The organism is Shinella zoogloeoides (assembly GCF_003574625.1).
GTDB classification, from domain to species: domain Bacteria; phylum Pseudomonadota; class Alphaproteobacteria; order Rhizobiales; family Rhizobiaceae; genus Shinella; species Shinella zoogloeoides_A.
Genome location: NZ_QNUJ01000007.1, coordinates 1 through 112065 on the forward strand (window position 1 = coordinate 1; position 112065 = coordinate 112065).

A 112065-nucleotide genomic window follows, 5' to 3' on the forward strand; every position below is an offset into this window, starting at 1 on the left:
GGGCCATCATATCGTTCTGGGCGGAAGCGACAAACTGCTGTTGCATGATGTCGATCACATCCATCGACGCCATGATGTTGGCGACGTCATTATGACGCTATTGATATGAAGCGATCCGGATTGATGATTTGACTGTTATGTGAGTTCCGCGCTTCCCTGTGGATCACAGGGAGGATGGCGATTTGCGCGTGGCTGCGCGTTCCGCATCGCCCGCAGAACAGAAAGCAAGGCACGACAATGACATTCAAACCCTCCCCCTGGCCGCGCAAGCTGCGTTCGCAGGAGTGGTACGGCGGCACCTCGCGCGACAACATCTATCACCGCGGCTGGCTGAAGAACCAGGGTTACCCGCACGACCTGTTCGACGGGCGCCCGGTGATCGGCATCCTCAACACCTGGTCGGACCTCACTCCCTGTAACGGCCACCTTCGCGAGCTTGCCGAGAAGGTCAAGGCGGGCGTCTGGGAGGCGGGCGGCTTCCCTCTGGAGGTTCCGGTCTTCTCGGCCTCGGAAAACACCTACCGGCCGACGGCCATGATGTACCGCAACCTCGCCGCGCTCGCGGTGGAGGAGACGATGCGTGCCCAGCCGATCGACGGGGCGGTGCTGCTCGTCGGCTGTGACAAGACCACGCCCTCGCTTCTGATGGGTGCGGCCTCCACCGACATCCCTTCCATCGTCGTCACCGGCGGGCCGATGCTGAACGGCTGGTTCCGCGGTGAGCGCGTCGGTTCGGGCACGGCGCTCTGGCAGATGTCGGAGGCGATCAAGGCTGGCACGATGAGCAAGGAGGACTTTCTCGAGGCCGAACAGGCGATGAGCCGCTCGTCGGGCACCTGCAACACGATGGGCACGGCCTCCACCATGGCCTCCATGGCGGAAGTCCTCGGCATGGCGCTGTCCGGCAATGCCGCCATCCCCGCCGTCGACAGCCGCCGCCGCGTGATGGCGCAGCTCACCGGCCGCAGGATCGTGCAGATGGTCAAGGACGACCTGAAGCCCTCCGACATCCTCACCCGCGAAGCCTTCGAGAACGCCATCCGAACCAACGGCGCCATCGGCGGCTCGACCAATGCCGTCGTGCACCTCCTGGCGCTCGCCGGCCGTGTCGGTATCGATCTCACGCTCGACGACTGGGACCGTCTCGGCCGCGACGTGCCGACCATCGTCAACCTGATGCCGTCGGGCAAGTACCTCATGGAGGAGTTCTTCTATGCGGGCGGCCTGCCGGTGGTGCTGAAGCGCCTCGGTGAGGCGGGTCTCCTCCATAAGGAGGCGCTCACCGTTTCCGGCGAGAAGATCTGGGACGAGGTCAAGGACGTCACCAACTGGAACGAGGACGTCATCCTGCCGACGGAGAAGGCGCTGGCGCAAGCCGGCGGCATCGCCGTTCTCAAGGGCAACCTCGCTCCGAAGGGCGCGGTGCTGAAGCCTTCTGCCGCCACTCCCTCGCTGATGGTGCATCGCGGCCGCGCGGTGGTCTTCGAGGATATCGACGACTACAAGCGCAAGATCAACGATCCCGATCTCGACATCGACGAGACCTGCGTGATGGTACTGAAGAACTGTGGTCCGCGCGGTTATCCGGGCATGGCCGAGGTCGGCAATATGGGCCTGCCGCCCAAGGTGCTGAAGAAGGGCATCACCGACATGGTGCGCATTTCGGACGCCCGCATGTCGGGCACGGCCTATGGCACCGTCGTCCTGCACACCAGCCCGGAAGCGGCCGCCGGCGGGCCGCTCGCTATCGTGCGCGATGGGGATTTCATCGAGCTCGACGTGCCGAATCGGCGCCTGCATCTCGATGTGCCGGAGGGTGAGATCGAGCGCCGCCTTGCCGAATGGAAGAGCCCGGTCGAGCGCCCCGCGAGCGGCTACGGCATGCTCTACCACGACCATGTCACCGGGGCCGATACCGGCGCCGACTTCGACTTCCTGCGCGGCGCCCGCGGCAATGCCGTGCCGAAGGATTCGCACTGACCGGCCGGGCGATCCTGTAGGATCGCCCTTTGCCAATGCGGCGGCCACCTCCACCGGCCGCCGCCCCGTTGCAAGCTTTTCGAAGCCGCGTTTTCCCCGCCTTCCGCCGCCCTCCTATACTCGTCCCGAACCGACAGGACTGGAGCCGGACGAAATGGACGCGACCGAAAACCTCAACCTTCCCTATATCCTGCCCGCGCAGGCGCAGAAGCACGTCACCCATAACGAGGCGATCAAGGCGCTGGATGCGATCCTGCATCTCGCTGTCCTGAGCCGCGCGCTTTCGAGCCCGCCGGCAAGCCCGGCGGGCGGCGAGCGCTATCTCGTGCCGGCGGGTGCGACGGGCGCCTGGACCGGCCAGGCGAAGGCGGTCGCCGCCTGGCAGGACGATGCCTGGGCCTTCTATCCGCCGCGCGCCGGCTGGCTTGCCTATGTCCTCGACGAGAATGTCATGCTGGCCTTCAAGGGCGGCGACTGGGCGCCTGCTGGCTTCGATATCGTGCTGCCCGACCGGATCGGCATCAACGCGACGGCGGATGCGACGAACCGGCTGGCTGTCGCCTCGCCGGCCTCCCTCTTCACCAACGAGGGCGCGGGGCACCAGATCAAGGTCAACAAGGCCAGTGCCGGCGATACGGCTTCGCTGCTCTTCCAGACGGGCTGGTCCGGCCGCGCCGAGATAGGGCTTGCCGGTAGCGATGCCTTCCGCGTCAAGGTGAGCGCGGACGGCGCGTCCTTCGTGGATGCCATGGTGGCGGACCCGGCGACCGGGCGCGTCCGCTTTCCCGCCGGCGTGGAGGGGCTTCGCCCGCAGCTTTCCGCAAGCCGCACCTATTACGTCGCGGCCGGCGGCAGCGACGGCAATGACGGCCTGACGCCGGGCACGCCCTTCGCGACCCTGCAGAAGGCGGTGGACGCCGCGCATGGGCTCGATTGCGCCAGCCATGACGTCACGATCCAGCTTGCCGACGGCAGCCATGCCGGGGCGACGGTCGCCCGGCCGCTTCTCGGCGGCGGCACGCTCTTCATCAAGGGCAACGAGACGACGCCGGCCTCCGTGGTCCTCACGGGCGGCCTCGTCTTTTCCAACGGCGCGCAGGTCCGCGTCTCCGGCATCCGCATCGCCATCGCGACGGACCTCGTGCATGGGCTTTCCGTCGGCAACGGCGTGACCCTCCGGCTCGGCAAGATGGAATTCGGCGCCGTCGGCGCGAATGCCGATCACATCTTCTCCGACAATCCGTGCAGGATCGTGCTGGAGGAAAACTACACCATCAACGGCGGCGCGCGCCGGCACATGAACATCGGCGCCGGCCTCCTCACCGGCGAGGGGCGCACCTTCACGCTGACCGGCACCCCCGCCTTCACCCAGTTCGTCGCGGTCCGCAATGCCGGCACCGTATCGCTGTCGAGCCCGGTGATCGTCGGCAGCGCCACCGGCAGCCGCTACCTTGCCGAGACCAACGGCGTCGTCAACACCTTCGGCAAGGCGGCGACCTTCCTGCCCGGCTCGGCGGCCGGCACCACCCCCTCCGGCGGCATCTATGCCTGACGGGACCGACGCGGCGGCTCTTGCATCGGGGCCGCCGGTCTGGTTATGACAGGCCATGTCGCTCGAATCCGTCCGCACCTTCTTCGCCCGGAATGCTCCCGATATCGACGTGCTCGTCACCGAGCAGAGCTCGGCGACCGTGCCGCTCGCCGCCGAGGCGCATGGCGTCGAACCCGCGCAGATCGCCAAGACGATCTGCCTGCGTGTCGGCGAGGAGATCGTGCTCATCGTCGCGGCCGGCACAGCGCGGCTGAGCAACCGCAAGTTCAAGGACCGTTTTTCCGCGAAGCCCCGCATGCTCGGCGCGGAAGAGGTGGTGTCGGCGACCTCCCACCCGGTCGGCGGCGTCTGCCCCTTCGGCCTTCCCTCGGCGCTTCCGGTCTATTGTGACGTGTCGTTGCGCGCCTTCGACGAGGTGGTGCCGGCAGCCGGCGCGACCAATGCGGCGGTGCGCATCGCGCCGGACCGCATGGCGGGTCTCGTCGGCGGGCAATGGGTCGATGTCTGCGATTGAGGCGGTGGCGGGCGCCGCCCGCCGTGAAAGAGTTTCGCTAAAATCCGGGGAAATCCCCGGCTGGCGCGGTTGCACGGGAAATCGCAATATAACGAAGCTGTGATCACCGGTGGCCCGTCTCTTGCGGACCGCCGTGCACAGGCGCGGAAGGAGCCGCGAACGGGCTGCTGGAGGAGCATCTGGCCCGGATCTATCGCACGGCGACGCGACCTGCGTCCGCCAGGGGGAGAAAATATGTTTGAAAAGCTTTTCAAGCTGAGTGAGCACGGCACGTCGGTTCGCACCGAAGTGATCGCGGGTCTGACGACCTTCCTCACCATGTCCTATATCATCTTCGTCAACCCGGACATCCTGTCGACGACGGGCATGGACCGGGACGCCGTCTTTGTCGCGACCTGTCTTGCCGCGGCGCTCGGCTCCATGGTCATGGCGCTCGTCGCCAACTGGCCGATCGGCATGGCGCCCGGCATGGGCCTCAACGCCTTCTTCGCCTTCACCGTCGTGGCGGCGCTCGGCTTCACCTGGCAGCAGGCGCTCGGCGCGGTCTTCATCTCCGGCACCATCTTCGTCATCCTCACGGTGACGGGCGTGCGAAGCTGGCTGATCGAGGGCATCCCGCATTCGCTGAGAAGCGCGATTGCCGCCGGTATCGGCCTCTTCCTCGGCATCATTGCCCTGAAGAGCTCCGGCATCGTCGTCGACAACCCGGCGACCCTCGTCGGCCTCGGCGACCTCAAGCAGACCGGCCCGCTTCTGGCGATCCTCGGCTTCTTCGTCATTGCCGTGCTCGATGCGCTGCGCGTTCGCGGCGCCATCCTCATCGGCATCCTCGTCGTGACGGTCCTCTCCTGGATTTTCGGCGTCAGCGAGTTCCGCGGCATCGTCTCGGCCCCGCCGTCGATCCTGCCGACCTTCCTGCAGCTCGACATCGTCGGCGCGCTGCATGGCGGCCTGCTGCATGTCATCCTCGTCTTCGTGCTGGTCGAGGTCTTCGACGCCACGGGCACGCTGATCGGCGTCGCCAAGCGCGCCGGCCTCATCCAGGAAGGCCAGAAGAGCCGCCTCGGCCGCGCGCTTCTCGCCGACAGCACGGCCATCGTCGCCGGCTCGCTGATGGGCACGAGCAGCACCACCGCCTATGTCGAGAGCGCCTCGGGCGTCCAGGCCGGCGGCCGCACGGGCCTCACCGCCTTCGTCGTCGCCATCCTGTTCCTCGCCGCTCTCTTCATCTCGCCGCTCGCTGCCTCCGTGCCGAGCTACGCGACGGCTCCGGCGCTGCTCTACGTTGCCGGCCTGATGATCCGCGAACTGACGGAAGTCGACTGGGAAGAACTGACGGAAGCGGTTCCGGCCGCGCTCACCGCGCTCGCCATGCCCTTCACCTATTCCATCGCCAACGGCCTTGCCTTCGGCTTCGTCAGCTATGTCGTGCTGAAGCTCTTCACCGGTCAGTGGCGCCAGATTCACCCGGCAACCGCCATCGTCGCCATCCTCTTCGTCATCCGCTTCGCCTTCTTCGCGGAATAGGAAGGGACGCATAAGACGGGAAAGGGCCGCGCGACGAGCGCGGCCCTTTTCGTTTGGGACGTGAGGATAGAAAGATCGCCAGGAGTGGCGATCTCGTCCGCGCTCTGCACCTGCCCGCCCACTTCCCCTCCGTCGTGGTCGGGTTTAACCCGACCACCTACACCCCGCTCGCGGGTGGGTTCTCGGCCCAAGGCCGAGCATGGCGTCGATGGGTAAAGGTCCCCGAACACGAAAGGGCCACGCTCGTCGCGCAGCCCGTTCCTTCATGGTTCACAAAATCCGGATACGAAAAAGCCGGCCCGTGGAGGCGGGCCGGCAGATCCGTGAGGCCGGTGGAAGTCTCAGCGGATCAGAAACGCTTCCTCGTAGAAATGCTCCTCGAGGTTGACGCCTTCGCCGCCGCGGTCGACCACGGCGAAGTCGGAGGGTTTGTCGAGCGGGGTCAGGATGCCGTGCCAGATGTTCCGGCCGATATTGACGCCCTGGCCCGGCGCGGTGCGGAAGGCGATCGGCTCGGCCGGGCCGTTTTCCGTCTCCTCGGCGACGACCACCAGGAAGGTGCTGTCGCTAAGCGGAATGAAGGCCTGGCTGCCAAGCGGATGCCGCTCGACCATGTTGAGTTCCAGCGGCAGCGGATAGGGCTCGCCGCGCAGGAGGCTGATCATCGGCCGCGCCTTCTCGCCGGTCGTCTCGATATGCGCAAGGTCGTGGTAGCGCACGCACTTGCCCGCATTGATCGGGAAATTGTGCGCGCCGTCCTGTTCGATGACCTGGCCGAAAGGCGCGAAAGCCTCGCGGGTCAACGGTTTGATCTCGATGGTCTTCATGGATTTCCTCCCTCGGCCGGAATGGCCGGATACGCTTGCCGGCGACAGGCCGTGCTGGTGAACGTTGCGGCGGGACAGGGTGGGGAGGCTCCCCGTCTCGCCAAGGTTTATCATATTCCGCTCAGGCGGGAAGCAGCGCCTTCAGCCGGAGCAGGGCGATCCGCTCCACCTGGCGGCAGGCGGTGGCGAATTCGGTGTCGCGGTCGTTCGCGATGCGCGTTTCGAAGGCCGCAAGGATGCTCGCCTTCGTGTTGTCGCGCACGGCGATGATGAACGGGAAACCGAATTTCATGACATAGCGCTCGTTGAGTTCGGTGAAGCGTGTCCGCTCCTCGTCCGTCAGCGCATCGAGGCCGGCGGAGGCCTGCTCCTCCGTCGAGCTTGCCGTCAGGCGTCTGGCCTGCGCCAGCTTGCCGGCAAGGTCCGGGTGGGCGACGAGGACGCCGAGCCGCTGCTCGTCGCTCGCCGCGCGGAACTGGAAGGTGAGCGCGGCGGCAAGGCCGACGGCCGTGTCGTTCGCCGGCGAGAGCTCGTCCGCCCACGCCCGGCGGGCCACCCAGTCGGAATGCTCGAAGATGCCGCCGAAGCGCTCGACGAAGGCCTCCTCGCTCATCTGCGACGGCCGCTCGGCGGGCAGGCGCGGCGGATGGGTCTTCGCCCAGTGCTCGGCGATGTCGACGCGCCGGGCGATCCAGACCTTCTCGTGGCTCTTGACGTAGTCGATGAAGCGGGCGAGCGCCATGACGCGGCCGGGCCGGCCGATCAGGCGGCAATGCAGGCCGATGCTCATCATCTTCGGGCTGCCCGACGTGCCTTCGGCATAGAGCGCGTCGAACGAATCCTTCAGGTAGCTGAAGAACTGGTCGCCGGAATTGAAGCCCTGCGGCGTGGCGAAGCGCATGTCGTTGGCATCGAGCGTATAGGGAATGATCAGCTGCTGCCGGCTGTCATGCTCGTACCAGTAGGGCAGGTCGTCCGAATAGGTGTCGGAGATGTAGTCGAAGCCGCCGGCCTCGGTGACGAGATCGACCGTGTTGACCGAACAGCGGCCCGTATACCAGCCGCGCGGCCGCTCGCCGGTGACGAGCGTATGCAGGCGGATCGCCTCGGCGATGGCCTCGCGTTCCTCCTCCGGCTTCATGTCCTTGTGCTCGACCCATTTCAGGCCATGCGAGGCGATTTCCCAGCCGGCCTCGAGCATCGCGGCGACCTGGGCGGGCGAGCGCCGGAGCGCGGTCGCGACGCCATAGACCGTCACTGGCACGCTCTTTTCCGTCAGCAGCCGGTGCAGGCGCCAGAAGCCGGCGCGGGCGCCGTATTCGTAGATCGATTCCATGTTCCAGTGGCGCTGGCCGGGCCATTGCGCGGCCCCGACGATCTCGGAGAGGAACGCTTCGGATGCTGCATCGCCATGCAGCACGCAGTTCTCCCCACCCTCTTCGTAATTCAGCACGAACTGAACGGCGACGCGCGCTTCGCCCGGCCATGCGGCATTGGGCGGGATCTCTCCGTATCCGTGCATGTCACGGCAATATCGCATGGAACGCTCCTCCAAACGTTTTCGATGGCGCATGTCTAACCCGAAAATCGCGCGTGCCATTCCCCCGGAAAATTTGAAAGTCTCGAACGATCTTTCTGCTTTTCAGTGGAAACGGGCTGGCGGATAGTGATTGCAGGCGCATTGTGCTCGGGAGGAAAACATGCAGTCTCATTCGCACGGAGCCGGCCGGCTCACGACCCACGTTCTGGATACCGCCCGCGGCAAGCCGGCGGAGGGTCTGCGCATCGATCTCTACCGGGTCGAAGGCGATGTGTTCCACCACCTCAAGACCACCGAGACGAACGATGACGGCCGCTGCGACGCGCCGCTGCTGTCGGGCGAGACGATGAAGGCCGGCACCTACGAGCTGCGCTTCCATGCCGGCGACTATCTCGGCCGCACGGGCGACGGCCCGCTCTTCCTCGACATCATCCCGATCCGCTTCGGCCTTGCCGACGAGGGTGTGCATTACCATGTGCCGCTTCTCGTCTCGCCCTTCAGCTATTCCACCTACCGCGGGAGCTAAACCATGGCGGCCGTGACGATCCGCTCGGAACTGCGTTTCATCCTCAATGGCAAGGACGTGTCCCTGCGCGACGTCGCGCCGGACCAGACCCTGCTCGACTGGCTGCGCCTCTCCCGCCTGCTGAAAGGCACGAAGGAAGGCTGCGCCGAAGGCGACTGCGGCGCCTGCACCGTGCTGGTGGGACGCCTGACGCCGGAAGGCGGGCTCGTTTACGAGGGCGTCAATGCCTGCATCCGCTTCCTCGGCTCGCTGGACGGCTGTCATGTCGTGACGGTCGAGCATCTGGCCGCCGCCGACGGGCGCCTCCATCCCGTGCAGCAGGCCATGGTGGACTATCACGGCTCGCAATGCGGCTTCTGCACGCCGGGCTTCGTCATGTCGCTCTATGCGCTCTGGATGACGACGCCGAACCCGAGCGACCGCGAGATCGAGACGGCCCTGCAGGGTAATCTCTGTCGCTGCACCGGCTACGAGCCGATCCTGCGCGCCGCCCGCGCTATCTCGACCTATGGCGGCACGGACAAGGATCCGCTGCTGGCCGAGCGCGAGACCATGATCGCCCGCCTCAAGGACCTGCGCGACGGCGCCCGCGTCGAGATCGGCGAGGGCAAGCACCGCTTCGTCGTTCCCGCCGGCCTCGACGACTTCGCCGCCGTGCTGGAAGCCTCGCCGACCGCGACGGTCGTCGCCGGCTCCACCGATGTCGGCCTCTGGGTGACGAAGCACATGCGCGACATCGCGCCAGCGGTCTTCATCGCCGGCCTTGACGAGCTGAAATCCATCACGGTGAAGGACGGCACGGTCTCCATCGGCGCCGGCGTCACCTATAGCGAGGCCGTTTCGGTCCTCGCGCAGCATATTCCTGTCCTCGCGCCCCTGATCCACCGCATCGGCGGCCAGCAGGTGCGCAACATGGGTACGATCGGCGGCAACATCGCCAACGGCTCGCCCATCGGCGATACGCCCCCCGCGCTCATCGCGCTCGGCAGCACGCTGACCTTGCGCAAGGGCGCCGAACGGCGCACCATCTCCCTGCAGGACTTCTTTATCGCCTATGGCAAGCAGGATCGCCAGCCGGGCGAATTCGTCGAGGCCGTGCATGTGCCGGTGCCGGCGGCGTCGGAAAAGGTCGCCATCTACAAGGTGACCAAGCGCCGCGACGAGGACATCACCGCGACGCTCGGCGCCTTCCGTCTGGCGCTTGCCGACGACGGCACGGTGGCGGCGATCACGATCGCCTATGGCGGCATGGCGGCGACGCCGAAGCGCGCCTTCGCCGTCGAGGCCGCGCTCCTTGGGAAGCCCTGGACCGAGGCGACCGTGGAAGCGGCCATGGAAAAATACGCGGAAGACTATGCGCCGCTGACCGACATGCGTGCGACCGCCGAATATCGTGCGCTGGCGGCGAGAAACCTGCTTCTGCGGTTCTTCGTGGAAACCACATCCGGCGCGGCGAGCGCGCAGGTGCAACGATACGAGGCAGCGTGAGCCATGAACAAGCATACGACCGATCTCAAGGCCGAGAAGATCACCGGCGGCGTGCATTCCAGCCCCCGCCATGACTCCGCCCACAAGCATGTCGCCGGCACCGCCGTCTATATCGACGACATCACGGAGCCCGCCGGCACGCTGCATGGCGGCCTCGGCCTTTCCACCGTCGCCCATGGCGTCCTGAAATCCGTCGACCTCTCGGCGGTGCGCGCCGCCCCCGGCGTCGTCGCGGTGCTGACGCACGAGGACATTCCCGGCGTCAACGACATCTCGCCCTCGGGCATGCATGACGATCCCGTGCTCGCCGCCGGCAAGGTGGAGTTCCACGGCCAGCCGATCTTCTGCGTGATCGCTGAGACGCGCGAGGAAGCCCGCCGCGCCGCCCGGCTCGCGAAGATCGAATACGAGGAACTGCCGGCCGATATCGACATCTGGGATCTCGACCAGTCCACCCACCGCCAGGTCTTTCCGCCGCTGACGCTGAAGCGTGGCGATGCGGCCACCGCGCTCGACGGCGCCCCGCGCCGCGTGAAGGGCCGCATGCGGCTCGGCGGGCAGGACCATTTCTATCTCGAAGGCCAGGTCTCGCTCGCCGTACCGGGCGAGGACGACGAGGTCACGGTCCATTGCTCGACCCAGGGGCCGAGCGAGACGCAGCACATGATCGCCCATGCGCTCGGCGTGCCGAGCCATGCCGTGGCGGTGGAAGTGCGCCGCATGGGCGGCGGCTTCGGCGGCAAGGAAACGCAGGCGAACCAGTGCGCGGTGCTCGCCGCCATCGCCGCCAAGAAGCTGAACCGCGCCGTGAAGGTGCGGCTCGATCGCGACGAGGACATGGTCGCCACCGGCAAGCGGCACGACTTCGCCATCGACTACGATGTCGGCTTCGACGAGGAGGGCCGCATCCTCGCCGTGGACTATACCTTCGCGCTTCGTGCCGGCTTTTCGGCCGACCTGTCCGGCCCGGTGGGCGACCGGGCGCTGTTCCACTGCGACAACGCCTATTTCTTCCCGCATGTCCATGCCAAGACGGCGCTGCTGCATACCAACACGGTGTCGAACACCGCCTTCCGCGGCTTCGGCGGCCCGCAGGGCATGGTGGGCGCCGAGCGCGTCATCGACGAGGTGGCCTTCGCCGTCGGCAAGGACCCGCTCGAAATCCGCAAGCTGAACTTCTACGACGAGATCGGCGTCGAGGGCACCCGCAACCTCACGCCCTATCACCAGAAGGTCGAGGACTGCATCATCCAGCGTATCGTTGCCGAGCTGGAGCAGAGCGCTGACTATGCCGGCCGCCGCAAGGCGATCGCCGAATTCAACGCCGGGAGCCGCATCGTCAAGCGCGGCATCGCGCTGACGCCGGTCAAGTTCGGCATCTCCTTCACCAAGACCGAATCCAACCAGGCCGGCGCGCTGGTGCATGTCTATACCGACGGCTCCGTGCACATGAACCATGGCGGCACGGAAATGGGCCAGGGCCTGCATCTGAAGGTGGCGCAGGTCGTGGCGGAAGAGTTCCAGATCGATCTCGACCGGGTGAAGATCACCGCGACGACCACCGCCAAGGTGCCCAACACCTCGCCGACCGCCGCCTCCTCGGGCGCCGACCTCAACGGCATGGCGGCGCAGAATGCCGCCCGCCAGATCAAGGACCGGCTGATCGATTTTGCCGCGGAAAGCCATCAGGTACCGCGCGACCAGGTCGTCTTCCTGCCCAACCGGGTGCGCATCGGCAATGCCGAGATCGCCTTCAACGATCTCGTCAAGCAGGCCTATATGGCGCGCGTCCAGCTCTCGGCGGCCGGCTTCTACAAGACGCCGAAGATCCACTGGGACCGCTCCAAGGGCCGCGGCCACGCCTTCTATTACTACGCCTACGGCGCGGCCTGCTCGGAAGTCTCCGTCGATACGCTGACCGGCGAATATGTCGTCGAGCGCACCGATATCCTGCACGATACCGGCCGCTCGCTGAACCGGATCATCGATATCGGCCAGGTCGAGGGCGGCTTCATCCAGGGCATGGGCTGGCTGACGACGGAGGAATTGTGGTGGGACGGCAAGGGGCGGCTGCGCACCCACGCGCCCTCCACCTACAAGATCCCGCTCGCCTCGGACCGCCCGAAGATCTTCAACGTGGCGCTTACCGACTGGTCGGAAGCCTACGAGCCGACGATCCACCGCTCCAAGGCGGTCGGCGAACCGCCGCTGCCGCTGGGTCTTTCCGTGCTGCACGCACTGTCGGATGCTGTAGCGAGCGTGGCGGATCACAAGGTCTGCCCGAAGCTCGATGCTCCCGCGACGCCCGAGCGCGTGCTGATGGCCATCGAGCGGCTGAAGGCCGGTAAAAAGGGGTGAAACGATGCCTGTCGCGCGCGAAGATATCAGGGATTTCCTTCGCCGCGAGCGAGCGGTCATCCTTGTCGAGGTGACGGGAGCCGCGGGCTCCACGCCGCGCGACACCGATGCCTGGATGCTCGTCTCCGAGCGGGCGATCTTCGCGACGATCGGCGGCGGGCAGCTTGAATACATGGCCATCGACCAGGCAAGGCGGGCGCTGCGCTCCGGCCTTGCCGCCGAGCCGATGAACGTGCCGCTCGGCCCGGAGATCGGCCAGTGCTGCGGCGGCCGGGTCGGCCTTGCCTTCACCGCGGTCGGGCCTTCGCTGGCAAGCGACCTCGTCGCCCGCAGCGAGCGGGAAATGGCGGCGCGCCCGCATGTCTATGTCTTCGGCGCGGGCCATGTCGGCGATGCGCTCGCCATGGCGCTTTCGCTCGCGCCGCTGCGCGTCATCCTGGTGGATACGCGTGAGGACGAGCTGATGGCTTCCACGGTGCCGCGCATCGAGACGTGCCTCACCCCCATGCCCGAGGCCGTGGTGCGCGATGCGCCCGCCGGCAGCAGCTTCGTGATCCTCACCCACGACCACGCGCTCGATTTCCTCATCGCCGCCGAGGCGCTGAGGCGCACGGATGCCGCCTATGTCGGCATGATCGGCTCGAAGACGAAGCGTGCCACCTTCCGCAACTGGCTGTCGCGCGAAAGCGGCTCGCCCGGCCTCTTCGAAAAGCTCGTCTGCCCCATCGGCGGCACCGCCCTCAAGGACAAGCGCCCCGCCGTCATCGCCACGCTTGCTGCCGCCGAGATCATGACGGCGGCGCTGTCATGGACGGCGGAGCAGGTGAAGGCTGCCGAAACGTTCAGTCGATAGTTTCCTCGAGCACCGCCTGCTCCTCGTCTAGCAGCCTGCCGATCAGCCGCTGACAGCGCTCGGCCATGAAGTCGATCATCAGGCGGACCTTCGGGTCCTGGAAGCGCTTGTGCGGGTAGATCGCGGCGAGCTGCACGGAGGCGGGCGGACTGTCCTTCAGGATTTCGATGAGCCTTCCGTCCTTCAGGTGGCTGTTCACCTCGAAGCGCGGCTTGTTGATGATGCCGCGGTCCTCCAGCGCCCATTGGGTGAGCACGTCGCCGTCGTCGCTGTCATAGGGGCCGGCGACCTCGAACTTGCGCGGGCCTTCGGGCGTCACCAGCGTCCAGAAATATTCCTTCGAGCCGGGATAGCGCAGCAGGAGACAGTCGTGCTTGTCGGCGATCAGCGCGTCCGCACTGGCGGGCATGCCGCGGCGCGCCAGATAGGCGGGCGAGGCGCAGAGCACGCGCTCGCATTTGAGGATGCCGCGCATGCGCAGGTTCGAATCCTCCAGCACGCCGAGCTTGAAGGCGACGTCCACGCCCTCGGCGAGGATGTCGACATTGTGGTCCGACAGGCGCACGCGCACCTCGATATCGGGATACTTGTCGTGGAACTCGGGAATGCCCGAGGCGATGAGCCGGCGGCCGATGCCGAGCGGAGCGGTGATGCGCAACGACCCCTTGGGGTTGCGCGAAAGATCCGCGATGGCCGCTTCCGCCTCGTTCACCGCCTCGATGATCTTCACCGCGCCCTCGTAGAAGACGCGGCCGTGCTCGGTCGGCGAGAGCTTGCGCGTGGTGCGGTTGAAGAGGCGCACGCCGAGATGGCGCTCCAGCTCCTTGATGCGATTGCTGGCGACCGCAGGGGTGACGCGCTGGTCGCGCCCTGCCGCGGAAAGCGTACCGAGTTCGACCACGCGAACGAAGACGCGTACATTATCGAGATAGGACATGGCCCTTTCTACCACATCGGCGTATGGAGCAAAGTGGGCTTCATCTTTTAGTTTTTTTTGAAAGTGTTGGTGATTCACCGGGATTTCCGGGAAAATCACTTGATGGCAAACAAGCCCATGGAAAATGGGAGGAGGTCCCTATGTACGAATACGCCATTGCCTGGGACTGGGTCATGTTCGCCGTCCGCTGGCTGCACGTCATCACGGCGATCGCCTGGATCGGCTCGTCATTCTATTTCGTCGCCCTCGACCTGGGCCTGAAGAAGCATCCCGATCTGCCGCCGGGCGCCCATGGCGAGGAATGGCAGGTCCATGGCGGCGGCTTCTACCATATCCAGAAGTATCTCGTCGCGCCGGCCAAGATGCCCGAGCACCTCGTCTGGTTCAAATGGGAAAGCTACGCCACCTGGCTCTCCGGCTTCGGCATGCTCTGTCTCGTCTATTACGCGGGCGCCGACCTCTACCTCATCGATCCGAACGTGCTGAACGTCTCCAAGCCGGTGGCGATCGCCATCTCGCTCGGCTCGCTCGGCTTCGGCTGGATCATGTACGACCTGATCTGCAAGTCGCCCTTCGGCAACGACAACACGCGGCTGATGGTGGCGCTCTATTTCATCCTGGTCGTCGTCGCCTGGGGTTACACGCAGCTCTTCACGGGTAGAGCCGCGTTCCTGCATCTCGGCGCCTTCACGGCGACGATCATGTCGGCGAACGTCTTCTTCATCATCATGCCGAACCAGCGCATCGTCGTCGCCGACCTCATCGCCGGCCGCACGCCCGATCCGAAATACGGCAAGATCGCCAAGCAGCGCTCCACGCACAACAACTACCTGACGCTGCCGGTGCTGTTCCTCATGCTGTCGAACCACTATCCGCTGGCTTTCGGTACGCAGTTCAACTGGATCATCGCCTCGCTCGTCTTCCTGATGGGCGTCACCATCCGCCATTACTTCAACACCCGCCACGCCAATGCCGGCAACCCGACCTGGACCTGGCTCGCCACGGCCCTGCTCTTCGTCGCCATCATGTGGCTCTCCACGGTGCCGAAGATTCTGACGGGCGAGACGGCCGACGCGAAGGTTTCCGCGACCGCGCAGCCCTTCATGACGGCGGAAGCCTTCCCGAAGGTGCGCGACACGGTGCTCGGCCGCTGCTCCATGTGCCATGCCAAGGAGCCCGGCTGGGAAGGCCTGATCGCACCGCCGAAGGGCGTGGTCCTCGAAACGGACCACGACATCGCCAACCACGCGCGTGAAATCTACCTGCAGGCCGGCCGCTCGCATGCCATGCCGCCGGCAAACGTCACGCAGGTTTCCGACGAGGAGCGCAAGCTCTTCGTCGCCTGGTACGAAAGCGCTGTCAGCGGGGAGAAGACGCAATGAGCGATCTCCTGATCCGCGGACGGGTGCTGACCTTCGTCGCCGAGCCGCAGGGCATCGACGACACGGCTGCCTACCGCTATTTCGAGGACGGTGCCGTCCTCGTGCGTGGCGGCAAGGTGGTGGACACGGGCGATCATGCTGTCATCAGCAAACTCGCCGGCGCGGATGTCGAGGTGGCCGATCACCGGCCGAACCTCGTTCTGCCGGGCCTTATCGATACGCATCTGCACTTCCCGCAGACCCAGGCCATCGCTTCCTACGGTGCGCAGCTTCTCGAATGGCTGAACACCTACATCTTCGTCGAGGAGCAGAAATTCGCCGACGCCGCCCATGCGGGCGCCGTGGCGGACCGCTTCTTCGACGAGCTTCTGTCGAACGGCACCACCACTGCCGTGGCCTATTGCTCGGTGCATCCCGAGAGTGTCGACGCCTATTTCTCGGCGGCCGAGGCGCGGGGCATGCGCATGGTCGGCGGCAAGGTGATGATGGACCGCAACGCGCCCGACGCGCTGCGAGACACGCCGCAGAAGGGCTATGACGAGACGAAGGCGCTGATCGGGAAATGGCACGGCCGCGGCCGCGCGCATTATGCGATCAGCCCGCGCTTCGCCATCACCTCGACGCCGGAGCAGATGGAGATGAGCCAGGCGCTCGTCGCCGAAAATCCGACCTGCTACGTCCAGACCCACCTTTCGGAAAACCACGACGAGATCGCCTTCGCGACCTCGCTCTATCCGGACGCCAAGGACTATACGGACATCTACGCCCGCTATGGCCTCCTGAACGAGCGCATGCTGCTCGGCCATTGCATCCATCTCAGCGACCGGGAAATCGGCGTGCTCGCCGAGACCGGCAGCGTCGGCGTCTTCTGCCCGACGTCGAACCTCTTCCTGGGGTCCGGCCTCTTCGACCGTGACCGTTTCGACAAGGCCGGCGCGCGCTGGTCGGTGGCGACGGATGTCGGCGCTGGCACCAGCTTCTCCATGCTGGAAACCATGGACGAGGCCTACAAGGTGCTGCACCTTCGCGGCCAGAAGCTGACGCCGTTCAATTCCTTCTACCGCATGACGCTCGGCAATGCCCGCGCGCTCGGGCTGGAGAAGCATATCGGCTCGCTCCATGCCGGGGCGGATGCGGATATCGTCGTGCTCGATTCGAGCGCCAAGACGGCGATGGAATACCGCATGCGCACGGCGAAATCGCTGCTGGAGGAGTTCTTCATCCTCCAGACCATGGGCGACGACCGCTGCGTTGCCGAAGTCTATGTCGCCGGCAAGGCGATGAAGGGCAAGGGTACAAAGCGCGCGGCGGCCGCAAGCCGCCTGCTCGAAACCGCCTGACCGCAGGTCATCGCCGAGCATATCCACGCCGCCGCATTCGAGAGGATGCGGCGGCGTTTTATTTGGTCCCGAGCCGTCCGCCCATCGCCCGCGTCACGCCCTCCGCCGCCGCGCGAACCACGGGGCCGAAGGCGTCCACCTTGCTGTCGGGAAGCCGCACCGCCGGGCCGGACACCGAGATGCCGGCAACCGCCTCGCCATATTCGTCGAAGATCGGCGCCGCCACGCAGCGCATGCCAAGCGTGTGCTCCTCGTCGTCGATCGACCAGCCGCGGGCGCGGATCCTGCCGATATCCTCCAGCAGCGTCGGGATCGTATCGCGGGTCTTGTCGGTGAAATGCTGCAGCGTGCGGCCGGTAAGCAGCGCCTCGATCCGGGCGTCGGGCCAGGTCGAGAGGATCGCCTTGCCGATGCCGGAAGCATGGATCGGCCCGCGCCGGCCGGGGCGGAAGAAGGCGCGCATCGGCGCATGGCTTTCGACCTGCGAGATGAAGACGACGTCGCCGTCGTCCTCGATGGCGATATTGGCGGTCTCGCCGCATCCCTCCATCAATTGCTTGAGGAACGGCCGGCTGATCGTGCCGAGCTTGCGGAAGCGCAGATAGGCGGTGCCGATCTCGAAGGCCTTGACGCCGATCGTCCAGGCGCCGGTCTCCCCGTCATGCGTCACCATGCCGTGCTGGGCGAGCGAGGTGAGCAGCCGGTGCACGGTGGAGGGCGCCATGCCGGAAGCGTCCGCAAGGTCCGTCAGCGCCGCGCCGTCGGCCGCGGCCACCAGATCGAGCAGCTTCAGGCTCCGGTCGAGCACCTGCACCGAGGACGGCGCCGCATTTTCCGCCGGCTTCCGGCCGGGCCGCCCGCGCGTCTTTTCCTGATGCTCCGCCATGATCGTTTTCTCCTGCCTGCCTCGTCATTCCCATAGCCGGCCCGGAGCGATTGTTCCAGTTTCGTTGAAAATGTTTATTTCCATATAATGGGATTGATTTCCATTTTACGATTGCGTCGAAACGCGGATGCGCTACCTTCCTTCTCGAGAGACGGAGGAAAACCCATGGCTAAAATGCGTGCTGTCGATGCGGCGGTGCTGGTTCTGGAGAAGGAAGGCATCGATTGTGCCTTCGGCGTTCCGGGCGCTGCGATCAATCCCTTCTATTCGGCGCTGAAGGCGCGCGGCTCGGTCCGCCATATCCTGGCCCGTCATGTCGAGGGCGCAAGCCACATGGCGGAGGGCTATACCCGTGCCCGCGCCGGCAATATCGGCCTTTGCATCGGCACGTCCGGCCCTGCCGGCACCGACATGATCACCGGCCTCTATTCGGCTTCCGCCGATTCGATCCCGATCCTCTGCATCACCGGCCAGGCGCCGCGCGCCCGCCTCGACAAGGAAGACTTCCAGGCGGTCGACATCGCCAAGATCGCTGCGCCCGTCACCAAATGGGCCGTCACGGTCATGGAGCCGGGCCTCGTGCCTTATGTCTTCCAGAAGGCGTTCCACACGATGCGCTCCGGCCGCCCCGGCCCGGTCCTCATCGACCTGCCGATCGACGTCCAGCTTGCCGAGATCGAGTTCGACATCGACGCATACGAGCCTCTGACGCCCTACAAGCCGACCGCGACCCGCGCCCAGGCCGAGAAGGCGCTCGCCATGCTCAATGAATCCGAGCGCCCGCTGCTCGTCGCCGGCGGCGGCATCATCAATGCGGATGCCTCGGACCTTCTGGTCGAGCTTGCGGAAATCACCGGCGTTCCCGTCATCCCGACCCTGATGGGCTGGGGCGTCATCCCGGACGATCACCCGCTGATGGCCGGCATGTGCGGGCTCCAGACCTCGCACCGCTATGGCAATGCCACGCTGCTCGCCTCGGACTTCGTCTTCGGCATCGGCAACCGCTGGGCAAACCGTCACACCGGCAATATCCCGACCTATACGGAAGGCCGCAAGTTCATCCACGTCGACATCGAGCCGACGCAGATCGGCCGCGTCTTCACGCCGGATTTCGGCATCGTCTCCGATGCCGGCGCGGCCCTTCAGGTCTTCGTCGAGGTCGCCACGGAATGGAAGGCGGCGGGCAAGCTGCGCGACTGGTCCGGCTGGGCCGGCGAATGCCGCGAGCGCAAGCGCACCATGCTGCGCAAGACCCATTTCGACCAGATGCCGCTGAAGCCCCAGCGCGTCTACGAGGAGATGAACAAGGCCTTCGACCGCGACACCTGCTACGTCTCGACCATCGGCCTCAGCCAGATCGCCGGCGCGCAGTTCCTGCATGTCTACAAGCCGCGCAACTGGATCAATTGCGGCCAGGCCGGCCCGCTCGGCTGGACGCTGCCGGCAGCGCTCGGCGTGCGTGCCGCCGATCCGGACCGTCCGATCGTCGCGCTGTCGGGCGACTACGACTTCCAGTTCCTCATCGAGGAGCTTGCGGTCGGCGCCCAGCACAAGCTGCCCTACCTGCATGTGGTCGTGAACAACTCGTATCTCGGCCTCATCCGCCAGGCCCAACGCGGCTTCAACATGGACTTCGAAGTCTCGCTCGCCTTCGACAACATCAACGCGAATGCCGACTCGGAAGCGGGCTACGGCGTCGATCACGTCGCGGTCGCCGAAGGCCTCGGCTGCAAGGCCATCCGTGTCCGCAGCGCCAACGAGTTCCAGGAAGCCTTCAACACGGCGCAGAAGCTGATGAAGGCGCACCAGGTTCCCGTCGTCATCGAGTTCATCCTCGAGCGCGTCACGAACATCGCCATGGGCGCCGACATCAACGCTGTCGTCGAGTTCGAGGAACTGGCAGAACGCGGCGAGGATGCGCCGACGGCAACGCTGGCCGCCCTGCTGGATTGAGTTAGAGGGAGAATACAATGCCGAAATTTGCGGCCAACCTGACCATGCTCTTCAATGAAGTGCCCTTCATGGAGCGCTTCGCCCTGGCCGCCAAGGCCGGCTTCGAGGGGGTCGAGTATCTCTTCCCCTACGATTTCGACAAGGAAGCCCTGCGCGCCGAATTGAAGAAGCACGGTCTCACCCAGGTCCTGCACAACCTGCCGGCCGGCAACTGGGCCGGCGGCGAGCGCGGCATCGCGGTGCTGCCGGATCGCGTCGACGAGTTCCGCCGGGGCGTCGCCTCGGCCATCGACTATGCGACGGCGCTCGGCTGCAAGCAGGTCAACTGCCTGTCGGGCATCGCGCCGGCCGGTGTGCCGGACAGCGTGCTGCGCACCACCTTCGTGTCCAATCTGAAACTGGCGGCGAGCGAGCTCGGCAAGCACGGTATCAAGCTGCTGATCGAGCCGATCAACCATTTCGACATTCCCGGCTTCTATCTCAACACGCCGGATCAGGCGGCCTCGATCATCGCCGAGGTCGGCTCCGACAACCTCTATATCCAGTACGACCTCTACCACCAGCAGCGCACCGAGGGCGAGCTGATCGGCACGTTCAAGAAGCACCAGGCGCAGATCCCCCACGTGCAGCTTGCCGACAATCCGGGCCGCAACGAACCGGGCACCGGCGAGATCGCCTGGCCCTTCGTGTTCAGGACGCTCGATGCGCTCGGTTACGACGGCTGGATCGGCTGCGAATACAAGCCGCGCACCACCACCGGGGAAGGCCTCGGCTGGCTGGCCGAAGTCGGCCGCTGAGCCTCAAACCATTTCAAGACTGGGAGTTAGATCATGGCAAATATCGGTTTCATCGGCCTCGGCATCATGGGCACGCCCATGGCGCGTCACCTTCAGGATGCCGGCCACACCGTCATCACCTCGAAGTTCTCGATCGCGCCGCGGCAGGAGCTTGTCGACAACGGCCTGAAGATCGTCGACAGCCCGAAGGCGCTCGCCGAGACCGTCGATACGATCATCCTCATGCTGCCGGATACGCCGGAAGTCGAGGACGTGCTCTTCGGCGAGAACGGCGTCTCCTACGGCCTTTCGGCCGGCAAGCTCGTCATCGACATGAGCTCGATCTCGCCGATCGCGACCAAGGAATTCGCTAAGAAGATCCGCGCGACCGGCGCCGAATATGTCGACGGCCCGGTTTCGGGCGGCGAGGTCGGCGCGAAGAACGCCTCGCTCTCCATCATGGCCGGCGGCTCGCAGGAAAGCTTCGACAGGGCGCTGCCGCTCTTCCAGCTCATGGGCAAGAACATCACGCTCGTCGGCGATTGCGGCGACGGCCAGGTGACCAAGGTCGCCAACCAGATCATCGTGGCGCTCACCATCGAGGCCGTCGCCGAAGCCCTCGTCTTCGCCTCCAAGGCCGGCGCCGATCCGGCGCGCGTGCGCGCCGCGCTGATGGGCGGCTTCGCCTCCTCGCGCATCCTCGAAGTGCATGGCGAGCGCATGGTCAAGCGCACCTTCGATCCGGGCTTCCGTATCTCGCTGCACCAGAAGGACCTCAACCTTGCCCTTCAGGGCGCCAAGACGCTCGGCGTCGCTCTGCCCAACACGGCATCCACGCAGGAGCTTTTCAATCAGTGCGCGGCCCACGGCGATGCGGGCCTCGATCACTCCGGTCTCGTCACCGCGCTGGAGCGCATGGCGAACCACGCCGTCGCATGACGGCCTGACCGGGCGGGGAGGGGAGCCCCGCCCGGTCACCCCATCCTGAGGAGGAGAGACAGCCCCTCGTCCCGCCGCGCCGTCTTGGAGGAGAGGGCGCTGGCTTGCGGATGAGGGGCTGTGTTTATATGAGCTACCCGCATGACCCGGAGGAACCCCATGCCCATCATCGCCGACCCGCGCGCCTTTCTCAAACATCTCTTTTCCGTCGCGGTCGATGCGGCAGATCCGGAAAAGGTGCTGGCCGCCAACCTGCCGGAAAAGCCAAAGGGCCGCACGGTGGTGATCGGCGCCGGCAAGGGCGCCGCGCAGATGGCCCGCGCCTTCGAGCGCCTGTGGGACGCGCCGCTGACGGGCGTCGTCGTCACGCGCTACGGCTACGCGGTGCCCTGCGAGCGCATCGAGGTGCTGGAAGCGGCCCATCCGGTGCCGGACGATAGCGGCCTTCTCGCCTCCGGCCGGCTGATGGCCGCCGTGCGGGGCCTCACCGAGGACGACCTCGTCGTCGCCCTCGTCTGCGGCGGCGGCTCGGCGCTGCTGCCCGCGCCCGCCGGCGACCTGACGCTCGCCGACGAGATCGCCGTCAACAAGGCGCTGCTCGCCTCCGGCGCGCCGATCAGCGCCATGAACGCCGTGCGCAAGCAGGTCTCGCGCATCAAGGGCGGCCGGCTGGCCGCGCTCGCCCATCCCGCCCGCGTCGTCTCGCTGGTCGTCTCCGACATTCCGGGCGACAATCCCGCCCTCGTCGCCTCCGGCCCGACCATCGCCGACGAGACGACCCGCGCCGATGCGCTCCGCCTCATCGAGCGCTACCGCCTCGACCTGCCGGAGGCCGTCATGCGCCATATCGAGGGCGGCACGGACGAGCCGCCATTGCCCTCCGATCCGCGCTACGCCCGCAACGAGGTGAGGCTCGTCGCCTCCGCCGCCGTCTCGCTGGAAGCCGCCGCCGCCGCCGCGAAGGAAGCCGGCATCGAGGCCGTCATCCTGTCGGATGCCATCGAAGGCGAAGCCTGCGAAGTCGGCCGCGTGCATGCCGCCATCGCCGCGGAAGTCGTGCGCCGCGACCGGCCGTTCCACAAACCCGTCGTCATCCTCTCGGGAGGCGAAACCACCGTGACGATCAGGGGCAAGGGCAAGGGCGGCCGCAACGGCGAGTTCCTGCTCTCCTTCGCCTGCGCCACGGATGGCCTCGAAGGCCTCCATGCGCTCGCCGCCGATACGGATGGCATCGACGGCTCGGAGGACAATGCGGGCGCTTTCGCCGACGGCACCACGGTCTCGCGCCTCGCCGACAAGGGCAAGGACGCCGCCGAGTTCCTGTCGCGCAACGACAGCTGGACCGCCTTCGACGCCCTCGGCGATCTCTTCGTCCCCGGCCCGACCGGCACCAACGTCAACGATTTCCGGGCGATCCTGATTCAGTAGTCCAAGCGGGAAAGCTCCGGCACGCCGGAGCCTTTAACCTCGCTCCGCCCACTGTCGTCATCCTCGGCCCCTGTGCCGAGGCTCTGCCAACGCATTGAAATATCGAGACGTTGCGATGCTCGGGACAGGCCCGAGCATGACGGAGGAGAGGCTTGCGGTTCTATTGAACATGCAAAAAAGCCCCGGTACTGCCGGGGCTTTTCGTTTGTCTCCCAAGGTCTCAACCCTCGAAGAATTCCTTCATCCGGGCGAAGAAGCCCGCCGATTCCGGATTGTTCTCCTTCGAGGAAATTTCCTCGAATTCCTTGAGCAGCTCGCGCTGGCGCTTGGTGAGCTTCTGCGGCGTCTCGATCTGGATCTGGATGTAGAGATCGCCGACCTGGCTGGAGCGCAGCACCGGCATGCCCTTGCCCTTCAGGCGGAACTGCTTGCCGGCCTGGGTGCCCTCGGGCACCGAGACGCGCGACTTGGTGCCGTCGAGCGTCGCCACGTCGAAGGTGCCGCCCAGCGCCGCCGTCGTCATCGAGATCGGCACGGCGCAGTAGAGGTCCGCCCCGTCGCGCTGGAAGAATTCGTGCGGTTTCACCGACAGGAAGATATAGAGGTCGCCCGCCGGGCCGCCGCGAACGCCCGCCTCGCCCTCGCCGGAAAGGCGGATGCGCGTGCCGTCCTCGATGCCGGCCGGAATGTTGACCGACAGCGAGCGCTCTTCCGTGATGCGGCCGTTGCCGTGGCACTTGGTGCAGGGGTCGCTGATCGTCTGGCCGCGGCCGTGGCAGGTCGGGCATGTGCGCTCGATGGAGAAGAAGCCCTGTGCGGCGCGCACGCGTCCGGAGCCCTGGCAGGTGGCGCAGGTCTTGGGGCTGGTGCCCGGCTTGGCGCCGGAGCCGGTACAGACGTCGCAGGTGATCGACGTCGGCACGCGGATCTGCGCGGTCTTGCCGGCATAGGCCTCTTCGAGAGAGATTTCCATGTTGTAGCGAAGGTCGCCGCCGCGCTCGCGTCCACCGGAGGAACGCCGCTGGCGCCCACCGCCCATCATCTCGCCGAAGATGTCCTCGAAGATGTCGGAGAAACCGCCGCCGCCGCCGAAACCGCCACCGCCGAAGCCGCCGCCACCCATGCCGCCGTGTTCGAAGGCCGCATGGCCATAGCGGTCGTAGGCCGCCCGCTTCTGCGGGTCCTTGAGCATTTCATAGGCTTCGTTGACGTCCTTGAACTTCTGTTCTGCGGAGGCATCGCCCGGATTCTTGTCGGGGTGGTACTTCATCGCCATCTTGCGGAAGGCGCTCTTCAGCTCCTTCTCGTCGGCGGTCCTGGAGACACCCAGCGTCTCGTAAAAATCAGCTTTTGCCATTCGGGTTCACGTCCGTTTCGCGGGAACGGTCTTGTTATTATGGATGGGGAAGCTTGCCTTGGCCTCACGCATGCGAAAGGCGGAAGCCGGGCGAAGGGAAGGCCATGACGTCATCGCCGCGATAAACGGGAGTGATCATGCTGCCTTGTTTCCCTTCGTGCTGACTTCCGCCTTTTCACTATCCGTTGCACCGGCCGCGTCGGACGCGGCCGGCATGTCAGGAGGCTCAGGCCGACTTCTTGTCGTCCTTGACTTCCTCGTAGTCGGCATCGACGACATTGTCGCCGGCCTCACCCGAGGAGGAGGCGGTCTCTTCGGCCTGCTGGGCCTCGTAGATCGCCTGACCGAGCTTCATGGAGACTTCCATGAGCGTGTTGGTCTTGGCCTTGATGTCCTCGGCGTCGGGCTCGGAGGCTTCGACCGAGGTCTTGAGGGCGGCGATCGCCTCCTCGATGGCCTTGCGGTCGTCTTCCGTGACCTTGTCGCCGTATTCCTTGAGGGACTTCTCCGACGAATGGATCAGGCTTTCGGCCTGGTTCTTCGCCTCGACGCCCTCGCGGCGCTTCTTGTCGGCCTCGGCATTGGCTTCGGCATCCTTGACCATCTTCTCGATGTCGGCGTCGGAAAGGCCGCCGGAAGCCTGGATGCGGATCTGGTGCTCCTTGCCGGTGCCCTTGTCCTTGGCCGAGACCTGCACGATGCCGTTGGCGTCGATGTCGAAGGTGACTTCGATCTGCGGCATGCCGCGCGGTGCCGGCGGAATGCCGACGAGGTCGAACTGGCCGAGCAGCTTGTTGTCGGCGGCCATTTCACGCTCACCCTGGCTGACGCGGATGGTCACGGCCGACTGGTTGTCCTCGGCGGTCGAGAAAGTCTGGCTCTTCTTCGTCGGGATCGTCGTGTTGCGCTCGATCAGACGGGTGAAGACGCCGCCCAGCGTTTCGATGCCGAGAGACAGCGGGGTCACGTCGAGGAGCAGAACGTCCTTGACGTCGCCCTGCAGAACGCCGGCCTGGATGGCGGCGCCCATGGCGACCACTTCATCCGGGTTCACGCCCTTGTGCGGCTCCTTGCCGAACAGCTGCTTGACGGTTTCCTGCACCTTCGGCATGCGGCTCATGCCGCCGACGAGAACGACTTCGTCGATCTCGGCCGCCGTGACGCCGGCATCCTTGAGGGCTGCCTTGCACGGAGCGACGGTGCGCTGGACGAGGTCGTCGACGAGCGCTTCGAACTTGGCGCGGGTCAGCTTCATCGTCAGGTGCTTCGGGCCGGAAGCGTCCGCCGTGATGAACGGCAGGTTGATTTCGGTCTGCTGCGAGGACGACAGCTCGATCTTGGCCTTTTCGGCAGCTTCCTTGAGGCGCTGCAGGGCGAGCTTGTCGTTCTTCAGGTCGATGCCCTGGTCCTTCTTAAACTCATCGGCGAGGTAGTTGACCAGACGCATGTCGAAGTCTTCACCGCCGAGGAAGGTGTCGCCGTTCGTCGACTTCACTTCGAAGACGCCGTCGCCGATTTCCAGGACCGAGATGTCGAACGTGCCGCCGCCAAGGTCGTAGACGGCGATGGTCTTGCCGTCCTTCTTGTCGAGGCCGTAGGCGAGCGCGGCAGCCGTCGGCTCGTTGATGATGCGGAGCACTTCAAGACCCGCGATCTTGCCGGCGTCCTTGGTCGCCTGGCGCTGCGCGTCGTTGAAGTAGGCCGGAACCGTGATGACGGCCTGCGTGATGGTCTCGCCGAGGTAGGATTCAGCGGTTTCCTTCATCTTCTGAAGGATCATCGCGGAGATCTGCGAGGGGGAATAGCCCTTGCCGCGGGCGTCGACCCAGGCGTCGCCGTTGTCGCCCTTGACGATCTTGTAGGGAACGAGCGCCTTGTCCTTCTCGACGAGCTTGTCGTCGTAGCGGCGGCCGATGAGGCGCTTGACGGCGAAGAGGGTGTTTTCCGGGTTGGTGACCGCCTGGCGCTTGGCCGGCTGGCCGGTCAGCCGCTCACCGTCTTCGGTGAAGGCGACCATGGAAGGCGTCGTGCGCGCGCCTTCGGCATTTTCGATGACTTTCGCGTCCTTGCCATCCATGACGGAGACGCAGGAATTGGTCGTTCCGAGGTCGATACCGATTACTTTAGCCATGTCATTCTCTCCTTGAAGCGAGCTGCCGGAACCCATTCAGGCATTCTTTTGGCAGCCCCTAATGGTATGGTCTTGTCGAAAGCACCGGTCTGAACCGAAGCTTTGCGGGGTATATAAGGACCCCTCCAGACGACTGCAAGACATGGACGAGGCGCAAAGCGCGCAAAATCAGCGTGTCCGGCAAGGTGAAAGGGTCGCCGCCGGCAATGTGGTGAGCTTGCCGGCGGGCGTCAAGCCGGCAGAACGGTCCGTACCGCGCGGTGCAGGTTTTACGTGGACGTCAGCCGCCCATCAGGATGTCGAGAAGCGTCGTGCGGTGCGTGGCCGGCCGGCCATCGCCGCCGACCTCGGCCGGCGGGATCATCCCGTCGTCGATTGGCCCGTCATCGAGCGGCACGGTGCCGGTCTGCTCGTTGGCGACGGCCGCGCCGGTGTCCGTGGGCCGTTCGTCGGTGCCGAGCGTGCGCGAGATGATGTCGAAGAGTTGGTCGCCTTCCGGCGCAGGCTCGGTGGCCTGCAGCGGGTCGCCGCCCGCCGTGCCGAAGAGCGGTGAGGGCGAGAGGCCGGCATGGGCCGCCGTCATGAACTGGCTCCAGGCGCGTGCCGGAAGCCCGCCGCCCGTCACCTTCTTCATCGACTTGCCGTCATCGTTGCCGAACCAGACGCCGGTCGTCAGATTGCTGGTATAGCCGACGAAGAGCGCGTCGCGGAAGGACTGCGTCGTGCCGGTCTTGCCGGCGGCCGGCCAGCCGGGAATGCGGGCGTTCTTCCCGGTGCCCTGCGAAATCACGCGCATCATCATGCCGTTCATCATGGAAACGATGTTGGGCTCCAGCACGCGGGGCGGATTGTCGTAGGTGTTCTCGTAGAGCACCTTGCCCTCGGCGGTCGAGATGCGGCGGATGATGTGGGGCGTCGCCTTGTAGCCGCCGTTCATGAAGGGCGCATAGGCCGACGTCAGCTCGACGAGCGTCACCTCGGAGGTGCCGAGCGCAATCGAGGCATTGGCCTGCAGGTCCGATTCGATGCCGAGCCGGCGGGCGAGCTTGACCACCTCGTCCGGCCCCACTTCCATGACGAGCTGGGCGGCGATGGTGTTGAGCGATTCGGCGAAGGCCGCGGCCAGCGTCACCTCGCCGCGATATTTCTGGTCGTAGTTCTCCGGCGTCCACTTGCCGATCCTGACCGGCGCGTCGTTGCGCAGCGACAGCGGCGAGCGGCCCGCTTCAAGCGCGGCGGCATAGACGAAGGGCTTGAAGGCCGAGCCGGGCTGGCGCCTGGCCTTGGAGGCGCGGTCGAACTGGCTTTCGGCATAATCGCGCCCGCCGACCAGCGCGCGGATCGCGCCCGTGCCGTCGATGGAGACGAGGGCGGCCTGCGAGGCATTGGACTTGGCGCCGTCCTTGTCGAGAATCTTCGAGATCGCCTCGTCGGCCTTCTTCTCGAGGTCGAGATCGATGGTCGTGTCGATGACGAGGTCTTCCTTGATGTCGCCGATCATGCCGGGAAGCTGGGCCATGACCATGTCGGCGGCATAGTGCTCGGCGCCGGACCAGTAGCTCTTCGCCCGCGCCGGGCTCTGCGACATCGCGGTCTTGATCTCCGCGTCGGTGATGTAGCCTTCCTCGCGCATTGCGCCGAGGACGACCTGGGCGCGCGCCTCCGCCGCCTCCGGATCGCGCGCCGGCGAAAGGCGGGAGGGCGCCTTCAGCAGGCCCGCCAGAAGCGCGGCCTCGCCGAGATTGACGTCGCGCGCCGACTTGTTGAAGTAGCGCCGCGAGGCCGCTTCCACGCCGTAGGAATTCGAGCCGAAGAACACGCGGTTGAGATACATCGCAAGGATCTGGTCCTTGGTGTATTTGTGCTCCAGCCAGATCGAGAGCAGCACTTCCTGCACCTTGCGCTCCAGCGTGCGCTCGGGCGAGAGGAACATGTTCTTGGCGAGCTGCTGCGTCAGGGTCGAGCCGCCCTGCACCATGCGGCCGGACGTCACGTTCGTCAGCATCGCGCGGGCAAGGCCGAGCGGGTCGATGCCGAAATGCGAGTAGAAGCGCCGGTCCTCGATGGCGATGACCGCCTGCGGAATGTAGGGCGACATGTTCTCCAGCGACAGCGCCTCGCCGCCGGTCAGGCCCCGATTGGCGATGATGTCGCCGTTGACCGAGAGGATCTTGACGTTCGGCGGCCGGTCGGGGATCGCCCAGCTCGTGGCGCTCGGCATGCGCGAGCCGTAATAGAGCACGAGCCCGCCGACGCCGATGGCGCCCCAAAGGCCGAGCACCAGGCACCAGTAGACGAGCCGTCGGAAGAGGCCGAAGATGCCGAGCGAGGGCTGCCGGCGCCGGGTCTCGCCGCGCCGCGCCCTGGCGGCCTTCGACGGCTTGCCGCGGCCGTTCCGCCCGCCGCCGGCCACACGATCCTCCGCGCCGAGATGGAGATCATCGTCGTCGTCTCGCCCTGCCGCTCCCCGGAAGGACGGTTCGATGCGCTGGGATTTTCGGTTGCCTGCCATAAGCGGTCGGATGAACCCTCTGATATCGCCGGTCGGTGGACCTTAAATGCGGCGATTTAAGGGGTCGTTAAGAAGCGGTGAACGCGCTGCCGTCAATTCGATGGAATCAGGTCGACGGGATCGGGCGGCCCGAAGGCCGCCCGGAAGGTCGTCTCAATAGTAGGGCGAGAGGCACTCGCGGCGCGGGCCGTAATTGGGCTGGAACGTGTTGTCGTAGGCCCGGTACGAGCGATAGCGCGCATAGCACCAGTCGGTGTGGCGCGGATTGATGCCTTCGTAACGCGGGCGCGAATAGCCGTCGTTGGCGATCGCGCCGCCGATGATCGCGCCGGCGCCGAAGGCGGCCAGCGGATACCACCAGCCGTCCGAATGGCGGCGATAGCCCCGGCGCTCATGACGATAGCCGCGGTGGCCGTGATACCAGCCGCCATGTCTCCTGCGATACTGCACCTGCTCGACGTCGCTGCTCTGAGAAACGCCGGCCTTGGGCATCGGAACGGCGAAAGCCTGTGCGGGGACGAACGTCGTGGCGAACATGGCGACGGCCATGGCGGCGGAAAGGCCGGTCTTGATCGTTGTCTTCATGTCGGTCTCCCTTGGTTTTTCATTGCTTCACAATGATCTGGACGGATCAGAGCATGAAACAATTCGACTGAACCGAAGATGAACCGAAACTATTCCTGGTTTCAATCCTCTCCGTTCCTCGCTCGTGCAAGAAAACGTGATCGCTCGAAGACGAGGATGACGACAAGCGCCATGACGAAGGGAACGATGAGGTAGAAGAGGCGGAAGACGGCGAGCGCCGCCAGCACCACGGCCGGATCCATGTCCGGCAGGCCGGCGAGGAAGACGAGCTCGAGCACGCCGATGCCGCCCGGAGCATGGGAGAGGAGCGCGACGGAGAAGGAGGCGAGGAAGATGCCGAGCACGACGAAGAAGCCGGGATTGCCCTCCGCCGGCAGCACGAAATAGATGATCCCCGCCGCGCCGATCAGTTCGATCGGCGCGATGATGAGCTGGCGGAAGACGAGCGAGGGCTTGGGATATTCGAGCTTGAGCCAGCGCGTGTCGATCGGCCGGAAGCCGACGAGGCTGCCCACCACGTAGAGCGCGACCACCGCGAGGATGAAGACCCCCGTCGAGAAGGCCGCCTCGATCGGCAGGAAATCGGCAAAGCGCTCGATGATCTCCGGCTCCAGCACCAGCACGAAGCCGAACAGCATGAAGGTGCCGAGCGCGAAGGTGAAGGAGCAGAAGGCGACGAGAACGCCCACCTCCGATCCGGTAAGTCCCTTCGACGTATAGGCGCGATAGCGCACCAGCGCCCCGGAAAACACCGAGGCGCCGATATTGTGCGACAGCGCATAGGTGGTGAAGGAGGTGAGGGTGATGAACCACAGCGAGATGCGGTGGCCGAGATGCTCCAGCGCCAGGTGGTCGTAGCCGGCAAGCGCCGCATAGGCGACAAGCGTCGCCCCGCAGGCGAGGATCCAGCCGGATACCGGAATGGCGTTGATGCTCGCCATGAATTCGTCGAGCGAAAGGCCGCGCAGGTCCTTGTAGAGGATATAGACCGACAGGACGATCGCGAGGGTGCTGACGAGCGGCCAGAAGAATTTCCGCAGTCGCTTCATGCCGCCCCGCCTTCGGCCGTCTTCGACAGGCCGTCGTTCGAGCAGCAGGTTGCCTTCGCAGTCCGTGCTGGCGCCATCCTCACCCTTCCCCATCATGGGCCTGTCATCGCGCGGTGCGACGCGGCCATTCTTGTCGTTGGTCGGTTGGCCAGCATTTCCGGTTCGCCCGGTGAATGCCAGCCAGCCGCGTCATCACTTCTGCGTCAACGCGCCGCCAGCGCGGAGAGGATCCGGACCCAGGAGCGGATACCCTTCTCGAAGGAACGCAGTTCGTATTTCTCGTTCGGCGAATGGATGCGGTCGTCCGACAGCGCAAAGCCGACGAGCAAGGATTCCATGCCGAGCATCTTCTGGAAATCGCCAACGATGGGGATGGACCCGCCCATGCCGATGACGACGGCCGGCTTCGGCCATTCGTCCGACAGCGCGGACTTCGCCTTTTCCAAGAGCGCCGAATCGTAGGGAAGCTGGATGGCCGGCGAGCCGCCATGGGCGTGGAAGGAGACCGAGCAGTCGGCCGGGACCTTCGAGCGGACATAGGCGCGGAAGGCGTCGCGGATCTTCGCGGGATCCTGCTTGCCGACGAGGCGGAAGGAGACCTTCGCCGAGGCTTCCGCCGCGATCACGGTCTTGAAGCCCTCGCCGGTATAGCCGCCGGTGATGCCGTTGACCTCGGCGGTCGGCCGCGCCCAGGTGAGCTCCAGCACGGAGCGGCCCTTCTCGCCGGACGGGATCGACAGGCCGACCTCGCCGAGGAGGCTTTCCGCCGAGCTGCCGAGCTTTTCCCAGGCGGCCTTGATCTGCGTCGGGGTCTCCTCGACGCCCTCGTAGAAGCCGTCGAGCGTCACGCGGCCCGTCTCGTCGTGAAGGCCGGCGAGAATGTCGGAAAGGATGTGGATCGGGTTTGCCGCCGCGCCGCCGAAATAGCCGGAATGCAGGTCCCGGTCGGCCGCCTTGATGACGATCTCCTCGCCGACGAGGCCGCGCAGGCCCGCCGAGATCGCCGGCGTGTCGGCGTCCCACATGCTGGTGTCGCAGACGAGGGCGAAATCGGCCTTCAGCTCCGCCGCATTGGCTTCGAGGAAGGGCTTCAGCGAGGGCGAGCCGGATTCTTCCTCGCCTTCGAAGAGGATCGTGACGCGGCAGGGCAGCGTGCCGGCCGTTTCCTTGTAGGCGCGGCAGGCTTCGACGAAGGTCAGGAGCTGGCCCTTGTCGTCGGAGGTGCCGCGGCCGGTGATGATGCGGCGGCCGCCTTCGGCATCGCGCACCGCCGGCTCGAAGGGATCGTGGTCCCAGAGGTTCAGCGGATCGACCGGCTGGACGTCGTAATGGCCGTAGAACAGCACATGCGGGGCATCGGCACGCGCGCCGTCGTGATGGGCGACGACCATGGGATGGCCGGGGGTGTCGCGCACGGTGGCGTCGAAGCCGAGCGAGCGCAGCTCGGTGACCAGCCATTCGGCCGCCTTGCGGCAATCGGCCTTGAAGGCCGGGTCTGTGGAAATGGACTTGATGCGCACCAGCTCGAAAAGCCGTTCGAGGCTGGCGGGAATGCCGGCGCTGGCGCGATCGAGGACGGGCAGAATGTTGGTCATGGTCGAATCCCTTGCGAATTGCGCGGCGACATTAGACCGATCGCCTCGGCGAGGGCAAATCGTATGACGGTCTTGCGACGGTCAGACGCGCGGATCGCGGCCGAGATTGGCGAGCACCATGCGCATATATTCCAGAAGCAGCTCCCGCTCGAAGCGCCGGAAGCCCTGGAACAGCGCCTCCTCGGTGGCGGATGCGGCGGCCATCGCGGTCTCGCGCAGCGCCTTGCCGCGCGTCGTCAGGAAGACGAGCTGCGCCCGCCGGTCCTTCGGGTGCCGGCGGCGCAAGATCAGTCCGTCGCGCTCCATGCGCGAGAGCGTGTTGGCCATCGTCGCCTGTTCGATGTCGAGTCGGTCGAGAAGTTCGCGCTGGGTCAGGCCGTCGCCGCCCCACAATTCGAGCAGGACCGGGAACTGGCCGGGCGCGAAGCCCGCGCCGTCCGCCCGCGCATGGAGGGCGCGCGAGGCCGCCTTCGCCAGAAGATTGGCGAGGTAGGCTGCCGACTCCTTGCGATCAAAGTCCATGCGGGAAAGCTATGCCGGTTCGCGGCGGAAGACAATGTCGGATCGCCCGCGATCCGCATGGCCGCGAAGGTGTCTCGTATATCCGTGCGGAGGGCCCGAAATGCGAGAAGCCGCCGGCGACAGGAGGCGTGTCGCGGCGGCTTCTGCGAATTATGGACAAAGGCCCGGAGAGGGGGATGAGGCCTTTGTCCTCGTCTGGCGCGGCGGGGGACAGGCCGTATGCCAGACAACGGCTTTGATCAGGTGCCGATGACCAATATCTGTGGGTCCGAATGTGGCTTTTCAAGGGACTCCAGCCCCGCTGAAAATTACAAATTGGTAACGTTCGCGTGAGGCTTCGCAGGGCCGGGAAACCTCCTCTGCCTGCCGGTATCTCCCCCTTGGGGGAAGGGGTTGGGGAGGGCCTGTATCCGCAATGAGAGATGGACGTGGCAGGCGGCCCGCGCTATCCATTCACCCCATGAAAAAAGGTGATCATCTCTTCCTCGTTGACGGCTCCGGCTTCATCTTCCGCGCCTTCCACGCCATCCCGCCGCTCAACCGCAAGTCGGACGGGCTGCCGGTCAATGCCGTCTCCGGTTTCTGCAACATGCTGTGGAAGCTCCTGAAGGATGCGCGCAATACCGACGTAGGCGTGACGCCGACGCATTTCGCCGTCATCTTCGACTATTCCTCGAAGACCTTCCGCAACGAGCTCTACGACCAGTACAAGGCGAACCGCACCGCGCCGCCGGAAGACCTGATCCCGCAGTTCGGCCTGATCCGCCACGCCACCCGCGCCTTCAACCTGCCCTGCATCGAGAAGGAAGGCTTCGAGGCGGACGACCTGATCGCCACCTATGCCCGCCTCGCCGAGGCCGATGGGGCGGACGTTACCATCGTCTCCTCCGACAAGGACCTCATGCAGCTCGTGACGCAGAACGTCTCGATGTATGACGGCATGAAGGACAAGCAGATCTCCATTCCCGAAGTCATCGAGAAATGGGGCGTGCCGCCGGAGAAGATGATCGACCTGCAGTCGTTGACCGGCGATTCGACCGACAACGTGCCCGGCGTGCCCGGCATCGGCCCGAAGACCGCCGCGCAGCTTCTGGAAGAGTATGGCGACCTCGACACGCTGCTCGCCCGCGCCGAGGAGATCAAGCAGGTCAAGCGCCGCGAGAACATCATCGCCAACCGCGAGCTCGTGCTGCTCTCGCGCCAGCTCGTCACGCTGAAGACCGACACACCGCTCGACATGCCGCTGGACGACCTGATCCTGCATCCGCAGGACGGGCCGAAGCTCATCGCCTTCCTGAAGGCCATGGAATTCACCACGCTGACCCGCCGCGTCGCGGAAGCCTGCGACTGCGATGCCGGCGCCATCGAGGCGGCGAGCGTGCCGGTCGAATGGGGCGCCGAGGCGCATGGCCCGGATCTCGACAAGGGCGAGGTCGCCGGTCCCGCGCTCGATCTTGACGGCGACGAGACGGCGGCCGAGGCCGCCGAGACCCTGCTGCCGACCGCAAAGCCGGGCGAAGCCACGCCCTCGGCCCTTGCAAGGTCCCGTGCCGAGCGCTTCTCCGCCGGCCCGATCGACCATTCGACCTATGAGACGGTGCGCGACCTCGACGCGCTCGACCGCTGGATCGCGGCGGCGCGCGAGACCGGCCTCGTCGGCTTCGATACCGAGACGACCTCGCTCGACGCCATGCAGGCCGAGCTCTGCGGCTTCTCGCTCGCCATCGCCGACAATGCCAAGGACCCGTCGGGCACCACGATCCGCGCCTGCTACGTGCCGGTCAACCACAAGACCGGCGTCGGGGACCTCCTCGGCGGCGGGCTGGCCGAGGGGCAGATCCCGGTCCGCGCCGCGCTGGAGCGGCTGAAGGCGCTGCTGGAGGATCCGTCCGTCCTCAAGGTCGCGCAGAACCTCAAATACGACTATCTCGTCATGCGCCGCCACGGCATCACCATGCAGGGCTTCGATGATACGATGCTGATGTCCTATGCGCTCGATGCCGGGGCGGGCAACCATGGCATGGACACGCTTTCCGAGCGCTGGCTCGGCCACAAGCCGATCGCCTACAAGGAAGTCGCCGGCTCCGGCAAGGGCGCGCAGACCTTCGACATGGTCGATATCGCCCGCGCCACGGCCTATGCGGCCGAGGATGCCGACGTGACGCTGCGGCTCTGGCACGTCCTGAAGCCGCGCCTTGCGGCCGAGCGCATGACGGCGGTCTACGAGCGGCTGGAACGCCCGCTGGTGCCCGTGCTGGCCCGCATGGAGGAGCGCGGCATCACCATCGACCGGCAGGTACTCTCCCGCCTTTCCGGCGAGCTGGCGCAGGGCGCGGCCGGCTTCGAGGAAGAGATCTACGAACTTGCCGGCGAACGCTTCAACATCGGCTCGCCCAAGCAACTCGGCGACATCCTCTTCGGCAAGATGGGTCTTCCGGGCGCATCGAAGACCAAGACCGGCCAGTGGTCGACCTCCGCGCAGGTGCTGGAGGACCTTGCCGCGCAGGGCATCCCGCTTCCGCGCAAGATCGTCGACTGGCGCCAGCTCACCAAGCTGAAATCCACCTATACCGACGCGCTGCCCGGCTTCGTGCATCCCGAGACGAAGCGCGTGCACACGTCCTATGCGCTCGCAGCGACGACGACCGGGCGCCTCTCTTCCTCGGACCCGAACCTGCAGAATATCCCGGTGCGCACGGCCGAAGGCCGCAAGATCCGCACGGCCTTCATCTCGACGCCCGGCAACAGGCTGGTCTCGGCCGACTACAGCCAGATCGAACTGCGCGTGCTCGCCCATGTCGCCGAGATCCCGCAGCTCAAGCAGGCTTTCGCCGATGGCATGGACATCCATGCCATGACCGCGTCGGAGATGTTCGGCGTGCCGGTGGAAGGCATGCCGGCGGAAATCCGTCGCCGCGCCAAGGCGATCAATTTCGGCATCATCTACGGCATCTCGGCCTTCGGCCTCGCCAACCAGCTCTCCATCGAGCGTTCGGAGGCGGGCGACTACATCAGGAAGTATTTCGAGCGTTTCCCGGGCATCAAGGACTACATGGACAGTACCAAGGCCTTCGCCCGCGAGAACGGCTATGTCGAGACGATCTTCGGCCGCCGCGCCCATTACCCGGAGATCAAATCGTCCAACCCGTCGGTGCGCGCCTTTAACGAGCGCGCCGCGATCAACGCGCCGATCCAGGGCTCGGCCGCCGACATCATCCGCCGCGCCATGGTGAAGATGGAGCCGGCGCTCGCCGCCGCCGGCCTGTCCGCCCGCATGCTGCTGCAGGTGCATGACGAACTGATCTTCGAGGTCGAGGACGGCGAGGTCGACAAGGCCATTCCCGTCATCGTCGACATCATGGAAAACGCCTCCATGCCGGCGCTGTCGATGAAGGTGCCGCTGAAGGTGGATGCACGCGCCGCGACCAATTGGGACGAGGCGCACTGACGAAGGCCGCGCGGCCCGCCGGGACGGTCTGAGCCGGCAAGGCAGCGCTCCCTGTCCGGCACGATACGGCACGGCGTCAATCGCCGATGCCGTGTCCGGCGGCGCCGTAATCCCCCATTTTGGTGAGCGATTGCGATTTTCGGGCAGCTTTTCGCCTTATGGTTGATAAAGCTTGAATGGCCCCGATTCGTATCGTTGCGAAACACCTAGCCTCTCGCGCAATCGCCCGAAAATCCGGACCTTCTCATCTTTTCTTCAGAAATGGCGATAGGCACGCGTTCCAGGCTGGAGCAGCGCTGCGAGGCGGTTCACGAAATCTTATCCATGTCCCTTCAGCCGATCTTATCCGGCCGGGCCTAAGCCATTGGGCAGGATGAATGGCGGCCAGATGTTTGGCCGGACGAGCCCGATGGGAGAAAAGCATGAAGCAGAAAATCCGTGAAATCCTCAGCAAGCACGGCGGCCTTCCGGTTCCGGTCGATCAGCTCGCGGACGATGCCGATCTCTACGCGGCGGGCCTTTCCTCCTTCGCTTCGGTCCAGGTGATGCTCGGCATCGAGGACGCCTTCGACATCGAGTTCCCCGACAGCCTGCTCAACCGCAAGTCCTTCCAGAGCATCGCGGCTATCGCCCGGGCGGTGGAAAGCCTTGTCGGCAGCGCGGAGGCGGCCGAATGACCGTCACCGTCGGGAGAGGCTACACGGAGCGCGCCGAGCGCGTCGCCGCCGTGGCTGCCGCGCATGCCGACGACGTGGACGCCAAGGGCCGCTTCCCCCGGGAAGCGGTCGACGCGATGATCGCCGAACGGCTGCTGTCGATCCAGATCCCCGCCGCGCTCGGCGGCGACGATGCCTCGCTTTCGGAAATCGCCGAGATCTGCTCGCTGGTCGGCCAGAGCTGCGCGGCCGCCGCCATGGTCTTCGCCATGCACCACATCAAGCTGTCGAGCCTCGTCTCGCACGGCGCGGACGATCCCTGGCACGCCGGCTTCATGCGCCGGATCGCCGCCGGGCAATTGCTGCTCGCCTCGGCGACGACCGAGGGCGGCATCGGCGGGAACCTGCGCAACAGCATCTGCGCCATCGAGGTCGAGGGCGACACCTGCCGCCTCACCAAGGATGCGACGGTGATCTCCTACGGCGCCCATGCCGATGCGATCCTCATCACCTCGCGCGCCCATGCCGACGCCGCCTCGACCGACCAGGTCATGACCGTCTTCACCAGGGACCAGTACACGCTCGAGCGGACCCATGTCTGGGATACGCTCGGCATGCGCGGCACCTGCTCGGACGGCTGGCTCTTCAAGGGCGAGGCGCCGAAGGCGCAGATCCTGCCGAAGCCTTTCGCCGAGATCGCCGCGCAGTCGATGCTCGCCACCTCGCACCTCTTGTGGAGCGCGGTCTGGTACGGCATCGCCGTCAACGCGGTCGCCCGGGCGCAGGCCTTCGTGCGCGCCGCCGCCCGCAAGAGCCCCGGCGTCACGCCGCCCGGCGCGCTGCGCCTCGCGGAAGCTTCCAACCTCCTCCAGCTCGTCAAGGCGAGCACGGTCGCCGGCCTTCGGGAATACGAGGCGGCCAAGGCGGATGCGGACCGGCTCTCCTCCGTCGGCTTCGCGGTGGCGATGAACAACGTCAAGATCGCCGCCTCGGAAACGATCCTTTCGATCGTCAACCAGGCCATGCTGATCTGCGGCATCATGGGCTACAAGAACGGCACGCCCTTCAGCCTCGGCCGGCACCTGCGCGACGCGCATTCCGCCCAGCTCATGATTTCCAACGACCGCATCCTCGGCAACACGTCGAACCTCCTGCTCGTCCACAAGCAGGACACCAGCCTGATCGGGTGACACCATGGATATGCAGACCTCGCTTCTCGACCGGCTCTTCGATACCGGTCTTCTCATCGATACCGGCGTCGAGGGCCTCTACGGCCGCAGCGGCGCCTTCGAGGACGTCATCGCCCGCTTCGAGCGGCTGATCGACGCCTATGGCAGCGCCGACGGCGCGGAAGCCATGCGCTTTCCCCCCGGCATGAGCCGCGCGCATTTCGAAAGCAGCGGCTACATGAAGAGCTTCCCGCAGCTTGCCGGCACGGTGCACAGCTTCTGCGGCAGCGAGCTCGACCATATGAGCCTCCTGCAATGCATGGAGGTCGGCGACGACTGGACGAAGGACCAGAAGGCGACGGATATCGTGCTGACGCCGGCGGCCTGCTACCCGCTCTATCCGACCATCGCCAAGCGCGGCCGCCTGCCGGCGAAGGGCGGGCTCTACGACCTGCAGTCCTACTGCTTCCGGCACGAGCCCTCCAACGATCCCGCCCGCCAGCAGCTCTTCCGCATGCGCGAATATGTCTGCATGGGCACCGAGGGTCATGTGACGGATTTCCGCCAGAGCTGGATGGACCGCGGCCTTGAGATGATGGGCCGGCTCGGCCTCGACGTGACGATGGATGTCGCCAATGACCCGTTCTTCGGCCGTGCCGGCCGCATGCTCGCCAACAACCAGCGCGACCAGAACCTGAAGTTCGAGCTGCTCATCCCCGTGACCTCGGCCGCCAAGCCGACGGCCTGCATGAGCTTCAACTACCATCAGGACGCCTTCGGCGCGAAATGGGGCCTCCATCTCGAGAACGGCGAGGTTGCGCATACCGCCTGCGTCGGCTTCGGCCTGGAGCGCATCGCGCTCGCGCTCTTTGCCCGCCACGGCCTCGATATCGCCGTCTGGCCGGCCGATGTCCGCAAGGTGCTGGGATACCAGGACTGATATGGCCGCCGTCTTCGCCGGGCTCGACCCCGAAACCTACCGGCCGCACGCGCTGCACGACGCGGAGCGCATGTGGCCGGAGACGAATTGCTATGTCGATCTGTGGATCGAGGTGCTGAACGCGCTCGGCGCCTCGCCCGAGGCGATGCTCGGCTTCACGCTGGCGCAGGATTTCGAGGGCGACCAGTTCACCTTCTTCAAGGTGCCGCTGGAAGACCTCGAAACCCTCTACGGCATCCGCAGCACCGAGCTTGCGATCTTCGACCGGGTGGAGGACCACGTCGCCACGCAGATCGCCCGCGGCCGGCTCTGCCTCGTCGAGATGGACAGTTTCTACATGCCGGACACCCGCGGCGTCGCCTACCGGCAGGAGCACGGCAAGACGACCGTCGCGATCAACCGGCTCGACCTTGCGGCGAAGCGGTTGGACTATTTCCACAATGCCGGCTTCTTCCGGCTTGAAGGCGAGGATTTCGACGGCCTGTTCCATCTCGATGACGGCCCGGACGACCTGCCCTTCCTGCCCTATACGGAATTCGCGAAATTCCCGGAAAGGCTGCCCGACGAGGCCCATCTTCGCCGCGAGGCGAAGCGCCTGCTCGCCGTCCACTTCGCCCGGCGCCCGGCGGAAAACCCGCTCGCGGCCTTTGCCAGGGTGTTTCCGGCTCAGGTCGAGGCCGTGGCGGATCGCCCCTTCGGCTTTTTCCACAAATATGCCTTCAACACGCTGCGCCAGGTCGGCGCCAATTTCGAGCTTGCCGGCAGCCATCTCGACTGGCTTGCGCCCGACGGCCACCTGAAGGACGCCGCCGATGCCGCCCGCAAGGTCTCGGAGACCGCGAAGACGGTGCAGTTCCAGCTTGCCCGCGCCGTGACGCGCCGCCGCTTCGAACCGCTCGCGACCGCGCTCGACCCGGCCGCCGAAGCCTGGGACGGCCTGATGGCGGCGCTTGCCGCGCGGATCGGCTGATGGAGGACGGCGTGCCCGCGACCGGCAGGACGCTTTCGGACGGCTGGCGCATGATCCTGACGCCGGCCGGCGCGATCGCCGGTCCGGCAGGGCTCGACGGCCTCTCCGGCTTCATCGACGCCCCCGTGCCCGGCACCGTCGCCGGGGCGCTGGAGCGCGCCGGCCGTTTCGACCGGACCGCGCCCGAGCCGCTCGACCATCTCGACGCCTGGTACGTCCTCGACCTTGCCGGCGAAGCGCCGGGCGAAGCGTGCCTGCATTTCGACGGGCTCGCGACCGTGACGGAAGTCTGGTGGAACGGCGCGCCGGCGCTCTCCTCCGACAGCATGTTCGTGCGCCACGAACTTCCCGTCACGCTGACGGGCCGCGACCGTCTCGTCCTCTGCTTCCGCGCCCTGAAGCCGCATCTCGAAAAGCGCGGACCCCGTGCCCGCTGGCGCCCGCAGATGATCACGCCGCAGGGCCTCCGGCTCGTCCGCACCACGTTGCTCGGCCGCATGCCCGGCTGGTGCCCGCAGATCCATGCCGCCGGCCCCTGGCGGCCGGTCCGCCTCTCGCGGCTCGCGCCCGCGCTGCCGGCCGATGTGCGCATCGCCGCCCGTCTGGAGGAGGACGGTGCCGGCCAGCTCGATATCCGCTTCCGCCTCGATGGCGCCACATCGCCGCGCATCGAATGCGCCGGCATGGCCGTTGTTGCCAAGCGGGACGGGGAGGGCCGGTTTGCCGCAAGCCTTTCCATCCCCGAGGTCGCGGCATGGTGGCCGCGCACGCATGGCGCGCCCGTGCTGCACGATGTCCATCTCATTGTGGACGGCGCACGCCACAGGCTCGGCCGCACCGGCTTCCGCCGCATCGAGATCGACCGCGGCGCGGACGACCGGGATTTCGCGCTCCATGTCAACGGCACGAGGATCTTCTGCCGCGGCGCGGTCTGGACCAATGCCGATATCGTCGACTTGCCGGGCAGCCGCGAGCACTATGCGCCGCTCCTGAAACTGGCGGCGGATGCGAACATGAACATGCTGCGCATCGGCGGCACCATGACCTATGAGGCGCCGGATTTCTTCGCGCTCTGCGACGAGCTGGGGCTGATGGTCTGGCAGGACTTCCAGTTCGCCAATTTCGATTATCCGGCTAATGATCCTGCATTCGTCGAGAACGTTCGCACGGAAATCGCGCAGTTCCTAGAGGCCAATGCCACCTCACCGTCGCTCGCCGTCCTGTGCGGCGGCAGCGAGATCGATCAGCAGGCGGCGATGCTCGGCCTGCCGGAAAGCGCCTGGGCCGGTCCGCTGACGCGTGAGATCCTGCCCGAACTCGTCGCCGCGCACCGGCCGGACGTGCCCTATGTCGAGAATTCGCCGGGCGGCGGCGCCATGCCCTTTGCGCCCAATGCCGGCGTGACGCACTATTACGGTGTCGGCGCCTATTGCCGGCCGCTGGAGGATGCGCGCCGCGCCGAGGTGCGCTTCGCCGCCGAAAGCCTCGCCTTCGCCAATGTGCCGGAGCGCGAGACGCTCGACGCGCACCTGCCGGTGCCGGCCGTGCACGATCCGCGCTGGAAGGCCCGCGTGCCGCGCGACCGCGGCGCCTCCTGGGATTTCGAGGACGTGCGCGACCATTATCTCGGCCTGCTCTATGGCGAGGACCCGGCGCGCCTGCGCCGCGAGGATCCCGGCCGATATCTCGACCTTTCCCGCGCCGTCACCGGCGAGGTGATGGAGGCGACCTTCGCCGAATGGCGCCGGCCGCAATCCACCTGCAACGGCGCGCTGGTCTGGACCTTCCAGGACCTGCTGCCCGGCGCGGGCTGGGGTGTCGTCGATGCGACGGGCCTGCCGAAATCCGCCTGGCATGCCCTGCGCCGCGCCTTCCGCCCGGTGCAGCTCGTGCTTTCCGACGAGGGCACCAACGGGCTCGATGTGCATGTCATCAACGACGGCGCGGACGAACAGACCTTGACGCTGGAGCTTTCCTGCCTGCGCCACGGCCGCCAGCCGGTCGTCGGCGGACGGCGGGAGGTCCGGCTCGCCCCGCATTCGGCCGAGACACTGCCGGCGACCGATCTTTTCGGCGCGTTTTTCGATACGACCTATGCCTTCCGTTTCGGCCCGCCGTCGCACGATGTCACGGTCAGCCGGCTGGTCGACGGCAACGGAACGGTGGTCGCGGAGGCGTTCCATTTCCCGCGCGGCCGGGCGAAGGCGTTCTTTTCGGCAATGCTGTCGGCCGAGCTTCGGCAGGACGATGGAGAATGGCTGCTGGAGCTTTCCACGGACCGCTTCGTCCAGTCCGTCACCGTCGAGGCCGAAGGCTTCCTGCCCTCGGACAACTGGTTCCACCTCGCGCCGGGCGGCGTGAAGGTGCTGCGCCTTGCGCCCCGCGCCGGCATGGACCCGGCGGCGCGCCCGACCGGCGAAATCCGCGGCATCGGCGCCGATTCCGTCGTCTCCTTCCAGGAGATCGCGGGCATATAACAGGAAATCACCGATGATTTCCTGTGAGGGTCATCTCAGAAGAAGACGTGCAGCGGCCACTGGACCGGGCGACGGGAGGAGGAAAGCCGGCTGCCTTCCAGCGGAAGCCTGTCTTCCGTCGCCGCGCCGCGCGCATCGTCGCGATCCGCCTCTTCGGTCTTCGGCTGGAAGCCGACCGGATAGAGGTTGAAGTAGCCGAGCGTCACGCCACCGAGATACATCATGCCATCGCCTCCGCGTTGTTACGATCCGGTCAACATCATGGCGAAAACGTGGCAGGTGTCAATAGTCTATAGAATTAGTGATCTATTCCATGCTTGAAACGCCGGGCAGGGAGGGGCTACGAGACAGGCTCGACCGAACCGAAACGCCGAAGGCTGGCCGTGTACACGCTGGACCGCACCGAACATTTCGAGCAGGAGATCCGCAAGAGCCGGTTCCTGGCGATCGCCTGCCCGGTGGAAAGCGAGGTGGAGGCGAAGGCACGTCTTGCCGAGGTCTCCGATCCCGCGGCCAACCACAATTGCTGGGCCTTCCGCATTGGCCAGGTCTATCGCTTCAGCGACGACGGCGAGCCGAGCGGCACGGCGGGAAAGCCGATCCTTCAGGCCATCGACGGCCAGGCGCTCGACCGCACGCTGGTCGTCGTCACGCGCTGGTTCGGCGGCATCCTGCTCGGCAGCGGCGGGCTCATCCGCGCCTATGGCGGCACGGCGGCGATGTGCCTGCGTGCGGCGCAGAAGACCGAATATGTCGAGCGCGTCGCGCTCACCGTCTCGCTCGGCTTTTCCGATCTCGCGCTGGTCAAGGCGCGCCTCGGCGCCTTCGCCGGGCTGGTGATGGACGAGGAAGCCTATCACGATACCGGTGCGCGCCTTGCCTTCCGCGTCCCCGCCGAAAAGGCCGGGGAGATCGGCCGGCTGATCGTCGATCTGACGAGCGGGCGGGCCGAAATCGGCGCCTGAGGCCGGAATTTTCCCTCGGGGCGAAATAAAATCGTCTTTCCTCCGCGCGGCCTGCCGGGAGAACGGTTTGGCGCATTCGCAAGGACTTGCCGAACGCTGTCTTGCAAGCCGGCGGATCGGCGCAAACTTGCCCTTCCGCCGGGTTTTCCGAAGGCGCGCGCGGCTATAGGCAAGGCCGGCTTTTCGGTCTATCTACCCGGCCTGACATATCTTCGCGGGCGCTTGCCCGCGCTCCCGCACGATCGAATAGAGAGGACGAGACCCATGAGCCTGCGCATCAACGACATCGCTCCGGACTTCACGGCTGAAACCACCGTTGGCCCGATCAGCTTCCACGAATGGATCGGCGACGGCTGGGCCGTGCTCTTCTCGCACCCGAAGAACTTCACCCCGGTCTGCACCACCGAGCTCGGTGCCATGGCCGGCATCGAGGGCGAGTTCCGCAAGCGCGGCGTCAAGATCATCGGCATCTCCGTCGATCCGGTCGACAGCCACACCAAGTGGAAGGCCGACATCCGCACGGCGACCGGCTTCGACGTCGAATATCCGCTGATCGGCGACAAGGACCTTCTGGTCGCCAAGCTCTATGACATGCTGCCCGCCGCCGCCGGCGACAGCTCGGAAGGCCGCACGCCCGCCGACAACGCCACCGTGCGCTCGGTCTTCGTCATCGGCCCGGACAAGAAGATCAAGCTGATCCTCACCTATCCGATGACGACGGGCCGCAACTTCGCGGAAATCCTGCGCGCTATCGATTCGATCCAGCTCACCAGCAGGCATCAGGTGGCAACGCCGGCCAACTGGCAGCAGGGCGACGACGTGATCATCACTGCCGCCGTTTCCAACGAGGACGCTATCACGCGCTTCGGCGCCTTCGACACGGTCCTGCCCTACCTGCGCAAGACCCGCCAGCCGGCCGCCTGAGCGCCGCGGCATCTTCGGAAAGCAAGGAAGCCGGGGTCGAAAGACCCCGGCTTTTTCATGCCCCGCGCAGGATGAAGCCGGCGAACCGCTTCTGCACGAAGGGCGAGACGACGAAGACGATGGCGAACACCATGATCGGCGCGATGACCGCCGTGCGCTGCCAGGTCGTCCAGCCCCCGGTGAGTGGCAGGACGAGGTAGAGAAGCGCCGTGATCAGCGGATAGACGGGCAGCAGCATGGCGAGCGCGAAGTGGAATTTCGAGAGCTTGCGGGGGGATGCGGTGTGGGTCATGGGAGCAACCTTTATGGAACGGAACGTTTCGTTTATATAGAAACGAAACGTTCCGTTCAAGTGCCGGCCGTGCTACAAGCGGAAAAAAGGAAAAGGCCATGGCAGAGACAGAGACGACGCCCGCCCGCCGCTCCATCGGCGCGACGCGCAATCCGGCAAGCGAGGCGGCGATCCTTGCGGCGGCGGAAGCGGTGCTGGTGGAAAACGGGATCGGCGGCTTCTCCATCGAGGCGGTGGCGCGGCGCGCGCGCGCCGGCAAGCCGACGATCTATCGCTGGTGGCCCTCGCAGGCCGCCCTCCTGCTCGACGTCTATCACAGCCGCAAGCGCGTGAGCTTCGTCTTCCCGGACAAGGGCAATGTGCGCGACGACCTGCGAACCTATCTTTCCAGCCTGCTGGTGACCTGGCGGGAGGGAACGAGCGGCGCGGTCTTCCGCTCCGTGCTGGCGAAGGCGCAGGGCGAGCCGGATGCGCTGGCCGCGCTCTGCGCCTATATGGCCGAGCGCCGCAGCGAGAGCGGCGGCATCGTCGCCAAGGCACAGGCGCGCGGCGAGGTGCGCGCGGATGTCCGGCCGGAGCTGATCACCGAGCTGCTGTCGAGCTTCGCCTGGGGGCGGCTCCTGACGGAGCGGCTCGACGTTTCCGACGAGGAAGTGGATGCCGTGGTCGACACGGTGCTGGCCGGCATCCTCGCGAAGCCGGCCGGCTGACCGCTCAGTCCGCCGTGCGCACCAGCCGCAGCCTGCCGTCGGCGTCAACCTCGGTGGCGACACCCTCGTAGCTCGCCAGCAGCGGATGGCTGGTCTCGATCGGGTGATGGTGCGTCGCCGTCATCACGACGACCTGCGCGCCCGCGCCCTCGCCGGCGAGGATGCCGGCCGGCACGTCTTCGAAGACCAGGCAATCGGACGAGGCGAAGCCGAGCCGCTCGGCCCCGAGGCGGTAACCGTCCGGCGCCGGCTTGCCCTTGGTGACGTCTTCTGCCGTCACGATGACCTTCGGCAGCGGAATGCCGGCGGCGGCAAGGCGGCGATGGGCAAGCGCGACCGGCGCGGAGGTCACGATGCCCCAGCGGTCGGCGGGCAGGGCGGAAAGGAACGCGATGGCGCCGGGAATGGGCAGGATGCCATCGATATCCTCCAGCTCCGCCTGTTCCACCTCCTTCGCTTCCGCGACCGGGTCGACGCCCGGCAGGCTGAGCCGCGTGATCGTGTCGATGCCGCGCACGCCATGCATGGTCGGCAGGAAGGTCGCGACGTCGAGCCCATGCTTCAGCGCCCACTGCGTCCAGACGCGCTCGGTCGCCGGAATGGAATTGATGATCGTGCCGTCCATGTCGAACAGGAAGGCGGAGAAGCTGCGATCGAAGATGAGACGTGCGGACAAGGAGGGACCTGCTGGCTGGGAGGGGAGGATGCGAAGCGCGGCGGGAGTTCTGGATTACCCGCTGCAGGCCGCGCAGGCAACCGTGCTTGACGCGCTTGCGTCGCCGGGCCCGCCGCCCCATCTTTCTGTTGCTCACCCACGAATGTGCCGCGAAGTGATTCCACTCGGGCGAAAAAAATGCTCTAGCTCTCACGCCATGCCGCACAAGGTCTTTCTTTCCCGCCTCAAGCTCACGGATTTCCGCAATTATGCGGCCCTGTCGCTGCCGCTCGACGGCCGGCATGTCGTGCTGACGGGGCAGAACGGCGCCGGCAAGACCAATCTCATGGAGGCCGTCTCGTTCCTGTCGCCCGGCCGGGGCCTGCGCCGCGCCGCCTATGGCGACGTGCCGCGCGCTGGCAGCGAGGGCGGCTTCTCCGTCTTCGCGACGCTGGAGGGCATGCAGGGCGAGGTGGATATCGGCACCGGCACGGAGGGCGGCGAGGACGGCCAGTCGCGAAAGCTCCGGCTCAACGGCACGCCGGCCCGCACCGTCGATGAGCTTCTCGACCACCTGCGCGTCGTCTGGCTGACGCCCTCCATGGACGGGCTCTTCACCGGCCCCTCCGCCGATCGCCGCCGCTTCCTCGACCGGCTGGTCCTGTCGCTTGATCCCGAGCACGGCCGCCGCGCGGCGGATTTCGAGAAGGCGATGCGCGGCCGCAATCGCCTCCTCTCCGATCACCGGCCCGATCCCGCCTGGCTGACGGCGCTGGAAAAGCAGATGGCCGAACTCGGCATTGCCATGGCCCATGCGCGCCACGAGCTCGTCGGCCTGCTCTCCGGTCTCGTCGAGGCGGCGCGCGACGATGGACCGTTCCCCTCCGCCACCATGCGGCTTTCCGGCTTCCTCGACGGGGAATGGCAGCGCCCGGCCTACGAGATCGAAGAGATCTATCTCGGCATGTTGCAGGAGGGCCGCTACCGCGACGCGGCCGCCGGCCGCACGCTGGACGGCCCGCACCGCGCCGATCTCCTCATCCGCCACCGCGAGAAGGACATGGAGGCCGAGCGCTGCTCGACGGGCGAGCAGAAGGCGCTACTCATCGGCCTCATCCTCGCCCATGCCGGGCTCGTCGCCGGCATGACCGGCCATGCGCCGGTGCTGCTGCTCGACGAGATCGCCGCACATCTCGACGAGGGCCGCCGCGCCGCGCTGTTCGACCGGGTCGACGCGCTCGGCGGGCAGGCCTTCATGACCGGCACGGACCGGGCGATGTTCGATGCGCTCGGCGAGCGCGCCCAGTTCCTCACCGTCTCGAACGGAGGCATCCTGCCATGACCGATCCGCTGAGCCCCGAAGAGATCGACCGCTACCGCCGCCATATCGTCCTCGCCGAGATCGGCGGCGCCGGCCAGCAGAAGCTGAAGGCGGCCAATGTGCTGGTTGTCGGGGCGGGCGGCCTCGGTGCGCCGGTCATCCAGTATCTCGCCGCCGCCGGCATCGGCCATGTCGGCGTCCTCGACGACGACACGGTCTCGCTCTCCAACCTCCAGCGCCAGGTGATCCACGACACCGCCGGTATCGGCACGGCGAAGGTCGCCAGCGCCGAGGCCGCCGTCGCCCGCCTCAACCCGCATGTCGTTTTCACTGGCATCCCCGAGCGTCTGACGCCGGACAATGCCGCGCGCCTCCTCTCTGGCTACGATCTTCTGGTCGACGGATCGGATAATTTCGATACACGCTATGCCTCGGCGGATGCGGCGGAAGCCGCGCGCATCCCGCTGGTGACGGGCGCGGTCGGCCGCTTCGACGGCTCCGTGACGGTGCTGAAGCCCTATGAGGCGGGACCGGACGGCACGCCTCATCCCGGCTACCGCGACCTCTTCCCCGCCGCCCCGCCGCCGGGCGTCGTGCCGGCCTGCGCGGAGGCCGGCATCGTCGGCGCGCTGACGGGGGTCGTCGGCACGCTGATGGCGATGGAGGTGATCAAGCTGGTGACGGGCGCCGGCGAGCCGCTGGTCGGGCGGCTCCTGCTCTATGATGGATTGGCGGCGCGGTTCGAGACGCTGAAATATCGGCGGCGGAAGGTCTGAAACCCCCTCTGCCTACCGGCATCTCCCCCACAAGGGGGGAGAAAGTCAAAGGCTTGCTCACCGTGTAAGATAACGCGCCGACGGGGCGGCACGGTAAGTCCCTCCCCCTTGTGGGGAGGGGTTGGGGAGGGGTCTTCTACACCCTGCTCGGCAACACCCGATCCGGCGGCCGGTGCCCGTCGAAGAAGGTGCGGATGTTGATCACCACCTTCTCGCCCATGTCCACGCGCCCCTCGATGGTGGCCGAGCTCATATGCGGCAGCAGCACCACCTTGCCTTCGGACGCCAGCTTCAACAGCTTCGGATTGACCGACGGCTCGTTCTCGAAGACGTCGAGGCCGGCGCCGGCGATCCTGCCTTCCCTGAGGCACTTGATCAGCGCCGTCTCGTCGATGATGCCGCCGCGCGCCGTGTTGACGATGTAGCTCGTCGGCTGCATCAGCTCGAGCCGGCGGGCCGAAAGCAGGTGGTAGGTGGCGGGCGTGGAGGGGCAGTTGACCGAGACGATGTCGACGCGGGCGAGCATCTGGTCGAGGCTGTCCCAGTAGGTCGCTTCCAGCGCGTCTTCCGTGTCCGGGCGCACGCGGTTGCGGTTGTGGTAGTGGATGGAGAGGCCGAAGGCCTTGGCGCGCTTGGCGACGGCGGTGCCGATGCGGCCCATGCCGACGATGCCGAGGCGCTTGCCCCAGATGCGTCGGCCGATCATCCAGGTCGGCGACCAGCCGGACCACTCGCCCTTGCGGTCGGTCAGGATGCGCGCACCCTCGGCAAGCCGGCGCGGCACGGCGAGGATGAGCGCCATCGTCATGTCTGCCGTATCCTCGGTCAGCACGTTCGGCGTGTTGGTGACGGTTATGCCCTTTCGCGCGGCGGCTTCCACGTCGACATTGTCGACGCCGTTGGAAAAGCACGCGATCAATTTGAGCTGCGGCCCCGCCTGCTCGATCAGCGCGGCGTCGATCCGGTCCGTCAGCGTGGGCACCAAGACGTCGGCGCTCTTCACGGCGGCGACGAGTTCGGGCTGTGTGCGCGGGCTGTCGTCGATGTTGAGCTCGGCGTCGAACAGTTCGCGCATCCGGGTCTCCACCACCTCGGGCAGGCGGCGGGTGATGTAGACCTTCGGTTTTTTCTTCTGCGTCATGGGATGTTCCGGCGTGCTGTTGACGGGTCCTTAACCAAGTTGGGCAAGGATTGCTTCATCAGGGGCATTTTCTACCAGACCCGGTCGCGAAGACAATCCGCTCATGGGGCGGTCCGCGCGATTTGCCACTCCGCTCCGGTTCGGCAGCCCGATGCCTTCCTCAGTTTGTGCGGATCTTGCCATGCGTCACCTCGTGCGTCTCAGCCTCGCCGCCCTTGCGGGCATTCTCGTTTCCGTCGCCGGCGTGGAGTTCGCCCATGCGCAGGCGGCCAAGGGGCCGAGCGGCCTGCCGCTTCCCCGCTTCGTCAGCCTCAAGGCCAGGAGCGTGAACCTGCGCGTCGGCCCGAGCGTCGATTATGCCGTCTCCTGGCGCTACATGAAATCCGGCGTGCCGGTCGAGATCATCCAGGAATACGACAACTGGCGCCGCATCCGCGATGCCGACGGCACGGAAGGCTGGGTCAACCAGGCGCTGCTTTCGGGCGAGCGAACCGCCGTGACCGCGCCGTGGATGCGCGGCAAGGGCGACGAGATCTTCGTCAACATGCGCCGCGAGGCGCTGGCGAACGCCACGGTGGTCGCCAAGATCCAGCCCGGCGTCGTCGTCAAGGTCGGTGAATGCAACGGCGACTGGTGCCGTGCCGAAGTGGACGGCACGGCCGGCTGGGTCTCGCAGAACGAGATCTGGGGCGCCTATCCCGGCGAAGCCTTCAAATAAGGCCGGCCTTTCGGCCTTCCTCCGCCAGCGACAGCAGCGGGCGGGGGCCGACCTGCTGGATGACGAGCCCGGCGGCAAGGCTGCCGAGCCGGCCGCAATCGGCCAGCGATCGCCCGGCCGTATAGCCGTAGAGGAAGCCGGCGGCATAGAGGTCGCCCGCGCCGGTCGTGTCGACCACGCTTGGAATGCTGATCGCGTCCACCTTCGTCCGCTCGCCCTTGGTCAGGACGACGGAGCCTTCCTCGCTCATCGTCACCGCGGCAAGCCGGCAATCCCCGGCGATGCGGCGCAGCGCCTCCTCGAAGTCCTCCGTCTCGTAGAGCGCCAGCGCCTCGGCCTTGTTGGCGAAGACGATGTCGACGGTGCCGGAGCGCATCAGCTCGAGGAATTCGCCGCGGTAGCGGTGCACGCAGAAACTGTCGGAAAGCGTCATCGAGACTTCGCGGCCGTTCGCATGGGCGATGCGCGCGCATTCACGGATCGCGTCCTTGGCGCGCGGCGGATCCCAGAGATAGCCCTCGAAATAAGTGACCTTGGCGTCCGCGACGACCTGTTCCTCCACGTCCTCGCGGCCGAGTTCGACGCAGGCGCCGAGATAGGTGTTCATCGAGCGTTCGCCGTCCGGCGTCACGAAGATCATCGAGCGGGCAGTCGGCGGCGTGCCGGCAAGCGGCTTCGTCTCGAAGTGGACGCCCTGGGCGCGGATGTCGTGGATGAAGATGTCGCCGAGCTGGTCGCCCGCGACCTTGCCGAAATAGGCGGCCCTGCCGCCGAAGCTGGCGACGCCCGAGGCGGTGTTGCCGGCGCTGCCGCCGGAGGCTTCGAGCGCGGGGCCCATGCGCGAATAGAGCAGTTCCGCCCGTTCCGCGTCGATGAGGTTCATCGCGCCCTTGATGATGCCGTTGTCGGTGATGAAGTTCTCGTCGCAGCGCGCGATGATGTCGACGATGGCGTTGCCGACCGTCAGCACGTCGTATTTGGTCATGCGGAAGTCCCGTCTCGGTTTGGTAGGAGCCGGGGGTCGGTCATAACGGATTTTGCGGAAGTTGAAAGAAAAAAGCCGCCGCGCCGTTTCCGGCGGGCGGCTTTGCGGATTTTCCGTCGGGAAAATCAGTCCTTGGCGCGTTCCACGTAGGAACCGTCTTCCGTCGCGATGACGACGCGAGTGCCGGCCGTGATGTGCGGCGGGACCAGCGTGCGAACGCCGTTCGACAGCATCGCCGGCTTGTAGGAAGAGGAGGCCGTCTGGCCCTTCACGACCGGTTCGGTCTCGGTGATTTCGAGCGTGACGTGGCGCGGCAGGTCGATGGCGATCGCGACGCCTTCGTGCACGGAAAGAACGACCGTCATGCCTTCCTGCAGGTAGGCCTTGAGGTCGCCGATGTCTTCCTGCGACATGGTGAGCTGGTCGTAGGTTTCCGGGTTCATGAAGTGGTAGCCGTCGCCGTCTTCATAGAGGTAGTTGTGCTCGCGGTCCTCGACGAAGGCGCGCTCGACCTGCTCGGTCGTGCGGTAGCGCTCGGAAACCTTGGTGCCGTCGGAGATGCGGCGCATGTCGACCTGCGTGACCGGCGTGCCCTTGCCCGGGTGGAAGTTCTGCGCCGTCAGCACGACATAGAGCTTGCCTTCGACCTCGAGGACATTGCCCTTGCGGACGGAAGAGGCGATGATCTTTACCATAAGTCTTCCTTGTAACTGGATGGTTCGCGTCGTAGAGGACCGCCACAAGACGTTTCCGCGAACGCTGAAAATACGTTTTCGGGGCCGCAACTACCCTATATTCCGGCAAAAGACCAGTCTTGCCGCCGGCATCGCCGAAGAAACCTGTCATATGAGCGCCACAAGCCCGAAGCCCTCGCCCTGGTGGACGCCCGACGTCCATGCCGACCGCCGGCCGTTCCTGATGGCGCGAAACCGCATCCAGGCGGCGCTGCGCGGCTGGTTCGCCGCGCGCGACTTCATCGAGGTGGATACGGCGACGCTGCAGGTCTCGCCCGGCAACGAGGCGCATCTGCATGCCTTCGAGACCGCCGCCATCGGCCATGCGGGTACGAAAACGCCGCTCTATCTGCACACCTCGCCGGAATTCGCCTGCAAGAAGCTGCTGGCGGCGGGCGAGCGGCGCATCGCCTGCTTCGCCCATGTCTATCGCAACCGCGAGCGCGGCCCGCTGCACCATCCCGAATTCACCATGCTGGAATGGTATCGCGCCGGCGAGACCTATGACGTACTGATGGCCGATTGCGGCGAGATGCTCGCGCTCGCCGCCGAAACGGCCGGCGTCTCCCTTCTTTCTTATTGCGGCGCGACCTGCGATCCCGCGCTGCCGCCCGAGCGGCTGACGGTGGCCGATGCCTTCACGCGCCACGCTGGCATCGACCTTCTCGCGACGATCCGCGCCGATGGTTCGACGGATCGCGAGACCCTTGCCGCCGCCATGCGGGCCAGGGATCTCCGCGTTGCGGATGACGACACCTGGGCCGATCTCTTCAGCCGCGTGCTGGTGGAAAAGGTCGAGCCGGAACTCGGCTTCGGCCGCGCCACCGTCCTCTGCGAATATCCGACGGCGGAAGCCGCGCTGGCACGGCCCGCGCCGCACGATCCGCGCGTCGCCGAGCGCTTCGAGCTCTATGCCTGCGGCGTGGAGCTGGCCAATGCCTTCGGAGAGCTGACGGACGCCGCCGAGCAGCGCCGCCGCTTCGAGCTGGAAATGGCGGAAAAGGCCCGCGTCTATGGCGAGACCTATCCGCTCGACGAGGACTTTCTCGCCGCCCTCGCTCTCATGCCGGAAGCGAGCGGCATCGCGCTCGGCTTCGACCGCCTCGTCATGCTGGCGACCGGCGCGCCCCGCATCGACCAGGTGCTCTGGGCCCCCGTCGCGGAGACCGCGCCGTGACGGCCGCGCGCAGCCTGACCACGGTTGCCGAGCTTGCCGCTGCCGGCCTACTGCCGGAGGAGAAGCGGCCCGCCGCGACCGCCGTTGCCGAGCGCTACGCCGTCGCCGTTACGCCCGCGCTCGCCGCGCTGATCGACGCGGACGATCCGCTCGATCCCATCGCCCGCCAGTTCATCCCCGATGCCGCCGAGCTCGTCACCCTGCCGGAAGAGCGCGCCGACCCTATCGGCGACCTCGCGCATAGCCCCGTCGAGGGCATCGTGCACCGCTATCCCGACCGCGTGCTGCTCAAGGCCGTGCATGTCTGCCCGGTCTATTGCCGCTTCTGCTTCCGCCGTGAGATGGTCGGGCCGGAAGGGCTCGGTACCCTGTCGCCCGGGGCGCTCGATACGGCCATTGCCTATATCGCGGAGCGGCCGGAGATCTGGGAGGTCATCCTGACGGGCGGCGATCCGCTCGTCCTCTCCCCGCGCCGCCTCCAGGCGATCATGGAGCGGCTTGCGGCAATCGAGCATGTGAAGATCGTCCGCTTCCACAGCCGCGTTCCCGTCGTCGATCCCGAGCGGATCGACGCCGCGTTGATCGAAGCCCTGAAGGCCTCCGGCAAGACGACCTATGTGGCGCTCCACGCCAACCATCCGCGCGAATTCACGGCCGAAGCCCGCGCCGCCATCGCCCGCATCGTCGATGCCGGGATGGTGATGATCAGCCAGACGGTGCTGCTCAAGGGCGTCAACGACGATGCAGAAGTGCTCGCCGCGCTGATGCGCACTTTCGTCGAGAACCGCGTGAAACCCTATTACCTTCACCACCCGGACCTCGCCCCCGGCACGGCCCACTTCCGCCTCACGCTCACCGAAGGCCGGGCGCTGGTCGAGAGCCTGCGCGGCCGCGTCTCCGGCCTCTGCCAGCCGGCCTACATCCTCGACATCCCCGGCGGCCACGGCAAGGTACGGGCGGATTCGCCGGCGGTGGAGGAAGCGGACGACGGCTGTTTTCGCCTGCGCGATTTCCGCGGGGAGACGCATGTCTATCCGCCGGAGGAAGGGCTGGCCTAGCGCCGGCCTTTCGTTCCGCGAGCGGGTGCCTTCCGGGAAGGGAGGGCTGTTGCATATGGGAGGAAGACGCCTCCCCATCCCCCTTCTCCCCGCTGGGGAAGGGAAGAGCAGCAATGCCGAATTCCGCAGGCGATAGCCCTGCCCTGACCCTGAGGAGAGTGGACTGGGCGCGCCTCACGCTCTCGCCTGAACTACGGCTTCACGTCCGTCTCAAAACTCTTCCCAATCCCCCTCATCGCCCTTCTCCTGCCGCACGCCGAGCGCGCCGGCGAGCTTTTCGCTGAGCGCGAGGGCGGGAGAGGTGACGGGGCGGGATTTCTCCGTCGCAGCCTTGACGTTCCATTGGCCCGGAGACTTGCGGGCGACCTTCTGCTCCGGCGCGGGCGCGGCGGGCGGTGCCGGCGGCGTGGCGGGGACGACGTGGAGATGCGGCGCGTGCATGGTGCGGCCGGCGGCAGCCGAACCGCCCACGTTGAACTGGCCGATAAGCGCGTTCAGCGCCTGCACTTCCGAGGCGAGGCCCTGGGCGGCGGCGGTCGTCTCCTCCACCATGGCGGCGTTCTTCTGCGTACCCTGGTCCATGGCGTTGACGGCCATGTTGATTTCCTGAAGCCCGACCGACTGTTCCCGTGCGGCCTCGACGATCGCCTGGACGTGGCCGTTGATCTCCTGCACCTCGGCAACGATGGTCTGGAGCGAGCGCCCCGTATCGCCGACGAGTGAGACGCCGGTGCGCACCTGCGCCTCCGACGTGTTGATCAACGTCTTGATCTCCTTGGCGGCCTTAGCCGAACGCTGGGCCAGTTCCCGCACCTCCTGCGCGACGACCGCAAAGCCCTTGCCGGCCTCGCCCGCGCGCGCGGCCTCGACGCCCGCGTTCAAGGCGAGCAGATTGGTCTGGAAGGCGATCTCGTCGATCACGCCGATGATGCTGGTGATCTCGCTGGAGGATTTTTCGATTTCCTGCATGGCGGCGACGGCGCGGCGCACGATCTCGCCGGACTTTTCCGCCCCCGTGCGGGTGCGGGCGACGAGCGAGCCCGCCTCTTCCGCCCGCCGGGTGGAATTCCTGACGGTCGTGGTGATTTCCTCCAGCGCGGCGGCGGTCTCCTCCACGGAGGCGGCCTGCTGCTCGGTGCGGCGCGACAGGTCTTCCGCCGCAGTTCGGATCTGGCCGGCGCCGGTATCGATGGCGCGCGCATTCTCGCGCGCATCGCGCATCGCCTCGCCAAGGCGGGCGGCGGCGGCGTTGAAGTCGGCGCGCAGGCGCTCGAGGTCGCCGTCGAAGGGTTTTTCGATGCGGCAGGTCATGTCGCCGCCCGCAAGCCTGCCGAGCGCGTCGGCAAGGCTGGTGACGGCTTCCTGCACGCGGCCGCTGTCGCGCGTGCGCTCGGCCTCGCGCGCCTGCCGCTCGCCTTCGGCGCGGCGGCGGTCGTCCTCGTCCCGGCGGTCGAGAAGCTGGCGCTCGGCGGCAGTGTCGCGGATGGCCGCAAGGCCGGCCGCCAGCGTGCCGATCTCGTCGCTCCGGTCGGCATGCGGAACGGCAGTATCCGTATCGCCCGCGGCAAGGCGCTTCGAGGCTTCGGCAAGCTCGTCGAGCGGCTTTGCGACACGGCGGTTGACAAGGACCATGCCGGCAAGGGCGAGGCCCGCGCTGGCGGCAAGCAGGGCCCAGCGGGAGGTGGCGCCGTCGACGATGCCCTGCAATCCGCCCAGGACGACCACGAGGACGAAGAGCGCAGGCACGAGCCTGCCGATCCGGACATTACGCATGACGGTTCCCTGATTTGTCGCGCACGGCTGCGTGCGGGTGCGCGGGAGTCTAGGAGCGGTCCTTTAACGGGGTCTTAATGGAGGCTCTGCACGCGCGCCTTGCCGGGGGCTTTTCCACACCCTACATGCGGAAGCCGAACAGGAGTTTTCGATGATCTTCGACGCCGTCCGGCTTTCGCTCGCCAATCTCTTCGCGCCCGAGACGCGCAGCGTCTTCTGGAAGGTCCTCGGGCTCACCGTCCTGGCGCTCGTCGTGATCTGGTTCGGGCTGCGGGAGACCTTCATCGCCTTCGCCTGGCCCTGGCTCGAAGGCGCGATGATGCCGAACCTGCCGGATTGGGCGGGCTGGCTCACCTTCGTCTTCGGCATCGTCGCCAGCCTTGGCCTCGCGCTCGGCCTCGCTCTTCTGCTCGCGCCGGTGACGGCGATCATCGCCGGCTTCTTCCTCGACGATGTCGCCGAGGTCATCGAGACGCGCGATTATCCGGGCGAGGCCCGGGGCACGGCGCTGCCGCTCGGCCAGGCCATCATGGGCTCGATCAAGTTCCTCGGCGTGGTCATCCTCGGCAACCTGATCGCCCTGTTCCTCCTCTTCATTCCGGGCGTGAATCTCGTCGCCTTCTTCCTGGTCAACGGCTACCTGCTCGGCCGGGAATTCTTCGAATTCGCCGCCATGCGCTATCGCGCGCCCGCCGAAGCGCGGCTGTTCCGCGCCAAGCATGCCTCCACGGTTCTCCTCGCCGGCTTCGTCATCGCCGCCTTCCTGGCGATCCCCATCGTCAACCTCATGACGCCGCTCTTTGCGGCCGGCCTGATGGTGCACCTCCACAAGGCGCTGAGCCGCAAGGACCCTGGCTTCTCACTGCGGCAGGGCTGATGCGTCGTACATTGCCGCATAGTCGGCGCTCGGCGGGATCGGTGTGATCACGTCGATCATCACGCCGTTCGGATCGGTGGTGATGAAATGGCGCTGGCCGAAATCCTCGTTCCTGATGGCAACAAGGATCGGCAGGCCGGCGGCGCGCACGGCGGCATGCACCGCGTCGACATCCTCCACCTCGAAATTGAGGAGAAGGCCGGAGACCGTTTTGCCCCGGCCGGCGGCCGGAATGGTCTCGTGGTTGCGGTCGAGCACGGCGAGGGTCACCTTCTCGTCCTCGCGGGACTGGAGATGGATGTACCAGTCGCTGGTGAAGAGCGCCTCGAAGCGGAAATGCGCCGTGTAGAAGGCGGCGGTGCCGGCGACGTCATCCGTCATGATCACGGGATAGTAGCTGGTCGTCTTCATCTCTTTACTCTTTCTGTCTGGCGCAATTCCGGACGAAAGCCGCTGCACGCTTTTGCTGGATTTGCCTTTGGAAAAAACATACAATCTGCATGTTTCTATTAATTAACATACATGCAGATTGTATGTAAAGAGGCGACATGGCACGCAGCAACAAGGAACGCACCGAGGCGACGCGCCTCGCCCTGATCGAGGCCGCCCGGCGGCTCTTCGTGGAGAGGGGCTATGCGGAAACGGCGACGCCCGACATCGTTGCGGAAGCAGGAGTGACGCGCGGCGCGCTCTACCACCATTTCGAGGACAAGAAGGCGCTGTTCCGCGCCGTGCTGGAGCACGAAGCGCAAGCCGTGGCGGCGCGGATCGAGACGGTCTCGCTGCCGGCCGGCTCGCCGCGCGAAGCGCTGCTTTTCGGTGCGTCCGCCTATTTCGACGCCATGGCCGAGCCCGGTCGCACGCGTCTCCTGCTGCTCGAAGCACCTGCCGTCCTAGGCTTTGCGGGCGCCGGCGCAATCGACCGGGACAATGCCGAGGATACGCTGAAAGAGGGGCTGTCCGCCCTGCTCGGGCCGGATATCGAAGCCGCAAGGCTTGCGGCGCTGACCGGCCTGCTCTCCGCCGCCTTCGACCGCGCGGCCATCGCCATCGAGGCCGGCGCCGATCGCAAGGTCTACGAGGCGGTGATCGCCGATCTCCTCGACGGGCTCAGGGCGTAGGGCCGAACAGCTGTGGAGGAAGCTCGACCAGCGGGGCGGGCACGTCTGAGGTCTTTTCCGGCGACTTGCAGAGATCGGCGATGACGCAGTGCTCGCATTCGGGCCTGCGCGCCTTGCAACAGTACCGCCCGTGCAGGATCAGCCAATGGTGGGCGTGGTAGAGATATTCATCCGGGATGATGCGCATCAGCTTGTCCTCCACCTCGTCCGGCGTCTTGCCGGGGGCGAGGCGGATCCGGTTGGCGATGCGGAAGATATGTGTGTCGACCGCCATCGTCGCCTGGCCGAAGGCCATGGAAAGCACGACATTGGCCGTCTTGCGGCCCACGCCGGGCAACATCACCAGCTCCTCGCGGGTGCGCGGCACCTCGCTGTTGAAGCGGTCGACGAGCATCCGGCTGAGTGCGATGACGTTCTTCGCCTTGTTGCGGTAGAGCCCGATGGTCTTGATGTACTCCCGCACCTTCTCCTCGCCGAGCGCCAGCATCTTCTCCGGCGTGTCGGCGACCTTGAAGAGGGCGCGCGTCGCCTTGTTGACGCCGGCATCGGTCGCCTGCGCGGAGAGCGCGACGGCGACGACGAGCGTGAACGGGTTCACATGCTCCAGCTCGCCCTTCGGCTCCGGCCGCTGGATGGAGAAGCGACGGAAGATCTCCTTCAGCTCGTCCTGCGAATAGAGGCTCTTCACCGGCGCGGACGCCTTGCGGCGCGGCGGCGCCGAGGGCGCTTTCTTCCGGGTCTTCACGCTGTCCATGATGCCTCCGATGCGAGCCCCCGCAAAACCGCTACACAGTCCCGCGCGGCTTGCTTATAATCAAGCGTCATGACCCAAGGCAATGCCGACATCACGATGAACGACCTGCCGGTCTTCTCCGCCGAGCTGCATCCCTATCGCTCGCTGGGGCGGAACGGGCACCGTATCTTCTTCCTCATCGCGGGCGCGCTCAGCGTCGCCCACATGGCCGTCTTCATGATCTCCGGCGCCTGGCCGGTGGTCATGTTCTTCGGGGCGGATTTCCTCATCCTTTTCGGCGCCTTCTGGCTGAACAACCGGGCGGCCAGAGCAAGGGAGATCGTTTCGCTCTCGCGCACCAGCATCTCGATCCGCAAGATCACGCCGTCCGGCAAGGAAACGGAATATACCTTCAATCCGTTCTGGGCGCGCTTCCTCGTCTCGCGCAAGGCGAAGATCGGCATCACCGCCATGCATGTGCGCGGCAACGGCCGGGAGACCGATGTCGGCACCTTCCTGCCGCTCGACGACCGCGAGCGCTTCGCCTCCGCCTTTTCCGGCGCGCTGGCGCGGGTGAAGCGCGGTTACTAAGCTACGTCCCGCAGGAAACGGGTGGCCGGCACGCCGGGGGCGTGCTTTTCTGGCGGCACAGGAGAAAAGCGATGAACATTGCCGCGACTTTGCAAACCGACATCACGCCCGAGGGCGGCGACTACACGACCGTCCGCCGGGTCATCGAGATGATCACCGAGGATTATCGGGAGCAGCCCGGGCTGGAGGACATTGCCGGCCGCCTCGGCCAGTCGCCGACGCAGTTGCAGAAGACCTTCACCCGCTGGGCCGGCCTCTCGCCGAAAGCGTTCCTGCAGGCCGTGACGCTCGACCATGCCAAGCGCCTGCTGCGGCAGGAGGAATTGCCGCTGCTCGAAACCAGCTTCGAGGTCGGCCTTTCCGGCCCCGGCCGGCTGCATGACCTCTTCGTCACGCACGAGGCCATGTCGCCCGGCGAGTGGAAGGCGCGCGGGGCAGGGCTCACCATCCGCTACGGCCTCCATCCCTCGCCCTTCGGCGGGGCGCTGGTGATGATCACCGACCGGGGCCTTGCCGGCCTTGCCTTCACCGACGAGGCCGACGGCATGGATGCCTTCGAGGACATGTCCTCGCGCTGGCCGAACGCGCATTATGTCGAGGACCGGGAGGCGACGGCCGCCTATGCCGAGCGCATCTTCGACCCGAAGCGCTGGGACCCGAAGGCGCCGCTGCGCGTGGTGCTGATCGGCTCGGATTTCCAGGTCCGCGTCTGGCAGGCACTGCTACGCATCCCCATGGGCTGCGCCGTCACCTATTCCTCGATCGCCGAAGGTCTCGGTCAGCCGACCGCCTCGCGCGCCGTCGGCGCCGCCGTCGGCCGCAATCCCATCTCCTTTGTGGTGCCATGCCACCGCGCGCTCGGCAAGAGTGGCGCGCTGACCGGCTACCACTGGGGCCTGACGCGCAAGCGCGCCATGCTGGGCTGGGAATCGGGCAAGGCCTGAAATGCAAAAGGCCGGCGAATGCCGGCCTTTTTCTTATGGGAAGGGACAGCGTTCAATGCGCGCCCGACATGTCCCCGAGCACGTCCTTCGACTTCACCGTCGAATCGGCGTTGAGCGTGTAGACCATCGGCACGCCGGTCGCCAGGTTGAGCTTCAGGATCTCTTCCTTCGTCAGCTTGTCGAGCACCATGACCAGCGAGCGCAGCGAGTTGCCGTGGGCGGCGACCAGTACCTTTTCGCCGCGCAGCACGCGGGGCAGGATCTCCGTGAGATAGTACGGCCAGACGCGCGCGCCGGTGTCACGCAGGCTTTCGCCGCCCGGCGGCGGCACATCGTAGGAGCGGCGCCAGATATGGACCTGCTCCTCGCCCCACTTGGCGCGGGCATCGTCCTTGTTGAGGCCGGAAAGGTCGCCGTAGTCGCGCTCGTTGAGCGCCTGGTCGCGGATCGTCTCGAGACTCTGCTGGCCGATCTCGTCGAGGATGATCTTCAGCGTCTTCTGGGCGCGGGAAAGGTCGGAGGTGAAGGCGATGTCGAACTTGATGCCCGTGTCGGCGAGCGCCTTGCCGCCGGTCCTGGCCTCCTCGATGCCGAGTTCGGTGAGGTCGGGGTCGCGCCAGCCGGTGAAGAGGTTTTTCAGGTTCCATTCGCTCTGGCCGTGGCGAACGAGGACGAGGGTTCCGCTCATATGGTCTGTCTCCTGAGGCTGACTTTAATTGAGCCCGAGCACGTCGAGCATGGAATAGAGGCCGGGCTTCTTCTCGCGCGCCCAGAGCGCCGCCTTGACGGCGCCGCGGGCGAAGATCGAGCGGTCCGTCGCGCTGTGCGACAGCGTCACCGTCTCGCCCTCGCCGGCGAGCAGCACGGAATGTTCGCCGATGACCGAGCCGCCGCGCAGCGTGGCAAAGCCGATCGTGCCCATGGGCCGCGGGCCGGTATGGCCGTCGCGCACGCGCACGGAATTCTCCGCCAGCGAAATGCCGCGGCCCTTCGCGGCGGCATTGCCGAGCAGCAGTGCGGTGCCGGAGGGAGCATCGACCTTGTGCTTGTGGTGCATTTCCAGCACCTCGATATCCCAGTCGTCGGGGCCGAGCGCGCGGGCGGCCGTCTCGGTCAGCACGCCGAGCAGGTTGACGCCGAGGCTCATATTGCCGGACTTCATGACGCGGGCATGGCGGGCGGCGGCCTTGATCTTCTCGTCGTCGGCGGCCGAGCAGCCGGTAGTGCCGACGACATGCACGATGCGCGCCTGCGCGGCGAGGCCGGCGAACTCGACGGTGGCGGCGGGGGCGGTGAAATCGAGCACGCCCTCGGCCGCCACGAAGGCCTCCAGCGGCTTGTCGGTGACGGGAACGCCGATCGGGCCGAGGCCGGCGAGCTCCCCCGCATCACGGCCGACGAAGGGCGAGCCCTCGCGCTCGACGGCAGCGAAGACCTCCGCGCCCTTAATGGCGTGGATGGTGCGGATCAGCGTCTGGCCCATGCGGCCCGCGGCGCCGACGACGACCAGCTTCATTGGGTTGCCGCTCATGTCGTTTCGTCCTTGCTGTCTATTTGCCCGTGAGGCCGGCAGGCGCCTGGAGATTGTTGAGGCGAGCGTAGAGACCGTTCTCGCGCGCCGCAAGGTCCTCGTGCGTGCCTTCCTCGATGACCATGCCGTCCTGCATGGCGATGATCTTGTCGGCGCGCACCACCGTCGAGAGACGGTGCGCGATGACGACCACGGTGCGTCCGCTCATCGCCTCGTCCAGCGCCTTCTGCACGGCCTGTTCCGACTCGGTGTCGAGCGCGGAGGTCGCCTCGTCGAGCAGGAGGATCGGCGCGTTGCGCACCAGCGCGCGGGCGATGGAAAGCCGCTGGCGCTGGCCGCCGGAGAGTGTCACGCCGTTCTCGCCGACGGGCGTGTCGTAGCCGAGCGGCTGGGCGAGGATGAAGTCATGCGCATAGGCATGCCGCGCGGCTTCCTCGATCTCGGCATCCGTCGCGTCCGGGCGGCCGTAGCGGATGTTGTCGCGGATCGTGCCTTCGAAGAGATAGGGCTGCTGGGAGACATAGGCGATGGCATTGCGCAGCGATTGTTTGGTCACATGCGCGATGTCCTGCCCGTCGATCAGAATCTCGCCGTCCGCCGGATCGTAGAAGCGCGGAATGAGGCTGATGATGGTGGACTTGCCCGCCCCGGAGGGGCCGACGAGCGCCGTCGTCCTGCCGCCCTCGGCGGTGAAGCTGACACCCTTGAGGATCGTCTCGCTTTCGGAATAGCCGAAGCGCACGTCGCGGAAGGTGATGGCCGCATCGGTGATCGCGAGCGGCCGGGCGTCGGCAAGGTCGGCCTGGCGCGGTTTGAGGTCAAGGATCTCGTAGATCATGCGGGCATTGACCGCCGCGCGCTCGAGCGAGACCTGCAGCCGGGCGAGGCGCTTGGCCGGATCGTAGGCCATCAGCAGCGCCGTCACGAAGGAGAAGAACGCGCCCGGCAGGATGCCGCCGTAGATCGAGCGGAAGGCGGCATAGGCAAGGACGCCCGCGATGGTGAAGCCGGCGAAGGATTCGGACATCGGCGCGGTGCGCTCGGTAAGCCGCGCGATGCGGTTCGACCGGTTCTCCGCCCGCTCGATGATGCTCTCGACCTTCTCCTTGAGCTGGTTTTCCATCGTGAAGGCCTTCACGATGGTGATGCCCTGCACCGTCTCCTGCATCGCACCGAGTACGTGGCTGTTCAGCTCGACGGATTCGCGCGTCGCGGCGCGCAGCCGCTTCGAGACGTAGCGCAGGCCAAGAAGAAGCGGTGGAGCGACGGCGAAGACGATGAGCGTCAGCAGCCAGTCCTTCGAGAGCATGACACCGACGAGGGCGAGCAGCGTGAGGAGGTCGCGCGCGAGCGACGTCACCGTCATGTTCAGGACGTCGCGGATGCCGGAGATGTTCTGGTTGATCTTGGCGGCGAGATAGGCCGAGCGCGACTCGTTGAAATAGCTGACGCTGAGCGCCATCAGGTGGGAGAACAGCCGACGCTGGTAGCGGGCGACGATGTTGTTGCCGATCTTCGACAGGATGACGGCCTGGAAATAGGTCGCAAAGCCGCGCAACACGAAGGCGGCGAAGATCGAGCCGCAGATGATGAGGACGAGGTCGGCGCGCTTGTTGGCGAAGGCCTCGTTGACAACCGATTCCATGATCCATGCGGCGTAGGCGGTGGTGCCGGCGATGATGCCGAGGCACAGGATCGCCAGCAGGTACCCGCGAATATATTCGCGGCCGTTTTCGGCGATGACGCGCTTGAGCACGCTGGTGATGGTATCGGAGCTGACAGATGGGTGCTCGGTTCGACTTTTATCGGTCAATAAACTGACTTTCCTGCACGGTCTCGACGGCGGCCGGCGAACCGGCCCGTGGCCGCTCTATAGGGTGTCGGCCCGCTTTTGGCGAGTCCGCGGCGCGGCGCGGGCCCGTCGGAGCGCTCACCTTTTCCAGCGGCGTCCCTCCGTTGCAACACCGAAGCGGTCCGGCATGCGGGCGAAGGCGGCAAGGCCGGCAAGGGCGGCGACGGGGTGGGTGACCACGTAGGTGGGGATCGAACCGAGAAGCGCGCTATGCGGCGCCTTGTCCTCGAAGGCGGCGCGGAATTCGGGCCCGCGCAGCGCCGGCAGGATCTTCTGCGAGATGCCGCCGGCCAGGAAAACGCCGCCCTTGGCCATGAAGATCATCGCCATGTCGCCGGCGACGCGCCCGAGATAGGTGGAGAACAGCGAGACGGTCTCGACCGCTGCACGGTCCTCGTGAGCAAGCGCCTTGGCGGTGACGTCGGCGGGTGTCGCAAGCGTTGCGTCGATACCGTCGGTGGCGCAGATGGCATGATAGATGTTCATGATGCCGCGCCCGCACAGGAGCTGTTCGGCGGAGATGCGCCCTTCGATGGGTTCGAGGAACGGCCAGATCTGGTAGTCGCGCTCGCTGCGCGGACCGACATCGACATGGCCGCCTTCGCCCGGAACCGGAATCCAGCTGTGGCGGGTATGGACGAGGCCGGCGACGCCGAGGCCGGTGCCCGGGCCGAGCACGGCACGCGAGGCCGAATGCCGCTCCACGCCGGGGCCGATCTTCTCGCGATCCTCGTCGCCGAGCGAGGCGACGGCAAGCGCCTGCGCCTCGAAATCATTGACCAGCAGCACATCCTCGAAGCCGAGATTGGCGATCATGTCGCGCGGGCGCACCACCCAAGGGCAATTGGTCAGCGGCACCTCGTCGCCCTCGATAGGCCCGGCAAGCGCCAGGATCGCCGAGCGCGGCTGTACGGAGGTCGTATCGAGGATACAGCGTTGCAGCGCGTCGTCGATATTGGCGAAATCGGCGGTCTGAACGATGGGGAAATGCTTCGGCTCGGCGAAGGCGTCGACCAGCAGCGCGAAGCGCGCATTGGTGCCGCCGATATCGCCGATCAGGATGGGGAAGGGAAAGTTCGTGTCGTTGTCGCCCGGCCGTGCCATCAAGCTGTCCCGTTCTTTATGGTGGATGGTCCGCTTTCGCTATCTGCGGCGAAGGTTGCCGTCAATCGGCGGCAAAGTCGAGAAGCTGTTCGGCGGTCGCCCGGTTCAGCGCCATCGGAATGTCATAGACGATCGCAAGTCGCATCAGCGCCTTCACGTCGACATCGTGCGGCATCGGCGTCAACGGATCGACGAAGAAGATCAGCACGTCCACCTCGCCCGTCGCGATCAGCGCGCCGATCTGCTGGTCGCCGCCGAGCGGGCCGCTTTTCAGCCGGGTCACGTCGAGCCCGGGACAGGCGTCCAGCACCCGGCCGCCGGTGGTGCCGGTCGCAACGATCCGTGCCTGCGAGAGCACGTTTTCATGCTCGGCGGCGAAGGCCGCCATGTCGTCCTTCTTCTCGTCATGCGCGATGAGCGCGATGCATTTCCGGCGCGACATGGGCATTCCCCAGCGATTTTAAATCGATTTGAACGCCTTATACAAAAGCGGCGGGGCGTTGAAAAGCCCCGCAGCCTCCCTCTGTCTGCCGGCATCTCCACACAAAGGAGGACGAAAACAGGAGGTTTGCTGGCGAGAGGGTAGGGAGGGCCCTTGGCCTACTGGAACGGCCGCGGAATCGGGATCGGCACGATCGCGGGAAGGGCCGTATCGGAGGCGATCACCGATTCGATGGTCGCGCTGGCGCCGCCCCCGGCGCTTGCGGAGAAGGCGAGCGCGGTCGAGGCGCCGCCATTGCCGCGATAGGTCACTTCCTGCTCGGAGGAGGGCGAGGCGCTCGCCAGGACCGTGCCGCAGGCTTTCGGCAGGTCCGACATCTTGACATACCAGGGCTTGACCGGCTTGGCGTCCTTCTTCGGCTTGGGCTTTTCCCAGGGCTCCTTGGTGAACCACCAGGCGAGCGATTGATCGCAGCCGTCGCCGGCCGGCACGCGCGCCTGCGGCTTGCAGCCGGGCGCGCCCTCCGGGCACTTGATGCGGATGTGGAAATGCTTGTCGTGGCCGTAGATCGGTCGCACCTTGCCGAGCAGCGAGCGGTCGCCCTGCCAGGTTTCGCAGAGCTTCTTCTTGATCGCCGGGTTGACGAAGACGCGCTCGACCTGCGGGTAGCTCGCCGCCTTCATGACGAGCCGGGCATGGGTCGGCGTCCAGCGGCGCGAATCGACCGTCAGGAACTTGCTCTTGTCGAGCATGGAGGTGAAGGGCAGCTTTTCCCGCTCCTCGGCGGACAGGCGATGGTCCGGCATGGGCGTGAACCAGATATCGGCATCGAGGCCGACCTGGTGCGAGGCGTGACCAGACAGCATCGGCCCGCCGCGCGGCTGTGAAATGTCACCGAGCAGCAGCCCCGGCCAGCCGATTTCGCGGGCGTCCTGCGAAAACTGCTCCAGCAGCGCGATCATGTTCGGATGACCCCAGCGGCGGTTGCGCGACAGGCGCATCGCCTGCCAGGCCGGGCCGTCCGTCGGGATGGCCACCGCGCCGGCGATGCAGCCCTTGGCATAGGACCCGTAGGGGCTCGTCGCCATCAGCGCCGGCAGGCGCTTGGCGCCGAACAGCTCCTTGGCCGGCCGCTCCTCGGCCGCAAGCGGCGAGGCGAGCGCGGTCAGCGCAAGGCCGGCGGCGAGGAAGCAGGTGGGCAGGCGGGAAAGCAGGAAATGGGCTGGCATCGTCCGGTCTCGAAAGTCGCAATGGTTGCGAAAGGTTAAACGACCATCCTTTCGCAGAAGTGAATCCCTTCCCGTGATAGGCATGGCAAAAACCGCCGCTTTCATGGCGGGCCTGTCATTTGCCCGGATTTTGCCTATTCTCTCCCGCATGCTTCGGCAAAGGATACGAAAGGGAATTGGCATGCAGGCAGCCTTCGGGAGAAACGTGTTCACGGTCGCTCTGGCCCTGTCTTTGGGGGCTGCGACCGGCGCCCTCGCGCAAGACGCCAAGGAACCTGTCTGGCACAGCGGTCTTTCCACCATCGGCGAACTGAAGCACCCGAACGGCTTTGCCCATTTCGACTATGTCGATCCCGACGCGCCGAAGGGCGGCGAGCTGAAGCTTTCCGAAACCGGCACCTACGACACGTTCAACCCCATCCTCTCCAAGGGCGAGGCCGCCTCGGGCGTTTCCTCCCTCGTCTTCGACACGCTGCTGAAATCCGCCGAGGACGAGATCACCACCGCCTATGGCCTGCTGGCCGAGGGCGTGTCCTTCCCGGACGACATCTCCTCTGCGACCTTCCGCCTGCGCGCGGAAGCCAAATGGGCGGACGGCCAGCCGGTGACGCCGGAGGACGTGGTCTTCTCCTTCGAAAAGTCGAAGGAGCACAATCCGCTGCTCGCCAACTACTACAAGCACGTCGTCTCGGCGGAGAAGACCGGCGAGCGCGACGTCACCTTCCGCTTCGACGAGAAGAACAACCGCGAGCTTCCCAACATCCTCGGCCAGTTCCAGATCGTGCCGAAACACTGGTGGGAGGGGACGGACGCCAAGGGCAACAAGCGCGACATAGGCCGCACGACGCTGGAGCCCGTCATGGGCTCCGGCCCCTACAGGATCGCCTCCTTCCAGGCCGGCGGCTCGATCCGTTTCGAGCGGCGCGACGACTATTGGGGCAAGGATCTCAACGTGAATGTCGGCCAGAACAATTTCGGCGCGATCACCTATACGTTCTTCGGCGACAGGAATGTGGAATTCGAGGCCTTTCGCGCCGGCAATGTCGACTTTTACCGCGACAATTCGTCCAGCCACTGGATGACGGCCTATGACTTCCCGGCCGCCAAGGACGGCCGCATCGTACGCGAGGAGATCGAAAATCCGCTGCGCGCCACCGGCATCATGCAGGCCTTCGTGCCGAACATGCGCCGGGAGAAATTCAGGGACCAGCGGGTGCGCGAGGCGCTGAACTACGCCTATGACTTCGAAAGCCTCAACCGCAACCTCGCCTATGGCCGGCTCAACCGCATCGACAGTTATTTCTGGGGCACCGAGCTTGCCTCATCGGGCCTGCCGGAGGGCCGCGAGAAGGAAATCCTGGAGGAACTGAAGGACAAGATCCCGTCCGAAGTCTTCACGACGCCCTATACCAATCCCGTCTCCGGCGATCCGAAGGCGGCGCGTGAGAACCTGCGCAAGGCGCTGATGCTCTTCAAGGAGGCGGGCTACGAGCTGAAGAACCGCAAGCTGGTGAATGTGAAGACCGGCGAGCCCTTCGGCATCGAGATCCTGCTGTCCAATCCCTCGCAGGAGCGCACGGTCCTGCCCTATGTGAAGAGCCTCACCGATATCGGCGTCGACGCGCGCATCCGCACGGTCGACAGTTCGCAATACACCAACCGCGTCCGCAGCTTCGATTACGACATGCTCTACGGCATCTGGGCGCAGACCTTGGTGCCGGGCAACGAGCAGGTCGACTACTGGGGCTCCTCCTCTGTCGACCAGCAGGGCTCGCGCAACTATGCCGGCATCGCCGATCCCGCCATAGACGAGCTGATCCGCCGGATCATCTTCGCGCCGAACCGCGCCGAGCTCGTCGCCACCGTCAAGGCGATGGACCGCGTGCTGCTCGCCCATCACTATGTCGTGCCGATGTTCTATTCGAAGTCGCAGCAGGTCGCCTACTGGAACCATCTCGCCCGGCCGAAGGAGCTGCCCTATTACGGCCTTGGCTTCCCGGATGTCTGGTGGTCGAAGAACGCAGCCAGGTGAGACAGGGCAAATAAGCCGGGGCTTGCACAGGCGGTCCGGCTGGGCTCCATATAGCGATGACGAATCACCGGCCGCGCGGCGGCGGAAGAACGGAAGGATCGGGCTTGGACGGCTGGACATCGACGCGGCGCAATCGGGCGGGTAATCGCTGATGGGCGCCTATATCCTGCGCCGCATCCTGCTGATGATCCCGACGATCTTCGGCATCATGGCGATCTCGTTCGCGATCGTGCAGTTCGCGCCCGGCGGCCCGGTCGAGCAGGTCATCGCGGATCTGACGAGCCAGAGCGGCGGCGATCGCCTGTCCGGCGGGGGCGGCGACATGCTGCAGGTTGGGCAGGACAGCGCCTATCGCGGCGCGCGCGGCCTCGATCCAGAATTCATCGCCAAGCTGGAAAAGCAGTTCGGCTTCGACAAGCCGCCGCTCGAGCGCTTCTTCACGATGATGTGGGACTACATGCGCTTCGACTTCGGCGAGAGCTTCTTCCGCAACGTCTCCGTCGTCGACCTCATCGCGCAGAAGATGCCGGTCTCCATCTCGCTCGGCGTGTGGATCCTCATCTTCTCTTACGCGATCTCCATCCCGCTCGGCATCCACAAGGCGGTGAAGGACGGCTCGGCCTTCGACGTCTGGACGTCGGGCATCATCATCATCGGCTATGCGGTGCCGAGCTTCCTCTTCGGCATCCTGCTCATCGTCGTCTTCGCCGGCGGTTCGTTCCTCGACTGGTTCCCGCTGCGCGGCATCGTCTCGGACAATTTCAGCAGCCTCGCCTGGTGGCAGAAGCCGCTCGACTACATGTGGCACATGACGCTGCCGCTGATCACGCTGCTGCTCTCCGCCTTCGCCACGACGACGCTCCTGACGAAGAACTCCTTCATCGACGAGATCAAGAAGCAATATGTCACGACGGCCCGCGCCAAGGGCCTGACCGAGGGGCAGGTGCTCTACGGCCACGTCTTCCGCAACGCCATGCTGATCATCATCGCCGGCTTTCCCGGCGCCTTCATCTCGGCCTTCTTCACGGGCTCGCTCCTCATCGAATATATCTTCTCGCTCGATGGCCTCGGCCGCCTCGGCTACGATTCCATCGTCCGGCGCGACTATCCCATCGTCTTCGCGACGCTCTTCATCTTCTCGCTGATGGGCCTCGTCGTCTCCCTCGTCTCCGACCTCATCTATACCTGGGTCGATCCGCGCATCGATTTCGAGCGGAGGGACGTCTGATGACCGCCGTGACGGATACGAGTCCGATCGCTCCGCCAAGGAAGGGCCTGCTCTCGCCGACGAACAAGCGGCGCTGGGAGAACTTCAAGGCGAATCGGCGCGGCTACTGGTCGCTCTGGATCTTCCTCGTCATCTTCGTGCTCAGCCTCTTTGCCGAATGCATCGTCAACGACCGGCCGATCCTCGCCTCCTACAAGGGCGAGCTGCTCTTCCCCGTCGTGATCGATTACCCGGAGGAGAAATTCGGCGGCTTCCTCGCCGAGACGGACTACCGCTCGGATTTCATCACCGAGGAGATAGAGGCGAACGGCTGGATGATCTGGCCGCCGATCCGCTATTCCTACAGCTCGACCAATTCCAACATCCCGCATTCCGCCCCGACCAAGCCCTTCTGGCTGATGTCGAAGGAGGAGCGCTGCTCCGGCTATCCGGACGGCGCGGCGGACGTGAACTGCAACTGGCACAATCTCAACTGGCTCGGCACGGACGACCAGGCGCGCGACGTGCTCGCCCGCGTCATCTACGGCTTCCGCATCTCCGTGCTCTTCGGCCTCGCGCTGACGATCTGCTCGGCCGTGGTCGGCGTGACGGCCGGTGCCATACAGGGCTACTTCGGTGGCTGGACGGACCTTCTGATGCAGCGCTTCATCGAGATCTGGTCCTCGATGCCGGTGCTCTACATCCTGCTCATCATCGCCGCCATCCTGCCGCCCGGCTTCTGGATCCTGCTCGGCATCATGCTGCTCTTCTCCTGGGTCGGTTTCGTCGGCGTGGTGCGCGCGGAATTCCTGCGCGCCCGCAATTTCGAATATGTCCGGGCCGCCCGGGCGCTCGGCGTCGGCAATGCGACGATCATGTACCGGCACCTCCTGCCGAATGCGATGGTCGCGACGCTCACCTTCCTGCCCTTCATCCTGTCGGGCTCGATCACCACGCTCACCTCGCTCGACTTCCTGGGCTTCGGCATGCCGCCGGGCTCGCCTTCGCTCGGCGAACTGATCGCGCAGGGCAAGGAGAACCTTCAGGCGCCGTGGCTCGGCCTCACCGCCTTCGTCGTCATGTCCGTCATGCTGTCGCTGCTGATCTTCGTCGGCGAAGCGACGCGCGACGCCTTCGATCCGAGGAAGACCTTCCGGTGAGCGCTCCCGAAACCATCCTTTCCGTCCGCGACCTGTCGGTGGCCTTCCATCAGGGCGGCAACACCTCGCTCGCCGTCGACCGCGTCTCCTTCGAGATCCACCGCGGCGAGGTCGTCGCCCTCGTCGGCGAATCGGGTTCCGGCAAGTCGGTGACGGCGAACTCGGTCCTGAGGCTGCTGCCCTATCCCGCCGCAAGCCATCCGTCCGGCGAGATCGTCTTCAAGGGCAAGGACCTCCTGAAAGCGTCGGATGCGGCGCTGCGCAATGTGCGCGGCAACGACATCACCATGATCTTCCAGGAGCCGATGACCTCGCTCAATCCGCTGCATTCCATCGAACGGCAGATCGGCGAGATCCTGAAGCTGCACCAGGATATCGAAGGCCCCGCCGCGCGCGCGAAAATCCTCGAACTCCTCAATCAGGTCGGTATCCGCGAGCCGGAAAAGCGCCTCGCCGCCTATCCGCACGAGCTGTCCGGCGGCCAGCGCCAGCGCGTCATGATCGCCATGGCGCTCGCCAACCGCCCGGAACTGCTGATCGCCGACGAGCCGACCACCGCGCTCGACGTCACCGTGCAGGCGCAGATCCTCGAACTCCTGAAGAACCTCAAGGAAGAGCACGGCATGTCCATGCTCTTCATCACCCACGACCTCGGTATCGTCCGCAAGTTCGCCGATAGGGTCTGCGTGATGACCAAGGGCAGGATCGTCGAGACCGGCCCGGTCGAGGAGATATTCTCCAACCCGCAGCACGCCTATACCCGCCACCTGCTCGCCTCCGAGCCTCGCGGCGAGCCGCGCCCGGCCGACGACAGCCAGCCCGTCGTCGTGGAGGCGGAGGACGTGAAAGTCTGGTTCCCGATCAAGGCCGGCTTCATGCGCCGCGTCGTCGATCATGTGAAGGCCGTCGACGGCATCGACCTGACGCTGCGCGCCGGCCACACGCTCGGCGTCGTCGGCGAATCCGGTTCCGGCAAGACGACGCTCGGCCTCGCGCTGACGCGGCTCATCTCTTCCAGGGGCCGCATCGCCTTCGTCGGACAGGACATCGCCGGCCATACCTTCGCCGAGATGCGGCCGCTGCGCCGGCGCATGCAGATCGTCTTCCAGGACCCCTACGGCTCGCTCTCGCCGCGCATGTCGGTCGCCGATATCGTCGGGGAAGGCCTGACGATCCACGAGCCCTCGCTTTCTGAAGCCGAGCGCGACCATCGCGTCGCCTCTGCACTGGAGGAAACCGGCCTCGATCCCACGACCCGCTGGCGCTACCCGCACGAATTTTCCGGCGGCCAGCGCCAGCGCATCGCGATCGCCCGCGCCATGGTGCTGAAACCCGAATTCGTCATGCTGGACGAGCCGACCTCCGCACTCGACATGAGCGTGCAGGCGCAGGTGGTCGAACTCCTGCGCGATCTTCAGGCGAAGCACAATCTCGCCTATCTCTTCATTAGCCACGACCTCAAGGTCGTGCGCGCGCTCGCCAACGACATCATCGTCATGCGCGGCGGGCGCGTGGTGGAAAAGGGCCGGGCGAAGGACATCATCGAGCGGCCGGGCGAGGCCTATACCAGGGCCCTCATGGCCGCCGCCTTCAACCTCGAAGCCGTCCGCAGCGAGACGATAAGCCAGTAGCAGCAGGAAGCAGCATGTCGACGAAAAGCCCGGTCATCATCGATCTGAAATTCGACCAGGAAGAGGTCGCCGCCGCGCTCAAGGGCGCTTTTCCCGGGCGCGAGGTCATCAACCTGCTGCATCCGGCAAACCGCAACCGCGACCTTTCCGGCATCGACTACGCGGTGGTCTGGAGGCCAAGCGCCGATCTCTTCTCCCGCGCGAAGGATCTCAAGGTCGTCTTCTCCGGCGGTGCCGGCGTCGACCATGTGCTGACGCTGCCTGGCCTGCCGGACGTGCCGCTCGTCCGCTTCGTCGACGACACGCTGACGACCCGCATGAGCGAATGGATCGTCATGCAATGCCTCATGCACCTGCGCCAGCACCAGGCCTATGAGGCGCTGCGGCAAAAGCGCATCTGGCGCGAGCTTCCCCAGCCCGAGGCGAAGGACATCACCGTCGGCATCATGGGCTTCGGCGTACTCGGGCAGGATTCGGCGCAAAAGCTGAAGACGCTCGGCTTCAACGTCATCGGTTGGTCGAAGAGCGGCCGCAAGGCCGAGGGCTTCGAGACCTATGACGAGAAAGGCCTCGACGCCTTCCTCGGCAGGACCGATTTCCTCGTCGGCCTGCTGCCGCTGACGCCGGATACGCGCGATATCTACAATACCGGACTCTTCACCCGCCTCAGCCGCAAGGGCCCGTTCGGCGCCCCGGTCTTCATCAATGGCGGTCGCGGCGGCAGCCAGGTCGAGGCCGACATCGTGGCCTCCGTCAACGACGGCACGCTCCATGGCGCTTCGCTCGATGTCTTCCAGCAGGAGCCGCTGCCGCTCGAAAGCCCGTTCTGGTCGATGGACAGGGTCTTCATGACCCCCCACGCGGCCGCCGCCTCCGACGTCGCCGCCCTCTTCCGCCACGTCGCCCACCAGATCGGACGGCTGGAAAGCGGCAAGCCGCTGGAGCATCTGGTGGATCGCAGCGCCGGCTATTGAGCGTGCCGTGCCGCTCCTCGGGTCGAGCCCGAGGATGACGGAGGGGGGCATGTTTCCGCTTCCCTTGAACGCTGCGGCATGCGGGCCGGCTGGTAGATGCGCCATACTCCCCTTCTGTCGTCATCCTCGGGCTCGACCCATCCGCACTGCAGGACAAACGAAAGACCCGGATGCAGGGAACATCCGGGCCTTCGGGGAGGTCAGTGAGGGGCCGTTTAGCGGCAGACCCTGATCTTCCTGACGATCACATTGCCGTAATAGTCGTAGGTCTTCACCTTCTTGACGAAGCAGTAGGGCTCGTAGCCGTAGCTGTAGTAGCCGGCCTGCGAGGGGGCGGCGAAGGAGATGGCGGCCACGAGGGCGATGGTGGCGGAAACGATGATCTTGCGCATGGGTCTCTCTCCTGATCGGTGGGGATGAGCCTCTCTCATCCGGTGATCAGAAGGTCTCATATCCCTCCGCCGTCCGCTGTTCCCGCGGGAACAGGCGCGCCGTCGCTCACTGGCGCCCCGACCGCATTGACATGCCGGCCCCGCTCCTGCACCCATGCGGACCGATCGATTTCTCATTGATGGCCCGCCATGTCCAAGACCACCCGCGCCACCCAGGCCCTCGCCAAGGCCGGCGTTTCCTTCACCGTCCACACCTACGACTACGACCCGACCGCCGACCGCGTCGGCATCCAGGCCGCCGAAGCGCTGGGGGAGGATCCGTCGCGTGTCCTCAAGACGCTGATGGCGGAGGTGGACGGCAAGCCGGTCTGCGTCATCGTGCCCTCGGATCGCGAGGTCAGCATGAAAAAGCTGGCGAGCGCCTTCAGGGGCAAGTCCGCCAACATGATGAAGCCGGCGGATGCCGAGCGGCTGACCGGCTTCGTCGTCGGCGGCATCAGCCCCTTCGGCCAGAAGAAGCAGGTGCCGACCGCCATCGAGGCGGAGGCGCTGGCGCATGAGGCCGTCTACATGAACGGCGGCCAGCGCGGCCTCCAGGTGCGCCTTGCGCCGCGCGACGTGGTGACGGCGCTGAAGGCGATTGCCGCGCCCGTCGTCGCCTGACCTTCTCATTGCCGCTTCGGCGCACTACGTTTCCCGCATCGATTCCAGAAAGCAGGCTGCCATGACCAATCCTTCCGTCGATCCGCAAAAGCTCGAAAAACTCGCCGAAGTCGCCGTGCGCGTCGGCCTCCAGCTCCGCAAGGGGCAGGACCTCGTGATGACCGCGCCGATCGCCGCGCTGCCGCTCGTCCGCCTCATCACCAAGCATGCCTATATGGCCGGTGCCGGTCTCGTCAGCACCTTCTATGCCGACGAGGAGGCGACGCTCGCGCGCTACCATCACGCCCCGGACGAAAGCTTCGACCGCGCGACGGACTGGCTCTACGAGGGCATGGCCAAGGCTTACGCCAACGGCGCGGCGCGCCTCGCCATCGCCGGCGACAATCCAATGCTGCTTTCGGCCGAGGATCCGGCCAAGGTCGCCCGCGCCAACAAGGCCAATTCCACCGCCTACAAGCCGGCGCTGGAGAAGATCGCCAATTTCGACATCAACTGGAACATCGTCTCCTATCCGAACCCGTCCTGGGCAAAACAGGTCTTCCCGAACGACCCGGAAAATGTGGCGGTCGAGAAACTCGCCAACGCTATCTTCGCCGCCTCGCGCGTCGATGTCGCCGATCCGGTCGCGGCCTGGGCGGCGCACAATGCGAACCTTGCCAAGCGCTCGGCCTGGCTGAACGGCGAGCGCTTCTCGGCCCTGCATTTCAAGGGCCCGGGCACGGACCTCACGGTCGGCCTTGCCGACGGCCACGAATGGCACGGCGGCGCCTCCACGGCGAAGAACGGCATCACCTGCAACCCCAACATCCCGACGGAAGAGGTCTTCACGACGCCCCATGCGCTGCGCGTCGAAGGCCACGTCTCCTCCACCAAGCCGCTCTCCCATCAGGGCACGCTGATCGACGATATCCAGGTGCGCTTCGAGGGCGGCCGTATCGTCGAGGCGAAGGCGTCGAAGGGCGAGGCGGTGCTGAACAAGGTGCTGGACACGGACGAAGGCGCGCGCCGGCTAGGCGAAGTGGCGCTGGTGCCGCATTCCTCGCCGATCTCGGCAAGCGGCATCCTCTTTTACAACACGCTGTTCGACGAGAACGCCTCCTGCCACATCGCGCTCGGCCAGTGCTACTCCAAGTGCTTCCTCGACGGCGCAAGCCTTTCGCCGGATGAGATCCGCGCGCAGGGCGGCAATGAAAGCCTCATCCACATCGACTGGATGATCGGCTCCGACAAGGTGGATATCGACGGCATCCGCGCCGATGGAAGCCGCACCCCGGTCATGCGCGCCGGCGAGTGGGCGTGAGCTTTCGCATCCCATTCCTCCGGCACGCTCATCCCCGGGTTTGACCCGGGGATGATGGCCGCGGGCGGGGCAAGCATCGTCAGCGAGCGGCTGACGATACCGCCTTTCCGCCGGCGGCAGGCTGCGCCACTGTCGCCTGCGTCCGCTGGCTGAGCCACACGCTGCCCAGCACCACGACCATGCCGCCGATCTGCAGCAGGCTGAGATCCTGCCCGAGCAGCGCCCAGCCGAGCACGACGGCGACAAGCGGGCTGAGGAAGCCGAGCGGCGAGACCGTGGCTGGATCGAGCCGCGCAAGGCCGCGGAACCAGACGATATAGGTGAGCGCCCCGCCGATCACGCCGAGATAGAGGAAGCCGACGAGGTTTTCCGTTGTCGGCATCGGCAAGGCCGGCTCGAAGGCCAGTGCGACGGGCACCAGCAGCAGGCCGCCGGCGGTGAGCTGCCAGGCGGTGAAGGTGAGCGGCGGCACGGGCGGCTGCCAGTGGCGTGAGAGCACGGTGCCGAAGGCCATGGAGACCGCGCCGGCAAGGCCCGCGGCGATGCCGACCGGGTCGAGCGCCGCGGCCGGCGTCAGCACCAGCAGCGCGACGCCACCGATGCCGGCAAGGCCGGCGAGAACCGAGAGCGGCCGCACGACCGTACCCATCACCGCACGCGACAGGCCGAGCACGATCAGCGGCTGGATGGCCCCGACCGTCGCTGCGACGCCACCGGGCAGCCGGTAGGCCGAAACGAAGAGCATCGCCCAGAAGAAGGAAAAGTTCAGCGCGCCGAGCAGGAAGGTGCGCGGCCACCAGATGCCGCTGGGCAGCTGGCGAACGAGCACCAGCAGGAGAAGCCCGGCGGGCAGGGCGCGCAGCATGGCGACGGTCAGGGGGTAGCCGGCCGGCAGAAGCTCGGTCGTGACGATATAGGTGCTGCCCCAGACAGCGGGCGCGATGGCGGTGAGGAGAAGGTCGGAAGCGCGGGACATGATTTGTCTCCAATCAAAGAATCTTGACGTCAAGGTACATTGATTTATCTTGACGTCAAGAGAATCTCTGCTTTAGTCGAGCTATGGATCACGTCGACAGAATTCTTGAACAGTGGAACCGCGAACGGCCGGACCTTGATGTCGAGCCGATGGGCCTTTTCGGCCGGCTGGCGCGACTGCGCACCCATGTCGCTCGCGAGATCGAAAAGACGCTTCTGGCGCATGGGCTCAATTCGGCGAGCTTTGACGTGCTGGCGACGCTGCGTCGCTCCGGTCCGCCCTACCGGCTTTCGCCCGGCGATCTCATCGCGACCACCATGGTCAGCTCCGGCACGATGACCAACCGGCTCGACCAGCTGGAAAAGGCGGCGCTGATCGAGCGCTCGCACAATCCGGACGACCGGCGCGGCGTCATCATCGCGCTGACGCCGAAGGGTCTTGCGCTGGTGGACGAGGCGGTGACGGCCCATGTCGAAAACGAGCACCGGCTGCTCGAAAGCCTGGACGCGGGCGAGCGGGCGGCGCTTGACGGCCTCCTGCGAAAATTCCTCAAGGATTTCGAATAGTCAGATCCGGTCGACGAGTTTTTCGACCCGTGCGAGATGCGCCTTGCGCTTCGCGTCGTCGATGCGATCCATGTCGTAGAGATTGACCATCTTGAAATCGAGCCCCTTGGCGCAGAAGGCGGCGATGCCGCGCTTCAGCAGGCGCCGTACCGGGTTGCCCATATAGAGGTTGACCACCCACCAGGGCGAGCCCGTCGTGGTGAAGGCCCAGAAGAGATGGATATTGCCGAGCCGCGGCTGGATGCGCCCGCCGTCCGGATCGTTCTCGAAGGCGACGCCCGGTGCGAAGACCCGGTCGAAGAACCCCTTCAGGATGGCCGGGAAATTGAACCACCATTGCGGAAACACCAGCACCAGCCCGTCCGCCTGCTTCAGCCGGGAGACGAGAGGCTCGGCCTCGGATGGGTCGTAAGCCGGCTCGAAATAGCGCGAGCGTTCCGAATGGCTGAGCCGCGGGTCGAAGTCCTCGCGGTAGAGATCGAGCAGGTCGACGGTATGGCCGTTGGCGATCAGCTTACGGCGCACCGTTTCAGTGACGCTTGCGGCAAAACTTTCCTCCAGCGGATGGGCGAGTACGAGAAGGATGCGCATGGCGGCCTCAGAACAGCGAGCCCTGGCGGGTCGCGGGCTTCTCCGCTTCCGCCTTCGCCGGCTTCTTTCTTGGCGTCCCGCCGCCCGATCCGGTGACGGCATCCACCGTGCCATCGGCGAACTCGATGGCGATGGCGCGGCCGGGGCCGAGCTCGGCGGCGCCCTTGACCGGCACGCCGTCCTCGTCGCGCACCAGCGCATAGCCGCGCTTCAGCACATTGCGATAGGAGAGGGATTGCAGCATGCGGTCCTGCGCCAGAAGCAGGGCGCGCCGCCTGGAAAGATCGCCGGAAAGCGCGCTTTCGGCCCGGAGCGCAAAGCTATTCAGCCGGTCGCGCGCGCGCGCAGTCTGTGTCGTGATGCGGGCGGGCGTCGCACGTAGCGATACGTCGAAGGCCGAGAGGCGCGCGCGGAGTTGGTCGAGCCGGCGCTCCACGATGCGCTCGGCCCGGAGCAGCCGGTCGGCGACACGCTGGCGGCGCTCGGCGATGCGGGTCAGCAGCATGTCGGGCCGCAGATGCGCCGCCGTGCGCTCGAAGGCGCGGCGCTTGTTCACCGTGTTCATCTGCAGACCGCGCCCGAGCCCGGCCGATGCCTCGTCGAAACGGCGGCGCGGCAGGGCGAGAAGCTGGTCGAGCGAGGGAAGCGCGCGGGCAAGCGCGCGAACACCCTGCCGGCGGTTGTCCATCTGGCGGGCCGTCGCCCCGCGCAGCCGCGCGGCGAGCGAGGCGATCTCCGCATCGAGATCGGCCTTCACCGGCACGGCCATTTCGGCCGCGCCCGTGGGCGTCGGCGCGCGGCGGTCGGCGGCGTGGTCGATCAGCGTCCAGTCCGTCTCATGGCCGACGGCGGAGATCAGCGGGATTTTCGAGGCGGCGGCGGCGCGCACGACGATCTCGTCGTTGAAGCTCCAGAGGTCCTCAAGGCTGCCGCCGCCGCGCGCGACGATCAGCACGTCCGGCCGCCGGATCGGCCCGAGCGGGTCCAGCGTGTTGAAGCCCTCGATGGCCGCCGCGACCTCCTGCCCGGAGCCTTCGCCCTGCACCTTCACCGGCCATACCACGACATGGACCGGGAAACGGTCGGCGATGCGGTGGAGGATATCGCGGATGACCGCGCCGGTGGGCGAGGTGACGACGCCGATGACCTTGGGCAGGAAGGGCAGCGGCTTCTTGCGATCCGTATCGAACAGCCCTTCGGCGGCGAGCTTGCGCCGGCGCTCCTCCAGCAGGGCCATCAGCGCGCCCGCGCCGGCCGGCTCCAGCGTCTCGATGACGATCTGGTATTTCGAGGAGCCCGGGAAGGTGGTGATCTTGCCGGTCGCGATCACCTCCATGCCCTCTTCCGGCTTGAAGCGAAGGCGCGAGAAGCTGCCCTTCCAGATCACCGCGTCGATGCGCGCCTTGTCGTCCTTCAGCGAGAAATAGGCATGTCCCGAGGAATGCGGGCCGCGATAGCCGGAAATCTCGCCGCGCACGCGCACCTGGTCGAAGGCCTGCTCGACGGTGCGTTTGATGGAGCCGGACAGCTCCGACACCGAATATTCGGCAAGGTTGCTGGGCGAATCGTTTTCGGAAAAGAAGCTCATGCCGGCAATTGTAGTGCGTTTTCCCGCCGATGGCACGGCAGGGCGCACCGGCATCCCCAGCCGCTTTTCCTATTCCGGCCGGACCCGGTAGAGCTGCAAGGCGGCGTTTTCCGTGCCCGCGACCGGCTCCAGATAGGCCGGCACCCTGCCTTTGAGGAGATCGGCGTAGAGGCCGCCGGGCTCCGCTTCGGCGATGTCGCGGGTCTGCGTATCGTCGCCGCAGAAGGCAAGCAGCGTGACATGCGCGCCGCGCAGGAAGGCTTCCGCCTGGTGCGGGTTGGAAAGGCCGATATGCAGTTCCGTCAGCATGCCGCCCTGGTTGCGGTGATAGGGCGCGGAAAGAACGCGGTGGCTGGTATAGCGCAGAATCGGCGAACCGAGATTGGAGGCGCCGGCCACCACGCCGACGGGCTCGGCGGCGAGCGGGGCGATCGACGCCTCGGCGGTGCAGGAGGGTCGCTCGGCGGCGGTGCTGGAGAGCCCGGCGCGCAGCGTGTCCTGCGAGCGGCCCGGCAGCAGCGCGCCGGCCAGCGCCCAGCTTGCGGGCACCGATGCGAGCGTCACGGCGATGAAGGCGAGCCCGAGCTTGAGGTTCTTCGGCGCGGCGTTGGAGGCCTTCCGGAGATCGGCGATGGCAAGGCCGAGCGGCAGCGCCGAGAGCATGTTGGAGAAGATCGCGCCGCGGATCTGGATCAGCGAGACGGCGAAGGCGACCGCCAGCAGGCCGAGGACGACGAGGTGCCTCTCGGCGGCTTCCCTCCGCCGGATGCGCCAGAGGCAGACCAGCATGGCGAGAAGGCCGGGCGCATAGAAGCTGCCGACCGATCCCGGATCGAGCCTGAACTGCGCGACGGCCGATTGCGCCTCGATGACGCCGGAGAGCCAGAAGGTCTTCAGGAGCGGATCGAGCGTGTCGAGCGGGTTGGCAAGGCAGCCGGGCGCGATGATCAGCACCGAAGCTGCAAGGATCGCGCCGGCGCCGGCAAGCGTCGCAAGCCGCCCGCCGAACGACTGGCCGCTGGCGAGCGAGGCCACCAGGAACAGCACGCCGCCGCCGAACGTCGCCAGCGCATAGAAGCCGTAGGAGAGGCTGTCGCAGGTCACTTGCGTGTAGCGCGCGGGTGCGACGGTCGCGAAAAAGGCGACGGTGATCGTCAGCGCCAGCGACAGGCCGAAGGCGGCCGCCGCCTCGCGGAAGGCTTCTCCGTGCCACACCCAGCGCAGCGCGACGACAAGGCAGACGGCGCCGATCAGCGGCGTCGTCTCCGCGCCGATGGCGATGGCAAGGCCGGCAAGCAGGCCGGCCACCGCATGGTCGCGCGCCCGCTTGCCGGGATCGAGCAGCATGGCCGATATGCAGGCGATAAGCGCGAGCTGGACATTGTGATGGTCGATGGCGCCCGGCTGGAATCGGTTGAGCGCGACGACGAAGACCGTGGTCAGCACCAGCGTCGCATGCATGGCGGCCTTGCCGCCGAGCCGGTAGCCCGCAAGCCCCATGCCGTACAGCACCGGTACGACGAGGAATGTCGGCCAGACGGCGAGCGCGATGGCCTCGGCCTGCCGCGCATCGGTGAACAGCGAGAAGAAGCTGATGAGATTGGCGATCGGCAGGTCGATGAAGCGCGACCAGTGCATCAGCGTGCCGCCCGCAAGGCCGAGGCGGTATTGCGTCGTGTCGAACCAGCTCTGGCCGGCCAGCAGGTCGCGCACCACGACGAGCCGCATCGTGTCGTCATTGTCGGCGCCGACATAGTCCGTGGCGAAGGGCAGCGAAACGACAAGCACGAGGGCGATCGCCACGAGCGCATAGAGGGCGAGCACCTGCAGCGTCATGCCCTGACGCGGCGCGGATGTGCCCGCTGGTGCGAGCGGGAGAGCCGCAGGCATGGTTTTCGACACGGGAAGCCCTTTCCGACGCCATGGGAAGCCTGCCGAAACCTAGCCTTAACCTTCTCAAGAAATAGTAAAACCTGAGGTCGCATGAGCCGGCCTGCCTCGGGAGATCGCGCCGCCATGACGCATGCCTTGCTGGAAGACCTCGATATCGCCGTGCTGCTGCCCTGCTACAACGAGGCGCAGACGATAGGCGAGGTCGTGACCGGGTTCCGCGCCGCGCTGCCGACGGCCCGCATCTATGTCTACGACAACAATTCCACCGATTCGACGGCGCTGCGTGCCGCGCTGGCCGGCGCGACGGTGGTGCGCGAGCGCCGCCAGGGCAAGGGCAATGTGGTGCGCCGCATGTTCTCCGACATCGATGCGGATATCTATGTCATGGCCGACGGCGACGGCACCTATGCCGCCCCGGACGCGCCGGAGCTGATCCGCACGCTGATCACCGAGGGCGCCGACATGGTCGTCGGCACGCGCCGCGGCGTGCGTGCCGATGCCGGCCGCCAGGGCCACGCCTTCGGCAACCGCATCTTCAACACGCTCTACCGCTCGCTCTTCGGCAACGATTTCTCCGATATCTTCTCCGGCTACCGCGCCTTCTCCCGCCGGTTCGCCAAGAGCTTCCCGGCCGTTTCCGGCGGCTTCGAGATCGAGACGGAGATGTCGGTGCATGCCTCGCGCCTGCGCCTGCCGGTCGCCGAGCTGGAGCTCGACTACGGCCGCCGCCCGGAGGGCTCGCATTCCAAGCTCTCCACCTTCCGCGACGGTGCGAGGATCCTCTGGATGTTTGCCATGCTGATGAAGGAGACACGCCCCTTCACCTTCTTCGGCGCGATCAGCGGCGGCTTCATGGGCCTCAGCCTCGTCTTCATGGCGCCGGTCCTGATGGCCTATTTCCGCACCGGCCTCGTCGACCGCATGCCGACCTGGGTCTTCTCGCTGGTGCTGATGATGATCTCCTTCCTCGTCTTTTCCGCCGGCCTCATCCTCGATTCACTCGCCCGCGCCCGAGCCGAGCAGCTGCGCATCCACTACATGAACCTGCCCGCCGGCCGGCATGTCCGGTCCGCCCGAAATGCTGGAGACAAAGCCGTACGCCATCTCGCTGCCTGAGCCCAATCGTTGAGAACAGCCACATGAACCGGGAAACTACCAACCGCATCCGCTTCGTGATCGAGGACGTGCTGCCGCCGATCCTGCGCGATTCCGCGCTGTTCAGGCAAGCCGCCAGCCTCGTCTGGGGCAAGCACATCACCAAGCTGGCAAGGTTCCGCGAGCGCGCGCCGTTCCTTACCGCCGCGGAGTACGAGGACCTGTATCGCGAGCATCCGCGCGTCCACGCCGGCACGGACAATTCGCAGGCTTGCATCGATCGGATCGTCGCCTCCATCGTCGGCAAGAGCGTCTGCGACGTCGGCTGTGGCACCGGCGCGCTGCTGAGCCACATCAAAGTGGGCAATCCATGCCTGGAGCGGCTGACGGGCGTCGATTTCGTGATAGAGGATGCTGCCGGTATCGATGGCGTCGAATATGTCGCGGCGATGATCGAATCGCTGCCCTTTGCGGACGGCGAGTTCGATACGGTCGTCTGCACCCATGTCATCGAGCATGTTCTGGAATACCGCCAGGCGATCGCCGAACTGCGCCGCATCGCGCGCCGCCGGGTGATCATCGTCGTGCCGCGTGAGCGCGAATACCGCTATAGCTTCAATCCGCATTTCAACTTCTTCCCCTACACGCATTCCTTCCTGAGGGCAGTGCATCCGGTCCCAGAGCATCATTTGTGCATCGATATCGGCCGCGATATCCTTTACATGGAAGACCGGCCGGAGCCGATCGCGTGACGACGGGCGGCCATAGCCCTGCCATTTGGGCCGGCCTCGTCGGCACGCCGCTCATGATCGCGGCAGGACAGGTCCTTTTCAAGCTGACGAGCGGTACGACAGGCGATTTCGGCGTCAAGGGCCTCGCCGCGCTGATGGTCAACCCGCTGTTGCTGGTCGCGCTCGCCATTTACGGTGCCGGCACGATTATCTGGATATTCGTGCTGAAGGCAGTGCCGCTGACGGTCGGCTATTCCTTCATGGCGCTGACCTTCTGCTTCGTGCCTGTCCTGGCCAGTATCTTCCTCGGCGAGGCGCTGACGCTGCGCTACGCTCTCGGCGCCGCCCTCATCATCGGCGGCATGGTCGTCATCAACGGTTGATCGCGCCTTCGAAGTGAGCCCGCGTTTCGGCATCGGCCGGGAAGAAGCTCTCGATCAGCACGCCCTGCACCAGCGCATCCTGCGCCGAGCCGAAGGAGGTGAGCGTGGTGATCCAGTTGAAGCGCTTTACGCCGATCTTCATCTCGATGGGCAGGACCGGCAGCCGCTCGCTTTCCGGAAAGGCTTCCAGCGCCGCGCGGATTTCTTCCGCCGCCGCCAGCCGCTCGATGCGTTTTGAAAGCGGGCTGCGCGGCCCCTGCAGCCAGGCCTCGGCGCGGATGCGGTGGACGAGATCGGCCGCCGACTGCGCCCAGTTGACGATTATGGAGCGCAGCGGCGTCGCGCCGAGATAGGCGTCGAGGAAATTGTCGCCCGGCGAAACCGTAATCCCCGCCATGCCGGCAAGGCCGAGAAAGGCCGGGTTCGCCGTCAGCACATTGTATTCATGGTCGAAGACGACGCCCGGATAGGGATCGTGGCGGGCGAGGATGAGGCCGATGGCCTCCGCCACCGCCGGTGGAAAGGCCGAAAGGCTCACCGCCGGCGCAGTGGTAAAGCGCGGCCGGAAGCCGGCGGCGGAGAAGAGCAGGCCCTGGTCGCGCGCCGGAATGTCGAGCACGGCGGAAAGCCGCAGGATCATGCCCTCCGAGGGGCGCGAGCGGCCGGTCTCCAGGAAGGAGAGATGGCGGGCCGAAATGCCCGCCTCGCTCGCCAGCTCCAGTTGGCTGAGGCGCCGATGGCTGCGCCATTCCCTGAGATGTTCGCCGAATTCCATGTCCGCCTCCATGCCTGTCTGTAATAGACAGGAGCGGCGGCGGAATTTCCATTACCTCCAAGGTAATTGGTTTGCCTCCCTCGCCGCGACAGGATGGCCTCATCGACAACGAAAGGAGCCCATCATGATCGCAGCCCTCAACCGCAATCTGCTGAAATCTGTCATGCTCGCCGACGGCGTCTTCTCTCTCGCCGCGGGCATCGCCCTCTTCCTCTTTGCCGGCCCGATCGGCGGCCTCGTCGGCCCGCATGCGACGCCCGCCGTCCTCACCGGCCTTGCCGCCTTCTTCGTCCTCTGGGGTGCCTTCCACCTCGCCGTCGGTCGGCAGGACCGGCCGTCGCCCGCCGCCGTGCGCGTCGCCGTCACGGGAGATGCGCTCTGGGTGATCGGCAGCGTCGCCGTTCTCCTCCTTGCCCGCGGCGGCCTGACGCTGGCGGGCATGGGCCTCATCGCGGTTGCCGCCGTCGCGGTCGCGGATATCCTGCTCCTCAAGCAGATCGGCCTTGCCCGTCAGCGACGGATGGCGGTGGTTTGAAGACCCCTCCTAAGCCCCTCCCCACAAGGGGAGGGGCTTACCGTGCAGTACACTCGGCATTTAATTTCGTGCGATGAGCAAGCCTTTGTCATTCTCCGCCTTGCGGGGGGATGCCGGCAGGCAGAGGGGGCGTGCAAAGCGTCCGCCAAGCTGTGCCGCGAACGCCCATTCCCTACCCCGCGGGAGAGATTTCCCTTCCGGGAAAAATGCACTACCGTCGCGCCGAATGAAAAAGGGGAACCCTTCATGCGCGTCATCTTTTCCGAGGACCACAAGCTCAGGAATGCTCGCAGCGAGCTTTACGGCGGCGAACTGGTGCCGCCCTTCGAGGCACCGTTCCGGGCGGAATGGATTCTGGCCGCGGTCAAGGATGCCGGCTTCACCGACATCGCCGCGCCCGATCAGTACGGCCTGGAAACCGCGCTGAAGGTGCATGACGCCGGCTATCTTTCCTTCCTGGAAACCGCCTGGGACCAGTGGAAGGCCGCCGGCTACAAGGGCGAAGCCATCGCCACGTCCTTCCCCGTACGCCGTACCTCACCGCGCATTCCGACCCAGATCGACGGCCTGCTCGGCTATTACTGCAACGCCGCCGAGACGGCGATCTCGCCCGGCACCTGGGAAGCGGCGCTTTCCTCCATGCGCACGGCGCTGACGGCGGCCGATATCGTCGCGGGCGGCGAAAAGGCGGCCTTCGCGCTCTGCCGCCCGCCGGGCCACCATGCCGGCATCGACAGCTTCGGCGGCTACTGCTTCATCAACAACGCCGCGGTGGCTGCCCAACGCCTCCTCGACAAGGGCGCGAAGAAAGTCGCGATCCTCGACGTCGACTTCCACCACGGCAACGGCACGCAGGATATCTTCTACGAGCGCGGCGACGTCTATTTCGCCTCCCTGCACGGCGATCCCGCCGAAGCCTTCCCGCATTTCCTCGGCTATGCGGAGGAGACCGGCAAGGGCGCGGGCGCGGGCACGACGCAGAACTATCCCATGGCGCCCGGAACGCCCTATTCCGTCTGGGAGGCGGCGCTTCTCGATGCCCTGAAGCGCATCGCCGCCTTCGGCGCGGAGGCCATCGTCCTTTCGCTCGGCGTCGATACGTTCGAGAAGGACCCGATCTCCTTCTTCAAGCTCACCTCGCCGGACTACGTGACGATGGGCCGGGTGGTCGCGGCGAGCGGCGTGCCGGTGCTCGTCGTCATGGAGGGCGGCTACGGCGTGCCGGAGATCGGCCTCAACGTCGCCAATACGCTGAAGGGCGTGGCGGGCTGAGCCCATCAATTTTGCTGAAGCAAGCCGTCATAAATATCAATTTGCCGGATGGCAGGCCCTCCGTTAGAGCAATGTCAGCAAACATGCCCCATGCGCAAGCCCGGGCACAACGGGGCCGGGAGGGCCTTTCATGGCGGATCAGCAGGCAATGCCGCGTCCCGGCAATACGGGGCTTCTTTCGGGCGTGCTGCTCTGTCTTGCCTCCATGTCGAGCATCCAGTTCGGCTCGGCGTTTTCCGCGACGGCGATTTCCGCCTACGGGCCGTCCACCACCACCTTCTTTCGCCTCGTCATGGCGGCGCTCGTGCTGGCGCTCGTCGTTCGCCCGCCGGTGCGCTCCTACAGCCGTGAGCAATGGCTGAGCGCGCTGTCGCTCGGCGCCACCATGGCGGCGATGACGCTCTGCTTCTTCGCCGCCATCGACCGCATTCCGCTCGGCCTTGCCGTGGCGATCGAGTTCCTCGGCCCGCTCGCTGTGGCCACCTGGTCGCTCGGCGGCGGCTGGCGGCTGGTCTGGCCGCTCGCGGCCTTTGCCGGCGTCGTGCTTCTGTCCCATGACGGCGCGGGCTGGGTCGGCGATCCCGTCGGTGTGCTCTTCGCCTGCGGCGCGGGCGTCGGCTGGGGCACCTACATCATCCTCATGAAGAAGACGGGCAGGATGTTCCGGGGACTGGAAGGCCTTTCGATGTCGCTGCTGGTCGCCGCCGTCGTCGCCGCCCCGTTCGGCCTGCCGCGGGCCGCCGAGGCGTTCAACCCCGAAGGCCTCGGCATGATGCTCGGCCTTGCCGTCCTCGTGCCCCTGCTTCCCTATGCGCTGGAGATGATCGCGCTGCGCCGCATGCCGACCTCGGCTTTCGGCATCCTGATGAGCCTCGAGCCGGCGCTCGGCGCGCTTGCCGGCTTCCTCGTCCTCGGCCAGCCGATGACGCCCTTCCAGATGCTCGGAACGGCGCTCGTCGTCGCGGCAAGCGCCGGGGTGACGTCGGGCGGAGAGAGCGAAAACTAGGGGAAAGGCCGGGCGGAAGGGTCTCTTTCATGTTCCTGCCGCAATCGCTAGGTTGAAGCAGAATCATCGAAACCTCCGGGGACCCTCAATGTACAAGAAATGCGCGATTGTCGCGGTTGCCGCGGCCTTTCTTTCTGCCTGCACGACGACCGATCCCTATACGGGCGAACAGAAGGTCTCCAACACGGCCGGCGGCGCGGCCATCGGCGCGGGCATGGGCGCGGTCGCCGGCCTCCTCATCGGCAACAATCCCGTCCAGCGCCGCAACGCGGCCCTGATCGGCGCCGGTGTCGGCGCGCTTGCCGGCGGCGCCATCGGCAACTACATGGACAATCAGGAAGCCGAGCTGCGCGCGCAGCTCCAGGGCACCGGCGTCTCGGTCACGCGCAACGGCGACCGCATCATCCTCAACATGCCTTCGAACATCACCTTTGCGACCGACCAGGACCGGGTGATCCCGCCCTTCTACGAGACGCTCGATTCCGTCGCCATCGTGCTGCGCAAGTTCGACAAGACGCTGATCGATGTCGACGGCCATACCGACTCGGTCGGCAATGCCGGCTACAACCAGGATCTTTCCGAGCGCCGCGCCAACTCGGTGGCCAATTACCTCGCCTCGCGCGGCATCGACCCGCGGCGCATGTCGGCGATGGGCTACGGCCTGGAGCGCCCGATCGCCTCCAATGCCTCGGAAGCCGGCCGTGCGCAGAACCGCCGCGTCGAGATCTCCATCTCGCCGCTGCGTCAGGGATAGAGCATTTCCAGCAAAAGTGCGCAGCGGTTTTGCGTCCGGAAATGCGCCGAAACGCTCCGAGCTCCCGCCACATTGCTGCAAATCTTCGAAGGGCCGTTCTACGGCCCTTCTCTGTCAGGGCCCCATTCCAGCCGCTTGTAGTCGAAGCCGTATTTGAGCGTCGGCTTGACGATCTCGAAATAGGGCGAGAGGTCGAAGTCGCGCGGCGTGTAGAGCGAATGGTGCCGGATGTGCAGGATTTCCTGCCGCGAATAGGGCGAGGTCGCCGCCGCGTGGCCGGGCGCGCGCGTCACATCCGGCAGGATCGGGTAGCGGATCGCCTCGAAGGCTTCCGCGATCAGCGTCGAGCAGATCGCCCGCGTCGGATCACCCGAGCCGAAGGCGATCATGCGGCGCCGCCAGCGCACCGGAATGGGCGGCGTCGGCAGGAAATAGCGCAGCATGTCCGTGATGTTCTTCATGTCGTATTTCAGGCCGAGCCGCGAGATCATGAAGGCGATCAGCGTATCCCGGTCCTCCGGCGTCAGGCCGATAGGGCGGCAGATGCGCGTATTGTAGGTGCGGTACTTGGTGAGCGGCACGGCGACGCACCCCTCGCCGAGATTGACCTCGACGAGCTGCGGCCGCTCGGTGGCCGGCAGGGCCGCCTGGTCCAGCGTCAGCGGCACCGCGTCGCCCACGAAGAGCGCGGCATGGGACCAGGTCGACTGCGTGAGATACTTGATCGCCGCCGAGACCTTCTGGTTGCCCTCCACCAGCAGGATGTCGCCGGGGCGCAGCGTGCGCGCCAGCGTCTCGGGATCGGAGGGCGTATAGGGCTCGTAGCCGGATGTCTGGCTTTGCAGCCGGTCGGCGACCAGGCGGCCGAGACGGTCGAGCAGCGTGTCGCGGCTTGCGGAAAGCGGCTTCAATGCACCGGTCACGTCTCGTCCCTTACAGTCTCTGCGAAGGCCAATCTAGCCTTATGCATCGCGCGCTGTCGAGGTTGACCGGGCCACTCTTTCTCCTATATTTAGAATAGTTCTAAACTGGATGATCGCAGATGTTCTCCCGCCTTCTCAGTTCCGGCAAGCGCAGCCTCGAATCGCTCAGCGAGCAGGAAATCCTCGCCCTCGCCATCTCCTCCGAGGAGGATGACGGCCGCATCTATCTTGCCTATGCGGATGAGCTGCGGGATGCCTATCCCAATTCCGCGCGCATCTTCGAGGAGATGGCGGAGGAGGAGAGCCACCACCGCCAGATGCTGATCGACCGGCATATCGAGCGCTTCGGCGACCGCATTCCGCTGGTCCGCCGCGAATATGTCCGCGATTTCCCGGAGCGGAAGCCCGACTGGCTGATCCGCAACATGCCGCTCGACAGGATCCGCGAGCAGGCCGAGGCCATGGAGGAGGCGGCGCACCGTTTCTACCTGACGGCCGCCGCACGCACGCAGGACGCCCCGACGCGAAAGCTGCTCGGCGATCTGGCGCTGGCGGAGAAGTCGCACGAATCGCTCGCCCACCGGCTGGGCGAGGAGCACACGCCGCAGGACGTGCGGGCGGAGGAGGACCAGACGGCGCGGCGGCAATTCGTGCTGACCTATGTGCAGCCCGGCCTTGCCGGCCTGATGGACGGCTCGGTCTCGACGCTCGCGCCGATCTTCGCCGCCGCCTTCGCTACGCAGGATACCTGGCAGACCTTCCTCGTCGGCCTCTCGGCCTCCGTCGGCGCGGGCATCTCCATGGGCTTCACGGAAGCCGCCCATGACGACGGCAAGCTCTCCGGCCGCGGCTCGCCGGTGAGGCGCGGCCTCGCCTCGGGCATCATGACGGCGCTCGGCGGCCTCGGCCACGCGCTGCCCTATCTCATCCCGAATTTCATGCTGGCGACGACCATCGCCGTCGTCGTCGTCTTCATTGAGCTCTGGGCCATCGCCTTCATCCAGAACCGTTTCATGGAAACGCCGTTCTTCCGCGCCGTGCTGCAGGTCGTGCTCGGCGGCAGCCTCGTGCTGGCGGCGGGGGTGCTGATCGGCAACGCGTGAGGGTTGGGGCGTGGCGATGGCCCCTCATCCCGCTGCCGCGACCTTCTCCCCGCAAGCGGGGAGAAGGTGCCGGCAGGCGGATGAGGGGCTATCGCCCCTCGCCAACTTTACGCCCGCAGCGTGCCGCCGGTGGTCTTCACCACATTGCCGACGATCTTGGCCGTCACGGCCTCGAAGTCCTCGTCGGTCAGCGTCTTGTCGGTCGGCTGGAAGACGACCTCGATGGCGATGGACTTCTTGCCCTCGCCGACCGATGCACCCTCGAACACGTCGAAGACGTTGACGGCCGCAATCAGCTTGCGGTCGGCGCCGGTGGCCGCGCGCACGATGGCGCCGGCTTCCACCGTCTTGTCGACCACGAAGGCGAAGTCGCGCTTCACCGCCTGGAAGGGCGAAAGGTCGAGCGCCGCCTTGGTGCGGGTCGCCTTCTTCTTCGGCTCCGGCATGGCGTCGACGAAGATCTCGAAGCCGCAAAGCGCGCCGGAGACGTCGAGCGCGCCGAGCGCCTTCGGATGGAACTCGCCGAAGTAACCTAGAACGATCTTCGGACCCATCTTGATCGTGCCGGAGCGGCCCGGATGGTACCAGGAGGGTGCGCCCGGTTCGATCTGCACATTGCCCATCGGCAGGCCGCAGGCCTCGATCACGGCGAGCGCATCGGCCTTGGCGTCATAGACGTCGACCGGCTTGCCGCCGCCCTTGGCCGCGTTCGACCAGAGACGGCCGGAGCCCGAAAGCGAAGCCGTACCGCGGCGAACGCCGCCGGCAACACGGCGCTGTCCCTCGGGACGGTCGTTCTCATAGGTGCCGGAGACCTCGAAGATCGCGACGTCCCCATAGCCCTTGTCGGCATTGCGCTGCGCGGCCGCCAGAAGGCCCGGCAGCAGCGAGGGGCGCATGTCGGACATGTCGGCCGCGATCGGGTTCGACAGCGCCAGCGAGGCCGCGCCGCCGCCGAAGAGCTCGGCATGCGCCTTCGGGATGAAGGACCAGGTGACGGCCTCCATCATGCCGCGCGCGGCGAGCGAGCGCTTGGCAAGGCGCGTGCGAATCTGCAGCGTGGTCAGGATGCGGCCGTTGACGGTGCCGTGGCTTTCCAGTGGCGCCGGCTTGATATTGTCGACGCCATGGATGCGCATGACCTCTTCCACGAGGTCCGCCTTGCCGTCCACATCGGGACGCCAGGAGGGAACCGCGACGGAGACGCGTTCTCCCGAACCCGTGACGGTGAAGCCGAGGCGTGTCAGGATGTTCGTGCTCTCAGCCTCGGAGACATCGACGCCCGTCAGGCGGCGGACTTCCGAGAACGGGAAATCGACGACCTTTGCGGCAAAGCCCTTGTAGCCGACGACGTCGGTCTTCGCCGGCGTGCCGCCGCAAAGCTCCAGCACCAGTTCCGTGGCGCGCTCGAGGCCCGGCACCATGTATTCCGGGTCCACGCCGCGCTCGAAGCGATAGCGCGCATCGGTGATGATGCCGTGCGAGCGGCCGGTCTTGGCGACGTTCATCGGATCCCAGAGCGCCGATTCGATCAGCACGTCGACGGTGTTCTCGTCGCAGCCCGAATGTTCGCCGCCCATGATGCCGCCGATGGATTCGACGCCGTTATCGTCGGCGATGACGACATTGGCAGGGTTGAGCGTATATTCGCGCGTATCGAGCGCCAGCACCGTCTCGCCCTCGGCCGCGCGGCGCACGACGAGATTGCCCTTCACCTTGGCCGCGTCGAAGACGTGCAGCGGACGGCCCTGGTCGAAGGTCATGTAGTTGGTGATGTCGACGAGCGCGTTGATCGGGCGAAGGCCGATGGCCAGCAGCCGCTGCTGCATCCAGCGCGGGCTCGGGCCGTTCTTGACGCCGCGCACGAGGCGGAGCGCAAAGCCCGGGCACAGGTGATCGTCGCCGCCAAGCTCCAGCTTCACCTTGATCGGCGTCTCGCCTTCTACCTTGAAGGAGGGCGCCTTCGGGGTCTTCAGCGTGCCGAGGCCGGAGGCGGCGAGATCGCGGGCGATGCCGTAGATGCTCGTGCAGTCTGGGCGGTTCGGCGTCAGGTTGATCTCGATGACCGGATCGTCGAGGCCGGCATAGGCCGCATAGCTCGCGCCCACGGGCGCATCGGCCGGCAGATCGATGATGCCGTCGTGGTTGTCGGAGATTTCCAGTTCCTTCTCCGAGCACATCATGCCGCGGCTCTCGACGCCGCGGATGGTGCCGACGGCGAGCGTCACGTCGATGCCGGGCACATAGGTTCCGGGTGCGGCAAACGCGCCGACAAGACCGGCGCGCGCATTCGGCGCGCCGCAGACGACCTGGATCGGGTCGCCCTTGCCGGTATCGACCATCAGCACGCGCAGCTTGTCGGCGTTCGGGTGCTGCTCGGCGGAAACCACCTTGGCGATGACGAAGGGCTTGAAGGCCGCCTTGTCGTCGACCTCCTCCACTTCAAGGCCGATCGCCGTCAGCTTCGCGCAGATTTCCTCCAGCGAGGCGTCGGTGTCGAGATGATCCTTCAGCCAGGAGAGCGTGAATTTCATTGTCTTTCTCCTTGGATGCCGGTTACGCGCTGAGGCCGCCGAACAGGGTCGGCATGTCGAGCGGGCGGAAGCCGTAGTGGCTCAGCCAGCGGACGTCGGCGTTGAAGAAGTCGCGCAGGTCAGGCATGCCGTATTTCAGCATGGCGATGCGGTCGAGGCCCATGCCCCAGGCAAAGCCCTGATATTCGTCCGGATCGAGGCCACCGGCGCGCAGCACGTTCGGGTGGACCATGCCGCAGCCGAGGATTTCCATCCAGTCCGTGCCTTCGCCGAACTTGACGATCGGGCCCGACGAGCGGTCGCACTGGATGTCGACTTCGAAGGACGGCTCGGTGAAGGGGAAGAAGGACGGGCGGAAGCGCATGGTGACGCTGTCGACCTCGAAGAAGGCCTTGCAGAACTCTTCCAGCACCCAGCGCATGTTGGCGACATTCGCGGTCTTGTCGACCACGAGGCCTTCCACCTGGTGGAACATCGGCGAATGGGTCGCGTCGCTGTCCTGGCGATAGGTCTTGCCGGGAATGATGATGCGGATCGGCGGCTGCTGCGCCTCCATGGTGCGCACCTGCACGGGCGAGGTGTGCGTGCGCAGCACCTTGCGCTCGCCGTTCTCGTCGGCGGGGAAGAAGAACGTGTCGTGCATCTCGCGGGCCGGGTGGCCCTCGGGGAAGTTCAGCGCCGTGAAGTTATAGTAGTCCGTCTCGACATCGGGGCCTTCGGCAATCGAGAAGCCCATGTCGCCGAAGATCGCGGTGATCTCGTCGACGATCTGGCTGATCGGATGGATGCGGCCGCGCTCGGCGGGCGAGGAGCGGACCGGCAGGCTGACATCGACCGTCTCGGCCGCAAGGCGGGCCTCGATGGCGGCGTCGCGCAGTGCGCTCTTGCGCTCGCCGATCGCGTCGGTCACGCGCGTCTTCATGGCGTTGATTGCCGCGCCGCGCGTCTGGCGCTCTTCCGGCGACATGGTGCCGAGCGTCTTCAGGAGTTCCGAGACGGAGCCCTTCTTGCCGAGTGCGCCCACGCGCACGGCTTCGATCGCCGCCTCGTCGGAGGCCGCGGCAACGTCGGAAAGGAGCTGCTTTTCCAGTGTGTCGAGTTCAGTCATCTTTACCTGCTTTGCTTGCGTCGGCCGGGCGGGGAGAGAGAAGAACCCCCTGGAGATAGCGGGTTGCGGCGAGGAAGCGTCGCAGATCACTACTCATGTGCACGCGCCCGATCAATCGGGGGAGCCATAAAAACTTGCAGAGGAACCGGAGCATCGTCTTGAGTTCCGTCTCGGCGGCGGAAGGTGCTGTGGCGCGCCAGGCCGCATAGGCCTTTTCGGCGGTTTCCGTGCCGAGGGCCGCGCGGTCGACGAGCTGGAGGAAGAGCAGCCAGAGGTCGCGCGCCTGGGCCGTCGCCAGCGGCATGGCGGCTTCCGGCTCCTCCTCGAAATCCATGAAGCCGATGCGGTTCCCGGCAAGGAAGAAGTCGCGCGGATGCGGCCTTCCGTGGCAGAGGCCCTTGCCGTGGAGAGCACCGAGCTCGGCGGCGCAGGCGACGAGCAGGTCGTCATGGGCGGCGGGCTCGGCCTTGCGCAGCGCCGAGAGGCGGGCGGTCACGGTCGGCGCGACGTCGGAAAGCACGAGCGCGCTGCCGGAGGAATAGAGCACCCTTGGCACGGGCACGTCCTTTCCGGCGAAGGTCTCGATGCGGCGAACCTCGCGGTCGATCATGCCCTTGCTGTCGAGATAGGGCGAGGGGCGCAGGAAGGGCTGGCGAAGGAGCGCGGCGAGCGCCCCCTGCGCCTTCGTCCAGATCGGCGGGCGTTCCGTGCCGTAGCGCTTGATCCAGACGGCGCCGAAGGACATCTCCACACGCTCGACACGGCGCGCGCCGCGGGCAAGGGTCACGAGAAGCGTCTCGATATCCTTGGCGGTCGCATCCGGGATCGTGTCGAGCTGGGTCGGCTTGCCGTCCATGGTTCCTTCCGAAATCAAACAAAAACCCGCACCGGTTCCCCGGCGCGGGTTTCACAACGAAGCGAAGATTTGTTGTGAGCGCCGGTTAGTTGACGGCGGTCTCAAACTCGTTCTTCGTGCCGGCGTCCTTGAGGTATTCCAGAGCCTTCTTGGCGGCTGCGACGAGCGCGCCGAAAGCTGCGGTCTCATGGATCGCCATGTCCGAAAGCACCTTGCGGTCAACTTCGATGCCAGCCTTGTTCAGGCCGTCGATGAAGCGGCCATAGGTCAGGCCGTGCTCGCGGACGGCAGCGTTGATGCGCTGGATCCAGAGAGCGCGGAAGTTGCGCTTGTTGACTTTGCGGTCGCGGTAGGCGAACTGCTTGGAACGATCAACCGCAGCCTTGGCGGCGCGGATGGTGTTCTTGCGGCGGCCGTAGAAACCCTTGGCTGCCTTCAGCGTCTTCTTGTGCTTGGCGTGGGAAGTAACGCCGCGTTTTACACGTGCCATGTCATGATCTCCTTAACGTATCAAATGCGCGATGAGTCTTAGAGACCGTTCGGCAGGTAGTTCTTGATGACCTTCTTGCCATCGGGCTCGGCCAGCACCATGGTGCCGCGGGCGTCGCGAATGAACTTGTTGGTACGCTTGATCATGCCGTGGCGCTTGCCGGCAGCGGCAGCGACGACCTTGCCGGTCGCGGTGATCTTGAACCGCTTCTTGGCAGACGACTTCGTCTTCATCTTGGGCATTTTGCTACTCCATTCTTCTTGAATTCGAGAGGCACTGACGAAGGCGCCCCTCCAGCGTAAAGAACGGCCACGGCATGCCCTGCCGGACCGTTCGGACGGCGGCTTGTAACCGATGTCCCCGAAAAGCGCAACCGGATTCCTCGGAAAGCGTGGATTCCGGCCGAAATGGAAAAGCCGCCCCGGAGGGCGGCTTGATCCGTTCAGCGCGTGGCGCCGGCGACGGGGCTCACTTGGGAGCGAGCACCATCATCATCTGGCGGCCTTCGAGCTTCGGCTCGGCTTCGACCTTGGCGATGGTCAGGGTGTCTTCCTTGACCTGCAGGAGAAGCTTCATGCCGAGTTCCTGGTGAGCCATTTCGCGGCCACGGAACTTCAGCGTCACCTTGACCTTGTCGCCTTCCTCGAAGAAGCGGTTCATGGCCTTCATCTTCACGTCATAGTCATGCGTGTCGATGTTCGGGCGCATCTTGATTTCCTTGATCTCGACGATCTTCTGCTTCTTGCGCGCTTCGGCCGCCTTCTTCTGGTTGGCGTATTTCAGCTTGCCAAGGTCAAGGATCTTGCAGACAGGCGGTTCGGAGTTCGGTGCGATCTCCACGAGATCGAGGCCGGCTTCTTCGGCCATGCGGAGTGCCTGATCTGTCGGAACGGTGCCGTGGTTGTTGCCTTCGGCATCGATGAGCTGGACGCGGGGAATCCGGATTTCCCTGTTGGAACGCGGGCCGTCTTTGACGGGTGCTTCCGCTTTGAAAGGTCTGCGAATGGTCGTGGTCTCCTCGACTGTTTCGACGGGTATGAATCTGTGCGACGATCGGGCCGTTTCGCCCGAAATGCGGCGTTTGTCGGCAATGTGTTGATCGCGCTTGGGAAGTCAATAGCATGCCGCGCGGAAAAAATCACCACCTGTCCTTGCGAGCGCGAATCTGGTCTAGCTCTCGGCAAAAGACTTGGTGGCGAGCGGTTTTTCGCGATCGGGCAGCATGAAAAGGAGATAGGTATGACGATGGCGAACGGCAATGGCGCGGCGGCGGATTTCATCACGGTCGGCGAGGGGGATGACGCACGGCGCATCGCCGTCTCGCTTGAGGCGCCGGCATCCGGCAACACGCTCGCCCATTTCGTCTGGCTCGGTGGCTACCGCTCCGACATGTCCGGCACCAAGGCGGTGGAGCTTGCCGCGCTCGCCGTCCGTCTCGGCACCGGCTGCGTGCGCTTCGACTATTCCGGCCACGGCGCCTCAGGCGGGGCCTTCACCGACGGCACGATCTCGCGCTGGCTGGAAGAGTCGCTCGCCGTCATCGACCATGCCGCCAAAACCCTCGGTTCGCGCCGCCTGGTTCTCGTCGGCTCCTCCATGGGCGGCTGGATCGCGCTGCGCGCCGTTGCCGAGCTTGCTGCGCGCGGGGATATCGAGGTCGCAGGTCTCGTCCTCATCGCCCCGGCGCCGGACTTCACCTCGGAACTCATCGAGCCGAACCTGACGGAGGCCGAGCGTACGGCCCTTGCCGAGCGTGGTCAGTTCGAGGAGCCGACGCCCTATGGCCCCGACCCGAACATCTATACGCTGAAGCTCATCGAGGACGGGCGGCGCAACCGCGTGCTCGACGGCGTCATCGAGACGGGCTGCCCCGTGCATATCTTGCAGGGCATGGCCGACCCGGACGTGCCCCATGCCCATGCCGTGCGCCTGATGGAGCATCTTTCCGGCGACGACGTGGTGCTGACGATGATCCGCGACGGCGACCACCGCCTGTCGCGCCCGCAGGATATCGCCAAGATCCTCGATGCCGCGGAAGTCCTCGCCCGCGGCGACTGAGGGCGAGCATCGGCGATGCGCATTTTAACCATAATACAGCATCGCCAATTCTGATGATTGACGAGATGGCCCTCTCACCGTTAACTCTTTGTTAACGATTAGGGGACGTTTCATGGCACGAATGATTGGTGCGAAGGCTGGGGCTGCAGCGGTTCTCGCTCTCCTCGTTTCTTCTTCCTCGGCTTTCACGGCACCGGCATCGGCGCTCTCCATGAAGACGGGCGGCGTGACCTCGCAGCCCATCGGTCACTACGAATTCTGCCAGACCCACAAGTCCGAATGCGGCCCCGGCGCGCGCACCGCGCCCGCCAAGGTGACGGAATTCGGCTGGTCGGTGATCCGCGAGATCAATGTTCGTGTCAACCGCGACATCACCCCGATGACGGACAAGGAACTCTACGGCAAGGACGAGGTCTGGGCCTATCCGGACAATGCCGGCGACTGCGAGGATTTCGTGCTCCTCAAGCGCAGGATGCTGATGCAGAAGGGCTTTGCCGCCGGCGATCTCCTCATCACCGTCGTGCGCAAGCCGGACGGCGAAGGCCATGCCGTGCTGACGCTGCGCACCGCCCAGGGCGACTACATCCTCGACAACCTCAACAACGAGGTGAAGCTCTGGACGAAGACGCCCTACCGCTATCTCAAGCGCCAGGCCTCCTTCCATGCCGGCCGCTGGGTCTCGATCGAAAACGGCGACGCCGTCATGGTATCCTCGGTCGGCCAGTAAGCAGGCTGCATCACGGATATGAAAAGGCCGCGGAGCGATCCGCGGCCTTTTTGTTTTGATGACCCTGTGCGCCCGCTGCCGTCATCCTCGGCCTTGTGCTGAGGATCTGCCAACGCGCCGAAAAATTGAACCGTTGCAGATGCTCGGGACAGGCCAGAGCATGACGGAGGAGGGGTATTCGACCCTCAAAGCAAAAAAGGCCGCGGATCGCTCCACGGCCTTTGTCAACTGCAACAGGGAAGTACCCTTACTCGTCGCTCATCTTGAGCGCCGCGATGAAGGCTTCCTGCGGAATCTCCACCTTGCCGAACTGGCGCATGCGCTTCTTGCCGGCCTTCTGCTTGTCGAGCAGCTTGCGCTTGCGGGTGGCGTCGCCGCCGTAGCACTTGGCGGTCACGTCCTTGCGCAGCGCCGAGATCGTCTCGCGGGCGATCACGTTGCCGCCGATGGCGGCCTGGATCGGGATCTTGAACATGTGCTTCGGGATCAGCTCCTTGAGCTTCTCGCACATGTCGCGGCCACGCTTTTCGGCGGCCATGCGGTGCACCATCATGGAAAGCGCATCGACCGGCTCGCCGTTCACCAGGATCGACATCTTCACCAGATGGCCTTCCTTGTGGTCGGTGATCTGGTAGTCGAAGGAGGCGTAGCCCTTGGAGATCGACTTCAGGCGGTCGTAGAAGTCGAAGACGACTTCGTTGAGCGGCAGGTCGTAGGTCAGCATGGCGCGCGTGCCGACATAGGTCAGCTCGATCTGGATGCCGCGGCGGTCCTGGCAAAGCTTGAGGATGCCGCCGAGATAGTCGTCCGGCGTCAGGATCGTCGCACGGATCCACGGCTCGTGGATTTCCGAAATCTTCACGACGTCGGGCATGTCGGCCGGGTTGTGCAGCTCGCGCATCGAGCCGTCGGTCATGTAGAGCTGATAGACGACCGAAGGCGCGGTCGCGATCAGGTCGAGGTCGAATTCGCGCTCCAGGCGCTCCTGGATGATTTCGAGATGCAGGAGGCCGAGGAAGCCGCAGCGGAAGCCGAAGCCGAGCGCCGCCGAGCTTTCCATTTCGAAGGAGAACGAGGCGTCGTTGAGGCGCAGCTTGCCCATCGCCGAGCGCAGGTCCTCGAAATCGGCCGCATCGACCGGGAAGAGGCCGCAGAAGACGACCGGCTGGGCCGGCTTGAAGCCCGGCAGGGCCTTGGCCGTCGGGCGCTTGTCCTCGGTGATGGTGTCGCCGACGCGGGTATCGGCCACTTCCTTGATCGAGGCGGTGATGAAGCCGATCTCGCCCGGGCCGAGCGAATCCATCGCCACCATCTTCGGCGTCAGCACGCCGACGCGCTCGACGGTGTATTTCGCGTCCGTACCCATCATGCGCACGGTCTGGCCCTTGGAAAGCCGGCCCTCGATGACGCGCACGAGAACCATGACACCGAGATAGGTGTCGTACCAGCTGTCGACCAGCAGCGCCTTCAGCGGTGCCTTCTCGCCGCCCTCGCTCTTCGGCGCGGGCAGGCGCTTGACGATGGCTTCCAGCACGTCGGGAATGCCGAGGCCCGTCTTGGCCGAGATGAGCACGGCGTCGGAGGCGTCGATGCCGATCACTTCCTCGATCTGCTCCTTGATGCGGTCGGGCTCGGCCGCCGGCAGGTCGATCTTGTTGAGGACGGTGACGAGCTCGTGGTTGTTGTCGATCGCCTGGTAGACGTTGGCGAGCGTCTGGGCTTCCACGCCCTGGGAAGCGTCGACGACCAGCAGCGAACCCTCGCAGGCCGACAGCGAGCGCGAGACCTCGTAGGCGAAGTCGACATGGCCGGGCGTGTCGATGAGGTTCAGCACATAGGTCTCGCCGTCATTGGCCTTGTAGTGCAGGCGCACCGTCTGGGCCTTGATGGTGATGCCGCGCTCGCGCTCGATCTCCATGTTGTCGAGGACCTGTTCCGACATCTCGCGGTCGGCAAGGCCGCCGGTCGACTGGATCAGCCGGTCGGCCAGCGTCGACTTGCCGTGGTCGATATGGGCCACGATCGAGAAATTGCGGATATGGTCGAGGGGCGTCGAATTATTGGTGCTCATGCGCGCCATATAGCAGCGAGCAGGATTCCCGCAAAGCGGTAAATGAAGGGTTTCGGCTCGGCAAGCGCCGCTATTCCGGGGCTTTCTCGCCTTCCACCAGCGCGCCGGCATTCGGCACCTGCGCGCTCAGCAGCTCGAAATTTTCCCGCGCCTCGGGCGGCACCGTCTCGCGCAGCCTCAGCCGCTGGGCGACGAAGGCGGCATAGGCGAGCGCGACGCCCATCGCGGCATAGATGAAGGTCTGCGGCCCGAAGACGGGCGTCAGCGCCGTCACGCCGAGCGGAACGAGGGTCGCCGAGGTCGACCAGGCGACGAGCAGCGTCGAGGCGAGCGGCACGAAATCCTCCGGATCCGTGCGGTCGTTGGCATGGGCATTGGCGATGGAATAGACGCTCTCGACCGCGCCTGCCCAGAGCGCGAAGACGATCATCAGCAGGACGAAGGCGCTGAACGAGACGAAGAGCGCGGCGATGGCCGCCCCGGTGATCAGCAGGCAGGTGACGACCAGCACGACGCGCCGGTCGATCCGGTCGGAGAGCGTGCCGAGCGGATATTGCACGAAGATCAGGCCGAACTGCATGACGAACATCAGGAGCGCCACGTCGGCCTGCCCGACATTGTTGGTGGCGGCATAGATCGGCGTGAAGCCCTGCACGACCATGGAAAGCCCGCCGGAGGCGAGCACGCCGATGAGCGCGACCGGCGAATTGCGCCAGGCCATGGCGAAATCGAGGCTGACGCGGGCGGGCGCCGGCGGCGTCGGCAGCTTGGTGAGGCCGATCGGCAGGAGCGCGACGGTGGAAACGAAGATGGTGACGAGCGGGGCGAGGTTGCCGTCGGCCGGCATGCGGCCGAAGATCCAGGCGCCCACGCCGAGCCCCAGCACATAGGTCATGTAGAAGAAGGACATGGCCTTGCCGCGCCAGCGGTTGTCCGCCGCGTGGTTCAGCCAGCTCTGGGCGATGATGAAGTTGCAGTTGCCGGCAATGCCGTAGATGCCGCGCGCCAGCACCCAGACGAGCGGATGCATGCCGAGCGCGACGAGGAAGGCGGCGATGATGACGAGCGCCAGCGAGCAGGAGAAGGCGCGCGCATGGCCGACACGGCGGATGACCGGCCCGGCGATGACGCAGCCGATCAACCCGCCGAAAGCGATGGCGGTGACGGCCGCGCCGGGCGTCCAAGACGGCGCGCCGGCGTGCGACAGCACATAGGGCACATAGGCGAGCATGATGCCGTTGCCGATGGCGACGAAGGTCATGGAAACGACGATGGCGGTGATGGAAAAGAGCGACGATGCCCGCTGTGTGCCGCCCATGATCCGTCCCCTCCGCCTGATCCCGGCGCAACCATAGCGAAACCGCCGATGTCGCATTGTCGCCGGAGCGGCATGGCGGGGAATTATTTTGCGATGGGATGATGCGTGTTGACTCCATTATAAAGGAGAATTATTCCATGATAATGGAAAGCGGTATCGATCCCCTCGAAAGCGCCATCGGCGACCGGCTGCGGCTGCTCAGAGCGGCGCGCAACCAGACCCTCGAGGACCTTGCGGCCGCCTCGGGCGTCAGCCGCGCCATGATCTCGCGCATCGAGCGCGGCGAGGCGAGCCCGACGGCGCAGCTCCTCTCGCGGCTTTGCGCCGCCTTGGACCTCACGCTCTCCGCCTTCTTCGCCTTTTCCGGGACCGAGGGCGATCCGCTGTCGCGACGTGAGGCGCAGACCGTCTGGCGCGATCCGGAAACCGGCTACCAGCGCCGCGCCGTCTCGGCGCCCGACACCGCTTCGCGTGTCGATGTCGTGGAGGTCGAGTTCCCCGCCGGCGCGCGCATCGCCTATCCGCCGGAAACCGGCCGGGCCGGCATGACGCAGCATGTCTGGCTGTTTTCCGGCACGCTGCGCATGACGGTCGGCGGAACCGTGCACGATCTTCGCCCCGGCGACTGCCTCTATATGAGCATCACCGAGGGCCATGTCTTCGAAAATCCCGGCGACACGCCGGCCCGTTATGCTGTGGTGCTGGACCGCGGCCGTTCCTGAGAGGACAGATGCGCGATATCAGGCAGCTCGACGAGACCGAGACCCGCGCCCGCATGGGCGAACTTGCCGATGTGCTGGCAGATTGCGTTGCCGGCGGAGCCTCCCTCGGCTTCATGGCGCCCTATGGGCCGGCCGATGCGCTGCCCTTCTGGGACGGCGTCGCGGAGGCGGTTGGGGAGGGGGCGACGCTGCTCTTCGCTGCGGAGCGGGAGGGCCGCATCGTCGGCACGGTGCAGGTCGGCATCCGGCAGATGCCGAACCAGCCGCACCGGGCGGACGTGAAGAAGCTGCTCGTCATGGAAAGCGAGCGCGGCCGGGGCCTTGCCCGCGCGTTGATGACGGCTGCCGAAGCGGAGGCGGCCCGGCACGGCAAGACGCTGCTGGTGCTCGACACCGCCACCGGCAGCCCCGCCGAGGCGGTCTACGAACGCCTCGGCTGGCAGCGCGCCGGGGTCATCCCCGACTATGCGCTCTATCCGGACGGGCGCTTCTGCGCGACGACGCTCTTCTACAAGCGGATCGGAGCGGGGGCTTAGGCCGCCCGACGTTAGAGGATGGCGCAAGAAGAAATGCCTGGCGATCGATGTACCGGTACCGCGTGCCACGCCGCCGGCTAGGGTTCGAAACCAAGCCTCTCCGTCATCCCCGGGCTTGACCCGAGGATCCACACGGCAGGCGCCAGCGCGGCAAGCGTCACACCGCCTCCCAGCCGTCCTTCTCGCTCGCGCGATAGATGGCGTCGATGACCTTCTGGTTGTTCACCGAACTTTCCAGCGTCACGACCTCCTCCTTCTCACCGCGCGCGGCCCGGCTGAAGGCCTCGGCCTCGCGCCGGTACTGGCGGGCGTCCTGGAAGCGGAAAATCTGGCTCTCGCCATGGTTCTGATTGGTGAGTTCGACCTCCTCCACGCCGTAGCGGTCGGCATTGAAGGGCGACTTCACCTCGATGAAGCCCTTGTCGCCGTGGAAGACCATGAACTGGCGCTGGGCGAGCTGGGTGGAGATGTAGAAGGACAGTTCGAAATCGCCGAAATCGGCGCGCACGCTCGAATAGATGTCGGTGCCGAAATCCGGGTCGCGGTCGGTACTCGCCTGCACGCGGACCGGCTCCTTGCCCGTGGCGAAGCGGGTGGTGATCGTCGGGTAGACGCCGATATCCGGCAGGCCGCCGCCGCCGAGTTCCGGCACGTTGCGCATGTTGCCCGGATCGCGGTTGAAATAGGTGAAGGCGCCCTGCACATGGCGCAGCCGGCCGATGGCGCCCTCGGCGAGAAGCGCGCGCACCTTGCGCCAGACGGGGCTGTAGGTGACCATGTAGGCCTCGGAGATCAGCACCTTGTTGCGGTCGCGCGCCTTGATCAGCGCGTCGATCTCGCCGGCATTGAGCGCGATCGGCTTTTCGCAGAGCACGTGCTTGCCGGCATCGGCCGCCTTGATCGACCATTCCACATGCTGCGCGGTCGGCAGCGGGATATAGACCGCGTCGATCGTGTCGGAGGCGAGCATCTCCTCGTAGGAGCCGAAGGCATGCGGCACGGAGAAGCGGTCGGCCATGGCGCGCGCCTTGGCCTTGTCGCGGCTCGCGACGGCGGTGACGACGCAGTTCTCCGCATCCTGGATGGCCGGCACGACGAGTTCGCGGCCGATCTTGGCCGTCGACAGGATTCCGAAACGCAGCATGATGATCTCTCCTCGATTGTGCGGGCCCTGATTGCGCCGGGAAGACTAGTCACGAGGTACGTTCCTCGCAAGCGCGGGACGCCCAAAAATCGACGGCAGGCCACGTGCAAAGCGCCGGGCCGCGCCCTATGTTGGCGAAAAGCCTTTTCAGCACGAACCCCTTGGAGGACCCCATGCAGTTTCGCTCCCTCGGCAGGACCGGCCTTTCCATCGCGCCGCTCGTCTTCGGCGGCAATGTCTTCGGCTGGACGGCCGACGAGAAGACCTCCTTCGATCTCCTCGATGCCTTCACCGGCGCTGGCTTCAACGCCATTGACACGGCGGATGTCTATTCCCGCTGGGTGCCGGGCAATGAGGGGGGCGAGTCCGAGGCGATCATCGGTAAATGGCTGAAGCGCTCGGGCATCGCCCGCGACAGGGTGGTGATCATCACCAAGGTCGGCTCCGATATGGGCCAGGGACGGCGGGACCTGCGCAGGTCGTGGATCGTCGAGGCGGTCGAGAAGTCGCTGAAGCGGCTGCAGACCGACCATATCGACCTCTATCTCTCCCACTGGCCGGATGCCGACACCCCTTACGAGGAGACGCTGGAAGCCCATGCGGGCCTCGTGAAGGCCGGCAAGGTGCGCGCCTTCGGCGCGTCGAACCTCGATGCCGGCCAGCTGCAGGCCTCGTTCGAGGCCGCCGACAAGGCTGGCCTGCCGCGCTACGCGGCGCTCCAGCCGGAATACAACCTCTATGACCGCGGCAGCTTCGAGGGGCCGCTCGCCGACCTCTGCCGCAAGGAGGATATCGGCGTCATCACCTATTACAGCCTCGCCTCCGGCTTCCTCACCGGGAAGTACCGCTCGAAGGCCGATACCGAGGGCAAGGCGCGCGGCGAGGGCGTCGCGCATTATCTCGACGACAAGGGCCAGCGCATCCTTGCGGCGCTCGACAAGGTCGCCGCCGAGACCGGCGCGAAGCCGGCGGAAATCGCGCTCGCCTGGCTGATGGCCAAGCCGGCGGTCACCGCGCCGATCGCCAGCGCCACGAGCCTTGCCCAGCTGGAGAGCCTGACGAAGGCCGCCGATCTTTCGCTGTCGCCCGAACAGATGGCGGCGCTCGACAAGGCGGGGGCCTGACTATGGCGCTCATCCTCCGCGATGCGGCCGAAGGCGACGAGGCGGCCTGGAGAAAGCTTTGGGCCGGCTATCTCGCCTTCTACAGAACCGAGGTACCGGAGGAGGTGACGGCCTTCACCTGGGCGCGCGTGCTCGATCCCGGCTCGCGCGTCTCGATGCGCGTCGCGGAAGAGGACGGCAAGGTCGTGGGCTTCGCCATCCACCACTACCATGATTCCACCTGGGACATCGCGCCGGAGGGCTATCTCGAAGACCTCTTCGTCGATGACACGGTCCGCGGCAGGGGTGTCGGCCGCGCGCTGATCGACGACCTGATCGCCATTTCCAAGCGGCATGGCTGGCGCGGCATCTACTGGCACACCAGCCACGACAACGACCGGGCGAGGAAGCTCTACGACAGCTATGTCGAGACCGACGGGCACATCCGCTACCGTCTTCAGACCTGACCGCGATAGCGGAAGAAATCGACGAAGGCGCGCAGCGCCGGGCGCATCTGCCGGCGCGTCGGATAGTAGATCGAAAAGCCGTCGAAGGCGGGGCACCAGTCCTCCAGCACCGCGACGAGGCGTCCGGCCGCGATGTCCTCGGCAACGCGTTGGTCGAAGACATAGGCAAGGCCCGCGCCGTCCATCGCCGCCGCCCGCATCAGCCGCTGGTCCGAGACGATGAGGGGACCGGTAACGTCGACCGTCACCTGCCGCCCGTCCTTCTCCAGCTCCCAGCGATAAATGCGCCCGCTCGAAAAGCGCCTACGGATGCAGCGATGCTGCATGAGGTCGCGCGGCTGGAGCGGCTTCGGGTGCGTTTCGAAATAGGCGGGCGCGCCGACCACGAGGCCGCGCCACGGCCCGCTCGCCCGCACGGCGACCATGTCCGCCTCCAGGTGCTCGCCGAGCCGGAGGCCGGCATCGAAGCCCTTCTCGACGATATCTTCGAAGCGGTCGTCGGTCCGCAGCTCCAGCTCGATATCGGGATAGGCGAGAAGGAAGGCTCCGAGCCGGGGCATGACGATGTCCTCCGCGGCGATGAGGGGCATGGTGACGCGCAGCGGCCCGGCGGGCCGGCCCTGCCGGTCGGCGAGCGCCTCCATGACATTGCCGATGTCGGACAGGGCCGGCGCCAGCGTATCGAGCAGCATGCGGCCCTCCTCCGTCGGCGAAACGGAGCGGGTGGTGCGGGCGAGGAGCCGCACGCCGAGGCTCGCTTCCAGCGCCGAGACGGCATGGCTGACGGCCGAGGGCGCGATGCCGAGCTCGGCGGCGGCCTTGCGGAAGGAGCGCGTCTCGGCGACGATGGCGAGCACGGCGAGTTGCGAGAGCTGGGTGCGGTTCATTGTTCCAACAGATAGAACAAGCCGTTGGCTTTTGCAGCAATTTTCAGATGAAGCGGCGCGCCGTAGATTGCGTTTCGCCGGATGAGGGCGGGTGAGCCGCCGCCCGGCGCATGGACCGCCTCCCGGTCGCAAGCAAAAGGATCCTGTCATGAAACACAGAAAACTCGGCACCCTCGACGTCTCCGCCCTCGGCCTTGGCTGCATGGGCATGAGCCACGCCTACGGCCCTTCGAGCGACGAGACGGCGGCGATCAGGACGCTGCATCGCGCCGTCGATCTCGGCGTCACCCTCTTCGATACGGCCGAGGTCTATGGCCCCTACCGGAACGAGATCCTCGTCGGCAAGGCGCTGAAGCCGGTGCGCGACAAGGTGGTGATCGCCACGAAATTCGGCTTCCGCATCGACGACACGAAGCCTTCCGCCGACATGATCACGGGCACGGACAGCCGGCCGGAAAATGTCCGGGCCGTCGCCGAGGCGTCGCTGAAGCGGCTCGGCGTCGAGGTCATCGACCTCTACTACCAGCATCGCGTTGACCCGGCCGTGCCGATCGAGGAGACGGTGGGCGCGATGGCGGAGCTGGTGCGCGCGGGCAAGGTGAAGGCGCTCGGCCTGTCGGAAGCCGGCGCGGAGACGATCCGCCGGGCCCATGGCGTGCACCCGATATCCGCCGTGCAGAGCGAATATTCGCTGTGGACCCGCGATCCGGAGGAGAACGGCGTTCTGGAAACCTGCCGGGAGCTCGGCATCGGCTTCGTGCCCTTCAGCCCGCTCGGCCGGGGCGTGCTCACCGGCGCGCTGAAGAAGCTCGACGGCCTTTCCGCCGACGATTTCCGCCGTTCGCTGCCGCGCTTCGAGGCGGAAAACTTCGATGCCAATCTGGCGCTGGTGGCGCTCCTGGAGGAGATGGCGAAGGAAAAGGGCGTGGCGCCCGCTCAGCTCGCGCTTGCCTGGGTGCTGGCGCAGGGCGATTTCATCGTGCCGATCCCCGGGGCCAGCAAGGTGCCGCATCTCGAGCAGAACGTCGCCGCCGCCGATGTCGCGCTGACGAAGGAGGAGGCCGCGCGGCTCGGCGAGCTGCTGTCACCGGCGCGGGTCGCCGGCGGGCGCTATCCGCAGCGCATGGCCTCGATGGCGAACCGATAGAGGATCAGTCGCGCTTGATCGTGGCGAGGACCTGCCAGAGGTCCGCGCCCGTCTCGAAGACGGCGGCATTCGCACGAAAGCCGATCCCGGCGGAGATCATGTCCAGCATGCTCTCTGCCGGGTCATCGGCCCCGGCCGGTGCTTCCGCGATCGTCTGCGCCGCCCGGTCGAGGCGCGCCGTCTCGCCCGCCATGCCCCGGAGGGCCGTGTTCATGATGCCGGCTATCTGCATGGGATGGCCCCGTTGTGATCCATCCTCCCTTTACCGCACGCCCCTTTCGATTGCGTGAACGGTGACGGCGCGGCCCTGTGTATTTTCGGCACAGGGCGGGTTGTCAGTGGCTCGGATGCAGCGCGTCGTTGAGATACATGCAGGTCAGCATGGCGAAGACATAGGCCTGGATGACGGCCATCAGGATTTCCAGCGCCGTCAGCGCCACCGTCATGGCGAAGGGCAGGATGGCGCCCAGCACGCCGAGCGTTCCCAGCCCCGTCATCGAGGCGACGAAGCCGGCAAAGACCTTCAGCGTGATATGGCCGGCGAGCATGACGGCGAAGAGACGGACGGAGTGGCTGACGGGCCGCGAGAAATAGGACATCACCTCGATCGGCACGATGATCGGCGTCAGGACCAGCGGAACGCCGGACGGTACGAAGAGGCGGAGGAACCCCGCGCCATGCCGGAAGAGGCCGTAGAGCGTGACGGTCGTAAAGACCGTGATGGCGAGCGCGAAGGTGACGATGAGCTGGCTCGTCACGGTGAAGGCATAGGGAAACATGCCGATGAGATTCGCGACGAGGATGAACGTGAAGAGCGAGAAGACCAGCGGGAAGAAGCGCATGCCCTGCTCGCCCGCATTGGAGCGCAGCGTCCTGGCGATGAAATCGTAGACGAGTTCGGCGCTCATCTGCCAGCGGCCGGGAACCAGGCTGCCCCGCCGGGTCGCCAGCAGCAGGAAGCCCGTCGCCGTCGCCACCGTCAGCACCATATAGGCGGAGGCATTGGTGAAGCTGAGGTCCACCCCGCCGATTTCGAGGGGAATGAGCGGCTTGATCTCGAATTGCTGAATAGGGCCGGCCATGATCTATCCTCGCAAAGACATGAGTGTACACGCGGATCCGCCGGGCCGCGACCCGCAAAGTCGGCATGCGGCGCGGGGAGGCGCGAGACGGGTTTTCAGGGAAAAAGGGTGAGCGGGGTTCAACGGGCCATCCTCGTCTCGACTGCGAGAAAAGGGGCCGTCCCCGGAACGAACAAAGGCGCGGGCCGTCCCGCGCCGGATCTGTCTACCCGCTGCGCCTGAAAATGGCAAGGACTGACCCCGGCAGGGCCGGAGGTCCGTCGCGAGGATCGGGTGGTTCAGCCGCCGTCGTAAAGGCGCTGGCCGGTCAGAAGCGAATCGTCCAGCCGGCCGCCCTCGGGGAAGAGGGAGAGCGTTTCCGGCCTGTCGACGCCCGGCACCAGCCGGTGGCAGGGCTCGACGGCGCCGAGCACGCTGGTGACGGGGATGACGCCGGCCCAGATCGGAAGGGCGAAATCCTCGTCGTCGTCGCCAACCCCCTTCGCCCGCACCTTGGCGACCGCCTCGTCTATCGGCATGGCGATGATCGTCGTCGCCTTCGCCTCCTGCGGCGTGATGGGACGCAGCAGCGCGCTGCGCTGCGGATAGAACCGGTCGATGACGTCGCGCATCGCCTCGTTCTTCTCCTCCGGGTCCTCCACCAGCCGCGCGGTGCCGAAGCACATGGCGGAGCGGTAGTTGGCCGAATGGTTGAAGCCCGAACGGGCGAGGACCAGCCCGTCGAGATGCGCGACGGTGAGGCAGGCGGGCGTGCCGGCCTTCAGATGCCGCAGCATGCGGCTTGCCGAAGAGCCGTGCCAGTAAAGCGTGTCGCCCTTGCGCCAGAAGAGCGTCGGCGTGGCATAAGGCTGCCCGTCGATGACATAGGCGACATGACAGAGCATGGCCGCGTCGAGAACGGCGTGCACGGCCTCGCGGTCATAGCTGGCGCGCTCGTGCATGCGCTTGACGCGGTTGCGCGGGGTGACGGGATAGGTGGCGGTTTCGGTCTCGACGCTCATGCGGCTCTTGCCTTTCAGGGAATGGAAGGCCAGGGTGCATCATGGCATTGGATCGAAAAAGTACCAATTCAAGGCAAAGAATTCAGACCAATATTCCGGACTGGTCGTCACTCGTTCCCGTCCTGCCGGCGGCGGGGCGGCGCACGCCCGCGCTCTACCGCGAGCTGCGCCGGCTGATCGAGGCGGGCGACATTCCGCCCGGCAGCAAGCTGCCGCCGTCGCGCGATCTCGCGCAGCGCCTGAAGACGTCGCGCGGCAGCGTCGTCGCGGCCTTCGAGATGCTGATCGCGGAGGGCTATGCCGTCGCCCGCACAGGGGCCGGCACCTTCGTCGCCGACCGCGTGCCCAGCATGAAGCCCGCCATGCTCCCGGAGGCGGAGGTCGTCGAGCCGAAGATGCCGCTTCCCGGCACGCTGGGCGTCGCCATGGCGGATGCGCGCACGCTGAACATCTTTCGCACCCTGCTTTCGCGCCATCTGGCGCGGCCGGGGCCGGAACATTTCCAATATGGCGATCCGCGCGGCGGGCTTGCGCTGCGCGAGGCGATTGCCGCCTATCTCCGGCAGGCGCGCGGCGTCCGCTGCGAGGCCCGCTCGATCATCGTCACGACGGGCACGCAGCAGGGTCTTGACCTCGTCATTCGCAGCGCCCTTTCCCCGGGCGACCGCGTGATGGTCGAGGATCCCTGCTATCCGAGCGCCCGCGCCGCCTTCGCCGGCAACGGCCTTCATCTTTCGGGCCTTGCCGTCGATGCGGAGGGGGCCGATATCGCCGGCGCGGTGGCCGGCGCCCGCGCGGCCTACGTGACGCCCTCGCACCAGTTTCCGCTCGGCGTGACCATGAGCATGCGCCGCCGCCTCGCCCTCGTCGACTGGGCGCGGGCGACGGGCGGCTGGATCGTCGAGGACGACTACGACAGCGAGTTCCGCTTCGCCGGCCCGCCGCTCGCCGCCATGCAGGGCATGGATGACAGTGGCCGGGTGATCTATCTCGGCACCTTCTCCAAGGTGCTCTTCCCGGGGCTCCGCCTCGGCTATGCCGTCATTCCCGATCCGCTGCTGGAGACTGTAATGGCCCTGCGCAGCCGCAGCGACCGCAGCCCGCCGACGCTCGCCGAGGCGGCGCTGACCGACCTCATTCGCGAAGGCCATTTCGCCGCGCATCTGCGCCGCGCCCGGCGCCGGGCGCAGGCGGCGCGCGATGCGCTGGTCGCGGGATTGCTTTCAGCGGGAAACCTTTCGGTGGACGTGCCCGATCAGGGCCTCCATCTCGTCGCCGGCCTGCCGGAAGCGCTCGGGGACCTTGCGGCGGTCGAGATCGCCCGGCGCGCCGGGCTCGGCGCCCGCGCCCTTTCCGCCATGGCCGTCACCCGCCCGCCGCGGCAGGGCCTCGTGATCGGCTTTTCGGGCTTTGCGCCGGATGTGCTGGGCGCGGCGGCGCGGCGCTTCGCGGATGCTATGCCACGCGGCGGGCCTCGGCGGCCGTGATCGTGGCGACCCAGGCGCGGGCAAGCGCAAGGCCGGTGGCTTCGGCAACCGGGCCGCTCTCGGCGGCGAGCGCGGCGCGCCGCTCCAGCCAGCCGGGCGCAAGGCCGGCAATATGGTCCGGGAAGATCCGCACCCATTCCTCGACCACGTCGCGATTCGCCTCGAAATGGAACTGCGTGCCGTAGACGGCGCGGCCGAGGCGAAAGGCCTGGTTCTGCGCGGCGTCGTTGGTGGCGAGCCGCACCGCGCCCTCCGGCAGGGAGAAGGTGTCGCTGTGCCACTGGAAGATCGGGAAGGCGCCGGCGGCGGCGGAAAGCACGGGATCGTCCGCGCCCTCAGGGGTGAGCGCGATGGTGCACCAGCCGAATTCCGGCGCGGTGCCGATATGGTTCGCCGCGCCATAGGCCCGCGCCAGCAGCTGGCTGCCGAGGCAGACGCCGAGCACCGACTTGTCCGCCTCGCCGAAGCGGCGCATCAGGGCGGCAAGCGCCGGGAGATAGGCGTGGCTTTCGTCGTCCAGCGCGTTTTGCGGTCCGCCCATCACGACGATGGCGTCATGGCCGCTTTCGTCCGCCGGCAACGGATCGCCGGCATGGGGCCGGCAGATGTCGAGTTCCGCGCCCGCCTCGTCGAGCGCCGCGCCGATCTGCCCGAGCAGCGTCACCCTGTCGTTCTCCACCACCAGAACCCGCATGCCGAACTCCCTTTCGATGTCGCGCGAGACAATCACGTCGCACCGCTTCGTTCAAGGGGAGAGCAAGACGGTATCACGGATAGATCACGCCCTTGCGCAGGATGACGTTGGCATAAAGCCGCGGCTCGCTCGTCTGGACGATGGTGTGGGCGGCGCGCACGCGGTTGTAGAAGTCGGCGCCGACCAGCGGCACCACGGCGCGGTCCGGCTCGTGCCGCGCGCAGCAGTCGATGATCTCGCGGTGTACGGGCTCCAGCCGGTCGCGTTCCTGGCGATAAGTGGAGCGGAAGATCGCCTCCTCGACGAAATCGTCGATGGGCAGGACCGAGAGCATGGCATCGAGCGCGGGAATCAGCGCCACGCCGTCGAGGCGCACCAGCCGGCGTGCATGCTCGACGCCCGGATAGTTGCCGTCGACGATGGCGATCTCGTCGCCGTGGCCCATGGCGCGCAGCGTGGCGAGCAGGTCGGGGCTCAGGATGGGATCGAGGCCTTTCAGCATCAGGCAAGCTCCTTGAAGAGAACGTTCTGGTCGGGAAGATAGCGGGAAAAGAGCGGCAGGCTGGCCCCGCCGATCGAGCGGGCGCTGCTGCCGACGGCGCCCTCGGCGATCTCGGGCAGGGTGACACCCTGAAGGTCGAGCCGGTCGATCGCAGCCTTGGTCTCGGCGACGACGCGCTCGCGCACCCATTCGGGAAAGCCGCCGTCGATGATGACGGCGGAAAAGTCGATAACCGAGGCCGATGCGACGACCGCCTGGGCGAGCGCCGCCGCCATGTCATCGATCCAGATGTCGAGCGGCGCGCCGAAGTCGATCCAGCCGTCCGGCGAGTACCAGAGCGGCGTGGGGTCGATGCCGTGCTGGCGCAGCAGGTTTTCGAGACGGTAGATCGAGGCGATCTTGAGAAGCTGCACCGTCTCGCCGTCGCGGCCCTGTACGGGAAGCGGGCCGATGGCGCCCGCCGTGCCGGTGCGGCCGGTGAAGAGCGCCGAGTTCAGCACCACGCCGCCGCCGATGAAGGAGCCGATGAAGAGATAGAGGAAATCGGGATATTGCGGGCCGCGGCCGAAGACGAGCTCGGCCGCGCAGGCGCTCGTCGCGTCGTTCTGCAGCATGACCGGATAGGGCACGCGCCGGGCGATCTCCGCCCCGAGGTCGACGCCGCGCCACTGGTCCATGTCGGCCTGCGGCGCGCCGACCTCGCTGGCCCAG

104 protein-coding genes and 1 pseudogene (1 of these 105 only partly in view) are annotated in these 112065 nt (G+C 66.2%); 56 read left to right on the forward strand and 49 right to left on the reverse strand.

Translation table 11 applies throughout. The features are described from left to right. Positions 1-237: 237 nt before the first annotated feature. From araD to DSD28_RS14810, 4 genes are all read left to right on the forward strand, one after another. Positions 238-1980, forward strand: coding sequence for an L-arabinonate dehydratase (gene araD, locus DSD28_RS14795; RefSeq protein ID WP_119257192.1), 1743 nt, complete (start codon positions 238-240; stop codon positions 1978-1980). 154 nt (positions 1981-2134) lie between these two features. After that, positions 2135-3532 carry a DUF2793 domain-containing protein gene (locus DSD28_RS14800; protein ID WP_162911413.1) on the forward strand — a complete coding sequence of 466 codons (1398 nt, stop codon included), beginning with the start codon at positions 2135-2137 and terminating at the stop codon, positions 3530-3532. A gap of 55 nt (positions 3533-3587) precedes the next feature. Continuing rightward, positions 3588-4046 (forward strand): YbaK/EbsC family protein, encoded by a 459-nt coding sequence (locus tag DSD28_RS14805; protein WP_119257194.1) that lies wholly within the window; start codon positions 3588-3590, stop codon positions 4044-4046. Positions 4047-4280: 234 nt separating this feature from the next. Next, positions 4281-5573, forward strand: a complete 1293-nt coding sequence (locus tag DSD28_RS14810; protein WP_119257195.1) for an NCS2 family permease — start codon at positions 4281-4283, stop codon at positions 5571-5573. Between the two features lie 341 nt (positions 5574-5914). Here the strand turns inward: DSD28_RS14810 and DSD28_RS14815 are convergent, their stop codons facing one another. Both DSD28_RS14815 and puuE read right to left on the reverse strand, forming a co-directional pair. Next, positions 5915-6400, reverse strand: a complete 486-nt coding sequence (locus tag DSD28_RS14815; RefSeq protein WP_119257196.1) for an ureidoglycolate lyase — start codon at positions 6398-6400, stop codon at positions 5915-5917. 121 nt (positions 6401-6521) lie between these two features. Further along, positions 6522-7940 (reverse strand): allantoinase PuuE, encoded by a 1419-nt coding sequence (puuE, locus tag DSD28_RS14820; RefSeq protein WP_119257197.1) that lies wholly within the window; start codon positions 7938-7940, stop codon positions 6522-6524. Positions 7941-8100: 160 nt separating this feature from the next. Here puuE and uraH point away from each other — a divergent pair, with 160 nt between their 5' ends. From uraH to xdhC, 4 genes are read left to right on the forward strand one after another with little or no spacing between them, the layout of a single operon-like run. After that, positions 8101-8466 carry a hydroxyisourate hydrolase gene (gene uraH, locus DSD28_RS14825; protein WP_119257198.1) on the forward strand — a complete coding sequence of 122 codons (366 nt, stop codon included), beginning with the start codon at positions 8101-8103 and terminating at the stop codon, positions 8464-8466. A gap of 3 nt (positions 8467-8469) precedes the next feature. Then, a complete protein-coding gene (xdhA, locus tag DSD28_RS14830) occupies positions 8470-9954 on the forward strand; it encodes a xanthine dehydrogenase small subunit (RefSeq protein ID WP_119257199.1) in 1485 nt (494 codons plus the stop codon). A 3-nt stretch (positions 9955-9957) separates the two neighbouring features. Next, a complete protein-coding gene (xdhB, locus tag DSD28_RS14835) occupies positions 9958-12312 on the forward strand; it encodes a xanthine dehydrogenase molybdopterin binding subunit (RefSeq protein WP_119257200.1) in 2355 nt (784 codons plus the stop codon). 4 nt (positions 12313-12316) lie between these two features. Continuing rightward, a complete protein-coding gene (xdhC, locus tag DSD28_RS14840) occupies positions 12317-13165 on the forward strand; it encodes a xanthine dehydrogenase accessory protein XdhC (RefSeq protein WP_119257201.1) in 849 nt (282 codons plus the stop codon). On the opposite strand, the gene DSD28_RS14845 is transcribed toward xdhC, so the two are convergent. Further along, complete coding sequence (locus tag DSD28_RS14845; protein WP_119257202.1) at positions 13155-14102, reverse strand: LysR family transcriptional regulator; 948 nt, start codon at positions 14100-14102, stop codon at positions 13155-13157. The genes xdhC and DSD28_RS14845 overlap by 11 nt on opposite strands. 140 nt (positions 14103-14242) lie before the next feature. Here DSD28_RS14845 and DSD28_RS14850 point away from each other — a divergent pair, with 140 nt between their 5' ends. Then, entirely contained in the window at positions 14243-15484 is a 1242-nt protein-coding gene (locus DSD28_RS14850) for a urate hydroxylase PuuD (protein ID WP_119257203.1), read from the forward strand. Then, a complete protein-coding gene (guaD, locus tag DSD28_RS14855) occupies positions 15481-16824 on the forward strand; it encodes a guanine deaminase (protein WP_119257204.1) in 1344 nt (447 codons plus the stop codon). The genes DSD28_RS14850 and guaD overlap by 4 nt, the downstream gene beginning before the upstream one ends. A gap of 58 nt (positions 16825-16882) precedes the next feature. On the opposite strand, the gene bhcR is transcribed toward guaD, so the two are convergent. Further along, positions 16883-17710 (reverse strand): HTH-type transcriptional regulator BhcR, encoded by an 828-nt coding sequence (bhcR, locus tag DSD28_RS14860; protein WP_119257205.1) that lies wholly within the window; start codon positions 17708-17710, stop codon positions 16883-16885. Positions 17711-17875: 165 nt separating this feature from the next. Between bhcR and gcl the strand changes: the two genes are divergently transcribed. The 4 genes from gcl to DSD28_RS14880 all read left to right on the forward strand — a co-directional run bounded on the left by gcl (position 17876) and on the right by DSD28_RS14880 (position 22806). Beyond that, positions 17876-19663 carry a glyoxylate carboligase gene (gene gcl, locus DSD28_RS14865; RefSeq protein WP_119257206.1) on the forward strand — a complete coding sequence of 596 codons (1788 nt, stop codon included), beginning with the start codon at positions 17876-17878 and terminating at the stop codon, positions 19661-19663. Between the two features lie 17 nt (positions 19664-19680). Then, positions 19681-20460, forward strand: a complete 780-nt coding sequence (gene hyi, locus DSD28_RS14870) for a hydroxypyruvate isomerase (protein WP_119257207.1) — start codon at positions 19681-19683, stop codon at positions 20458-20460. 33 nt (positions 20461-20493) lie between these two features. Then, the gene (locus DSD28_RS14875) at positions 20494-21378 is read left to right on the forward strand and encodes a 2-hydroxy-3-oxopropionate reductase (protein ID WP_119257208.1); all 885 of its coding nucleotides are present in this window, start codon (positions 20494-20496) and stop codon (positions 21376-21378) included. Positions 21379-21537: 159 nt separating this feature from the next. Beyond that, positions 21538-22806: a glycerate kinase type-2 family protein gene (locus DSD28_RS14880; protein ID WP_119257209.1), complete on the forward strand. Its 1269-nt coding sequence runs from the start codon at positions 21538-21540 to the stop codon at positions 22804-22806. Between the two features lie 220 nt (positions 22807-23026). On the opposite strand, the gene dnaJ is transcribed toward DSD28_RS14880, so the two are convergent. The 7 genes from dnaJ to DSD28_RS14915 form a co-directional block, all read right to left on the reverse strand. After that, complete coding sequence (gene dnaJ, locus DSD28_RS14885; protein WP_119257210.1) at positions 23027-24163, reverse strand: molecular chaperone DnaJ; 1137 nt, start codon at positions 24161-24163, stop codon at positions 23027-23029. 226 nt (positions 24164-24389) lie between these two features. After that, positions 24390-26294, reverse strand: a complete 1905-nt coding sequence (dnaK, locus tag DSD28_RS14890) for a molecular chaperone DnaK (protein ID WP_119257211.1) — start codon at positions 26292-26294, stop codon at positions 24390-24392. 280 nt (positions 26295-26574) lie between these two features. Beyond that, the gene (locus tag DSD28_RS14895; RefSeq protein ID WP_119257212.1) at positions 26575-28806 is read right to left on the reverse strand and encodes a transglycosylase domain-containing protein; all 2232 of its coding nucleotides are present in this window, start codon (positions 28804-28806) and stop codon (positions 26575-26577) included. 153 nt (positions 28807-28959) lie between these two features. Further along, complete coding sequence (locus DSD28_RS14900) at positions 28960-29391, reverse strand: BA14K family protein (RefSeq protein WP_119257213.1); 432 nt, start codon at positions 29389-29391, stop codon at positions 28960-28962. Between the two features lie 101 nt (positions 29392-29492). Continuing rightward, positions 29493-30440 (reverse strand): lysylphosphatidylglycerol synthase transmembrane domain-containing protein, encoded by a 948-nt coding sequence (locus tag DSD28_RS14905; protein ID WP_119257485.1) that lies wholly within the window; start codon positions 30438-30440, stop codon positions 29493-29495. Between the two features lie 203 nt (positions 30441-30643). Then, the gene (locus DSD28_RS14910) at positions 30644-32035 is read right to left on the reverse strand and encodes a dipeptidase (RefSeq protein ID WP_119257214.1); all 1392 of its coding nucleotides are present in this window, start codon (positions 32033-32035) and stop codon (positions 30644-30646) included. Between the two features lie 81 nt (positions 32036-32116). Beyond that, positions 32117-32557: a MarR family winged helix-turn-helix transcriptional regulator gene (locus DSD28_RS14915; protein ID WP_119257215.1), complete on the reverse strand. Its 441-nt coding sequence runs from the start codon at positions 32555-32557 to the stop codon at positions 32117-32119. Positions 32558-33017: 460 nt separating this feature from the next. Here DSD28_RS14915 and polA point away from each other — a divergent pair, with 460 nt between their 5' ends. The 6 genes from polA (at position 33018) to DSD28_RS14945 (ending at position 42217) form a co-directional block, all read left to right on the forward strand. Continuing rightward, positions 33018-36005 (forward strand): DNA polymerase I, encoded by a 2988-nt coding sequence (gene polA / locus DSD28_RS14920; RefSeq protein ID WP_119257216.1) that lies wholly within the window; start codon positions 33018-33020, stop codon positions 36003-36005. Positions 36006-36427: 422 nt separating this feature from the next. After that, complete coding sequence (locus tag DSD28_RS14925) at positions 36428-36682, forward strand: acyl carrier protein (RefSeq protein WP_119257217.1); 255 nt, start codon at positions 36428-36430, stop codon at positions 36680-36682. Beyond that, the gene (locus tag DSD28_RS14930; protein ID WP_119257218.1) at positions 36679-37851 is read left to right on the forward strand and encodes an acyl-CoA dehydrogenase family protein; all 1173 of its coding nucleotides are present in this window, start codon (positions 36679-36681) and stop codon (positions 37849-37851) included. Before DSD28_RS14925 ends, DSD28_RS14930 begins: the two co-directional genes overlap by 4 nt. 4 nt (positions 37852-37855) lie before the next feature. After that, positions 37856-38770, forward strand: a complete 915-nt coding sequence (locus DSD28_RS14935; protein ID WP_119257219.1) for an amino acid--[acyl-carrier-protein] ligase — start codon at positions 37856-37858, stop codon at positions 38768-38770. A gap of 1 nt (position 38771) precedes the next feature. Beyond that, positions 38772-39740 carry a DUF1839 family protein gene (locus DSD28_RS14940; RefSeq protein ID WP_119257220.1) on the forward strand — a complete coding sequence of 323 codons (969 nt, stop codon included), beginning with the start codon at positions 38772-38774 and terminating at the stop codon, positions 39738-39740. Next, positions 39740-42217, forward strand: coding sequence for a glycoside hydrolase family 2 protein (locus DSD28_RS14945; RefSeq protein WP_119257221.1), 2478 nt, complete (start codon positions 39740-39742; stop codon positions 42215-42217). Before DSD28_RS14940 ends, DSD28_RS14945 begins: the two co-directional genes overlap by 1 nt. 35 nt (positions 42218-42252) lie before the next feature. Here the strand turns inward: DSD28_RS14945 and DSD28_RS14950 are convergent, their stop codons facing one another. Next, positions 42253-42441, reverse strand: a complete 189-nt coding sequence (locus DSD28_RS14950) for a hypothetical protein (protein ID WP_162911414.1) — start codon at positions 42439-42441, stop codon at positions 42253-42255. A gap of 159 nt (positions 42442-42600) precedes the next feature. Between DSD28_RS14950 and DSD28_RS14955 the strand changes: the two genes are divergently transcribed. Further along, the gene (locus DSD28_RS14955; protein WP_119257223.1) at positions 42601-43182 is read left to right on the forward strand and encodes an IMPACT family protein; all 582 of its coding nucleotides are present in this window, start codon (positions 42601-42603) and stop codon (positions 43180-43182) included. Positions 43183-43446: 264 nt separating this feature from the next. After that, entirely contained in the window at positions 43447-44106 is a 660-nt protein-coding gene (locus DSD28_RS14960) for a peroxiredoxin (protein WP_119257224.1), read from the forward strand. A gap of 55 nt (positions 44107-44161) precedes the next feature. Here the strand turns inward: DSD28_RS14960 and DSD28_RS14965 are convergent, their stop codons facing one another. Beyond that, complete coding sequence (locus DSD28_RS14965) at positions 44162-44398, reverse strand: hypothetical protein (protein ID WP_119257225.1); 237 nt, start codon at positions 44396-44398, stop codon at positions 44162-44164. 98 nt (positions 44399-44496) lie between these two features. Here DSD28_RS14965 and DSD28_RS14970 point away from each other — a divergent pair, with 98 nt between their 5' ends. Beyond that, positions 44497-45108 carry a TetR/AcrR family transcriptional regulator gene (locus DSD28_RS14970; protein WP_119257226.1) on the forward strand — a complete coding sequence of 204 codons (612 nt, stop codon included), beginning with the start codon at positions 44497-44499 and terminating at the stop codon, positions 45106-45108. 4 nt (positions 45109-45112) lie between these two features. On the opposite strand, the gene DSD28_RS14975 is transcribed toward DSD28_RS14970, so the two are convergent. Continuing rightward, entirely contained in the window at positions 45113-45784 is a 672-nt protein-coding gene (locus tag DSD28_RS14975) for an HAD-IA family hydrolase (RefSeq protein ID WP_281048103.1), read from the reverse strand. 196 nt (positions 45785-45980) lie between these two features. Here DSD28_RS14975 and recF point away from each other — a divergent pair, with 196 nt between their 5' ends. Together recF and moeB are read left to right on the forward strand one after the other, a co-directional pair. Then, positions 45981-47105 (forward strand): DNA replication/repair protein RecF, encoded by a 1125-nt coding sequence (gene recF / locus DSD28_RS14980; RefSeq protein WP_119257227.1) that lies wholly within the window; start codon positions 45981-45983, stop codon positions 47103-47105. Beyond that, a complete protein-coding gene (moeB, locus tag DSD28_RS14985) occupies positions 47102-47860 on the forward strand; it encodes a molybdopterin-synthase adenylyltransferase MoeB (RefSeq protein ID WP_119257228.1) in 759 nt (252 codons plus the stop codon). The genes recF and moeB overlap by 4 nt, the downstream gene beginning before the upstream one ends. A 136-nt stretch (positions 47861-47996) precedes the next feature. Here the strand turns inward: moeB and DSD28_RS14990 are convergent, their stop codons facing one another. Beyond that, positions 47997-49001 (reverse strand): 2-hydroxyacid dehydrogenase, encoded by a 1005-nt coding sequence (locus DSD28_RS14990; protein ID WP_119257229.1) that lies wholly within the window; start codon positions 48999-49001, stop codon positions 47997-47999. A 181-nt stretch (positions 49002-49182) separates the two neighbouring features. Here DSD28_RS14990 and DSD28_RS14995 point away from each other — a divergent pair, with 181 nt between their 5' ends. Next, on the forward strand, positions 49183-49719 hold the full coding sequence (locus tag DSD28_RS14995; protein WP_119257230.1) for an SH3 domain-containing protein: 537 nt from the start codon (positions 49183-49185) through the stop codon (positions 49717-49719). Here DSD28_RS14995 and DSD28_RS15000 read toward each other — a convergent pair. Both DSD28_RS15000 and efp read right to left on the reverse strand, forming a co-directional pair. Further along, positions 49712-50704: an adenosine kinase gene (locus DSD28_RS15000; RefSeq protein WP_119257231.1), complete on the reverse strand. Its 993-nt coding sequence runs from the start codon at positions 50702-50704 to the stop codon at positions 49712-49714. The genes DSD28_RS14995 and DSD28_RS15000 overlap by 8 nt on opposite strands. A 125-nt stretch (positions 50705-50829) precedes the next feature. Further along, complete coding sequence (gene efp / locus DSD28_RS15005) at positions 50830-51399, reverse strand: elongation factor P (RefSeq protein ID WP_119257232.1); 570 nt, start codon at positions 51397-51399, stop codon at positions 50830-50832. A 151-nt stretch (positions 51400-51550) separates the two neighbouring features. Between efp and epmA the strand changes: the two genes are divergently transcribed. Beyond that, positions 51551-52615: an EF-P lysine aminoacylase EpmA gene (gene epmA, locus DSD28_RS15010; RefSeq protein WP_119257233.1), complete on the forward strand. Its 1065-nt coding sequence runs from the start codon at positions 51551-51553 to the stop codon at positions 52613-52615. Further along, entirely contained in the window at positions 52612-53673 is a 1062-nt protein-coding gene (locus tag DSD28_RS15015) for a lysine-2,3-aminomutase-like protein (protein ID WP_119257234.1), read from the forward strand. The genes epmA and DSD28_RS15015 overlap by 4 nt, the downstream gene beginning before the upstream one ends. A gap of 210 nt (positions 53674-53883) precedes the next feature. Here the strand turns inward: DSD28_RS15015 and DSD28_RS15020 are convergent. Further along, positions 53884-55341: pseudogene (locus DSD28_RS15020) on the reverse strand (methyl-accepting chemotaxis protein); the annotation flags it as partial. A 256-nt stretch (positions 55342-55597) separates the two neighbouring features. Between DSD28_RS15020 and DSD28_RS15025 the strand changes: the two are divergent. Beyond that, positions 55598-56323 (forward strand): sulfate transporter family protein, encoded by a 726-nt coding sequence (locus DSD28_RS15025; protein WP_119257236.1) that lies wholly within the window; start codon positions 55598-55600, stop codon positions 56321-56323. On the opposite strand, the gene DSD28_RS15030 is transcribed toward DSD28_RS15025, so the two are convergent. Further along, entirely contained in the window at positions 56306-56734 is a 429-nt protein-coding gene (locus tag DSD28_RS15030; protein ID WP_119257237.1) for a VOC family protein, read from the reverse strand. The genes DSD28_RS15025 and DSD28_RS15030 overlap by 18 nt on opposite strands. 137 nt (positions 56735-56871) lie before the next feature. Here DSD28_RS15030 and DSD28_RS15035 point away from each other — a divergent pair, with 137 nt between their 5' ends. Next, positions 56872-57444 (forward strand): TetR/AcrR family transcriptional regulator, encoded by a 573-nt coding sequence (locus tag DSD28_RS15035; RefSeq protein WP_119257238.1) that lies wholly within the window; start codon positions 56872-56874, stop codon positions 57442-57444. On the opposite strand, the gene nth is transcribed toward DSD28_RS15035, so the two are convergent. Further along, the gene (nth, locus tag DSD28_RS15040; RefSeq protein WP_119257239.1) at positions 57434-58198 is read right to left on the reverse strand and encodes an endonuclease III; all 765 of its coding nucleotides are present in this window, start codon (positions 58196-58198) and stop codon (positions 57434-57436) included. The genes DSD28_RS15035 and nth overlap by 11 nt on opposite strands. A gap of 69 nt (positions 58199-58267) precedes the next feature. Here nth and DSD28_RS15045 point away from each other — a divergent pair, with 69 nt between their 5' ends. After that, positions 58268-58768, forward strand: a complete 501-nt coding sequence (locus DSD28_RS15045) for a DUF2244 domain-containing protein (protein ID WP_119257240.1) — start codon at positions 58268-58270, stop codon at positions 58766-58768. Positions 58769-58839: 71 nt separating this feature from the next. Beyond that, positions 58840-59712, forward strand: a complete 873-nt coding sequence (locus DSD28_RS15050; protein ID WP_119257241.1) for a methylated-DNA--[protein]-cysteine S-methyltransferase — start codon at positions 58840-58842, stop codon at positions 59710-59712. Between the two features lie 52 nt (positions 59713-59764). Here the strand turns inward: DSD28_RS15050 and DSD28_RS15055 are convergent, their stop codons facing one another. From DSD28_RS15055 to mepA, 6 genes are all read right to left on the reverse strand, one after another. After that, on the reverse strand, positions 59765-60400 hold the full coding sequence (locus DSD28_RS15055) for a 2,3-bisphosphoglycerate-dependent phosphoglycerate mutase (protein WP_119257242.1): 636 nt from the start codon (positions 60398-60400) through the stop codon (positions 59765-59767). Positions 60401-60424: 24 nt separating this feature from the next. After that, a complete protein-coding gene (dapB, locus tag DSD28_RS15060) occupies positions 60425-61243 on the reverse strand; it encodes a 4-hydroxy-tetrahydrodipicolinate reductase (RefSeq protein WP_119257243.1) in 819 nt (272 codons plus the stop codon). 19 nt (positions 61244-61262) lie between these two features. After that, positions 61263-63056 (reverse strand): ABC transporter ATP-binding protein, encoded by a 1794-nt coding sequence (locus tag DSD28_RS15065; RefSeq protein ID WP_119257244.1) that lies wholly within the window; start codon positions 63054-63056, stop codon positions 61263-61265. Positions 63057-63173: 117 nt separating this feature from the next. After that, complete coding sequence (locus DSD28_RS15070) at positions 63174-64199, reverse strand: glucokinase (RefSeq protein WP_119257245.1); 1026 nt, start codon at positions 64197-64199, stop codon at positions 63174-63176. Between the two features lie 61 nt (positions 64200-64260). Beyond that, entirely contained in the window at positions 64261-64641 is a 381-nt protein-coding gene (locus DSD28_RS15075) for a methylglyoxal synthase (protein WP_119257246.1), read from the reverse strand. Positions 64642-64799: 158 nt separating this feature from the next. Beyond that, on the reverse strand, positions 64800-65870 hold the full coding sequence (gene mepA / locus DSD28_RS15080) for a penicillin-insensitive murein endopeptidase (RefSeq protein WP_119257247.1): 1071 nt from the start codon (positions 65868-65870) through the stop codon (positions 64800-64802). Between the two features lie 181 nt (positions 65871-66051). On the opposite strand from mepA, the gene DSD28_RS15085 reads away from it, so the two are divergent. The 5 genes from DSD28_RS15085 (at position 66052) to DSD28_RS15105 (ending at position 72874) form a co-directional block, all read left to right on the forward strand. Next, the gene (locus DSD28_RS15085; RefSeq protein WP_119257248.1) at positions 66052-67902 is read left to right on the forward strand and encodes an extracellular solute-binding protein; all 1851 of its coding nucleotides are present in this window, start codon (positions 66052-66054) and stop codon (positions 67900-67902) included. Between the two features lie 151 nt (positions 67903-68053). After that, complete coding sequence (locus DSD28_RS15090) at positions 68054-69130, forward strand: microcin C ABC transporter permease YejB (RefSeq protein WP_119257249.1); 1077 nt, start codon at positions 68054-68056, stop codon at positions 69128-69130. Continuing rightward, positions 69130-70269 carry an ABC transporter permease gene (locus DSD28_RS15095; protein WP_119257250.1) on the forward strand — a complete coding sequence of 380 codons (1140 nt, stop codon included), beginning with the start codon at positions 69130-69132 and terminating at the stop codon, positions 70267-70269. Before DSD28_RS15090 ends, DSD28_RS15095 begins: the two co-directional genes overlap by 1 nt. Next, positions 70266-71900 carry an ABC transporter ATP-binding protein gene (locus DSD28_RS15100; protein WP_119257251.1) on the forward strand — a complete coding sequence of 545 codons (1635 nt, stop codon included), beginning with the start codon at positions 70266-70268 and terminating at the stop codon, positions 71898-71900. The genes DSD28_RS15095 and DSD28_RS15100 overlap by 4 nt, the downstream gene beginning before the upstream one ends. 14 nt (positions 71901-71914) lie before the next feature. After that, positions 71915-72874 carry a 2-hydroxyacid dehydrogenase gene (locus DSD28_RS15105; protein WP_119257252.1) on the forward strand — a complete coding sequence of 320 codons (960 nt, stop codon included), beginning with the start codon at positions 71915-71917 and terminating at the stop codon, positions 72872-72874. A gap of 215 nt (positions 72875-73089) precedes the next feature. Here the strand turns inward: DSD28_RS15105 and DSD28_RS25940 are convergent, their stop codons facing one another. Then, a complete protein-coding gene (locus DSD28_RS25940) occupies positions 73090-73266 on the reverse strand; it encodes a hypothetical protein (protein ID WP_162911415.1) in 177 nt (58 codons plus the stop codon). 189 nt (positions 73267-73455) lie between these two features. On the opposite strand from DSD28_RS25940, the gene ybaK reads away from it, so the two are divergent. Together ybaK and DSD28_RS15115 are read left to right on the forward strand one after the other, a co-directional pair. Further along, complete coding sequence (ybaK, locus tag DSD28_RS15110; RefSeq protein WP_119257253.1) at positions 73456-73929, forward strand: Cys-tRNA(Pro) deacylase; 474 nt, start codon at positions 73456-73458, stop codon at positions 73927-73929. 61 nt (positions 73930-73990) lie between these two features. Continuing rightward, on the forward strand, positions 73991-75229 hold the full coding sequence (locus DSD28_RS15115) for an aminopeptidase (protein WP_119257487.1): 1239 nt from the start codon (positions 73991-73993) through the stop codon (positions 75227-75229). A gap of 79 nt (positions 75230-75308) precedes the next feature. On the opposite strand, the gene DSD28_RS15120 is transcribed toward DSD28_RS15115, so the two are convergent. Next, positions 75309-76205 carry an EamA family transporter gene (locus DSD28_RS15120; protein WP_119257254.1) on the reverse strand — a complete coding sequence of 299 codons (897 nt, stop codon included), beginning with the start codon at positions 76203-76205 and terminating at the stop codon, positions 75309-75311. An 83-nt stretch (positions 76206-76288) separates the two neighbouring features. Here DSD28_RS15120 and DSD28_RS15125 point away from each other — a divergent pair, with 83 nt between their 5' ends. Further along, positions 76289-76771, forward strand: a complete 483-nt coding sequence (locus DSD28_RS15125) for a MarR family winged helix-turn-helix transcriptional regulator (protein ID WP_119257255.1) — start codon at positions 76289-76291, stop codon at positions 76769-76771. Here the strand turns inward: DSD28_RS15125 and DSD28_RS15130 are convergent, their stop codons facing one another. From DSD28_RS15130 to DSD28_RS15140, 3 genes are all read right to left on the reverse strand, one after another. Further along, positions 76772-77362 carry an NAD(P)H-dependent oxidoreductase gene (locus DSD28_RS15130; protein WP_119257256.1) on the reverse strand — a complete coding sequence of 197 codons (591 nt, stop codon included), beginning with the start codon at positions 77360-77362 and terminating at the stop codon, positions 76772-76774. Positions 77363-77369: 7 nt separating this feature from the next. After that, positions 77370-78950, reverse strand: coding sequence for an exodeoxyribonuclease VII large subunit (xseA, locus tag DSD28_RS15135; protein WP_119257257.1), 1581 nt, complete (start codon positions 78948-78950; stop codon positions 77370-77372). 69 nt (positions 78951-79019) lie between these two features. Beyond that, complete coding sequence (locus DSD28_RS15140; RefSeq protein WP_119257258.1) at positions 79020-80840, reverse strand: hypothetical protein; 1821 nt, start codon at positions 80838-80840, stop codon at positions 79020-79022. A 126-nt stretch (positions 80841-80966) separates the two neighbouring features. On the opposite strand from DSD28_RS15140, the gene DSD28_RS15145 reads away from it, so the two are divergent. Genes DSD28_RS15145 through DSD28_RS15155 form a run of 3 tightly spaced genes read left to right on the forward strand, consistent with a single transcriptional unit; the run spans position 80967 to position 83052 of the window. Further along, complete coding sequence (locus DSD28_RS15145; protein ID WP_119257259.1) at positions 80967-81959, forward strand: glycosyltransferase; 993 nt, start codon at positions 80967-80969, stop codon at positions 81957-81959. Positions 81960-81982: 23 nt separating this feature from the next. Continuing rightward, positions 81983-82690 carry a class I SAM-dependent methyltransferase gene (locus tag DSD28_RS15150; protein ID WP_119257260.1) on the forward strand — a complete coding sequence of 236 codons (708 nt, stop codon included), beginning with the start codon at positions 81983-81985 and terminating at the stop codon, positions 82688-82690. Continuing rightward, positions 82687-83052, forward strand: a complete 366-nt coding sequence (locus tag DSD28_RS15155) for a transporter (protein WP_245424846.1) — start codon at positions 82687-82689, stop codon at positions 83050-83052. Before DSD28_RS15150 ends, DSD28_RS15155 begins: the two co-directional genes overlap by 4 nt. Here the strand turns inward: DSD28_RS15155 and DSD28_RS15160 are convergent. Next, positions 83042-83827 carry a helix-turn-helix domain-containing protein gene (locus DSD28_RS15160; protein ID WP_119257489.1) on the reverse strand — a complete coding sequence of 262 codons (786 nt, stop codon included), beginning with the start codon at positions 83825-83827 and terminating at the stop codon, positions 83042-83044. The genes DSD28_RS15155 and DSD28_RS15160 overlap by 11 nt on opposite strands. Before the next feature lie 124 nt (positions 83828-83951). On the opposite strand from DSD28_RS15160, the gene DSD28_RS15165 reads away from it, so the two are divergent. The 4 genes from DSD28_RS15165 to DSD28_RS15180 all read left to right on the forward strand — a co-directional run bounded on the left by DSD28_RS15165 (position 83952) and on the right by DSD28_RS15180 (position 87394). After that, positions 83952-84362, forward strand: a complete 411-nt coding sequence (locus tag DSD28_RS15165) for a hypothetical protein (RefSeq protein WP_119257261.1) — start codon at positions 83952-83954, stop codon at positions 84360-84362. Positions 84363-84608: 246 nt separating this feature from the next. Then, positions 84609-85634: a histone deacetylase family protein gene (locus tag DSD28_RS15170; protein ID WP_119257262.1), complete on the forward strand. Its 1026-nt coding sequence runs from the start codon at positions 84609-84611 to the stop codon at positions 85632-85634. A gap of 130 nt (positions 85635-85764) precedes the next feature. Continuing rightward, positions 85765-86640, forward strand: a complete 876-nt coding sequence (locus DSD28_RS15175; RefSeq protein WP_119257263.1) for an EamA family transporter — start codon at positions 85765-85767, stop codon at positions 86638-86640. An 88-nt stretch (positions 86641-86728) separates the two neighbouring features. Further along, on the forward strand, positions 86729-87394 hold the full coding sequence (locus tag DSD28_RS15180; protein ID WP_119257264.1) for an OmpA family protein: 666 nt from the start codon (positions 86729-86731) through the stop codon (positions 87392-87394). Positions 87395-87492: 98 nt separating this feature from the next. On the opposite strand, the gene DSD28_RS15185 is transcribed toward DSD28_RS15180, so the two are convergent. Beyond that, complete coding sequence (locus tag DSD28_RS15185; protein ID WP_245424847.1) at positions 87493-88317, reverse strand: lipo-like protein; 825 nt, start codon at positions 88315-88317, stop codon at positions 87493-87495. A 119-nt stretch (positions 88318-88436) separates the two neighbouring features. Here DSD28_RS15185 and mbfA point away from each other — a divergent pair, with 119 nt between their 5' ends. Then, a complete protein-coding gene (gene mbfA / locus DSD28_RS15190) occupies positions 88437-89420 on the forward strand; it encodes an iron exporter MbfA (protein ID WP_119257266.1) in 984 nt (327 codons plus the stop codon). Between the two features lie 107 nt (positions 89421-89527). Here the strand turns inward: mbfA and pheT are convergent, their stop codons facing one another. The 6 genes from pheT to infC all read right to left on the reverse strand — a co-directional run bounded on the left by pheT (position 89528) and on the right by infC (position 95413). Continuing rightward, positions 89528-91954 (reverse strand): phenylalanine--tRNA ligase subunit beta, encoded by a 2427-nt coding sequence (gene pheT, locus DSD28_RS15195; protein ID WP_119257267.1) that lies wholly within the window; start codon positions 91952-91954, stop codon positions 89528-89530. A gap of 22 nt (positions 91955-91976) precedes the next feature. Further along, complete coding sequence (gene pheS / locus DSD28_RS15200; protein ID WP_119257268.1) at positions 91977-93062, reverse strand: phenylalanine--tRNA ligase subunit alpha; 1086 nt, start codon at positions 93060-93062, stop codon at positions 91977-91979. Next, positions 93055-93918 carry a serine/threonine protein phosphatase gene (locus DSD28_RS15205; protein ID WP_119257269.1) on the reverse strand — a complete coding sequence of 288 codons (864 nt, stop codon included), beginning with the start codon at positions 93916-93918 and terminating at the stop codon, positions 93055-93057. Before DSD28_RS15205 ends, pheS begins: the two co-directional genes overlap by 8 nt. Positions 93919-94003: 85 nt before the next feature. Then, positions 94004-94408 (reverse strand): 50S ribosomal protein L20, encoded by a 405-nt coding sequence (gene rplT / locus DSD28_RS15210; RefSeq protein WP_119257270.1) that lies wholly within the window; start codon positions 94406-94408, stop codon positions 94004-94006. Positions 94409-94446: 38 nt separating this feature from the next. Then, positions 94447-94650 carry a 50S ribosomal protein L35 gene (gene rpmI / locus DSD28_RS15215; RefSeq protein WP_024270153.1) on the reverse strand — a complete coding sequence of 68 codons (204 nt, stop codon included), beginning with the start codon at positions 94648-94650 and terminating at the stop codon, positions 94447-94449. A gap of 226 nt (positions 94651-94876) precedes the next feature. Continuing rightward, positions 94877-95413, reverse strand: coding sequence for a translation initiation factor IF-3 (gene infC / locus DSD28_RS15220; RefSeq protein ID WP_119257271.1), 537 nt, complete (start codon positions 95411-95413; stop codon positions 94877-94879). A 234-nt stretch (positions 95414-95647) separates the two neighbouring features. Here infC and DSD28_RS15225 point away from each other — a divergent pair, with 234 nt between their 5' ends. Continuing rightward, the gene (locus DSD28_RS15225) at positions 95648-96466 is read left to right on the forward strand and encodes an alpha/beta hydrolase (protein ID WP_432430866.1); all 819 of its coding nucleotides are present in this window, start codon (positions 95648-95650) and stop codon (positions 96464-96466) included. A gap of 112 nt (positions 96467-96578) precedes the next feature. Beyond that, on the forward strand, positions 96579-97193 hold the full coding sequence (locus tag DSD28_RS15230) for a transglutaminase-like cysteine peptidase (RefSeq protein ID WP_119257272.1): 615 nt from the start codon (positions 96579-96581) through the stop codon (positions 97191-97193). 247 nt (positions 97194-97440) lie between these two features. On the opposite strand, the gene lepA is transcribed toward DSD28_RS15230, so the two are convergent. Both lepA and DSD28_RS15240 read right to left on the reverse strand, forming a co-directional pair. Beyond that, positions 97441-99273: a translation elongation factor 4 gene (gene lepA, locus DSD28_RS15235; RefSeq protein WP_119257273.1), complete on the reverse strand. Its 1833-nt coding sequence runs from the start codon at positions 99271-99273 to the stop codon at positions 97441-97443. A 61-nt stretch (positions 99274-99334) separates the two neighbouring features. Further along, positions 99335-100582, reverse strand: a complete 1248-nt coding sequence (locus tag DSD28_RS15240) for an MFS transporter (RefSeq protein ID WP_119257274.1) — start codon at positions 100580-100582, stop codon at positions 99335-99337. Positions 100583-100725: 143 nt separating this feature from the next. Here DSD28_RS15240 and DSD28_RS15245 point away from each other — a divergent pair, with 143 nt between their 5' ends. After that, a complete protein-coding gene (locus DSD28_RS15245; protein ID WP_119257275.1) occupies positions 100726-101304 on the forward strand; it encodes a helix-turn-helix domain-containing protein in 579 nt (192 codons plus the stop codon). An 8-nt stretch (positions 101305-101312) separates the two neighbouring features. Next, positions 101313-101840, forward strand: a complete 528-nt coding sequence (locus DSD28_RS15250; protein WP_119257276.1) for a GNAT family N-acetyltransferase — start codon at positions 101313-101315, stop codon at positions 101838-101840. A 157-nt stretch (positions 101841-101997) separates the two neighbouring features. Here the strand turns inward: DSD28_RS15250 and DSD28_RS15255 are convergent, their stop codons facing one another. After that, positions 101998-102984, reverse strand: coding sequence for a Gfo/Idh/MocA family protein (locus tag DSD28_RS15255; RefSeq protein ID WP_119257277.1), 987 nt, complete (start codon positions 102982-102984; stop codon positions 101998-102000). Between the two features lie 173 nt (positions 102985-103157). Between DSD28_RS15255 and DSD28_RS15260 the strand changes: the two genes are divergently transcribed. Together DSD28_RS15260 and DSD28_RS15265 are read left to right on the forward strand one after the other, a co-directional pair. Further along, complete coding sequence (locus DSD28_RS15260) at positions 103158-104108, forward strand: aldo/keto reductase (protein WP_119257278.1); 951 nt, start codon at positions 103158-103160, stop codon at positions 104106-104108. Between the two features lie 2 nt (positions 104109-104110). After that, entirely contained in the window at positions 104111-104554 is a 444-nt protein-coding gene (locus DSD28_RS15265; protein WP_119257279.1) for a GNAT family N-acetyltransferase, read from the forward strand. On the opposite strand, the gene DSD28_RS15270 is transcribed toward DSD28_RS15265, so the two are convergent. Next, a complete protein-coding gene (locus DSD28_RS15270; protein WP_119257280.1) occupies positions 104545-105441 on the reverse strand; it encodes a LysR family transcriptional regulator in 897 nt (298 codons plus the stop codon). The two genes, DSD28_RS15265 and DSD28_RS15270, sit on opposite strands and share 10 nt — an antisense overlap. Positions 105442-105589: 148 nt before the next feature. On the opposite strand from DSD28_RS15270, the gene DSD28_RS15275 reads away from it, so the two are divergent. Further along, entirely contained in the window at positions 105590-106588 is a 999-nt protein-coding gene (locus DSD28_RS15275) for an aldo/keto reductase (protein WP_119257281.1), read from the forward strand. A gap of 4 nt (positions 106589-106592) precedes the next feature. Here the strand turns inward: DSD28_RS15275 and DSD28_RS15280 are convergent, their stop codons facing one another. The 3 genes from DSD28_RS15280 to DSD28_RS15290 form a co-directional block, all read right to left on the reverse strand. Further along, positions 106593-106802, reverse strand: a complete 210-nt coding sequence (locus tag DSD28_RS15280) for a hypothetical protein (RefSeq protein ID WP_245424848.1) — start codon at positions 106800-106802, stop codon at positions 106593-106595. A 121-nt stretch (positions 106803-106923) separates the two neighbouring features. Continuing rightward, complete coding sequence (locus DSD28_RS15285) at positions 106924-107670, reverse strand: F0F1 ATP synthase subunit A (RefSeq protein WP_119257283.1); 747 nt, start codon at positions 107668-107670, stop codon at positions 106924-106926. 278 nt (positions 107671-107948) lie between these two features. After that, the gene (locus tag DSD28_RS15290; protein ID WP_119257284.1) at positions 107949-108671 is read right to left on the reverse strand and encodes a pyridoxamine 5'-phosphate oxidase family protein; all 723 of its coding nucleotides are present in this window, start codon (positions 108669-108671) and stop codon (positions 107949-107951) included. 41 nt (positions 108672-108712) lie between these two features. Between DSD28_RS15290 and DSD28_RS15295 the strand changes: the two genes are divergently transcribed. Next, on the forward strand, positions 108713-110158 hold the full coding sequence (locus DSD28_RS15295; protein ID WP_119257285.1) for a PLP-dependent aminotransferase family protein: 1446 nt from the start codon (positions 108713-108715) through the stop codon (positions 110156-110158). On the opposite strand, the gene DSD28_RS15300 is transcribed toward DSD28_RS15295, so the two are convergent. From DSD28_RS15300 to DSD28_RS15310, 3 genes are all read right to left on the reverse strand, one after another. Further along, a complete protein-coding gene (locus tag DSD28_RS15300; protein ID WP_119257491.1) occupies positions 110127-110852 on the reverse strand; it encodes a type 1 glutamine amidotransferase in 726 nt (241 codons plus the stop codon). The two genes, DSD28_RS15295 and DSD28_RS15300, sit on opposite strands and share 32 nt — an antisense overlap. Before the next feature lie 73 nt (positions 110853-110925). Next, a complete protein-coding gene (locus DSD28_RS15305) occupies positions 110926-111354 on the reverse strand; it encodes an RbsD/FucU family protein (protein WP_119257286.1) in 429 nt (142 codons plus the stop codon). Beyond that, positions 111354-112065, reverse strand: partial view of an ROK family transcriptional regulator gene (locus tag DSD28_RS15310; protein WP_119257287.1) — the 3' portion only. Its footprint extends 518 nt past the window's final position; 712 of the gene's 1230 nt are visible here — the last part of the coding sequence; its start codon lies off the right edge, out of view — the gene reads right to left on this strand; its stop codon occupies positions 111354-111356. The genes DSD28_RS15305 and DSD28_RS15310 overlap by 1 nt, the downstream gene beginning before the upstream one ends.

Bases quoted from the DNA above. Each gene is read 5' to 3' on its own strand.
- araD (WP_119257192.1), top strand. From the start codon at position 238: ATGACATTCAAACCCTCCCCCTGGCCGCGCAAGCTGCGTTCGCAGGAG.
- DSD28_RS14800 (WP_162911413.1), top strand. From the start codon at position 2,135: ATGGACGCGACCGAAAACCTCAACCTTCCCTATATCCTGCCCGCGCAG.
- DSD28_RS14805 (WP_119257194.1), top strand. From the start codon at position 3,588: ATGTCGCTCGAATCCGTCCGCACCTTCTTCGCCCGGAATGCTCCCGAT.
- DSD28_RS14810 (WP_119257195.1), top strand. From the start codon at position 4,281: ATGTTTGAAAAGCTTTTCAAGCTGAGTGAGCACGGCACGTCGGTTCGC.
- DSD28_RS14815 (WP_119257196.1), bottom strand. From the start codon at position 6,400: ATGAAGACCATCGAGATCAAACCGTTGACCCGCGAGGCTTTCGCGCCT.
- puuE (WP_119257197.1), bottom strand. From the start codon at position 7,940: ATGCGATATTGCCGTGACATGCACGGATACGGAGAGATCCCGCCCAAT.
- uraH (WP_119257198.1), top strand. From the start codon at position 8,101: ATGCAGTCTCATTCGCACGGAGCCGGCCGGCTCACGACCCACGTTCTG.
- xdhA (WP_119257199.1), top strand. From the start codon at position 8,470: ATGGCGGCCGTGACGATCCGCTCGGAACTGCGTTTCATCCTCAATGGC.
- xdhB (WP_119257200.1), top strand. From the start codon at position 9,958: ATGAACAAGCATACGACCGATCTCAAGGCCGAGAAGATCACCGGCGGC.
- xdhC (WP_119257201.1), top strand. From the start codon at position 12,317: ATGCCTGTCGCGCGCGAAGATATCAGGGATTTCCTTCGCCGCGAGCGA.
- DSD28_RS14845 (WP_119257202.1), bottom strand. From the start codon at position 14,102: ATGTCCTATCTCGATAATGTACGCGTCTTCGTTCGCGTGGTCGAACTC.
- DSD28_RS14850 (WP_119257203.1), top strand. From the start codon at position 14,243: ATGTACGAATACGCCATTGCCTGGGACTGGGTCATGTTCGCCGTCCGC.
- guaD (WP_119257204.1), top strand. From the start codon at position 15,481: ATGAGCGATCTCCTGATCCGCGGACGGGTGCTGACCTTCGTCGCCGAG.
- bhcR (WP_119257205.1), bottom strand. From the start codon at position 17,710: ATGGCGGAGCATCAGGAAAAGACGCGCGGGCGGCCCGGCCGGAAGCCG.
- gcl (WP_119257206.1), top strand. From the start codon at position 17,876: ATGGCTAAAATGCGTGCTGTCGATGCGGCGGTGCTGGTTCTGGAGAAG.
- hyi (WP_119257207.1), top strand. From the start codon at position 19,681: ATGCCGAAATTTGCGGCCAACCTGACCATGCTCTTCAATGAAGTGCCC.
- DSD28_RS14875 (WP_119257208.1), top strand. From the start codon at position 20,494: ATGGCAAATATCGGTTTCATCGGCCTCGGCATCATGGGCACGCCCATG.
- DSD28_RS14880 (WP_119257209.1), top strand. From the start codon at position 21,538: ATGCCCATCATCGCCGACCCGCGCGCCTTTCTCAAACATCTCTTTTCC.
- dnaJ (WP_119257210.1), bottom strand. From the start codon at position 24,163: ATGGCAAAAGCTGATTTTTACGAGACGCTGGGTGTCTCCAGGACCGCC.
- dnaK (WP_119257211.1), bottom strand. From the start codon at position 26,294: ATGGCTAAAGTAATCGGTATCGACCTCGGAACGACCAATTCCTGCGTC.
- DSD28_RS14895 (WP_119257212.1), bottom strand. From the start codon at position 28,806: ATGGCAGGCAACCGAAAATCCCAGCGCATCGAACCGTCCTTCCGGGGA.
- DSD28_RS14900 (WP_119257213.1), bottom strand. From the start codon at position 29,391: ATGAAGACAACGATCAAGACCGGCCTTTCCGCCGCCATGGCCGTCGCC.
- DSD28_RS14905 (WP_119257485.1), bottom strand. From the start codon at position 30,440: ATGAAGCGACTGCGGAAATTCTTCTGGCCGCTCGTCAGCACCCTCGCG.
- DSD28_RS14910 (WP_119257214.1), bottom strand. From the start codon at position 32,035: ATGACCAACATTCTGCCCGTCCTCGATCGCGCCAGCGCCGGCATTCCC.
- DSD28_RS14915 (WP_119257215.1), bottom strand. From the start codon at position 32,557: ATGGACTTTGATCGCAAGGAGTCGGCAGCCTACCTCGCCAATCTTCTG.
- polA (WP_119257216.1), top strand. From the start codon at position 33,018: ATGAAAAAAGGTGATCATCTCTTCCTCGTTGACGGCTCCGGCTTCATC.
- DSD28_RS14925 (WP_119257217.1), top strand. From the start codon at position 36,428: ATGAAGCAGAAAATCCGTGAAATCCTCAGCAAGCACGGCGGCCTTCCG.
- DSD28_RS14930 (WP_119257218.1), top strand. From the start codon at position 36,679: ATGACCGTCACCGTCGGGAGAGGCTACACGGAGCGCGCCGAGCGCGTC.
- DSD28_RS14935 (WP_119257219.1), top strand. From the start codon at position 37,856: ATGGATATGCAGACCTCGCTTCTCGACCGGCTCTTCGATACCGGTCTT.
- DSD28_RS14940 (WP_119257220.1), top strand. From the start codon at position 38,772: ATGGCCGCCGTCTTCGCCGGGCTCGACCCCGAAACCTACCGGCCGCAC.
- DSD28_RS14945 (WP_119257221.1), top strand. From the start codon at position 39,740: ATGGAGGACGGCGTGCCCGCGACCGGCAGGACGCTTTCGGACGGCTGG.
- DSD28_RS14950 (WP_162911414.1), bottom strand. From the start codon at position 42,441: ATGATGTATCTCGGTGGCGTGACGCTCGGCTACTTCAACCTCTATCCG.
- DSD28_RS14960 (WP_119257224.1), top strand. From the start codon at position 43,447: ATGAGCCTGCGCATCAACGACATCGCTCCGGACTTCACGGCTGAAACC.
- DSD28_RS14965 (WP_119257225.1), bottom strand. From the start codon at position 44,398: ATGACCCACACCGCATCCCCCCGCAAGCTCTCGAAATTCCACTTCGCG.
- DSD28_RS14970 (WP_119257226.1), top strand. From the start codon at position 44,497: ATGGCAGAGACAGAGACGACGCCCGCCCGCCGCTCCATCGGCGCGACG.
- recF (WP_119257227.1), top strand. From the start codon at position 45,981: ATGCCGCACAAGGTCTTTCTTTCCCGCCTCAAGCTCACGGATTTCCGC.
- moeB (WP_119257228.1), top strand. From the start codon at position 47,102: ATGACCGATCCGCTGAGCCCCGAAGAGATCGACCGCTACCGCCGCCAT.
- DSD28_RS14990 (WP_119257229.1), bottom strand. From the start codon at position 49,001: ATGACGCAGAAGAAAAAACCGAAGGTCTACATCACCCGCCGCCTGCCC.
- DSD28_RS14995 (WP_119257230.1), top strand. From the start codon at position 49,183: ATGCGTCACCTCGTGCGTCTCAGCCTCGCCGCCCTTGCGGGCATTCTC.
- DSD28_RS15000 (WP_119257231.1), bottom strand. From the start codon at position 50,704: ATGACCAAATACGACGTGCTGACGGTCGGCAACGCCATCGTCGACATC.
- efp (WP_119257232.1), bottom strand. From the start codon at position 51,399: ATGGTAAAGATCATCGCCTCTTCCGTCCGCAAGGGCAATGTCCTCGAG.
- epmA (WP_119257233.1), top strand. From the start codon at position 51,551: ATGAGCGCCACAAGCCCGAAGCCCTCGCCCTGGTGGACGCCCGACGTC.
- DSD28_RS15025 (WP_119257236.1), top strand. From the start codon at position 55,598: ATGATCTTCGACGCCGTCCGGCTTTCGCTCGCCAATCTCTTCGCGCCC.
- DSD28_RS15030 (WP_119257237.1), bottom strand. From the start codon at position 56,734: ATGAAGACGACCAGCTACTATCCCGTGATCATGACGGATGACGTCGCC.
- DSD28_RS15035 (WP_119257238.1), top strand. From the start codon at position 56,872: ATGGCACGCAGCAACAAGGAACGCACCGAGGCGACGCGCCTCGCCCTG.
- nth (WP_119257239.1), bottom strand. From the start codon at position 58,198: ATGGACAGCGTGAAGACCCGGAAGAAAGCGCCCTCGGCGCCGCCGCGC.
- DSD28_RS15045 (WP_119257240.1), top strand. From the start codon at position 58,268: ATGACCCAAGGCAATGCCGACATCACGATGAACGACCTGCCGGTCTTC.
- DSD28_RS15050 (WP_119257241.1), top strand. From the start codon at position 58,840: ATGAACATTGCCGCGACTTTGCAAACCGACATCACGCCCGAGGGCGGC.
- DSD28_RS15055 (WP_119257242.1), bottom strand. From the start codon at position 60,400: ATGAGCGGAACCCTCGTCCTCGTTCGCCACGGCCAGAGCGAATGGAAC.
- dapB (WP_119257243.1), bottom strand. From the start codon at position 61,243: ATGAGCGGCAACCCAATGAAGCTGGTCGTCGTCGGCGCCGCGGGCCGC.
- DSD28_RS15070 (WP_119257245.1), bottom strand. From the start codon at position 64,199: ATGGCACGGCCGGGCGACAACGACACGAACTTTCCCTTCCCCATCCTG.
- DSD28_RS15075 (WP_119257246.1), bottom strand. From the start codon at position 64,641: ATGTCGCGCCGGAAATGCATCGCGCTCATCGCGCATGACGAGAAGAAG.
- mepA (WP_119257247.1), bottom strand. From the start codon at position 65,870: ATGCCAGCCCATTTCCTGCTTTCCCGCCTGCCCACCTGCTTCCTCGCC.
- DSD28_RS15085 (WP_119257248.1), top strand. From the start codon at position 66,052: ATGCAGGCAGCCTTCGGGAGAAACGTGTTCACGGTCGCTCTGGCCCTG.
- DSD28_RS15090 (WP_119257249.1), top strand. From the start codon at position 68,054: ATGGGCGCCTATATCCTGCGCCGCATCCTGCTGATGATCCCGACGATC.
- DSD28_RS15095 (WP_119257250.1), top strand. From the start codon at position 69,130: ATGACCGCCGTGACGGATACGAGTCCGATCGCTCCGCCAAGGAAGGGC.
- DSD28_RS15105 (WP_119257252.1), top strand. From the start codon at position 71,915: ATGTCGACGAAAAGCCCGGTCATCATCGATCTGAAATTCGACCAGGAA.
- DSD28_RS25940 (WP_162911415.1), bottom strand. From the start codon at position 73,266: ATGCGCAAGATCATCGTTTCCGCCACCATCGCCCTCGTGGCCGCCATC.
- ybaK (WP_119257253.1), top strand. From the start codon at position 73,456: ATGTCCAAGACCACCCGCGCCACCCAGGCCCTCGCCAAGGCCGGCGTT.
- DSD28_RS15115 (WP_119257487.1), top strand. From the start codon at position 73,991: ATGACCAATCCTTCCGTCGATCCGCAAAAGCTCGAAAAACTCGCCGAA.
- DSD28_RS15120 (WP_119257254.1), bottom strand. From the start codon at position 76,205: ATGTCCCGCGCTTCCGACCTTCTCCTCACCGCCATCGCGCCCGCTGTC.
- DSD28_RS15125 (WP_119257255.1), top strand. From the start codon at position 76,289: ATGGATCACGTCGACAGAATTCTTGAACAGTGGAACCGCGAACGGCCG.
- DSD28_RS15130 (WP_119257256.1), bottom strand. From the start codon at position 77,362: ATGCGCATCCTTCTCGTACTCGCCCATCCGCTGGAGGAAAGTTTTGCC.
- xseA (WP_119257257.1), bottom strand. From the start codon at position 78,950: ATGAGCTTCTTTTCCGAAAACGATTCGCCCAGCAACCTTGCCGAATAT.
- DSD28_RS15140 (WP_119257258.1), bottom strand. From the start codon at position 80,840: ATGCCTGCGGCTCTCCCGCTCGCACCAGCGGGCACATCCGCGCCGCGT.
- DSD28_RS15145 (WP_119257259.1), top strand. From the start codon at position 80,967: ATGACGCATGCCTTGCTGGAAGACCTCGATATCGCCGTGCTGCTGCCC.
- DSD28_RS15150 (WP_119257260.1), top strand. From the start codon at position 81,983: ATGAACCGGGAAACTACCAACCGCATCCGCTTCGTGATCGAGGACGTG.
- DSD28_RS15160 (WP_119257489.1), bottom strand. From the start codon at position 83,827: ATGGAATTCGGCGAACATCTCAGGGAATGGCGCAGCCATCGGCGCCTC.
- DSD28_RS15165 (WP_119257261.1), top strand. From the start codon at position 83,952: ATGATCGCAGCCCTCAACCGCAATCTGCTGAAATCTGTCATGCTCGCC.
- DSD28_RS15170 (WP_119257262.1), top strand. From the start codon at position 84,609: ATGCGCGTCATCTTTTCCGAGGACCACAAGCTCAGGAATGCTCGCAGC.
- DSD28_RS15175 (WP_119257263.1), top strand. From the start codon at position 85,765: ATGGCGGATCAGCAGGCAATGCCGCGTCCCGGCAATACGGGGCTTCTT.
- DSD28_RS15180 (WP_119257264.1), top strand. From the start codon at position 86,729: ATGTACAAGAAATGCGCGATTGTCGCGGTTGCCGCGGCCTTTCTTTCT.
- mbfA (WP_119257266.1), top strand. From the start codon at position 88,437: ATGTTCTCCCGCCTTCTCAGTTCCGGCAAGCGCAGCCTCGAATCGCTC.
- pheT (WP_119257267.1), bottom strand. From the start codon at position 91,954: ATGAAATTCACGCTCTCCTGGCTGAAGGATCATCTCGACACCGACGCC.
- pheS (WP_119257268.1), bottom strand. From the start codon at position 93,062: ATGACTGAACTCGACACACTGGAAAAGCAGCTCCTTTCCGACGTTGCC.
- DSD28_RS15205 (WP_119257269.1), bottom strand. From the start codon at position 93,918: ATGGACGGCAAGCCGACCCAGCTCGACACGATCCCGGATGCGACCGCC.
- rplT (WP_119257270.1), bottom strand. From the start codon at position 94,408: ATGGCACGTGTAAAACGCGGCGTTACTTCCCACGCCAAGCACAAGAAG.
- rpmI (WP_024270153.1), bottom strand. From the start codon at position 94,650: ATGCCCAAGATGAAGACGAAGTCGTCTGCCAAGAAGCGGTTCAAGATC.
- DSD28_RS15225 (WP_432430866.1), top strand. From the start codon at position 95,648: ATGACGATGGCGAACGGCAATGGCGCGGCGGCGGATTTCATCACGGTC.
- DSD28_RS15230 (WP_119257272.1), top strand. From the start codon at position 96,579: ATGGCACGAATGATTGGTGCGAAGGCTGGGGCTGCAGCGGTTCTCGCT.
- lepA (WP_119257273.1), bottom strand. From the start codon at position 99,273: ATGGCGCGCATGAGCACCAATAATTCGACGCCCCTCGACCATATCCGC.
- DSD28_RS15240 (WP_119257274.1), bottom strand. From the start codon at position 100,582: ATGGGCGGCACACAGCGGGCATCGTCGCTCTTTTCCATCACCGCCATC.
- DSD28_RS15245 (WP_119257275.1), top strand. From the start codon at position 100,726: ATGGAAAGCGGTATCGATCCCCTCGAAAGCGCCATCGGCGACCGGCTG.
- DSD28_RS15250 (WP_119257276.1), top strand. From the start codon at position 101,313: ATGCGCGATATCAGGCAGCTCGACGAGACCGAGACCCGCGCCCGCATG.
- DSD28_RS15255 (WP_119257277.1), bottom strand. From the start codon at position 102,984: ATGCTGCGTTTCGGAATCCTGTCGACGGCCAAGATCGGCCGCGAACTC.
- DSD28_RS15260 (WP_119257278.1), top strand. From the start codon at position 103,158: ATGCAGTTTCGCTCCCTCGGCAGGACCGGCCTTTCCATCGCGCCGCTC.
- DSD28_RS15265 (WP_119257279.1), top strand. From the start codon at position 104,111: ATGGCGCTCATCCTCCGCGATGCGGCCGAAGGCGACGAGGCGGCCTGG.
- DSD28_RS15270 (WP_119257280.1), bottom strand. From the start codon at position 105,441: ATGAACCGCACCCAGCTCTCGCAACTCGCCGTGCTCGCCATCGTCGCC.
- DSD28_RS15275 (WP_119257281.1), top strand. From the start codon at position 105,590: ATGAAACACAGAAAACTCGGCACCCTCGACGTCTCCGCCCTCGGCCTT.
- DSD28_RS15280 (WP_245424848.1), bottom strand. From the start codon at position 106,802: ATGAACACGGCCCTCCGGGGCATGGCGGGCGAGACGGCGCGCCTCGAC.
- DSD28_RS15285 (WP_119257283.1), bottom strand. From the start codon at position 107,670: ATGGCCGGCCCTATTCAGCAATTCGAGATCAAGCCGCTCATTCCCCTC.
- DSD28_RS15290 (WP_119257284.1), bottom strand. From the start codon at position 108,671: ATGAGCGTCGAGACCGAAACCGCCACCTATCCCGTCACCCCGCGCAAC.
- DSD28_RS15295 (WP_119257285.1), top strand. From the start codon at position 108,713: ATGGCATTGGATCGAAAAAGTACCAATTCAAGGCAAAGAATTCAGACC.
- DSD28_RS15300 (WP_119257491.1), bottom strand. From the start codon at position 110,852: ATGCGGGTTCTGGTGGTGGAGAACGACAGGGTGACGCTGCTCGGGCAG.
- DSD28_RS15305 (WP_119257286.1), bottom strand. From the start codon at position 111,354: ATGCTGAAAGGCCTCGATCCCATCCTGAGCCCCGACCTGCTCGCCACG.